106 protein-coding genes (2 of these 106 only partly in view) are annotated in these 115,343 nt (G+C 50.2%); 28 read left to right on the top strand and 78 right to left on the bottom strand.

Translation table 11 applies throughout. The features are described from left to right. From AC0YNX_RS18755 to AC0YNX_RS18655, 21 genes are all read right to left on the bottom strand, one after another. Positions 1-871 carry the 5' portion of a D-2-hydroxyacid dehydrogenase gene (locus AC0YNX_RS18755; protein WP_475817225.1) on the bottom strand. Its footprint begins 86 nt before the window's first position, so only the first 871 of its 957 coding nucleotides appear in the window; it begins with the start codon at positions 869-871; the stop codon falls past the left edge of the window. A gap of 66 nt (positions 872-937) precedes the next feature. Further along, positions 938-2,005 (bottom strand): Gfo/Idh/MocA family protein, encoded by a 1,068-nt coding sequence (locus AC0YNX_RS18750; RefSeq protein WP_475817224.1) that lies wholly within the window; start codon positions 2,003-2,005, stop codon positions 938-940. 93 nt (positions 2,006-2,098) lie between these two features. Continuing rightward, positions 2,099-4,021 carry a hypothetical protein gene (locus tag AC0YNX_RS18745; protein ID WP_475817223.1) on the bottom strand — a complete coding sequence of 641 codons (1,923 nt, stop codon included), beginning with the start codon at positions 4,019-4,021 and terminating at the stop codon, positions 2,099-2,101. Between the two features lie 52 nt (positions 4,022-4,073). Further along, positions 4,074-5,015 carry a carbohydrate ABC transporter permease gene (locus AC0YNX_RS18740; protein WP_475817222.1) on the bottom strand — a complete coding sequence of 314 codons (942 nt, stop codon included), beginning with the start codon at positions 5,013-5,015 and terminating at the stop codon, positions 4,074-4,076. Between the two features lie 18 nt (positions 5,016-5,033). After that, positions 5,034-5,993, bottom strand: a complete 960-nt coding sequence (locus AC0YNX_RS18735) for an ABC transporter permease (protein ID WP_475817221.1) — start codon at positions 5,991-5,993, stop codon at positions 5,034-5,036. Between the two features lie 76 nt (positions 5,994-6,069). Next, entirely contained in the window at positions 6,070-7,059 is a 990-nt protein-coding gene (locus tag AC0YNX_RS18730; protein ID WP_475817220.1) for a LacI family DNA-binding transcriptional regulator, read from the bottom strand. A gap of 345 nt (positions 7,060-7,404) precedes the next feature. After that, positions 7,405-9,558 (bottom strand): glycoside hydrolase family 3 N-terminal domain-containing protein, encoded by a 2,154-nt coding sequence (locus tag AC0YNX_RS18725; protein WP_475817219.1) that lies wholly within the window; start codon positions 9,556-9,558, stop codon positions 7,405-7,407. Then, entirely contained in the window at positions 9,558-10,367 is an 810-nt protein-coding gene (locus AC0YNX_RS18720; RefSeq protein ID WP_475817218.1) for a sugar phosphate isomerase/epimerase family protein, read from the bottom strand. The genes AC0YNX_RS18725 and AC0YNX_RS18720 overlap by 1 nt, the downstream gene beginning before the upstream one ends. Positions 10,368-10,413: 46 nt before the next feature. After that, positions 10,414-11,487, bottom strand: a complete 1,074-nt coding sequence (locus tag AC0YNX_RS18715; protein ID WP_475817217.1) for a Gfo/Idh/MocA family protein — start codon at positions 11,485-11,487, stop codon at positions 10,414-10,416. 85 nt (positions 11,488-11,572) lie between these two features. Further along, the gene (locus AC0YNX_RS18710) at positions 11,573-12,409 is read right to left on the bottom strand and encodes a phytanoyl-CoA dioxygenase family protein (protein WP_475817216.1); all 837 of its coding nucleotides are present in this window, start codon (positions 12,407-12,409) and stop codon (positions 11,573-11,575) included. 33 nt (positions 12,410-12,442) lie between these two features. After that, the gene (locus AC0YNX_RS18705) at positions 12,443-13,312 is read right to left on the bottom strand and encodes a DMT family transporter (protein ID WP_475817215.1); all 870 of its coding nucleotides are present in this window, start codon (positions 13,310-13,312) and stop codon (positions 12,443-12,445) included. 251 nt (positions 13,313-13,563) lie between these two features. Beyond that, positions 13,564-14,328, bottom strand: a complete 765-nt coding sequence (locus tag AC0YNX_RS18700) for an SDR family NAD(P)-dependent oxidoreductase (protein WP_475817214.1) — start codon at positions 14,326-14,328, stop codon at positions 13,564-13,566. Positions 14,329-14,334: 6 nt separating this feature from the next. Then, entirely contained in the window at positions 14,335-14,619 is a 285-nt protein-coding gene (locus tag AC0YNX_RS18695) for a hypothetical protein (protein ID WP_475817213.1), read from the bottom strand. 74 nt (positions 14,620-14,693) lie between these two features. Beyond that, complete coding sequence (locus AC0YNX_RS18690; protein ID WP_475817212.1) at positions 14,694-16,631, bottom strand: DUF8034 domain-containing protein; 1,938 nt, start codon at positions 16,629-16,631, stop codon at positions 14,694-14,696. 260 nt (positions 16,632-16,891) lie between these two features. Beyond that, positions 16,892-17,014, bottom strand: coding sequence for an AgrD family cyclic lactone autoinducer peptide (locus AC0YNX_RS18685; protein WP_116191078.1), 123 nt, complete (start codon positions 17,012-17,014; stop codon positions 16,892-16,894). A 46-nt stretch (positions 17,015-17,060) separates the two neighbouring features. After that, a complete protein-coding gene (locus AC0YNX_RS18680; RefSeq protein WP_475817211.1) occupies positions 17,061-17,729 on the bottom strand; it encodes a hypothetical protein in 669 nt (222 codons plus the stop codon). Between the two features lie 276 nt (positions 17,730-18,005). Further along, positions 18,006-19,193 carry a trans-sulfuration enzyme family protein gene (locus tag AC0YNX_RS18675; RefSeq protein WP_475817210.1) on the bottom strand — a complete coding sequence of 396 codons (1,188 nt, stop codon included), beginning with the start codon at positions 19,191-19,193 and terminating at the stop codon, positions 18,006-18,008. Positions 19,194-19,231: 38 nt separating this feature from the next. After that, positions 19,232-20,059: a carbohydrate ABC transporter permease gene (locus AC0YNX_RS18670; protein WP_475817209.1), complete on the bottom strand. Its 828-nt coding sequence runs from the start codon at positions 20,057-20,059 to the stop codon at positions 19,232-19,234. A gap of 1 nt (position 20,060) precedes the next feature. Beyond that, a complete protein-coding gene (locus tag AC0YNX_RS18665) occupies positions 20,061-20,996 on the bottom strand; it encodes a carbohydrate ABC transporter permease (RefSeq protein WP_475817208.1) in 936 nt (311 codons plus the stop codon). A gap of 61 nt (positions 20,997-21,057) precedes the next feature. Next, positions 21,058-22,419 (bottom strand): ABC transporter substrate-binding protein, encoded by a 1,362-nt coding sequence (locus AC0YNX_RS18660; RefSeq protein WP_475817207.1) that lies wholly within the window; start codon positions 22,417-22,419, stop codon positions 21,058-21,060. 238 nt (positions 22,420-22,657) lie between these two features. Further along, positions 22,658-23,338: a FadR/GntR family transcriptional regulator gene (locus AC0YNX_RS18655; protein ID WP_475817206.1), complete on the bottom strand. Its 681-nt coding sequence runs from the start codon at positions 23,336-23,338 to the stop codon at positions 22,658-22,660. A gap of 210 nt (positions 23,339-23,548) precedes the next feature. Here AC0YNX_RS18655 and AC0YNX_RS18650 point away from each other — a divergent pair, with 210 nt between their 5' ends. After that, positions 23,549-24,325, top strand: coding sequence for an AraC family transcriptional regulator (locus AC0YNX_RS18650; protein ID WP_475817205.1), 777 nt, complete (start codon positions 23,549-23,551; stop codon positions 24,323-24,325). Positions 24,326-24,427: 102 nt separating this feature from the next. On the opposite strand, the gene AC0YNX_RS18645 is transcribed toward AC0YNX_RS18650, so the two are convergent. Further along, positions 24,428-25,297: a phosphogluconate dehydrogenase C-terminal domain-containing protein gene (locus tag AC0YNX_RS18645; RefSeq protein WP_475817204.1), complete on the bottom strand. Its 870-nt coding sequence runs from the start codon at positions 25,295-25,297 to the stop codon at positions 24,428-24,430. 164 nt (positions 25,298-25,461) lie between these two features. Between AC0YNX_RS18645 and AC0YNX_RS18640 the strand changes: the two genes are divergently transcribed. Then, the gene (locus tag AC0YNX_RS18640; protein WP_475817203.1) at positions 25,462-26,322 is read left to right on the top strand and encodes a sugar phosphate isomerase/epimerase family protein; all 861 of its coding nucleotides are present in this window, start codon (positions 25,462-25,464) and stop codon (positions 26,320-26,322) included. Then, the gene (locus AC0YNX_RS18635; RefSeq protein WP_475817202.1) at positions 26,288-26,923 is read left to right on the top strand and encodes a GntR family transcriptional regulator; all 636 of its coding nucleotides are present in this window, start codon (positions 26,288-26,290) and stop codon (positions 26,921-26,923) included. Before AC0YNX_RS18640 ends, AC0YNX_RS18635 begins: the two co-directional genes overlap by 35 nt. A 74-nt stretch (positions 26,924-26,997) precedes the next feature. Here the strand turns inward: AC0YNX_RS18635 and AC0YNX_RS18630 are convergent, their stop codons facing one another. Beyond that, positions 26,998-27,348 (bottom strand): VOC family protein, encoded by a 351-nt coding sequence (locus AC0YNX_RS18630; protein ID WP_475817201.1) that lies wholly within the window; start codon positions 27,346-27,348, stop codon positions 26,998-27,000. Positions 27,349-27,393: 45 nt separating this feature from the next. Beyond that, the gene (locus AC0YNX_RS18625) at positions 27,394-28,227 is read right to left on the bottom strand and encodes a sugar phosphate isomerase/epimerase family protein (RefSeq protein WP_475817200.1); all 834 of its coding nucleotides are present in this window, start codon (positions 28,225-28,227) and stop codon (positions 27,394-27,396) included. A gap of 125 nt (positions 28,228-28,352) precedes the next feature. Here AC0YNX_RS18625 and AC0YNX_RS18620 point away from each other — a divergent pair, with 125 nt between their 5' ends. Further along, a complete protein-coding gene (locus AC0YNX_RS18620) occupies positions 28,353-28,925 on the top strand; it encodes a DUF1349 domain-containing protein (protein WP_475817199.1) in 573 nt (190 codons plus the stop codon). 102 nt (positions 28,926-29,027) lie between these two features. Here the strand turns inward: AC0YNX_RS18620 and AC0YNX_RS18615 are convergent, their stop codons facing one another. Beyond that, complete coding sequence (locus tag AC0YNX_RS18615; protein ID WP_475817198.1) at positions 29,028-29,342, bottom strand: hypothetical protein; 315 nt, start codon at positions 29,340-29,342, stop codon at positions 29,028-29,030. A gap of 118 nt (positions 29,343-29,460) precedes the next feature. Here AC0YNX_RS18615 and AC0YNX_RS18610 point away from each other — a divergent pair, with 118 nt between their 5' ends. Genes AC0YNX_RS18610 through AC0YNX_RS18600 form a run of 3 tightly spaced genes read left to right on the top strand, consistent with a single transcriptional unit; the run spans position 29,461 to position 33,109 of the window. After that, positions 29,461-30,924, top strand: a complete 1,464-nt coding sequence (locus AC0YNX_RS18610) for a spore germination protein (protein WP_475817197.1) — start codon at positions 29,461-29,463, stop codon at positions 30,922-30,924. After that, positions 30,921-32,006: a GerAB/ArcD/ProY family transporter gene (locus AC0YNX_RS18605; protein ID WP_475817196.1), complete on the top strand. Its 1,086-nt coding sequence runs from the start codon at positions 30,921-30,923 to the stop codon at positions 32,004-32,006. The genes AC0YNX_RS18610 and AC0YNX_RS18605 overlap by 4 nt, the downstream gene beginning before the upstream one ends. Continuing rightward, positions 32,003-33,109, top strand: coding sequence for a Ger(x)C family spore germination protein (locus AC0YNX_RS18600; RefSeq protein ID WP_475817195.1), 1,107 nt, complete (start codon positions 32,003-32,005; stop codon positions 33,107-33,109). The genes AC0YNX_RS18605 and AC0YNX_RS18600 overlap by 4 nt, the downstream gene beginning before the upstream one ends. A 71-nt stretch (positions 33,110-33,180) precedes the next feature. Here AC0YNX_RS18600 and AC0YNX_RS18595 read toward each other — a convergent pair whose 3' ends face one another. The 8 genes from AC0YNX_RS18595 to AC0YNX_RS18560 form a co-directional block, all read right to left on the bottom strand. Beyond that, positions 33,181-33,966 carry a DeoR/GlpR family DNA-binding transcription regulator gene (locus AC0YNX_RS18595; RefSeq protein ID WP_475817194.1) on the bottom strand — a complete coding sequence of 262 codons (786 nt, stop codon included), beginning with the start codon at positions 33,964-33,966 and terminating at the stop codon, positions 33,181-33,183. Positions 33,967-34,051: 85 nt separating this feature from the next. Further along, the gene (gene phnW / locus AC0YNX_RS18590) at positions 34,052-35,176 is read right to left on the bottom strand and encodes a 2-aminoethylphosphonate--pyruvate transaminase (RefSeq protein ID WP_475817193.1); all 1,125 of its coding nucleotides are present in this window, start codon (positions 35,174-35,176) and stop codon (positions 34,052-34,054) included. Then, a complete protein-coding gene (gene phnX / locus AC0YNX_RS18585; protein ID WP_475817192.1) occupies positions 35,173-35,970 on the bottom strand; it encodes a phosphonoacetaldehyde hydrolase in 798 nt (265 codons plus the stop codon). The genes phnW and phnX overlap by 4 nt, the downstream gene beginning before the upstream one ends. Positions 35,971-35,984: 14 nt before the next feature. Next, positions 35,985-37,688, bottom strand: a complete 1,704-nt coding sequence (locus AC0YNX_RS18580; protein ID WP_475817238.1) for a putative 2-aminoethylphosphonate ABC transporter permease subunit — start codon at positions 37,686-37,688, stop codon at positions 35,985-35,987. A gap of 5 nt (positions 37,689-37,693) precedes the next feature. Further along, positions 37,694-38,713, bottom strand: coding sequence for an ABC transporter ATP-binding protein (locus AC0YNX_RS18575; protein WP_475817191.1), 1,020 nt, complete (start codon positions 38,711-38,713; stop codon positions 37,694-37,696). Between the two features lie 37 nt (positions 38,714-38,750). Then, entirely contained in the window at positions 38,751-39,845 is a 1,095-nt protein-coding gene (locus AC0YNX_RS18570) for a putative 2-aminoethylphosphonate ABC transporter substrate-binding protein (protein ID WP_475817190.1), read from the bottom strand. 234 nt (positions 39,846-40,079) lie between these two features. After that, a complete protein-coding gene (tatC, locus tag AC0YNX_RS18565) occupies positions 40,080-40,832 on the bottom strand; it encodes a twin-arginine translocase subunit TatC (RefSeq protein WP_475817189.1) in 753 nt (250 codons plus the stop codon). Next, positions 40,829-41,059 carry a MerR family transcriptional regulator gene (locus tag AC0YNX_RS18560; RefSeq protein WP_475817188.1) on the bottom strand — a complete coding sequence of 77 codons (231 nt, stop codon included), beginning with the start codon at positions 41,057-41,059 and terminating at the stop codon, positions 40,829-40,831. The genes tatC and AC0YNX_RS18560 overlap by 4 nt, the downstream gene beginning before the upstream one ends. 342 nt (positions 41,060-41,401) lie before the next feature. Between AC0YNX_RS18560 and AC0YNX_RS18555 the strand changes: the two genes are divergently transcribed. Genes AC0YNX_RS18555 through AC0YNX_RS18545 form a run of 3 tightly spaced genes read left to right on the top strand, consistent with a single transcriptional unit; the run spans position 41,402 to position 43,784 of the window. Next, positions 41,402-43,009 (top strand): flavin monoamine oxidase family protein, encoded by a 1,608-nt coding sequence (locus AC0YNX_RS18555; protein WP_475817187.1) that lies wholly within the window; start codon positions 41,402-41,404, stop codon positions 43,007-43,009. An 11-nt stretch (positions 43,010-43,020) separates the two neighbouring features. Continuing rightward, positions 43,021-43,584, top strand: coding sequence for a RidA family protein (locus tag AC0YNX_RS18550; RefSeq protein ID WP_475817186.1), 564 nt, complete (start codon positions 43,021-43,023; stop codon positions 43,582-43,584). A 17-nt stretch (positions 43,585-43,601) separates the two neighbouring features. Next, positions 43,602-43,784: a twin-arginine translocase TatA/TatE family subunit gene (locus AC0YNX_RS18545; protein ID WP_090572568.1), complete on the top strand. Its 183-nt coding sequence runs from the start codon at positions 43,602-43,604 to the stop codon at positions 43,782-43,784. A gap of 96 nt (positions 43,785-43,880) precedes the next feature. On the opposite strand, the gene AC0YNX_RS18540 is transcribed toward AC0YNX_RS18545, so the two are convergent. Then, on the bottom strand, positions 43,881-44,315 hold the full coding sequence (locus tag AC0YNX_RS18540) for a response regulator (protein WP_475817185.1): 435 nt from the start codon (positions 44,313-44,315) through the stop codon (positions 43,881-43,883). A 182-nt stretch (positions 44,316-44,497) separates the two neighbouring features. On the opposite strand from AC0YNX_RS18540, the gene AC0YNX_RS18535 reads away from it, so the two are divergent. Further along, on the top strand, positions 44,498-45,385 hold the full coding sequence (locus AC0YNX_RS18535) for a LysR family transcriptional regulator (RefSeq protein WP_475817184.1): 888 nt from the start codon (positions 44,498-44,500) through the stop codon (positions 45,383-45,385). A gap of 59 nt (positions 45,386-45,444) precedes the next feature. Here the strand turns inward: AC0YNX_RS18535 and AC0YNX_RS18530 are convergent, their stop codons facing one another. Together AC0YNX_RS18530 and AC0YNX_RS18525 are read right to left on the bottom strand one after the other, a co-directional pair. Next, positions 45,445-45,792, bottom strand: coding sequence for a YuzC family spore coat inner layer protein (locus tag AC0YNX_RS18530; RefSeq protein WP_475817183.1), 348 nt, complete (start codon positions 45,790-45,792; stop codon positions 45,445-45,447). Between the two features lie 141 nt (positions 45,793-45,933). Next, positions 45,934-46,836, bottom strand: a complete 903-nt coding sequence (locus AC0YNX_RS18525; RefSeq protein WP_475817182.1) for a nucleoside hydrolase — start codon at positions 46,834-46,836, stop codon at positions 45,934-45,936. A 131-nt stretch (positions 46,837-46,967) separates the two neighbouring features. Between AC0YNX_RS18525 and AC0YNX_RS18520 the strand changes: the two genes are divergently transcribed. Further along, positions 46,968-47,453, top strand: a complete 486-nt coding sequence (locus AC0YNX_RS18520) for a pyridoxamine 5'-phosphate oxidase family protein (protein WP_475817181.1) — start codon at positions 46,968-46,970, stop codon at positions 47,451-47,453. Positions 47,454-47,522: 69 nt separating this feature from the next. Here the strand turns inward: AC0YNX_RS18520 and ahpF are convergent, their stop codons facing one another. Genes ahpF through AC0YNX_RS18505 form a run of 3 tightly spaced genes read right to left on the bottom strand, consistent with a single transcriptional unit; the run spans position 47,523 to position 49,803 of the window. Beyond that, positions 47,523-49,052: an alkyl hydroperoxide reductase subunit F gene (gene ahpF / locus AC0YNX_RS18515; RefSeq protein ID WP_475817180.1), complete on the bottom strand. Its 1,530-nt coding sequence runs from the start codon at positions 49,050-49,052 to the stop codon at positions 47,523-47,525. Between the two features lie 13 nt (positions 49,053-49,065). Continuing rightward, entirely contained in the window at positions 49,066-49,629 is a 564-nt protein-coding gene (gene ahpC, locus AC0YNX_RS18510; RefSeq protein ID WP_474649610.1) for an alkyl hydroperoxide reductase subunit C, read from the bottom strand. A 27-nt stretch (positions 49,630-49,656) separates the two neighbouring features. Then, complete coding sequence (locus AC0YNX_RS18505) at positions 49,657-49,803, bottom strand: hypothetical protein (RefSeq protein WP_475817179.1); 147 nt, start codon at positions 49,801-49,803, stop codon at positions 49,657-49,659. A gap of 142 nt (positions 49,804-49,945) precedes the next feature. Between AC0YNX_RS18505 and AC0YNX_RS18500 the strand changes: the two genes are divergently transcribed. The 3 genes from AC0YNX_RS18500 to AC0YNX_RS18490 all read left to right on the top strand — a co-directional run bounded on the left by AC0YNX_RS18500 (position 49,946) and on the right by AC0YNX_RS18490 (position 52,571). Continuing rightward, positions 49,946-50,911, top strand: a complete 966-nt coding sequence (locus tag AC0YNX_RS18500; RefSeq protein ID WP_475817178.1) for a phosphodiester glycosidase family protein — start codon at positions 49,946-49,948, stop codon at positions 50,909-50,911. Between the two features lie 14 nt (positions 50,912-50,925). Beyond that, positions 50,926-51,993: a glycosyltransferase gene (locus AC0YNX_RS18495; protein WP_475817177.1), complete on the top strand. Its 1,068-nt coding sequence runs from the start codon at positions 50,926-50,928 to the stop codon at positions 51,991-51,993. Between the two features lie 74 nt (positions 51,994-52,067). Beyond that, positions 52,068-52,571, top strand: a complete 504-nt coding sequence (locus AC0YNX_RS18490) for a nitroreductase family protein (RefSeq protein WP_475817237.1) — start codon at positions 52,068-52,070, stop codon at positions 52,569-52,571. Between the two features lie 940 nt (positions 52,572-53,511). On the opposite strand, the gene AC0YNX_RS18485 is transcribed toward AC0YNX_RS18490, so the two are convergent. The 4 genes from AC0YNX_RS18485 to AC0YNX_RS18470 form a co-directional block, all read right to left on the bottom strand. Then, a complete protein-coding gene (locus AC0YNX_RS18485) occupies positions 53,512-53,646 on the bottom strand; it encodes a hypothetical protein (RefSeq protein WP_475817176.1) in 135 nt (44 codons plus the stop codon). A gap of 90 nt (positions 53,647-53,736) precedes the next feature. Beyond that, complete coding sequence (locus AC0YNX_RS18480) at positions 53,737-55,848, bottom strand: carbohydrate-binding domain-containing protein (protein WP_475817175.1); 2,112 nt, start codon at positions 55,846-55,848, stop codon at positions 53,737-53,739. A gap of 18 nt (positions 55,849-55,866) precedes the next feature. Beyond that, the gene (locus AC0YNX_RS18475; protein ID WP_475817174.1) at positions 55,867-56,544 is read right to left on the bottom strand and encodes a DUF4956 domain-containing protein; all 678 of its coding nucleotides are present in this window, start codon (positions 56,542-56,544) and stop codon (positions 55,867-55,869) included. Beyond that, positions 56,541-57,332 (bottom strand): VTC domain-containing protein, encoded by a 792-nt coding sequence (locus AC0YNX_RS18470; protein ID WP_475817173.1) that lies wholly within the window; start codon positions 57,330-57,332, stop codon positions 56,541-56,543. Before AC0YNX_RS18470 ends, AC0YNX_RS18475 begins: the two co-directional genes overlap by 4 nt. Before the next feature lie 233 nt (positions 57,333-57,565). Here AC0YNX_RS18470 and AC0YNX_RS18465 point away from each other — a divergent pair, with 233 nt between their 5' ends. Both AC0YNX_RS18465 and AC0YNX_RS18460 read left to right on the top strand, forming a co-directional pair. Next, positions 57,566-58,246 carry a response regulator transcription factor gene (locus AC0YNX_RS18465; RefSeq protein ID WP_475817172.1) on the top strand — a complete coding sequence of 227 codons (681 nt, stop codon included), beginning with the start codon at positions 57,566-57,568 and terminating at the stop codon, positions 58,244-58,246. Next, on the top strand, positions 58,246-59,490 hold the full coding sequence (locus AC0YNX_RS18460) for a sensor histidine kinase (RefSeq protein WP_475817171.1): 1,245 nt from the start codon (positions 58,246-58,248) through the stop codon (positions 59,488-59,490). The genes AC0YNX_RS18465 and AC0YNX_RS18460 overlap by 1 nt, the downstream gene beginning before the upstream one ends. Positions 59,491-59,567: 77 nt before the next feature. Here the strand turns inward: AC0YNX_RS18460 and AC0YNX_RS18455 are convergent, their stop codons facing one another. Together AC0YNX_RS18455 and AC0YNX_RS18450 are read right to left on the bottom strand one after the other, a co-directional pair. Further along, positions 59,568-60,818 (bottom strand): MFS transporter, encoded by a 1,251-nt coding sequence (locus AC0YNX_RS18455; protein WP_475817170.1) that lies wholly within the window; start codon positions 60,816-60,818, stop codon positions 59,568-59,570. 13 nt (positions 60,819-60,831) lie between these two features. Continuing rightward, positions 60,832-61,857, bottom strand: a complete 1,026-nt coding sequence (locus tag AC0YNX_RS18450; protein ID WP_475817236.1) for an ROK family transcriptional regulator — start codon at positions 61,855-61,857, stop codon at positions 60,832-60,834. A 182-nt stretch (positions 61,858-62,039) separates the two neighbouring features. Between AC0YNX_RS18450 and AC0YNX_RS18445 the strand changes: the two genes are divergently transcribed. Continuing rightward, positions 62,040-63,674, top strand: coding sequence for a glycosyl hydrolase family 18 protein (locus AC0YNX_RS18445; protein WP_475817169.1), 1,635 nt, complete (start codon positions 62,040-62,042; stop codon positions 63,672-63,674). 71 nt (positions 63,675-63,745) lie between these two features. On the opposite strand, the gene AC0YNX_RS18440 is transcribed toward AC0YNX_RS18445, so the two are convergent. The 11 genes from AC0YNX_RS18440 to AC0YNX_RS18390 all read right to left on the bottom strand — a co-directional run bounded on the left by AC0YNX_RS18440 (position 63,746) and on the right by AC0YNX_RS18390 (position 76,969). Then, positions 63,746-65,020, bottom strand: a complete 1,275-nt coding sequence (locus tag AC0YNX_RS18440; RefSeq protein ID WP_475817168.1) for an ABC transporter substrate-binding protein — start codon at positions 65,018-65,020, stop codon at positions 63,746-63,748. 177 nt (positions 65,021-65,197) lie between these two features. Next, positions 65,198-66,313: an efflux RND transporter periplasmic adaptor subunit gene (locus AC0YNX_RS18435; protein ID WP_475817167.1), complete on the bottom strand. Its 1,116-nt coding sequence runs from the start codon at positions 66,311-66,313 to the stop codon at positions 65,198-65,200. Positions 66,314-66,326: 13 nt separating this feature from the next. Then, positions 66,327-67,184, bottom strand: a complete 858-nt coding sequence (locus tag AC0YNX_RS18430; protein ID WP_475817235.1) for a carbohydrate ABC transporter permease — start codon at positions 67,182-67,184, stop codon at positions 66,327-66,329. A 38-nt stretch (positions 67,185-67,222) separates the two neighbouring features. Then, positions 67,223-68,092 (bottom strand): carbohydrate ABC transporter permease, encoded by an 870-nt coding sequence (locus AC0YNX_RS18425; protein ID WP_475817166.1) that lies wholly within the window; start codon positions 68,090-68,092, stop codon positions 67,223-67,225. 24 nt (positions 68,093-68,116) lie between these two features. Beyond that, positions 68,117-68,821 (bottom strand): N-acetylmuramoyl-L-alanine amidase family protein, encoded by a 705-nt coding sequence (locus AC0YNX_RS18420; protein WP_475817165.1) that lies wholly within the window; start codon positions 68,819-68,821, stop codon positions 68,117-68,119. Positions 68,822-68,968: 147 nt separating this feature from the next. Next, entirely contained in the window at positions 68,969-70,780 is a 1,812-nt protein-coding gene (locus AC0YNX_RS18415) for a sensor histidine kinase (protein WP_475817164.1), read from the bottom strand. After that, positions 70,777-71,460, bottom strand: a complete 684-nt coding sequence (locus AC0YNX_RS18410) for a response regulator transcription factor (protein ID WP_475817163.1) — start codon at positions 71,458-71,460, stop codon at positions 70,777-70,779. The genes AC0YNX_RS18415 and AC0YNX_RS18410 overlap by 4 nt, the downstream gene beginning before the upstream one ends. Positions 71,461-71,882: 422 nt before the next feature. Further along, positions 71,883-73,361 (bottom strand): L-arabinose isomerase, encoded by a 1,479-nt coding sequence (gene araA, locus AC0YNX_RS18405; protein ID WP_475817234.1) that lies wholly within the window; start codon positions 73,359-73,361, stop codon positions 71,883-71,885. 58 nt (positions 73,362-73,419) lie between these two features. Then, complete coding sequence (locus AC0YNX_RS18400; protein WP_475817162.1) at positions 73,420-75,018, bottom strand: xylulokinase; 1,599 nt, start codon at positions 75,016-75,018, stop codon at positions 73,420-73,422. 54 nt (positions 75,019-75,072) lie between these two features. Continuing rightward, the gene (araD, locus tag AC0YNX_RS18395; protein WP_475817161.1) at positions 75,073-75,765 is read right to left on the bottom strand and encodes an L-ribulose-5-phosphate 4-epimerase; all 693 of its coding nucleotides are present in this window, start codon (positions 75,763-75,765) and stop codon (positions 75,073-75,075) included. Positions 75,766-75,865: 100 nt separating this feature from the next. Continuing rightward, positions 75,866-76,969, bottom strand: a complete 1,104-nt coding sequence (locus AC0YNX_RS18390) for a substrate-binding domain-containing protein (protein ID WP_475817160.1) — start codon at positions 76,967-76,969, stop codon at positions 75,866-75,868. A gap of 215 nt (positions 76,970-77,184) precedes the next feature. Here AC0YNX_RS18390 and AC0YNX_RS18385 point away from each other — a divergent pair, with 215 nt between their 5' ends. From AC0YNX_RS18385 to cyoD, 6 genes are all read left to right on the top strand, one after another. Further along, positions 77,185-77,814: a hypothetical protein gene (locus AC0YNX_RS18385; protein WP_475817159.1), complete on the top strand. Its 630-nt coding sequence runs from the start codon at positions 77,185-77,187 to the stop codon at positions 77,812-77,814. 562 nt (positions 77,815-78,376) lie between these two features. After that, positions 78,377-78,625, top strand: a complete 249-nt coding sequence (locus AC0YNX_RS18380) for a hypothetical protein (protein WP_475817158.1) — start codon at positions 78,377-78,379, stop codon at positions 78,623-78,625. 133 nt (positions 78,626-78,758) lie between these two features. After that, positions 78,759-79,799 (top strand): ubiquinol oxidase subunit II, encoded by a 1,041-nt coding sequence (gene cyoA, locus AC0YNX_RS18375; protein WP_475817157.1) that lies wholly within the window; start codon positions 78,759-78,761, stop codon positions 79,797-79,799. A 17-nt stretch (positions 79,800-79,816) separates the two neighbouring features. Beyond that, complete coding sequence (locus tag AC0YNX_RS18370) at positions 79,817-81,784, top strand: cbb3-type cytochrome c oxidase subunit I (protein WP_475817156.1); 1,968 nt, start codon at positions 79,817-79,819, stop codon at positions 81,782-81,784. Further along, positions 81,784-82,398 carry a cytochrome o ubiquinol oxidase subunit III gene (cyoC, locus tag AC0YNX_RS18365; protein WP_475817155.1) on the top strand — a complete coding sequence of 205 codons (615 nt, stop codon included), beginning with the start codon at positions 81,784-81,786 and terminating at the stop codon, positions 82,396-82,398. The genes AC0YNX_RS18370 and cyoC overlap by 1 nt, the downstream gene beginning before the upstream one ends. 1 nt (position 82,399) lies before the next feature. Then, a complete protein-coding gene (cyoD, locus tag AC0YNX_RS18360; RefSeq protein WP_475817154.1) occupies positions 82,400-82,738 on the top strand; it encodes a cytochrome o ubiquinol oxidase subunit IV in 339 nt (112 codons plus the stop codon). A gap of 76 nt (positions 82,739-82,814) precedes the next feature. Here cyoD and AC0YNX_RS18355 read toward each other — a convergent pair whose 3' ends face one another. From AC0YNX_RS18355 to AC0YNX_RS18340, 4 genes are read right to left on the bottom strand one after another with little or no spacing between them, the layout of a single operon-like run. After that, entirely contained in the window at positions 82,815-83,630 is an 816-nt protein-coding gene (locus AC0YNX_RS18355; RefSeq protein WP_475817153.1) for a carbohydrate ABC transporter permease, read from the bottom strand. A 20-nt stretch (positions 83,631-83,650) separates the two neighbouring features. Further along, on the bottom strand, positions 83,651-84,523 hold the full coding sequence (locus tag AC0YNX_RS18350) for a carbohydrate ABC transporter permease (protein WP_475817152.1): 873 nt from the start codon (positions 84,521-84,523) through the stop codon (positions 83,651-83,653). Positions 84,524-84,527: 4 nt separating this feature from the next. Then, positions 84,528-85,844, bottom strand: coding sequence for an ABC transporter substrate-binding protein (locus AC0YNX_RS18345; protein WP_475817151.1), 1,317 nt, complete (start codon positions 85,842-85,844; stop codon positions 84,528-84,530). Positions 85,845-85,873: 29 nt separating this feature from the next. Beyond that, positions 85,874-87,031, bottom strand: coding sequence for an LLM class flavin-dependent oxidoreductase (locus AC0YNX_RS18340; protein WP_475817150.1), 1,158 nt, complete (start codon positions 87,029-87,031; stop codon positions 85,874-85,876). 255 nt (positions 87,032-87,286) lie between these two features. Here AC0YNX_RS18340 and AC0YNX_RS18335 point away from each other — a divergent pair, with 255 nt between their 5' ends. Further along, positions 87,287-88,171, top strand: a complete 885-nt coding sequence (locus AC0YNX_RS18335) for an AraC family transcriptional regulator (RefSeq protein ID WP_475817149.1) — start codon at positions 87,287-87,289, stop codon at positions 88,169-88,171. Between the two features lie 715 nt (positions 88,172-88,886). Here AC0YNX_RS18335 and AC0YNX_RS18330 read toward each other — a convergent pair. The 3 genes from AC0YNX_RS18330 to AC0YNX_RS18320 all read right to left on the bottom strand — a co-directional run bounded on the left by AC0YNX_RS18330 (position 88,887) and on the right by AC0YNX_RS18320 (position 90,726). After that, positions 88,887-89,438 carry a VanZ family protein gene (locus AC0YNX_RS18330; protein WP_475817148.1) on the bottom strand — a complete coding sequence of 184 codons (552 nt, stop codon included), beginning with the start codon at positions 89,436-89,438 and terminating at the stop codon, positions 88,887-88,889. Positions 89,439-89,634: 196 nt separating this feature from the next. Continuing rightward, positions 89,635-90,216 carry a TetR/AcrR family transcriptional regulator gene (locus AC0YNX_RS18325; protein ID WP_475817147.1) on the bottom strand — a complete coding sequence of 194 codons (582 nt, stop codon included), beginning with the start codon at positions 90,214-90,216 and terminating at the stop codon, positions 89,635-89,637. 36 nt (positions 90,217-90,252) lie between these two features. Next, entirely contained in the window at positions 90,253-90,726 is a 474-nt protein-coding gene (locus AC0YNX_RS18320) for an HXXEE domain-containing protein (RefSeq protein WP_475817146.1), read from the bottom strand. 205 nt (positions 90,727-90,931) lie between these two features. Between AC0YNX_RS18320 and AC0YNX_RS18315 the strand changes: the two genes are divergently transcribed. Beyond that, positions 90,932-91,954: a permease gene (locus AC0YNX_RS18315; RefSeq protein ID WP_475817145.1), complete on the top strand. Its 1,023-nt coding sequence runs from the start codon at positions 90,932-90,934 to the stop codon at positions 91,952-91,954. A 28-nt stretch (positions 91,955-91,982) separates the two neighbouring features. Continuing rightward, entirely contained in the window at positions 91,983-92,936 is a 954-nt protein-coding gene (locus tag AC0YNX_RS18310; protein WP_475817144.1) for a TIGR03943 family putative permease subunit, read from the top strand. Between the two features lie 45 nt (positions 92,937-92,981). Here AC0YNX_RS18310 and AC0YNX_RS18305 read toward each other — a convergent pair whose 3' ends face one another. From AC0YNX_RS18305 to AC0YNX_RS18285, 5 genes are all read right to left on the bottom strand, one after another. Beyond that, a complete protein-coding gene (locus AC0YNX_RS18305) occupies positions 92,982-94,175 on the bottom strand; it encodes a GTP-binding protein (RefSeq protein WP_475817143.1) in 1,194 nt (397 codons plus the stop codon). 86 nt (positions 94,176-94,261) lie between these two features. After that, positions 94,262-95,236: a metal ABC transporter substrate-binding protein gene (locus tag AC0YNX_RS18300; protein WP_475817142.1), complete on the bottom strand. Its 975-nt coding sequence runs from the start codon at positions 95,234-95,236 to the stop codon at positions 94,262-94,264. 27 nt (positions 95,237-95,263) lie between these two features. After that, positions 95,264-96,124: a metal ABC transporter permease gene (locus tag AC0YNX_RS18295; RefSeq protein WP_475817141.1), complete on the bottom strand. Its 861-nt coding sequence runs from the start codon at positions 96,122-96,124 to the stop codon at positions 95,264-95,266. Then, entirely contained in the window at positions 96,070-96,777 is a 708-nt protein-coding gene (locus AC0YNX_RS18290; RefSeq protein ID WP_475817140.1) for a metal ABC transporter ATP-binding protein, read from the bottom strand. The genes AC0YNX_RS18295 and AC0YNX_RS18290 overlap by 55 nt, the downstream gene beginning before the upstream one ends. 172 nt (positions 96,778-96,949) lie before the next feature. Beyond that, on the bottom strand, positions 96,950-97,741 hold the full coding sequence (locus AC0YNX_RS18285; protein WP_475817139.1) for a helix-turn-helix domain-containing protein: 792 nt from the start codon (positions 97,739-97,741) through the stop codon (positions 96,950-96,952). A gap of 133 nt (positions 97,742-97,874) precedes the next feature. Here AC0YNX_RS18285 and AC0YNX_RS18280 point away from each other — a divergent pair, with 133 nt between their 5' ends. Beyond that, a complete protein-coding gene (locus tag AC0YNX_RS18280; protein ID WP_475817138.1) occupies positions 97,875-98,672 on the top strand; it encodes a phytanoyl-CoA dioxygenase family protein in 798 nt (265 codons plus the stop codon). 77 nt (positions 98,673-98,749) lie between these two features. Here the strand turns inward: AC0YNX_RS18280 and lacZ are convergent, their stop codons facing one another. The 10 genes from lacZ to AC0YNX_RS18230 form a co-directional block, all read right to left on the bottom strand. Beyond that, positions 98,750-101,872 carry a beta-galactosidase, LacZ type gene (gene lacZ / locus AC0YNX_RS18275; protein ID WP_475817137.1) on the bottom strand — a complete coding sequence of 1,041 codons (3,123 nt, stop codon included), beginning with the start codon at positions 101,870-101,872 and terminating at the stop codon, positions 98,750-98,752. Between the two features lie 104 nt (positions 101,873-101,976). After that, complete coding sequence (locus AC0YNX_RS18270) at positions 101,977-104,055, bottom strand: beta-galactosidase (protein ID WP_475817136.1); 2,079 nt, start codon at positions 104,053-104,055, stop codon at positions 101,977-101,979. 25 nt (positions 104,056-104,080) lie between these two features. After that, entirely contained in the window at positions 104,081-106,318 is a 2,238-nt protein-coding gene (locus AC0YNX_RS18265) for an FAD-dependent oxidoreductase (protein ID WP_475817135.1), read from the bottom strand. A gap of 77 nt (positions 106,319-106,395) precedes the next feature. Beyond that, complete coding sequence (locus AC0YNX_RS18260) at positions 106,396-107,994, bottom strand: ABC transporter substrate-binding protein (RefSeq protein WP_475817134.1); 1,599 nt, start codon at positions 107,992-107,994, stop codon at positions 106,396-106,398. A gap of 70 nt (positions 107,995-108,064) precedes the next feature. Next, the gene (locus AC0YNX_RS18255; RefSeq protein ID WP_475817133.1) at positions 108,065-108,970 is read right to left on the bottom strand and encodes a carbohydrate ABC transporter permease; all 906 of its coding nucleotides are present in this window, start codon (positions 108,968-108,970) and stop codon (positions 108,065-108,067) included. 20 nt (positions 108,971-108,990) lie between these two features. Then, a complete protein-coding gene (locus AC0YNX_RS18250) occupies positions 108,991-109,857 on the bottom strand; it encodes an ABC transporter permease (RefSeq protein ID WP_475817233.1) in 867 nt (288 codons plus the stop codon). A 163-nt stretch (positions 109,858-110,020) separates the two neighbouring features. Further along, positions 110,021-111,595, bottom strand: coding sequence for a response regulator transcription factor (locus AC0YNX_RS18245; RefSeq protein ID WP_475817132.1), 1,575 nt, complete (start codon positions 111,593-111,595; stop codon positions 110,021-110,023). A gap of 4 nt (positions 111,596-111,599) precedes the next feature. Then, positions 111,600-113,363: a sensor histidine kinase gene (locus AC0YNX_RS18240; protein WP_475817131.1), complete on the bottom strand. Its 1,764-nt coding sequence runs from the start codon at positions 113,361-113,363 to the stop codon at positions 111,600-111,602. A 347-nt stretch (positions 113,364-113,710) separates the two neighbouring features. Beyond that, on the bottom strand, positions 113,711-114,532 hold the full coding sequence (locus tag AC0YNX_RS18235) for a copper amine oxidase N-terminal domain-containing protein (RefSeq protein WP_475817130.1): 822 nt from the start codon (positions 114,530-114,532) through the stop codon (positions 113,711-113,713). Between the two features lie 498 nt (positions 114,533-115,030). Next, positions 115,031-115,343: the final stretch of a DUF4011 domain-containing protein gene (locus tag AC0YNX_RS18230; RefSeq protein ID WP_475817129.1), read on the bottom strand. The gene runs 4,607 nt beyond the window's last position; the window shows 313 of its 4,920 coding nt (coding positions 4,608-4,920); its start codon lies off the right edge, out of view; its stop codon occupies positions 115,031-115,033.

Below are 115,343 nucleotides of genomic sequence, written 5' to 3'. Positions count from 1 at the left end.
CAGCACGGTCTGTGTAGTAGATCGAATTGCCGGAGTTATGCGGCGTCAGGATGACGTTCTCCATCGTCCACAGCGGATGCGATTCCGGCAGCGGCTCCGGATCGAAGACGTCGAGCCCTGCGCCGGCGATCACGCCTCGCTCCAGCGCGTCGACAAGATCATCGGTGACGACAGTCTGGCCTCGACCGATGTTCACGAAGAACGCGCCAGGCTTCATAAGTGCGAACTTGGCGCGGTCGAACAGCCCTTCCGTTTCCTTCGTGATCGGCAGCGTCACGACAACGTAATCGCTCTCCCGAAGCAGCTGGTCCAGCCCGCTTGCGCCATACATCGCATCCACAAATGGCGATGGCTGAGCAGAGTTTCGCACGCCGAGGACGCGCATCTGAAACGCTTGCGCCAGCCGAGCCAGCTCCTCGCCGATTGCGCCGACACCGACAATGCCGAGCGTCTTGCCATGTATCTCGCCCAGCCCGCCGATCCAATCCCACTTCTTCTCCACCTGATTGCGCATCGTCAGATGCAGCTTCCTAGTAAAAGCGAGCATCATGCCGAGCACCGTCTCCGATATCGCGTTCGCATGAACGCCGCTCGCATTCGTCAGCATCACTTCGCCGGCTGCAAAAGCATCAAAAGGCATCTGCTCCACACCCGCGCCCCATGCCTGCACCCAGCGCAGCGCTCCGCCCGGCTTCAACGCATGCAACTCCGCCAGCTCGCTCCAGCCTGCTACTACCTCCGCTTCCGCGAGGTGATCAGCGAGCGCACTCTCCGCTTGATCGCCGTAGACGATCTCAAATCCAGGCGCCGCTGCCGCAATCCGCTCCCGGTGCTGAGGCTCCAAATCATAAACACATACCAGCTTGCGCATTACGCCGCCTCCTTTCCTATAACTAAAAACCGGCCCACAGGGCCGGTTCCAGATAATACCCATCTCTTACAGTTTAACTTCGGAACCTGTACTAGCGGACTCATAGATTGCAGATAGGATTTTGATCATGTCAACGCCTTGGTCAATCGAGTTGATTGCCTCCGCACGGCCTTGTACAACGTCTACGAAGTGAGCAAGGTGCTCGCCGTGACCGCCGGAATCTTGGCCAGTATGCGGGAATGTATCTGTTACGACGCCTTGGTCTTCGCCGAAGATACCAAGCTTGCCGTTGCTGAACTTAATGCCCGCTTTCGTGCCGCGCAGCTCTACGAAGTTCTCTTCTTCTTCAATGTTCGATGCCCAGCTGAATTCGATTTGCAGCGAAGCGCCGTTCTCGAAACGGATGAAGCCGATTGCCAAATCTTCAACGTCGAAAGTACCTTCGTCTTCGGACTTGGAACCGAATTTGCTGTGCTCGGAGCCAGCGATATCGTCAGCATCTGCGAATTTCGTGTATGTCGCACCGGTAACGGATACTGGCTTCGGATTGCCCATGAACCACATTGCAAGGTCGATGAAGTGAACGCCAAGGTCGATAAGCGGTCCGCCGCCGGACAATTCCTTCGTCGTAAACCAGCCGCCCTTGCCAGGAATACCGCGGCGACGAGTCCATCCGCAGCGACCAGCATAAGCTTCGCCCATGTTGCCTTGATCGATCCATTTCTTGATGTATTGGGATGCCGGACGGAAACGATTGTTACGCATAACCATCAGCTTCTTGCCGCTCTTCTCCATAGCGTCCTTCATGCGAAGTGCCTCTTCTACGCTAACAGCGTCTGGCTTCTCGCAGAATACGTGTTTGCCCGCTTCGAGCGCAGCAACCGCGATTTCGGAGTGGAACAAGTTCGGCGTGCAAATATCAATGATGTCAACATCTGCAAGCGCAATGACATCACGGTAGTCGCTGAATGCTTGCGGAATGCCGTGCTGCTCAGCCGCTGCCTTTGCTTTCTCCAGATCGATATCGCAGATCGCGACGATTTCCAGCTCAGGATGGTTCTTCAGAGGCTCAGAATGCGCCCATTGAAAAATACCTCCTGCACCGATTACGCCAACCTTCAATTTCTTCGTCATCTCAAACATCCTCCCCATTATATCAACCGCTCATTTGGCAGGCAGGCTCTAACCGTAAGGCTAGAGCCTGCTTCCTGCCGGAATCATTTTGTATTAGTTAAGCTTCTTCAAGAAACCTTGACGCAGCTTGTAGTATTTCATCCAAGCGTCCTTCATCTTCGTCAAGCCGTCAGCAACGTCGCTGCCCGCCAGAACATCCGTGTAATCTTTGAAGTTCGCGTCGAACTTCTCAACTGGACCTGTGATCGCTTTAACAATCAGGTTGTCCAGCTCATCGTTGTGAGGAGCAACCAGGTTGTTCGTGAAGTCTGTGTTGATTGATTCCCACTCTGCTTTCGCTTGGCGAGTTGCTTCGTCTACCGGAAGCTCCGCGTAGAGAGTCATGCTCTTCAGGTTATGCTTCTGCCATGCCGTGTTCACAAGCGTATTCTGATCGTAGTTCGCTTCGCTGAACGGATAGACAACTTGCGGATTGTAGACATAAGACATCTCGCCCGCTTGCGCAAGACCGTAAACTTCAGGGTTCGTCATTGTGTTGTCTTGACCTTGGATACCGTAGTACCAGCCGTCGCCTGTTTCATCCGTCTTGCCAACTAGCTTGTACTCTTCTACTTTCTTGAACTCTGGCTTGTAACGACGGTCCATGCCGTTGCCAGTGTACATGTCAGGCGTACCCCAAGCGCGAAGCTCAGCAGCTTCAAGCGAGTTGTTCCAGTCGATCCAGTTCAGGATTTGTGGAATTTGCTCTTCAGACACTTTCTTAGGGTTGATGACTTTGGAATTCCATTTGGTTGTCAGCGGGAAGTATTGGTTCGCCGCATCTTGTACGTTCGGATCCAGATCATTCGCGAAGATCGGAATGAATCTCCAGTCATACTTGCCTTTGACTTTATCTTTGTTCGCAGCGATTGGCGCCCACATGTTAACAACTGCGTACTCACCATTGATGATTTTCGCATCGCGCTGTTCGTTCTTCTGGATGTAGAACTCTTTACCGAACAAGCCGTCTTTGAAGCCTTTGTTCATGAAGGAAATATAGTTCTTCCATTCAGGCGTAAGCTCGAAATCTTGGTATTGGTTCTTCGATTCATTGATAATAAGCGGATAAGCTTGGCTCATGTTCAGGCCAGTTGCCGTGAACAGGGACCAATACAGTGCGCCGCGGGAGTTCTCGAATTGCAAGTGTGCCGGTGTAATTGTTTTACCGTTCTCCGACAGGTTGAGCGCTTTCACTTTCTCCAGGTAACCGTTCAGATCATCCAGGTTCTTGATCGGCACATCGTCGATTTGCTCAAGCGACAATTGACCTTTGTTTGCGATTGCAAGTTTCTTCAGGTCAGCAGCGCTCATGACGTTCGGATAAACCTTCTTCAAGATGTCATCACGCATCCATACGCCGTAACCGCCGTTACCGAGAATTGCATCGCCGTAAGGCGTTTTACGATATTCATCTTTCAGCAGCGGGCTTGGCATGGACGGAATCGACCACATTTTGCCGTCAGCTGGGTCAACGCTTGCTTGGTACCATTGCTCAACAGTAACGCCAAGGTCAGCTAGACGAGCTGCTGTCAAAGGCATATATTTTTTAATTTCATCAAGTGTAATTTCGCGAGCCATGCCTGCTTTTTTCAGCATTTCCATGTTTGCGGCATCATCAGCGATACCATTCTGGTTTGCGATTACCGCCGGAACGGTGTCTGCAAGGATCTGCATTTGCAGCCAGCTCTTAATGTCTGTATTCGCAGGGATTTCGATGAAGTCAGGAATGACCTTCGTCTTGTCGCGCCAGATTGGCGTCAATTTGTCTTCAACCGGCTTACGCGGGTTCGTCGGCAAATTGCCGAGAACTTCCAGGTGCATTTCTTTGAAGCTTGCTGGATCTACTGGACCCGAGTTCGCAGCTGTGTTGCCGCCAGCGGATGAGCCATTGTTGTTCGAAGCGTTATCCGAACTGCCGCAGCCGGCAAGAGAAACGGCAAGAACAGCAGCCAGCATAGGTGCCATAACCTTTTTCATAAATAAAATCCTCCCCTAGATTAATATCTATTAACTTAGATGGGCTAAGGCGTTATGCCTTAACCGCACCAGTCAACATCCCTTTAACGAAGTACTTCTGGAAGAACGGGTAGATGAACAGCAGCGGGAATGTAACGACAACCATGACTGTCATCTTGATAACCTCTGGCGTAGGAACGGAATTGTTCTGCTGCGCCATAAGCCGGCGTGCTTGCGCGCCGCTTGTCTTCGTAAAGTCGATCAGCGTGTTCGCTTCTGCACGGTTAATGATTTCGTAGAGCACATACTGCAGCGTACTGAGTCCGCGGTCGGTTACGTAAATCAAGTTCGTGTAGTAGTCGAGCCAGTTGCCCACGACTGCAAAGAAAGCGAATGCAGCAATGATTGGCATGGACAGAGGCAAAATAATCTGGAAGAAAATACGGCCATAGCCTGCGCCATCGATCATTGCGGATTCTTGCAGCTCAGCAGGCAATTCTTCGATATGCGTCCGCATGATAACCATGCTGAAGAATGCGAAAGCGCCTGGAAGCACGTATACAAGGAAGTTGTTAATCAAGTGAAGCTTCGAAATAACAACATAGTTCGAAATAATAGTACCCGCGATAAACATTGGGATCATGAAGAAGAATAATAGCGCTTTACGGCCTGGCAGGAAGCGCTTCGAGAGCGCGAACGCCGCCATCATGGTCACCATAACCGATAGCACCGGACCGATGACGCAGCGCAGCGCAGTGACGACAAACGCCGTTTGCAGACGTTCATACTGGAACACGAACGCATAATTCTCAAGCGTGAACACACGCGGGAAGAACCAGATTGGACCTGCTGCAGCATCCGCTCCCGTATTGAATGACATAACAAGGATGTACCAAAACGGATAAATCGCGGTAACTGCCCAGACGAGCATAATCAGTATGTTAACGGTATCGAAGGTGCGTTCACCTGTGCTCCGTTTAATTCGGTTTGCTTTCAAGCTAATTGCTTTTGACACGTGATGTCGCCCCTTTCCTTAGACGATGCCTACATTGCTAAGTTTCTTCGTCGTGTAGTTCGTAGCCATAATAAGAATAAAGGATATGATGCCTTGGAATAGACCGACCGCAGCGGAGTATGAATATTGACCGCTGACCAAACCTTGGTAGTACGTGTAAACGCCGATCGTATCCGTATCCAGACGGATCATCTTATTTTGCAAGTTGAACACTTGGTCGAAGTTCGTTGCGAGCAACCCGCTCAGAGAGAAGATCAATAGGATACACATCGTTGGAATCAGGCCTGGCAATGTAATGTACCATAGACGCTGCCAGCGGCTTGCGCCATCGACCTGTGCCGCTTCATATTGCTGCGGATCAATAGTTGTCAGCGCTGCGAGATAAAGAATCGTACCCCAGCCTGTTTCTTTCCATATTTCCGAAATAACGAGTACCGGCAAGAAATTGTGCGCATCCTGCATGAAAGAAATACGCTCAGCAGCCGGATCAATCAATTGGCGAAGGTTGTTGATAATACCCGTCGCGTCTACCGTCAAGAACATGTAGAACAAACCGGCAACCGTTACCCACGATACAAAGTGAGGAATATAGGACGTTGTTTGTACAATCTTCTTGAATCGTTCGCCGCGCAGCTCGTTAAGCAGAAGCGCCAGAATTAGCGGAGCCGGGAACGTGGCAATCATCATCGTGACACTGTAAAGCAGCGTCCGGCCAATCAGAGTGTAGAACTTGTGATCAGTGAGGAACTTCGCGAAATTGTCGAAACCGACGAATTTGCTTCCGAAGCCGAACCACCCTTTATTAAAGTCATAATCGAGAAATGCGATATAGTTCGAGAACATCGGCAAGTACGCGAAGATGAACGTCAGAATGATTGCAGGGGCCAAAAAGAGATACAGCACAGAAACATTTTTCATTTCAATGCCACGCTTCTTCTTTTTTGCAGGGACATGAGTTTTGTCGGTGATTGTAGCCATTAGTGATTCCTCCTCTTTCAAGTATGCTCGTGCGCCATAATCTTACTCTTTGCTGTAGTTGATGCCCTATTATTGATTAGCTCACTCCCATACCGCAGGATTGCCGGATGACAAGCTCGGTTGGAAGAACAATGGAATTGTCCTTAGGAGAAGAGTTAAATAAACATTGTGTCGCAATTGCGCCAAGCTCGTACCTGGAATGTCCGACCGTTGTGAGCGAAGGTCTTACATAAGAACTTTGATGAATGTTATCGAAACCGACGACGGCTACATGCTCCGGCACACTGAGATTCGCTTCGTTCAAAGCTCTTATGGCACCGATGGCCATCTCGTCATTCGCGGCGAAAACCGCGTCCGGAATTTCGCTTCCGGCTAGCATCAGCTTCATGGCTTGATACCCCGAAGTCTCGGTGCAGTTACCTTGCATAACAATTTCACGCGAGTACGGAAGATTATGCTCGTCCATCGCACGCTTGTAGCCTTCGTAGCGATTGATGTTATCAATCGTGAACAACGGACCGCTGAGGAACTCGATCTTGCGTCTGCCCAGCTTGATCAGATGGGTAACCGCATCGTAAGCGCCTTGCTCATCGTCAATGAGAACGCTTCGAACATAGTCCGAGTTGAGCTCCCGGTCGAGCACGACGATGGGAAAATCTTTGCCTGCTACTTGAAGAATCAGGCTATCGGAGATTGGCGTACCCATGATGATGGCGCCATCAACAAATTTCTCTCTCAAGAATCGGTGAGCAGAACTGTTCTCTCCGCCGAAGGTACTGCACACAATCAAGTTGTAGTTGTAAGAGGCGACGACTTCTTGAATGCCCTCAATCAACTGGCTGTAAAATGGACCTCCCAGGCTATACAAGAACAGCCCGATCGTTTCACTCTTCTTCTTCTTCAAGTTTCGCGCTGCGTTGCTCGGACGGTAGTTGAGCGATTCAGCGGCACGGACAACTTTCTTGCGTGTCTCTTCACTGATCTTAGGCGAGTTGTTGAGCGCATAAGAGACTGTGGAAACGGCGACTCCAGCTATCCTGGCAACGTCTTTTATCGTTGCAGCCATGTATTTAGTTCCCTCACTTTCATCAGGTTGTTGAAACGTTTCACATTGATTCAAAAAAAATGGTTCTGAAACGCTTTCAAAACCGAGTCAAGTGTAATAAACAAAGCAAATCATGGTAGTTTCATACCGTTCTGACATTGTCGAACATTGTAGAAACGTTTCACCTCAGCAATAATATCACAATGTAATCGCTTTTAAAAGAGTAAATTTTAGTCGGATTATGTCGTAAATTTATGTAATCTTGGTTCGCATCCCTCAAGACAACCTCCAACTGGTGAAACGATTCAAAACAGAAAAGGGAAAGCCCTAGTAGTAACGGGACTCCCCCCCTTCTCTCTTACAACTTTATCCGACTATTTCAAACGATCCTTCCAAGCCTTCTGCACTGCTTGGACCGATCCACACATTGAATTTGCCCGGTTCCACGACAAACTCATGCTTTCCGTTAACGAAACCAAGCTCCTTCTCGCCAAGAGTGAACGTCACGGTACGGCTCTCTCCAGCTTTCAGCTCTAGGCGGCTGAAGCCTTTGAGTTCCTTCACGGGCCGTGTCACACTTGCCGCTACATCGCAAATGTACAGCTGAACAATCTCAACGCCGTCACGATCCCCGGTGTTGCTGATCCGAGCCGTTACGGTAATGGATTCACCTAACTTAACGCTAGCTTGTTCCACCTGAAGCTCATCGTAGCTGAAGCTCGTGTAGCTCAGGCCATGACCGAACGGGTACAGCGGCGTCACGGCAGCATCTGCATAACGCTTCATCTGCGGACGGCCTGTCTTCTTCGCGTTGTAATAAATCGGCACTTGGCCGGAGTGTCTTGGGAACGTGACTGGCAGCTTGCCGCTTGGATTCACCGCGCCGAACAGCACGTCTGCGATAGCAGGACCCGCTTGCAAGCCGAGGTGCCAGCCGTTAACAATAGCCGGAATATGAGCGTCAGCCCATTCGATGGTGAGCGGACGACCATTCGCCAGCACGAGCACAACAGGCACGCCTGTCGCGTGAATAGCTTGGAGCAGCTTCATCTGCGGAGCCGGAATGTCCAGCGACACGCGGCTATTGTTCTCGCCGCTCATATCGGCAGACTCTCCAAGCACGAGAATCGCGAGCTCGCTCTCCCCAGCCAGACGCACCGCTCTAGCAAGCTCTGCTTCGTCTCCCGAATTAATGCCGCTGCCTGCCGTGTAGACCACTTCGGTCTGCTGCGCTTCGGCAAGCGAACGAATGCCCGCCAGAACGGAGACGACATCCTCCGGTCTGCCTTGTCCACGCCAGCAGCCGAGCTGTGCTTCAACATCCTCCGCAAGCGGTCCGATAACAGCCAGTTTACGCACGGAAGGTGCGATTGGCAGCAGCTGGCCCTCGTTCCTCAGCAGCACGATGGATTGGCGTGCCATCTCGCGCGCCGTCTCCAAGTGCTCCGGATTCAGCATGTATGTGCTTGCGAGCTTATTGCTCGTATATGGATGTGTGAACAAGCCAAGACGGTATTTCACTCGCAAGATCCGGCGAACCGCATCATCAATCACTTCGAGCGAAACTTCGCCTTTCTGGTTGAGATTCGCGAGATGCTCATGGTAGATCAGCGAGTGCATATCCATGTGCATACCCGCATTCACAGCTGCGCTGCCCGCTTGCTCCCGGTCGGCGGAATACCCGTGCTGAACGAGTTCATCCACCGATTCCCAGTCGCTGACAACAAAGCCTTGGAAATTCCACTCGCCTTGAAGGACATCCTTCAGCAGCCAGCGGTTTCCGGAAGCCGGAACGCCGTTCACCTCGTTGAACGCCGCCATAATCGTACCTGCGCCAGCGTCAAGCGCCGCTTGGAACGGCGGGAAGTACGTCTCACGCATCCGAGTCTCCGAGATGTCGACTGTATTATAGTCTCTTCCGCCTTCGGCAAGACCATAAGCGGCAAAATGCTTCGGACACGCCATAATATGCGGACGGTCCGTCCAATCATTGCGCTGAATGCCTCTTACCCGCGCTGCCGCAACGACTGAACCAAGGAACGGATCTTCGCCGGCACCTTCTGCGATCCGGCCCCATCTGGCATCGCGCGCGATGTCAACCATCGGCGCCAAGATCCAGTTAATGCCGTCGGACGAAGCTTCACGCGCTGCGATCGCAGCCGTCTCTTCCAGCAATTCCGAATTCCAGCTGCTTGCTTCCGCAAGCGGGATCGGGAATGTCGAGCGGTAGCCGTGAATAACATCATCGGCGAACAGCAGAGGAATCCCGAGACGCGATTCCTCTACAGCTACACGCTGAATTTCATTCACGCTGTCCGCGCCGCGAATGCCGAGCAAAGAACCGACCATGCCTTCTTCGATGAGCTCGCCATCGGTCTCTTCGTCGAATGTGCCAAGCTGCGTGAGCTGGCCGATCTTCTCTTGCAGCGTCATTTCACCGAGCAATGCATCAATCGCAGCTTCCGTCTCGGCATCCGAGAGGAACGGAGTCTTCAATCGGTTCTTGTCCACCTGTTCCATTAGCCAAGCTCCTTGATGCTTGCGTTCAAGAATGCGATCGACGATGCTGTTGCTTCCTCCAGCGTCTGCTTCGCATTCGTCGCTTCTTCATGCAGAAGCTCGAACGTCAGCCAGCCGTTATAGCCAATTTCAGATGCAACCGCAATCAGTTCCTTCATGTCAACTTCCCCGACAGAGAGATCCTCGCTCGGCACGCGTCCGAATTGATTGCGGAAGTGGAAGGCATAGATACGGTCCGGATAAGCCTTCAGCATATCCACCGGATTCATGCCTGCAACATGCGCCCAACCTGTATCAACACACAGACCGACATCTTGGCTCGCATAATCAATAACCGAACGGAGGTCGCCCTCTGCATTATGCTTGTCCGAAGCATGGTTATGCATGCTCACTTTCAGACCGTGCCCGCGCACGGCGTCGGCAATACGAGTGAGGTTCACGCCTTGTTGCTTGAACTCCTCTTCGGTCTTCAGTTCAGGCGCATCCCAGCCGCCCTTTGGATCCGCGTTAATAACCAGATCCGTAGCGCCAACTTCAGCCAGACGCTTTGCCACTGGCAGTACTGTCTCTTCGATGTTCAGCTTCTCGAACGGCTCGTGAAGCTGAAGACCAACGTAACTGCCGGACACAGCGAGGCCGAATTGCTTCGCCAAGTTAAGCAGCTCTGGAGTTGGGTCGATTTCAAGCGCATTCATGCCTGCATTCGCACAAGCGCGGAAAATCTCTTCCATCGACGGATCTTTGCCATCTTTCCAGTATTCAACCTGGTACCCGTAAAGACCTGTGGAAAAACCTTTGCTAGTAATCATGTGTTTGTTCCCCTTTCCTTCTTTCTTCCTCTTGCTTAAGCAGCTCTTATTTCTTCAGAACAACCGGCTTTTGGCCATTTGCGCTGTCATAGATGGATTGCAGGACCAAAAAGTTAAAGATCGCTTGCTCGTTCACGATTGCTGGCGACTGGTGGCCTTTCACTTTCTGCGCGAAGAAGTGTACAGGGTGGTCCATATAGCCGATCGAACCTGGGTAAGGAATCGTGTCTTCTTGCGTAACAACTTCTCCGTTTTTATCGGATTTCACCAACACTTGATCCGTTTCGAAGTAAGGGGACCATTTCACAGCGCCGCGAGTACCTTCGATTTCAACCGTGAAGTACGGCTCGCCATGCGTACAGGAAGCACGCTCGTATTGTACCCATACGGACTTGCCGTCTGCTTGCTGGAATTTCAGCATTGCGCCGACAGCGCCTTCGATGTCATACACGACATCCGTCGGATCAGCTTCTGTTTCTGGCTTCGCAGTCCAAGCCGCAGCCACTTCAATGCTCTCTGGTTGAAGAAGGTCATTCAGAATCGTGAAGTCGTAAGGGCCCCAGTCCATAATGATTCCGCCTGCTGCCTTGGATTTATCCAAGAACCAACGGCTCTGCGGTTGCCATTCCACGCCCGGACGACCGCGCTGACCGCGGAATACGAACGAGATCTTGTACACATCGCCAAGCTCTCCGGAGTTCAAGATGTTCTTCACTTGCTCTGTCTTCGGCACTTGCAGGAAACGGACGGAGCAGCAGCCTAGCATGCGGTTGTTTGCTTTGGCAATTTCAAGCAGACCTTCCGCTTCTTCGCGGTTCATCACAAGAGGCTTCTCGCAAAGCGTGTGACGGCCCGATTCCAGCGCCATCTTCGACAATGGGAAGTGAGTGAACGGAGGCGTGCCAACGATAACGATATCGTCTGCTTGCGGCTCTTCGCTCAGCATTTCTTTCGCATCTGTAAACGTCACTGCTTGCGGGAATTGCTCTGCGAAGCTTGCAAGCGCAGCCGGATTCGGGTCTGCGACTTTAATTTCGATTGAAGATTGGTCTTCCAGCTTATAAATGGCTTCTGCGTGTGTGCGGTTAATAACACCTGCACCGACTAAGTAAAAACGCATGACATTCACCTCTACTCATGAATTTGAACACAATTTGCATTTGCTAACCTAATTAATTAATAAAGTTAAAAATCAAAATTTGAAACTACAGCTCCCAAGGCATTTGCGCCGGTTGGCCGATACGGAAATTGCGAACGACTTCTTGTGCTTTCTTGGACAGCGTATCGTAAGTTTCACGCGGAATTTGCGTATGGCAGCTCGATTGGTACCAGTGACGGTTGTAGATCATTGCAAGGTTCGTACGGCGGTAGTCCGAACGGTTCGGCGTGCCGCGGTGCCACATGCGGATATCGCGGATGACGATTGAGCCCGCTGGCATGAATACTTTCTCGGAATGCATGCCTTCTGCTGCGCGTACAATGTGCAGGTTCGGGTTCACACTGCCGTCAAGCGTATCATGGTTCGCGTTGTCTGGGTTCAGATGCGTGCCGCCAGGCCATACTTCAAGCGGTCCGTTCTCCTCTGTAACATCAACAAGCGGAATGTTTACGACAAGGCTGAACGGCGGCAGTGGAACTGTCAATTCCGGGAACAGCGGCATGATGTCGCAGTGTACAGCTTGGTAGTCAGAGCCCGGCATTGGCGTGTCAGATGCGAAGTACGAGCAGTTGAAGCCTTTGCCAAGTACTTTCTCAATGACGCTCATCACGATTGGATGCGCAATTACTTCCTCATCGATGAATGGCTGCATGAAAGGCAGGAACATTTGGGCACGGTTCGTACCCGTGTTGTAGCCGCGCTTCTCGATAAACTCGTCGAAGATCGGATCGAATGCATCGCGAATACCTTTGATTTTCTCATCGCTTAGTACTTTCTCAAAAAGGACATAGCCGTTAACACGTACTTGCTCTGCTGCTGTTTCCAGCATTTCTGGGCTCAAGACGCCAGTTGCCAATTCTTGCTCAGTCAATTTGATTCTCATTGTTTCGTTCTCTCCAATCCTGATTATAATCTATTATCCGCCAATCCCGATTAAGCTGATGCCTAATACGATCATCGCGGCACTAACAATCCGTTTCCAGCCTTGCCTCTCCTTCAGCAGCCACACGCCGAGCATAGCAGCGAACACTGTACCGATCTCGCGCACAGGCGCAAGATGCGAAACAGGCGCCATATTCATGGCAATGAGGAACAGCAAATAGGAAGATGGGGCGCAAACGGCTGCAAGCACAATAAATTTGCCGTTAAGGGCAAACTCTCGGCGCACAAGCTCCCGCCTCAGCAGCTGCGGCAAGAAGACGAGCACAAACCCGAAATTGCCGACTTCAAGAAGCGACAGCGGGCTAATATACTCGAGCGCCAATTTGTCCACGACCGTATAGCCGGTAATGCATAATCCGACGGAGACGGCGAAGAGAACCGGACGCATCGCAAGCTGCTTGTCCGTCTTCGAAGCGGCGCCAGTCTGCCATCCGCTAAGAAGAAAGATGCCTGCCGTGATGCCGGCAATGCCGAGCCAGCCCCAAGGAGTAAGCGACTCGCCAAGAAACAGAACGCCAACGATCGGGGTGAAGATCACCCCTGTTCCGCGCATGATCGGATAGACCTGCGACAAATCTCCGAAAATATAGGCTTTCGACAACAAGTAGCCGTTTAGTCCCTCGATTAGCATGGAGAGTATGAACAGAACATATGCAATTGGCGGTAAATTGGCACCCCACATTTCGATCACAAAGTGCGGCAGAAGCACGATTCCTGCAAGTCCGATCATCGAACCGAGGAAGACCGCTTTATCCATGCTTCTCTTCGTGAAGAACCCGTTGACCGCATTGATCAGGCCAGATGCGATCACTAGCAGCATAGACACGAGAAAGGCTTGATCCATAGTAAGCGTTTGCTCCTCTGCACGCGCAACTGCTAAGAGCTGCAAGGGTACCATACTAATGCGTTATGGTACTTCAAAAACAGATTAATTTGCAAATGAAGCAAATGAGCGAAATAACGAGCATTCACGAATGCACAAGCAAAAAGAGGCAGTTCACTGGGCATTTCACTAATGCTTGAATGTGTGTAAAATGATCAAAAAAAGAAGGGCGCCTCCACTGAGACCCCTTCGAATACAACTTAAGATGGCTGTTAGATGGTAGGCATCACGTTACCGCCGCACACAGGGATGTATGCGCCAGTGATGAAGCTCGCCAGATCGGATGCAAGGAAAGCGACAGCGTTCGCAATTTCTTGGTCGGTTCCGCGGCGTTTCAGTGCAACGCTTGCCTCGTAGCTCTCGCTCTTCTCCGTACCATTCGTGCGATCGCGCTCGGAGATCGTCCATCCTGGAGCAATCTGGTTCACCGTAATCTGATGTACGCCAACTTCCTTAGCGAGAATACGGTATACGCCGTCCATGCCGCGCTTGCCGGCGACATAAGCGGATTGAGTCGGGAAGTTCTGCATCGCGCATTCGGTATTGATGCCTATCATTCGGCCTGCGCCTTTCTCGATCATCGCCGGGACGAACGCCTTCGCAAGGAAGACGCTCTGCAGGACGCAGGATTCGAATTGGCTGACATAATCCTCCGCAGCCTGCTCGAGCACGGACGTCCACTGATATTGAATGACAGCATTTGCCACAACGATATCGACGTGGCCGATTTCTGCTGTAACCTTATCTCTCATGGCATAGATCGATTGCTCATCGGTAATGTCGGCTTGTACGATGATTGCACGTCTGCCTGTAGCTTCAATCTCCGCCTTAAGCTCCTGCGCCTTTGCCTCATTGTTATTGTATTGGATTACAACGTCTGCTCCGCATGCAGCAAGCGTCCGCACCATCACTCGTCCTAGCTCGCCTGTAGCACCGGTAACCAGTGCCGTGCGACCGCTTAAATTCAGTCCGATCATCTTCTGTTACGCCTCCTCGTCTTCTGGCAATGTAGCGGCTGCGGCATCAATTAGATCGTCGAATAGATCGTCGTCTTCCTCGATTGCCTTCTCCACTGCATTGATCTGATCTTCCGAGCCCGATTCTTTCGCGAAGCTCAAGCTGTAATCCCATGTTGTACCGCGGATACTCGTTAATTGCAGTGTAATTTCGTATGGCTGTTTATGACCTTCTACTTCAAATTGCACACTGCCGCTATACCCTTTGTCCGGATTCTGTGTCATTTCGGCGTGAATAATTGTAACGTTCATTGTTAGTACCCTCCAGCTAATGTCAAAATGCGAATAGCTAATTATACCATAACAATGTACAAGTACAGACTCGCTTACTCTGACTCAGTTCTGCCTTGCAGCAGCGCTTCGCCGGATTGCTGCGACCAAGGATTGTCATAGGTCGGCTTGTTGGCATAGCGGGACATGATGATCTCGAGCCGAATCGCAGTAGCTGGAAGCAGCTCGATCTGGAGCCACTTGCTGCCCACCTGCACCTCGCGCGGCTCGTCTTCATCAAGGACGCTGACTTTGTCGATTTGATGCTCGCCGAATGTTCCGCCTTGAACAACAATCGTACGCGGCTCAAACGGCGACGTATTCACCAGCTGCAGCACCGCTGAACGATCGCTCAGCTGCTCGACAAGCGCTGCTGTATCCTGCGGCAGGCCGACTCGCTTGCGGTCAGCGTCGAAGTAGCGGAAGCGGCCGTGCTGGAAGCCGCCGTGCGAAATATGCATCGGAGCGCCAAGCGTGAGCTGCACGAGGCCCTCCATATAGACAGGGCACAGCTCCTGCCAGATGTGGATGCTTGAGAAGTCATCGTCATTGTAGTTATCCGACCATAACGCCGGATTACCCATATCCGAATCCATCCTCTGCAGCTGGTTATGGATGAGCTTGAAATTCGCGTCCAGAATGTCGCCTGGATAGTTCGGCAGCTCGCCCGTTATGTACTGGAACCACGGCTCGGTATTCATGATGTAGTGCTTGGAGCCGCCGCCCGACACGCTCGGGGTATGAATCTCGTTCCAATCGTAGTTCTTCGGCACGCGATGGATACGTTCGAGATCTTCGTCCGCCATCGAAGCGATCCAGAGATAGATCGGATATTTCGCCGAGGCATCGCGATAATCGGTCCAGCCCGCGTCGAAATGCTTCAGCGGGACTTTCCATTCGCCATCCACTTCCTTGCGCAGCGACCAGTTCAGATCGAGCTGCTGCCGAGCGAGACTCAGATGCTTTACATCGCCTGTCAGCAGCATGGCATTCATCGCTGCATTCGTAATCGGTTCGATGATCGTTGGGAAGCCGTGCGGCCAGCGGTAACCGTAATAACCGCCCCACCATTTGCCGTCGTTGTACTCGCCAATCTCCCCGCTTAAGCCGATATTATCAGGGATAATGCCACCGTTGCGTTCCACCCGTTCACACCATGCAGCCAAGTAATCCAGCACCCACTGGCTGTACTTCTCATCCGCCGTATGCATGTAGGCGTTGGCGACAAGGCCTGTCGCGTTCAGATTCAGCGGCACATCGCCGCGGTTCATCCGCTCATTCATCATCGCCAGCAGATGGCTGTAGATCGTGTCATCGCTCCACTTGCATTTGCGCGACTCGAAGTCAACGCCTGGCACATCCTCAAACGGCGCCAGATAGTTGTCCAGAATGCCGCGATGCGTTGACCAGTCCTCGCCAGTCGTTATGAACCGAGGACCTCTGCTGCCGTTCAGCGGCGAACGAATCAGCTTCTTCTCCGCATCGTAGTTGAGCGCCTCCGGGTCATCCCCTGTATACATGTGCGCGAAGCGCACTGCCCTCTGCCGATCCTTCAGCGTAGCCGGTCCAGCAAGACCGAGGAAGTAGAAGTACAAGTACCCTTCCCCGTGGTGCATCCAGTCGTAATAGGCATCGAATTCACGGTGAATCTGCCCGTACTCCGTCCACTGCCATGTAATGCCTTCCCATATGCGACGAGACGATTCGTGCAGCGAGTCATCTCCGCCAAGCGCATAGAGCAGCGCAAGGTTCATAAATCCTTCGTACGGGTCGTCCGAACCATCCATTCCCGGCCAGTTCCCCCGCCAGATTAGCGTCCCGTCAGGCCTCGTATAACGTGCGATAAACTGCTTGGCAGACGCATTGAGCAGATCTATTAGCTGACGCTGCTTCGTCGCCCAGCTTGGCGGTGCAGAGCGGCGGACAGCCTGCAAGCTCGTTTGCAGCGGCGCTTGCGACTCTTGTGATGGTTGCGATGAAGATGGAGTGGGCATAATACGCATCCCTTCTACGGTAAAATAGAGCAACAGCACTTCTTTTGCCGTTTCTGGTTGACGGATGACTATTCTTTATGGTCAATGGTATCGCTTACAAATCAGCTCGTCAATTTATTTATCTGAGGTCAAAATGCAAAAACTGCACCTCGATGAATGAGAGGTACAGTCTGATTGTGTAAGTAAATGTTCTGCTCGTGCAACTCTCTCAATGATGAAACTCATATTGCGGCTTGAAGATGATTTGTTGTACTCACACATTACTTTCTAAGCTCAGCCGGAATTTCCGGCTTGTATATAAAATAGTAAGATCCTGTGAGTACGAATAACGAAGCAAGGCTAACAATAATTGCAGCAATACCCCGATACATAATCTTCTTCATAGCTGTTCACCTCCTCTCAGTAGCGAAGCTTTGGGCTTCTTACAGATCAAGCGGCATCCTCCACATCTTTCCTTAATGAGAAGAAGAGAAAGACCGGAAGCGTGCAAAGAAATACGATGCTCGCATATATCACGTAATCGTTGTAATCGTTGCGGAATACAAATGCGAGTGCTGCCGCGATAACAATGCAACTTGTAATAATAGCAAGCAAAATAGCGCTTGTCTTGTTAATTTTCACATATGTCCTGCGCGAGGTAGGTACAAAATCAAATCCCCAATGTAATACGGTTATCGCTCTCGCAATACCAATCTGAGCTAGAAACGTAACGAATTGCAATGCAGTAAGAATGGGTCTACTATCTTGAATCGTGTCCAGCGACAAACCTCCCAAGTAGTTGGTCAGTAGAATAATGACACCTTGAATGGCAAGTCCCCCAGCCAATCCGGCGAAATTCATGACGATTGAATGGAAAATCGGAACCTGAAATAGCACCCAGAATACGATAACAAACAAAACAAACTGTATATAAGTTGATAAATCCCCTACAGCAGGATCAAGACGCGTGAAGTAGGAAACTTGACTCATAAGAACTGAGACGATGACCACATTTATACTCAAACGTGTATACAAACTAAATCTGAACAAAGCAAACAAAAACAAAAACATGCCAATATACTCAAACGTCGAACCAATAACAAACAAGATGTAATCCATAGCACCTGTGACTCCCTTTGATAAGCTGCTGCCTGACGGGCTGATAGACCCGCTTCCTCTGCATTTTTCCCTACTTTATGCGGGATTTCGACTTCCTATCGCCATTATATGTAAATTGCGAATATACTTCAATTACTAAATTCATAGAAGGCTTTCATAGGGCTAAAATCGCATAAAAAAAGCAGAAGAGCGGGATTTTTACCACTCTCTGCCAGCGTCTAACTTGCTATCAAACACTCTAGCTCCAAGTAGCCCAGAAGTCTCTATCGGATCTCTTTAACCGTGATTCTGCAATTCGTTCGCCGTCACTTCTTGCCATGTATCCTGCATATCCTGGATCAAATCATCCGGGCTCTCAAGTCCAATATACATGCGGACGATCGTTCTGACTTCTCCGTTAACATCCGTGTTGCGCCCCACTGTAACAAGGCTCTCGTAACCGCCCCAGCTCACTGCAATTTTATAGAGCTTAAGCTTGGAGGCCCAAGCTTTAAGCCGTTCAATTGGCTGATTGCTCTCGAAGGAGAATAGGCTGCTGTAGCCTCTCAGCTGCTTCTTGCCCAGCTCGTGCTGCGGGTGAGATGGAAGCCCTGGATGAAACACGCGTTTCACGAATGGGCTTGATTCTTCAAGCCAGCTGGCAACCTTCAACCCGCTCGCTTGGCAGCGCTCCATGCGCACAGGCAGCGTACGCAGGCCACGAAGCACTAGCGAAGCGGTGTGCGCCGTCATAATGCCGCCAAAGAGCATGTATTCGTCGCGGCTAAGCGGCTTCATCAGCTCATTCGAGCCCATGACGACACCGCCGAGCGCATCGCTGTGGCCGGAAATATATTTGGTAATCGAATGAACGACCAAATCAATGCCAAACTCGAGCGGATTCTGGAAGATCGGCGTCGCCCACGTGTTATCAATAATGGTGCGTGCACCGATAGACTTTGCAAGCTTCGCGCACGCCTCCAGGTCGATCAGTTCAAACATTTGAGTGCTGGGACTTTCCAAATAGATGAGCTTCGTATTCGGGCGGACCGCCGCTTGGACCGATTCGTGACTGCTACCCTCTACAAAAGTCGTTTTCACACCGAAACGCTTCAAGTACTCGCCCATTAAATTTCTCGCAGGACCGTATGCGTTGCTTACGCAAACGATATGATCTCCAGCCTTCACCGATGAGAAGATCGCCGCGCTGATGGCAGCCATCCCTGAAGCGAAGCAGCGTGCGGCATCAGCGCCTTCCAGCAAGGCAAGCTTCCCTTCAAGAAACTCGACCGTCGGATTGTTGCCGCGCGAGTAAATATGGCTGCCGAGCTCTTGTTCGAAAGCATGCTCGAATTGTGGATACGTATCGAATGCAAACAGGCTGTTCTGGTAGATTGGAATTTGAATGGCGCCGAAATGGCGATCATCAAACTCATCATGCGCAATCGCCGTGTACATTTGCTCCAAAGTAAGTTTTGTCATCATTGTTGCTCTCCTTGATATCGCCGACATCGAATGTATCCTTAACCTTTTTCTGCACCTTGTGTCAGTCCTTCTACGATAAAGCGCTGCGCGATCGCGAACACGATAATCGTAGGAATAACGGACATAACCGTTCCGGCCGACATTGCGCCCCAGTCAATGTCAAATTTCATAACGAACGAGTTCATGGCAACCGGAAGCGTCTTGCTCGATTCGCTGTCAATAAACATAACAGCCATAATAAGCTCATTCCAGTTGTTAACGAAGGCGAATATGAACGTTGCTGCAATACCAGGCAGCATAACCGGAATAATGACGCGGAACAACGCCGTGATTCGAGAACAGCCGTCAATCATTGCCGCTTCCTCCAAGCTCGAAGGAATGCGCTGGAAGAACCCTCTAAGCATAATCGTTGAGAATGGGATACTTCCTACTGTATAAATGAGCACGAGTGAGGATAGATGATTCGTTAAGTGCATGCTAGACATCATCTTATAAAGCACGATAAGTGCGCCAATACCTGGCAGCATCTGCGTCAGGAAGAAACCGAACATAATATGCTTGTGACCTTTGAACTTAAACCGCGCAAGTACATAGCCGCTCAAGATCGAAATCAGAATAACGCAAGCCGCTGCACCCATGGATACGAGCAAGCTGTTGAAGATGTATACGCCGAAGTTAGAGAACTGAAACAGCTTCTTATAGTTGTCGAACGTTAATGTTTCCGGCCAATAATGAAGCGGAAAACTGAAAATTTGTTTCTGCGGCTTCAAAGAAGTAATTATGATCCAATAAAGTGGGAACAACATCACGACAGCGTGAAGTGTCAAGTATACCACTTTAGCACTTACTAACAGCTTCTTCTGCATTTTAGAAGTCCCCCGCTTTCTCGGATTTTGTCGCAAACAGGTAGAAGATCGTGTAGAGCATCAGCATGAGCATCATAACAATACCTACTGCCGAACCAAGACCATATTCGCCGTTACCAAACACTTTAGAAAGCATGAACGAGGAGACGATATTGGTCATGCCTGCCGGACCACCGTTGGTCATCGAGTAAATCAATGTAGGATCGCTGAAGATCCAGATCACTCGGAGCAAAGTCGTTGTGATGATCGTTGGCATGATATAGGGAATGATAACGTTAAACAATTTGCGCAGCCATCCTGCTCCGTCGATATCGGCAGCTTCGAACAATTCGCCAGGTATCGATTGCAATGCAGCGAGCAGCATAATTGCGAAAAATGCTATACCGTACCATACATTTGCGCTGATTACGGAGAACATCGCCCAGTGCGGATCGGACAAGAATCCGATACGTTCTTTAATAATTCCGGTGCGAAGCAATAGATCGTTGACAACACCGATCTGGGAATTGTACAGCCATTTGAAAATCAAGCCGATTAGAAAGCCGGATAGAGCCCAAGAGTAGAAAACAAGACCTTGATAAAGGCCTCTGCCTTTGAACGGCTTATTCAATACGAGAGCAAGAATGAAACCAAGAATAAATTGCGCGACTAAGGAGTAGAACACCCATTTCAAGCTGTTCTTCAAAGCCGTAATAAACTGGTTGTCATTGAATATCGTTCTGAAGTTGTCAAATCCGATATACTTGACGTTTTTCACATTCATCAAATTGTAATCTTGGAACGCGAGAGTGATACCTTTAACAACAGGATAATAAGTAAAGGTCAGAACTAGAATAATAACAGGGAGCAAACAGAGCCAAATAAACCACAATTGTGACGAGAATCTGGATTTTTTCCCCTTGTTCTCGGTCGAACCAGTCGAGACTTTCGTTTCCATAAATTACCCCTCCTTATTAAAAAGGGTGATGGGCAGCGGGAGCCACCCATCACCAAACGCATTACTTCGCGCTTTTCGCTTTTACGTCTTGCCAGTATTTATCCAAAACTTTGAGCGTATCGTCAGTCGATGCTTGATCAAGGAGCCATGCTTGCGTATTCTTCATGAGAAGATCGCCGTAGTCTCCAGTTTGGTACGTGTAGTTCGGTTTAAGCGGAATGTAATCTTCCGGTTTCGTGTTCATTTCAAGCAATGTCGCATATGGACCTTCTTGGAAGTACGGATCTTCGGAAGCGGTAGAGTGGATTGGCAGCAAGCCGAATGCTTTACAGAAAGGAGTGTTCTCTGCAGGACTCGACAAGAACTCGATCAGCTTCCAAGCTTCATCTTTATGCTCGGAGAAGGACGTCATGCCCCAACCAGCAGCTCCGATGCCGTAGAACGTTTTGCCAGTAGGACCTACAGGCAGGAATGTTGAAGCCCAAGTTCCTTTTTCCATCTTCTCGTTCAGAACGCCGATAACGTCCGGATCTTGCATCAGCATTGCCGTTACGCCGGAAGTAAACGCTTGCACTTGCTCAGCGAAGCCCCAGTTGATGGAGTCTTTAGGCGAAGTTTCTTTGAAGATCTTCTTATAAAGTTCCAAGCCTTCTTTCGCTTCAGGCGAACCGAACATCGAAGTTTTGCCATCTTTCAGGAAGTGGCCGTCTGCTTCATCCAGATTCGCACCGTTGTAGCTTTGCACGATGCCATCGACGTAGCCAGAGCCACCAGCGCCGCCGCGGAACGAGAAGCCATAACGGTTCTTGTTTGGATCAGTCAGCTTCTTACCTGCAGTGTAAACGTCTTCCCATGTCTTCGGAGCGGCAAGGCCTGCTGCGTCGAACCAGTCTTTGCGGTAGAACATTTGACGCTCGTACATACCGTTTGCGATAAAGTACGGTTTATCAGCGATCGAAGCTACTGTCTTAGCAGCTTGGGAAACGGTAGCATAATCCGCCCATTTAGCCGCATAAGGCTCAAGGTTCTCAACGTAGCCGTTTGTAACATCCTCATTAATTGTTGCGTCGCGCACTTCAAGGACGTCAAGGTTCTCGCCTGTGCTCAGCATGGTACGGATCTTATTGTCCGCTTGATCGAACGGCGGCGAGATGAGCTCAACCGTAATTCCAGGGTTTGCTTCTTCGAAGCGTTTAAGCGACTGTTTCAGTAGATCCGTACGAGCAGGGCTCGTCAAGCTCTCAATCATGCGAAGCTTAACCTCTTCTTGCTTACCGCCATTGTTGCTTTGCGCTGCGTTGTTCGTGCTTGCAGAATTAGAAGTATCATTGCCACCGTTGCCGCCACATGCTGAAAGCATGCCGGCCATTACTGTTGTTGCCAAACCGAGATACAAATACTTCGACTTCTTAGTTGCCCCCATTGAAAACCCTCCACATTCAATTTTTTAATCGATGAGTACTGGGAAATCTTGTTGCGATCGATGCACAACCCTTCATGTGCCGATCATGGATCGAACTTGATTGGTCTTTCAATTCTGAATATTTGTACAACTCTTTCTAAAAAAATAGCCCCCAGCCGTACTCGCTATTCAAGTATCACACAGTCATCCTGTCTGATAGGTTGATTATAGGTGGAAGCGCTTTATATTGTCAACAAAATTATTTGACGCTTTTTATTTTAGCTTCGATGCAGTCCATCAGCTTGTCAAACTCTTCCATTGCAACTTTTGTATCGTGCGCTGCAATGCCGGCAAACATCGTATGATGAAACGGGTACGTCTCATCGAACAGAGCTTTATCGCCCAGCGGCTCATTGAAGAACTTCTCATAGAGGCCGGAGATGGAGTCCAGCACTGTCTCCAGAATCGGGTTTTTGGCAGCTTTAATAATATGACGGTGGAACGTAAGGTCTACTTGAGACGTGTCCTTGTTCGCTTCCTTCAGAATACGGTATTCTTCAAGGCATTCCTGAACTTCCTTGATCTGCTTGTTCGTAATCCGCTCGGAAGCCAACGTTACAGCTTGTCCCTCCAGCGCTCTGCGCACCTCAAGAATGTTCAGCAGGAAGTTGCGCTCACGCTCGATCTTCACTTTGCCCGTGAAGCGGAACGTATTCACATCCTTTACGAAGATACCTTTGCCATTATGGACTTCAATTATGTCCATCGCTTCAAGGTAACGAAGCGCCTCGCGCAGTGACGAGCGTCCTACGCCAAACATATTCGTCATTTCTTCTACAGATGGCAGCTTATCCCCCTCGGAAAGGTCATGCTCTTGGATGAAGTTCTGAATCTCTTGCGAAACTTGCTCATGCACCAGTATCTTCTGAATTTTGCCCATTAATTTTGGCCTCATCCCTTCAGCTTACTACCTATCTGATAGGTACATAGTAAGCGAAGGAAAGTTATCATGTCAACTGGAATTCTACTGATTGCTCCTCCATTGCTTCCTGGGAATCTTTCGCTTATGATTGGAAAAGAAAGCGCTTTATACTTTCTGGCTCCCATTTTATACGAAGTGGCATTTCACATGCAAAGGGGAATTTTAACCATGCGATTAAAGTTCGAATTCCTGTACCGGTCACTGCGGGCTAAACAAACCTATATCTCTCATCATACCCATCATTGTTATGAAGTCGTTTACTACATAAACGGCAACGGGAGCACGGAGATCGGCCATATGAAGCATCACTTCGGCGCGGGCAGCTTCTGCCTCATTCGTCCGGGAACGCTGCATGACGAACGCCGCATTCAAGATACGGACGTCATCTTCGTCGGATTCAGCTGTGAAGATGACACGCTTGAGCTGCAAGAGGGCCTGTTCCAGGACAACGATTCTACCATTCTCTCCCTCCTCGAAACGCTCTATGACGAATATACGAGCAAGAAGACGCACTATTCCATCATGCTCGATTATATGATTGGCAGGCTAGCGGTGGAATTATCGAGGCAAAAGCATGAGCTATGGGCGATGCGCACCGGAGGGAAGAAGCTTGTCACTTTTCAGCGATACATCGACAATCACTTCCACGAGAAGCTGAACCTTGGCGTTATGGCAGAGAATTTCGGTTACAGCTATGACAGGTTCCGCCATCTGTTCAAGGAGGAGTTCGGAATCTCACCGCAGCAATATGTGCTTGCGAAGCGGATTGCAAACAGCAGCGAGCTGCTAGTGAAGACGGATCTGTCTGTGCTCGACATCTCCAATCGCTCAGGTTTCTCGACCGACGCCCAATTCTGCAAGCTGTTCAAGCGCGAGACCGGAGAATCGCCTCGGCAATATCGGGCAAGCAGACGCACATTTCCTAACGAACTTAGCGGCAGTTAACAACAAAAGAGGCTGGACTCGGGAACATGCATCCTGCGATGCTTCCCTCGCCTAGCCTCTTTCTCATTTTTTTCATTTCCCCGGAAATAATCGAAATTTCTGTTAGAGCGATGCGGCTGGCTTCTCGTCCAGATGGAGCATCAGTCGCAGCACCTCATCAAGCGATTCTTTCGTGAATACTTGCTTCCAATCCGGTTTAAATATCTTCTCATACCCGTATTCAATCGCTACTTTTGCCGCATCCGAGAACGGATTAACGTTGTTGAATGCGATCGCAAGCGGTATCTGAATATGCCCGAGCATAAAGGAACGAGCGGCTGCTTCAGGAACGCCCATTCGGATAACCTCGTCCATTGCTTCTTTCATAATACATGCTGCGGCAGCGGCAACAACTTCCGCAGCAGCCGGCTCCAGCAGCGCCATATGCTCGACTGTAATGCGGTGACAGTTCGTCACTGGCGCAAACATGCGAATGCAAATCTGCTCCGCTTGATCATAAAGATCTTCCCGTCCTTGATGCAGCGCGATGACGATATCCTGCTTCGCCGCAATGCCTCCGAACATATCTTGACGCGCTTCCGGCGAATCCTGCTCCTCGAACAGGGCGGGATGGCACGGATGGGTCACGACGAAAGTACAATCCTCACGCAGCGCCACCTGATTCGCATAGGCCGCTGCCGGATCGAGCACGATGACCGTTGTATTCGGCTGCAGCTTCGGTACGATAACCTCCGTAAGTGGACCGATAACAGCGTCCGGTACAGCCAATATAACGAAATCCGCTTGCGCTAACGCCTCATCATTCGGCGTTATGGCGAGCCCTCTCTCCGCGATGCGGCCTTTGCCGCTCTCCGATTGTTCGCATAGCAGCAGCCGGTAGTCTGCCGTCTTCAAATTATCGGTAATTCGGCAGCCCATTTTCCCGCCTGCTCCTATAAGTGCGATTGTTGCTTGCCCTGTTGAACCGCTCATAATAAACGCTCCTTCTCCAATGAATAAGATGATAGATCAAGCATAACGGATCATGCTGAAGCAATCAATACAAAATGTATACATTTCATATATATTTATTGAAATCCCGCTAGATTCCTGCTATTCTAGCATCACAAACCGCCATCCCAAGGAGGAATTTAACGATGCAACTCGGACTTAGTTCATTTACATTAACATGGTCTGTAGGAGTTCCCGGTTATGAGTCAACTAGTGAACTGCTATCAGCAGAGGACCTCATTCGTATCACCCATAACCGCGGACTTCGTCTTCTGCAAATCGCCGACAACTTGCCGCTTCATACGAAGACAGAAGCAGAGCTCGCACTTATCAAGCAAACAGCAGATACCTATGGGGTTGCCATCGAGGTCGGCACAAGAGGTACTGAGCCAAGCAACCTGCTCGCCTACCTTGCTATCGCCCGCACCTTTGGCTCTCCGATCGTCCGTACGATCATTACGACGCCAGAATTGGCTGCCGCTGAGCTTCAGCTGCGCGAAGTATTGCCCGCTTATGAAGGCGCAGGCATTACGCTCGCCATCGAAAATCATGGTATGCATACGACAAAGCAGCTGGTACAATTATTTGAAAGTATCGCCTCTCCTTTTGTCGGATGCTGTCTCGATACGGTCAATTCATTCGGCGCGCTGGAGAATCCGGAGACGGTTATCGACCGGCTCACGCCGTATCTTGTCAATCTGCATATTAAAGATTTTGACATCAAACGGGTCGATCATCAGATGGGTTATACGATCCTCGGAACGCCAGCAGGCGCCGGCAGGCTGAATCTCGGTTACTTGATGGACCGGATCGCAGAGCACGGGAAAGGCGCAGCAAGCGCAATACTAGAGTTATGGACACCTTATACCGTATCGGTCGCAGACACGATTGCTCTGGAGCAGCGCTGGCTGGATGAGAGTATCGCCGAACTGACGGCGAGCGGTTATTTTAGAGAAGATGGGGTTAATCAATATGGCATCAGTAACGCTGAAAGAGAAAGCGTATGAACAGCTTCGCGCACTCCTTATGGAAGGAACGATCAGCAGCAACGATCAGTTGACTGAGAAATACCTCGTCGAGCTGCTGCAGATGAGCCGAACGCCAATCCGTTCCGCGCTGGAGAAGCTCGCTGCCGAAGGACTGCTCAACATCGCACCGAACAAAGGGCTAAGCCTGCCAGGGCTGTCGCTGCAGAGAGTCGCCGACTTCTTCGACTTCCGCATCGCGATCGAGGGCCATATCGTGCATAAGCTGGCTAACCGCAAGCTATCGCCGGATGAGATCGCATGGTTCAGAGAGAACCTGCGCATTCAGGAGCAAACAGCTGAGCAGCATGATTATCTCGCGTTCACGCACGCGGACTCCGAATTTCACCGCCAGCTCGCGCTCGTCTATGAGAACGAGGAAATGGTGCAAATGATGAATAATTTGCAAGATCGTTTATTCCTGCTGGCACTCAAGGTGCTGCGCAAGGACAATAATCGGATTCAGAATTCATACCGCGACCATCTCGAAATCTTCGAGCTCATTATTAACGGTGATGCCGATGAGGCGAAGCGCCGGATTGTTGAGCATCTGGAATACGCTGCGCGGATTCTGGTTCTATAGCCAATTTAAACAAAACACCTGCGGCATCATTAGCTGCAGGTGTTTTTCTGCGATATAGCGGCTCTAAATCCACATTAACATTTGCAGACCATAAGCAAGTTTCCATCGGGGTCCTTGAAATTAAACCAGTGATTATGCTCGATTCCCGTCACGAGGTTCACGTTCTTCTCTTTCATATAGTTGTAAGCCTCTTCGATATTGTTCGTGTTGAAATGAAAGGCTGGAGCTCTAAAAATATGATCCTCGGCATAAATTTTGCTATCCAGTACAATCCCCGCTCCTTCCATCGGAAGGACATAGATATGACCGAATGATATCTCTCCATCAGCCGGCAGCCCGAGTAGATCACAATACCAATCTCTTGCTTTCTCAATCTGGCTTACCGGAATAAATACAGCTCCAATCTGATTCATAATCGGGATCATCGTGTTACCTCCAATGGAATTTTTCGCAACAACCTGTCGGTTCAATCACTGAATCCGAACTCCAATTTCCTCAGCCACACCACGAATATGCTTCGCCGCAAGCCGGTACTCCGTCTCACTCTCGAGATGCTCAAGCATGAGCGGAATATCCGAATCAAGCTTCGCTAATTGGCGCAAATACTGCGCATAATCAAGCTTGCCAAGCCCAGGCCTTGTCTCATCGAGATGAACGGTCATCTGCTGGCTCATCGTGATGTCCTTGGCATGACAGCTGCGAATATGCGGTCCAAGCTTCGCGAAGCAGTGCTCGATCAGCGCGCTGTTCCCGTAATAAAGCTGCGGGCTCGCAATCAGATTAACCGGATCGAGGTGAACGGCAAAAGCACGCCGGTCAACCGCTTCGATCAGTCGCTCGTAGCTCTCTACCGAGTCCGGGTACATCCACGGCATCATCTCGAGCGAATAGTACGTCCGCTCCGGCTGCACATGGTCGATGATTGCTCGCACGGTATCAACGATGAGCGCGAAAGTATCTTCCGTCAGGTTGGCAGGATCATGCCCGTCCCACTGCTCGCCGCGCGAGCCTGCAATATTGACGCAGCAGCGGGCACCTGCCAGCTCCGCCGCCTCCAGCTTCTTCTTGCAGAAGCGGATGGCCCGCTCCCTTGTCTCGGGATCGGCGCTCAGCGGATTGCTCCATGCGCCAACTTCCGCAATGAGCAGGTCCGCTCGTGACGCGGCTCCCACATAATCTTGAATGAGCGCAGCATCCTCGAAATCCGGCAAATAAGCCGCTGAATACCCCCGCTCAACGTGCGCCCGAACCCATTGCTCCGGATCAAGCTTGCCGCCATGCAGGATAGGTCCGCCAAGTCTCATAGCTCATACATCCTTTCAATTAGATTTGCGCACTCACTCTCTTGCGAAAGAAGGAGTAAACGCGTTCGAAGAGAATGTCTACACAATGAAGTTACGTCCACTTGCATACGAGGAGAGTGTGAACGATGAATGTATTCAGCAGCGCGAATGCGCATGCATTAAACTGGATTAACGAGCCTGCCCGGTGGAGCTGCACCGAACAAGAAGGTCTTCTTGTCGAAGCTCCGGCGAAGGCGGATTACTATCAGGACCCTGCAGGCAAACATATGGTAAGCTCCGCCCCCTTCCTGCAGTTCACAGCTGGCGGCAGCTTCGAGCTCACAACGCGTCTAAGTGTGCAGATGAAGGAAAAATACGATTCGGGCTGTCTCATGCTGATGGCGGATGACCGCAACTGGGCGAAGCTCTGCTTCGAGTACAACGGGCGCTATCCGACGATCGTGTCTGTCGTAACGATTGATGGCGTATCGGATGATTGCAATTCGGAGCGAGTCGATGTGGAGCAGCCTTACTTGCGTGTCGTGCGACAAGGCAATTGCATCACGTTCTCGTACTCTGCGGATGGTGAAGTGTGGGAGCAGATTCGCTATTTCGGGTTGAAGCTTCAAGGCGAATGCCGAGCAGGCGTCGTTGCCCAATCTCCTCAAGGGACAGGCTGCACCGTTCGGTTTGATTTTCTGACCATGACGATTACATAATTCACTAATTCTCTAAACTACTTCCCCATACACATGCCATTTCCTTCCGTAAAATGTAAAAAAGGCTGGCGGATCCATTGACCCGCCAGCCTTCACTTCTTATTAGCCTTCCTCAATATCTGCCCCGAGATCGCTTGCGATCTCCGTCATCCGCGGAATGACCGCATCATTACTGCCCGACACGTAGATATCGTCCCCATAATGACGGAACGGAATTTGCACGTTCTCGTAGCGCCACATGAAGAAATCCCCCGGAATGGTCATCGTCGTCCCATCTACTCCCGATACTTGCAACTCAGGCGCATATGTGAAATCAGCCTGTGCCCCAAAATAAACCAAGCATGTCTCCAACGTAATCGGCTGCCGATCAGTCTCATGCTCTCGATATTCTCTTGTAATCCGGTAACGCTTGCTCATCGCGCAGGTAGCCTCCATCCGATAAAATACGGATCTAGTATACCACGATGCCGAACATAATTCCGACTCCGCCTGGCAACAATAAAGGAAATTATTGACTATCGGCGGTGAAGCCAGCGTGTTCCACATTAAGGACCTTCAAGCTGCCTCTCTCGATCAGCAGCTCGCACAAATTCAGCAGTACATGTCGGATACGGAAGATCTCAAGATTCAGAAGCTGTCTTTGTCCGGGCATCTGTACGCCATTCTATATATCGAAACACTCGCCAAGCTGGATACGATTCAGACGAATGTGATCGAGCCGCTGACCACAGCCAAAGAAGGGCGTGTCGATCAAGCACTGCGATCTGCAGAGGCGAAACAAACCTCCACTATGGCGCAGATCGGTCAATATCTCCTGAATGGCTACTGCGTGGTCGTCAAAGAGAATGACTCCGCTGCATTTCTACTGCCGGCGACACAGTCTCATTCAAGATCCATTCAGGAACCTAGGGACGAGCAGGTTGTTAAAGGCTCCCATGACGGCTTTATCGAAGGGCTATCTACGAATCTATACCTGCTGCGCAACCGCCTGAAGAATCCAAGCTTGAAAGTGAAGTACTTCACGCTTGGCAGTATGACCAATACGAAGGTCGCGATGGTCTATTTGGACCAAGTCGCCGATCCAATACTCGTTGCAGAATGCCAGAGACGGCTGCAATCTATCGACCTTGAATACTTGAGTTCAGTGGGAAACTTGGACGATATGCTGGAGGAGCATCCCTTCTCTCCATTTCCACAAACGCTGCAGACGGAACGGCCGGACCGGGTCGCCTCATATTTGCTTGAAGGCAAAATCACATTGATGGTGGACGGCACGCCAAGCGCGCTTATTCTGCCGATAACGTTCTTCTCGTTCTACCAGTCGCCGGATGATTACAACAGCCGCTGGCTTATCGGTTCATTCTTCCGCGTCCTCCGGTTATTCAGCTTCATTCTGGCGATCTGTTTGCCGGCGATCTACATCGCCACAGTCACCTATCATTCCGAGGTTCTCCCAATCGGTATTCTTTACTCCGTCAAAGTATCGCTAAGCTACGTTCCATTGCCGCCAATATTGGAGGCGCTTGTGATGCAAACCATTCTTGAGCTGCTCAAGGAAGCAGCCATTCGGCTTCCTTCGCCAATTGCACAGACGATCGGCATCGTTGGCGGTCTAGTCATCGGCACTGCGGTCGTCGAAGCGAAATTGGTCTCCCATACGATGATTGTCGTTATCGGACTCACGGCGATCGCTTCCTTCGTCACGCCAATCAACGAGTTTGGCACCAGTCTGCGGATATTAGGCTTTCCCATGATGCTGAGCGCCTCCTTCTTCGGCTTCTTCGGCATCGCCATCATGCTGATGCTGATCTTCATTCATTTGTGCAAGCTAGAATCGCTCAGCATTCCGTATTTCACACCATTCGGACCTTTTCACGGGAGAGAGAGCTTCAAGGATCTATTCTTAAGGCTGCCGCTCTGGATGACTAATAAGAACTCGCAACATGCCAAGCACCAACTGGTCAAGCAGATTATGTTCGGAAGGTGGAAGCGCCCTTGAACACGACAATTACCAAAACCCAGCTGTTCTTCCTCATTGTCAAAACCCAAGTGGGCATCGGCCTTCTATCTCTGCCATCAGAAATCCAGCATTCCGCCAAAGGGGATTCATGGATGTCCGTGCTGCTCGCCGGCATTGTCATCCAGCTCTTGCTGTTTGTCTACTGGCAGCTGCTGAAGAGGTTCCCGGATGCTAATTTGAGTCAAATCATCATTCGAATATTAGGCCGCTATGCAGGAAAAGCGTTGAACTTGATCTACTATGTATTCTTCATTCTTATCGCGGCTTATGCGAGCAACCTGTATGTCCGCCTTATTAATTCATGGATGCTGGCGTTAACTCCAGGGTGGATACTGCTTGCGCTCATTATCGGGACTAGCCTCTACTTGGCCTATGATAATTTGCGAGTCATTGCCAGATTTTTTGTCTTCGCATCCGTGCTGTTCGTGGTGCTCATTCTGATCAGCATTCTTACCTTGGTGAACGATGTACATATCTCCTATATATTCCCTATCGCGCAGTCAGGCTTCGGACCGATTCTGGAGGGCAGTGAGCGAACAATTTTCTCCATGCTCGGCTTTGAAGTAAGCCTCTATTTCTTAGCTCAAGTGCAAGGGGTCAAATCCGGAGGAATAGGCGTGATGTCTCTCGCTAATGCGTTTGTGACGATTTTCTATACGTACTTCGTCTTTATATGTCAGATCAGCTTAAGCCCTCCTACATTAGCTGTGGTGAACGAACCGGTATTGTTTGTTCTGAAAGGGCTGTCGTACCAGCTCATTGACCGGATTGACCTCATATTCTTGACGATCTGGATTATCCCGATGACTGCAACGCTAGTCTCCTATCTCTGTATAGCCGGCAAAAGCATAACGGTTAAAATGTCTGCTTACCGGAAGCTGGTCCTATTTAGTGGAGCGACCGTGTTTGCGTGCAGCTGGTGTTTAATGTCTATCGAGAATCTGGACTCCTTCAGCAAGTGGCTCGAGTATAGCTATGTCATCATGATTGTAGCGGTGCCGCTTGTTCTATGGCTGGCGTCGTTCCTCGTGAGTACACAGGTAAAGGCGGAATCCACATGAATCGCCGACTTGCACACTCTGTCTGTATCGGAATTCTCGGGATTACTTTAAGCGGCTGCTGGGACAGTCAGCTCTTAACGAACAAGAAGATGGTGAACGGAATTAGCTTTGATATCGGTGATCATCATCAATTAGTCGGTGCGATTAGAGCCGTGATACTGGAAAGCAAAGGCGGCGGGCAATTTGAAGTAAAGGATGAATTCATGCAAGCTAACGGCGACTCGGCATCCATCATCGGAATGAACCTTGACAGCATGCTTCCCGGAACAATCGAAGTCAGTAAAACGCATGTCGTTATTATGGGCGAAGAGCTTGCGAAGCAGAACATTCTCCTTCCGCTTGAAACGATTATCCGAGCGCCTAAGGGATATCTGGATTCCCATCTTCTCATAGCCAAAGGGAACGCAGCCAAAATACTCGCTTTTAGAAAAATCGATAATAATCCGGTTGCTTATGGCATTAAGCAAATTCTAACCGGGGCTGAGCGAAGAACATCGATTAAGGATCAAACGCTCTATTCATTATGGAGCCATGTCTATGATCCTGGAGGTGATCTGGTAATCCCCATGATCAGGCAATTAAACGAATCGGCATTAGTGATTGACGGAATTGCGCTCATGCAAGGGAGCCGTTATTCCGGCGTCTCGCTGAGAGGTCAAGCCTCTACGCTTCTGCTGCTTATGAAGGACTCGTTCGGGAAGGTTGCCATTCTCAATATTAAAGTTCAGAAGGACGTCGTCTCGTTCCAAGTCCGCAGAATCAAGCAGCGGTTGAATCTAAGCTTCAACAAGCAGACTTCCAAGCTTGATTGCACGGTATCAGTCGATCTCTACGGGACCATCCAGAGCTTTCCGGGGAAGATCGGCAGCTCGATCGACCACGATCAGATGAGTAAGATGATTACCGCTGCTGTAAACAAGCAAGCAAAAGATGTCATCAATAAGATGCAGCAAGCAAACTGCGACGCAATCGGCATCGGGAGACATATATCCATCCACTATCCCGGACTATGGAAGAAGATAAATTGGAAGGACGTGTACAAGGAAGTGAACATTAAGCCTGACTTTCGTGTCCATATTTATGGCACAGGCTTGATTAACTAAACAGGAAGAGCGATTCCCGTATCTGACCAATGATCAGCGGCAATCGCTCTTTTTTGTTTCTCCTTGTTGCATCACTTCGCTACTATCCATTCCAACCCGTGCTTCGTCACAGTGTCCGCCCAGCTGCCCGGATATGCTTGGTCACAGATGACGGTGTGCACTTCGCTCAAATCCGCGATTTTGTATAGTCTGCTATTCCCAAGCTTGGAGCAGTCTGTGAGTATGATGCTCTCCTTGCTGTTGGTTATAAATTTACGCGCAAGCAGCGCCCGGTCCGCGTCATAGCTGGTAATGCCTTGCTCCGGCAGCAGGCCGTCAATCGTAATGAAAGCGCGGTTCACATAGAAGTTCTCCATGAACTTCTCTGCGAGCGAGCCTGAGATGCGATGATGACGCGGGTCCATTTTGCCGCCGACGAAGAAGACATCGCCTGTGAACATGTCTTTGTTCTGATAGTCGATGAGCATGTTCAGCCCTTGAATCGAATTCGTGATGATCGTGAGGCCTTTCTTATAAATCAAGAACGGAATCATCTGGAGGGAAGTCGAACCGTCATCAATTACGATGACATCATGATCTTGAACGAGACTTGCAGCCGAACGGCCGATCAGCCGCTTCTCTTCTGCACGCAGCACCTCCCGCTTCACGAGAGAAGGTTCCTCGTTCATGAGGGTAATCTTCACGGCGCCGCCATAAACGCGCTTCAGCCGGTTCCCCTCTTCAAGCTCTTCCAAGTAACGCCTTATCGTCTCGGAGGAGACGCCCAGCCGATTCACCAGATCGGTCGTATAGACTTTGCCTGCGTCATTGATAAGATCAAGAATTTCCCGTTTGCGTTCTTCCCCAACAAGCGACATTCGCGGCCGCCTCCTTGTATGCATGGTGACTGACTTCGCAGTGAGAGGCGGGTTCTCCCTCTCTCAGCTCTAAATTCTCGCAAGCTTACCAGAAGCTCTCATCTTCAATCGTTTGCAGCAGCTTCACGATGTCTTCCCGATATACTTCTCCGATGTTGCCGATGCGGAACGTATCAGCGGCGCTGATCTTGCCCGGGTAGATGACGAAACCCGCTGCCTTCAGCCGCGCGTACAGCTCCCCGAAGCTGAACCGTTTGCTCTGCGGATAATAGAACGCGGTGATGAACGGCGACTGCACCTTGCTCTGCAGCAGCGAGCAGAATCCCAGCTGCCTCATGCCGTTCACGAGCAGCTCCTGATTCGCTTTATAGCGTTGATGGCGAGCAGCGATACCGCCTTCTTGTTCCAGCTCGCGCAGAGCTTGATCGAATGCGCGAACGACATGCGTTGGCGAAGTGAACCGCCACTTGCCTCCGCCCTGTTCCATCGCCGACCATTGGTCGTACAGGTCGAGCGATAAGGAACGAGCTTGCCCTGCGCAGCCGGCAAGCGCTTCGGTGCGGGCGATGATGAAGCCGAAGCCCGGCACGCCTTGAATGCACTTGTTCGCGCTGCTGATCAAATAATCGATCTGCAGCTCATGAACGTCGAGCGGAATGCCGCCGAAACTGCTCATCGCATCGACAATGACAGTCTTGCCATGCGCCTTAGCAATGGCCGCGACTTCAGCGACCGGATTCAGCATGCCGGTCGTCGTCTCGCAGTGGACAACGGCGACATGCGTTATGTCTGCTTCTTCTTGCAGGCGCTGCTCTACATCCGCTGCGCGAACCTGCTCGGTCTCGCCGAAATCGAGCACCGATGTCGCAATGCCATAGACATTCGCCATCTGGGCGATCCGGTTACCGTAAGCGCCATTGGTGAGCACGAGCAGCTTGCCGTCACGCGGTATGACGCTGCCGATTACCGACTCCACGCAGAAGGTGCCGCTGCCTTGCATCAGAACAGCTGTATATCGATCCGGCGTATTCGTCGCCAAGTGAACGAGGCGACTGCGAATACTTTGAACAAGTCCGTTGTAGTCGGAATCCCATGTGCACCAATCACGGAGCATGGCTTCTTTAACCGTCTCAGAGGTAGTAAGCGGGCCTGGCGTTAACAGCAAGTAAGGGCGACTCTTCGATGTGTGAGCAACTGGGCTGTTATTCATGGACGCTCTCCCTCTTCTAGGCGAACATTAATAGCTGCGATGATCTGATCAAGCTCGCCGATTGAATCCGCGATATAATGCGCGCCGGCTGACTTAAGGCGCTCTGCAACCGCTGCTTTGCGCCGCTCCAATTCCTCCGGCCCGCAAGCTGCAACTTCCGCTTCCGACATGCCGAGCTCGCTGCTGCCGAGGATAACGCCAACCGTCCAGCAGCCTGCGTTAGCTCCTTCTTGCATGTCGCTCACCGTGTCGCCTGCTTTTACAATATGGTGCATCGGATATACGCCGAGCAGCTCGGCATTGCGATAAATCATCCACGGATACGGACGACCGGCAGCCGCCTCATCCGGCGTGACAAGCGAATCCGGCGCATAGCCTTGCGCCGCTGCGCTCTGGCACACAATATCCATCATCGGGCGAGTGTAGCCCGTCGTTGAACCGATCGCTATACCTTGTTCACGCAACCGAGCAGTGAGCTCAATGGCGCCCGGCACTGGCGTCGCATATTCGTGCAGCGTGCTGAACAGCATGGGCTCGAAATCCGCATACAGCGCATCAACATCTGCCTCCGAAGGCAAGTTGCCGAATTTGCTTTCCCATAGCGCAGCAATTCGCTCCATGTTGCACATCGCCTGAATATGATCACGCTTGAGCATACCCATCGGTCCGCGAGCTTCTTGGACCGTAACTTCAATCCCTCTGCGGGCAAATACGTCTACGAATACATGCAGCGGCGCAAAACAACCGTAATCCACCATTGTTCCTGCCCAGTCGAGCATAACTGCTTTTATCATGAAAGATCTCTCCCTTAGCTGTTTCTTGATTGCCATGCCCCAGTCTTCGTCTTCACGAGGTGGACGATCGCTTCATAGATGAGGCGTACCACAACGTTGGTCATCATAATAAGAACAGACATCGCCGCCGCAGATGCGACATCACCGGCGTCGTCCATATTGACGACCGATACCGATGCCAGCTTCAGATCAGCCGCATAGAGGAACATAACAGCCGATACCGTCACCATTGAATTAATGAATAGATACATCGCCATCTCCAGCACAGCTGGCAAGCAAAGCGGAAGCGTCACACGAAGCAGCGTCTTGTACTGCGGAACGCCCATCGCATCCGACACCATCTCAATCTCGCGATCGAGCTTCTTGAGCGCGCTTGTCGCCGTGACGAACGAAACGGCGTAGAAATGTGCGATGTTGGCTAGCACGAGAATCCAGATCGTCCCATAAATACCGTGCAGCGGATTGCCCTTCTCGTTGAAGAAGAAAATATAAGAAAGTCCAATAACAAGCCCCGGAAGCGCAAGCGGGAGAATCGACAGGAAGTAGCCCGCTTGACGCAGCGCCTTCATAGACCTCGTCTTCTCGATTAAATAAGCGCCGAGGAACGTTGCGACCGTACCGATTCCGGCAGTCCATGCGGACATTCGCAGACTCGTCCAGAATGGCTGGATACTGCCACCGGCTACTTTAGTAAAGTCATAGTGAATAAACGAAAACGACAGATTATACGGCCAAATCTTAATGACCGATGCCGCGATGACGGTCAGAATAACAATTGCAATCATCGCCGACAGCACGATACAGCAAGCCAGGAACAGACCATCACGCACGCGATTCGGCTGAATCCGATACGGCAGTGCCCGCGAGCTAATCGCATTCTGCTTGCGCGATACAATTCGATCCACAACAAAGGCGAGCACGGCTGGCAGAATAAGAATGATGCCAACTGTTGCGCCCATCCCCATATTTTGCTGACCGATCACCTGCTTATAAATATCGGTTGCAAGTACGCTATAATTGCCTCCAACCACTTGCGGCGCACCGAAATCGGTGAATGCGAGCGTAAAGCAGACGAAGATCGCAGAGATCAGTCCATATTTAATATTCGGTATCGTCACGGTGAAGAAAATACGTCGTTTGCTTGCGCCCATCGTCTTCGCTGCCTCATACAAATTGTAATCGGCGAATGCAAGCGAAACCGCGAGAATGAGATAGGCTTGAGGGAATGTGTAGATGATCTCAGCCATCATAATGCCAATCGGACCATACAGATTGATATGCCACTCGATAGGCAATGCTCCGAAGAAGCCGTTCGTAATGAAGCCTTGATTGCCAAACAAATACGTCAGCCCGATGCCGTGCATCATCGTCGGCGCGAACAGCGGCAAGAGGGCAATCGTCTTGAAAATAAGCTTGCCTCTTATGCCTGTTCGAGTAAGCGCGTAGGCAAGCACGAAGGCAAGCAGCACGGAGATGCAAGCCGTTCCGACTGAAATCAAAGCGGTATGCCATAGCGATTGCAGCAGCGCAGGCGATTGAAAATAATGAATGAAATTCGCAAGCCCCGTAAATTCACCCGTCTTGCCGGTGAATGCTTGGCTGAACAAAGAAATCAGCGGCAGCAGCACCATGATGCAGAGCACAGCGATTAGCGCAAGAATGGCAGACCGTTCGCCCCAAGCCCAGCTGCCTCTTCGCCTTCTTAGCGAGAGCATCATCGCTTTCATACGACCACCTCTGCACGGGTAGCCGGCTGCGTGTCACCGAAGTAAATTAGATGATCGCTTGGCAGCGTATAATATACGCGGCGATTCTTTGCAAGCCCGAGCTGGCGAATCGATGCGCTGCTCACATCAGCTATAATTTCGGACGAAAGCGGTGGCTTGAGCGTCATGCGATAGAAGGAGCCTCGGAATTCCAAGTTCTCAATAATCGCCTCACTGCTTCCCGGAACGGGTTGCAGATGGATGCTGACATGCTCCGGACGAATGGCAACCGCAGGGAGCTCATCGCTGCCGACGAAGTTAACGGCACCAATGAAATCAGCGACGAATCGGCTGTTCGGACGCTCGTAGATCTCTTCCGGTGACCCCATTTGAATGACTCTCGCGTTGTTCATGACGACAACCGTATCCGCCATCGTAAGCGCTTCTTCCTGGTCATGCGTGACCATAATGGTCGTCATGCCAAGCTGCTCGTGCAGCCGGCGGATTTCAAGACGCAGCTTCTGGCGCACCTTCGCATCGAGCGCAGAGAGCGGCTCATCTAGGAGCAGAAAATCCGGCGAGAGAGCGACGGCGCGCGCAAGCGCAACACGCTGCTGCTGACCGCCTGACAATTGCGACGGATACTTCTTCGCGGACTGCTCAAGATCCACCATCGCGAGCACTTCTTCCACTTTGCTTCGGATTTGCGCCTTGGTCAGCTTCTTCTCTTGCAAGCCATATCCGATGTTCTGCTCCACGGTTAAGTTCGGGAACAGCGCATAAGACTGAAACATCATGCCCACTTGCCGCTTGGCGGGAGACAGAGCCGTAATGTCTCTGCCCGCCACCGTTATGCGGCCGCCATCCGGCGCTTCGAGACCTGCAATTAATCGGAGCAGCGTCGTCTTGCCGCAGCCACTCGGTCCAAGCAGGCATACGAATTCATTCTTAGGGATCTGGATGTTGATCGGTTCAAGCGCGGTGAATGATCCGAATGTTTTGCGGATGCCTTCAATAGAAAGATAGTTCTGTGGCATAGAGCAGCGCTCCTCCTTTTATTTGCACGACTTTGCATTATTCCTTCGGTTCACTCTTCGCTTCGTAACGCTTCGTCCATTCAGCAAGCGTCGCTTCACGAGACGCAGCTGCCTTGTTCAGATCGAATTTGATGAGCTGGCTCATCGGATCTGCCTTGTAGCCTTCCGGAATCGACGCGGACTTGTTCTTCACGGAGATAATCGCGTAGTTCTTGTTGTATTCTTTCATCGGCTCTGTGGAAATCGCCCAATCTAGAAATTCCTTAGCTTCCGGCTTCATGTTATCCTTCTTCATCAGCGCATTCGCTTCAACGTCCCAGCCGGAGCCTTCCTTCGGGAAGACGACTTCAATCGGTGCGCCGCTCTTCTTCTCTTCAATCGCGCGGTAGCCGAACGATACGCCGATCGGATATTCGCCTGTGCCTGCAAGCTTCGCAGGCTTTGAGCCGGATTGCGTGTACACCGCGATGTTCTTATCCAATTTATCGAGGTAATCCCAAGCTTTCGCATCGCCCATCAGCTGCTCGAGACCCGCTACCGTCAGGAAGCCCGTGCCCGATGCAGCCGGATTCGGCATGACAACCAAGCCTTTATACTCCGGCTTTGTCAGATCCTCATACGATTGTGGAATCGGCAAGTTTTTCTTCTTCAGCTCAGCCGTATTCACCGCGAATGCCGTCTCCCATGCGTCGATGCCGACCCAGTGAGCAGGCTCCTGTTTATCTTTAAATTCAGGCAGCACATTCTCGATGCCCTTCGGCGAATAGCCTTCCAGCATGCCGTTCTGATCCAGCACGAGCAAGCTTGTTGCCGCTGTTCCCCATACGACGTCAGCAACCGGATTATCTTTCTCCGCCAGCAGCTTTGCTGTAATAATGCCTGTAGAATCGCGTACGATGTTTACTTTTATGTTCGGATACTGAGTCTTGAACGAAGCTAAGTACGCCCCAATCTGATCGTCTTCCAGTGCCGTGTATACAGTAATTTCCGAATTTGCAGATGCTTCTGACGCAGGCTTATTCCCATTTGCCGCTTGTGCTGCATCTGTGCTTTTATTATTACTTGTTCCGCATGCTGTCAGCGCTGAGATGACCATTACCGTCGTTATTGCAGTTCCCATCCACTTCTTCATCTTTTCTCTTTCCCTCCACATGGCTCTTTATAGGTTCCTGATGCTCTCTCAGGACTTCCTCAGTGTAAGTTCAGAATGTAAAATCCATATTGATTCCATGTTAAGAAATTGTTTTTTATTGATTTTAGTTGGTTTTAGTTGTGTTTGTGGAATTGACCCTCTTTTCGAAGAACAAAAAAAGCCGAACTCCAAACGGAGTCCAGCTTTGTTGTATTCTTTTCATATCATCTACCACTATGCGCCCGAAGCTTCAACCAGGCTCGTGCTTCTTCTCCGTCCATACACGATACGGGACAGCAACACGCTCACTTCGTAGAGCACGACGAGAGGAATAAACACCATCATATGCGAGATCAGCTCCGGCGGGGAGATCAGGCTTGCCACGATAACGAGCACCAAGTACGCATAGCGCCGCATCTTATGAAGCACTTGAGGCGTCAGCACGCCGATCTTCGTCAGAAACATCACAATAACAGGCAGCTCGAAGGCAATTGCCAGCGGAATAATGATATTGAACATGAAGCCAAAATATTGTGCCACCCCATACGTCTCCACAAGCTGCAAGCTCTCCGTTATCCGGGTTGTAAAAGCGAAGCTCATCGGATAAACGACATAATAGCCGAATGCGATGCCGAGCAGAAAGCAGATCAAGCTATACGGTACGTAACGCAGCGCCGCAGCACGCTCATCGGGATGCAGCCCCTCACGCACGAATCCCCATAATTGATAGAGGATATAAGGCAATGAAATCGTCAATGCGAATACCAGCGCAATTGTCATGTACATGCGAATGCCGTCCCATGGAGAGAAGACATTCCAGGTTATATGGGAGGCTGGCGGTACACTCTTCAAGTAATGCAGTACCTTTGGCGAGAAGTACAAACCCGCTCCAAGCGACAGCAGCAGTACCGCGAGGCTTCGCCAAATCCTCCGCCGCAGATCCGTCAAATGGGAGATGAGCGTCATCGTCTCTTCTACTCTTCTCATTCGCAACACGCCCTTCCGCCCTTGCGCAGCTCGAACGTATGAAATCCATCCCGCAGCTTGCCGTTAATCTCTTTCACCTTCTCCACATCATCAAACGAATACTTACGCGCGCCGCCTTTCGATCGTACCGGAAAAATCAATTGCTTCTCCTCGTAATACCGAATTTGCCTCTCCGATAAACCCGTCAAGTCGCATACAGTTCCAATGCTCATCACCTTGTCATGCATCGCTTAACAGCCTCCCATCATGCTGATGTCAGAAAATATAACATTAACTCCTCTTGGTTCGAGATGATATCAGCATATATCCGAATATTCAATGGGACCGTATGCCCAGTCGTACGTGTTTTAAGTCATTTACACCTCATTTCACTATCCAAAATCGGCTGGTAATTGCTGTAATTACGCACCTTTCCAGACTGTCGACATTTTATCGATAGATAATTCCTTTCAATCATATAAATTTTATTTATGTAAGACTTCCTAACAAAATATTGGATTTGATGAAAATTTCCATGTTACATTTTTCCCAGAGACGGACACCTGGTCCACCAAAGGAGCTGAGGAAGCATGGAAACGAAAGAAACGCCAAATGAAGTATCACGTCGTCAATTTCTGACGACAGTCGGCAGAGTCGGCGGTGCCGCTGCCTTGTTCAGTGTCATGGGCACGATGGGGCTGTTCACGCCGCAAACGATGAAGGCGGCAGAATACACGCCGCCTTCCAGCTGGGATTTGAAAGGCACGAGCCGTTCCGGCAAGAAGATCGTCATTCTCGGTGCAGGTCTCGCCGGTCTGACCGCTGCTTATGAGCTTGGCAAAGCCGGCTACGATTGTACAATCCTTGAAGCCCGTGCCCGTACCGGCGGCCGGAACTGGTCGGTACGCCGCGGCACGACCGTCACCGAGGTAGGCGGGCAGAAGCAAGTTGCTCGCTTCGACGACGGCCATTATCTGAATGCCGGCTGCATGCGCATCCCTCAGTTCCATGTCACGATGGAATACTGCCGCGAGTTCGGCATCCAGATGGAGCCGTTCAATAACGTGAACGAGAGTGCCTACTACTATAACGAGAATGTGCCAAGCATCCTCTCGAATAAGCCCGTCCGTAAACGCGCGGCGAAGGCTGACGCCAAAGGATACATCAGCGAGCTGCTGGCCAAGGCGATTAATCAGCCAGGGCTCGATTTGCCGGTTACGCCGGAGGAGAAGGAGAAGATCGTCGCCTACCTCCGTTCCGAGGGCAATCTGAACGCCGACTTATTCTACAAAGGCTCATCACGCGGCGGATACAAGGACGAACCGGGCTCACGCCTCGACGCTGGTGTCATCCGCGACCCGTTCGACATGAAGGCGATTATCAATTCCGGCTTCGCGAACTACTTCAGCAGCGAATACGAATATGATCAGCAAATGATGATGTTCCACCCTGTCGGCGGCATCGATGCCATTCCGAAGGCGTTCGAGAAGCGCCTCGGCAACCGGATCAAGCACAACATGGAAGTGACCGAGATCAAGCATGTCGGCGAGAAGGTGCAAGTCTCCTATACCGACCTATTGAGCGGAGAAGCGAAACAGATCGAAGGCGACTTCTGTATTTGCACGATTCCGCTGTCCGTGCTCAAGACAATTAAGCACGACCTGTCCCCGGAGATGACGAAGGCGATCAACAACACCAACTATGCGAATGCCGGCAAGATCGGCCTGCAATTCAAGCGCCGGTTCTGGGAAGAGGACGATCTCATCTTCGGCGGCAACACGCTGACGAACATGGACATCTCGTCCATCTACTATCCGCCGACCAATTATTTTGCCAAGAAAGGCGTGCTGCTCGGCTATTATGCCTTCGGCGCCAAGGCCGACAAGTTCGGCGCGCTATCCTTCAAGGATCGTGAGGCGTTGGCACTTACTCAAGGTGCCAGAATCCATCCGCAATATTTTGACGAATTCGAGTCCTCCTTCTCCGTCAACTGGAAGACGATTAAATACAACATGGGCAGCTGGGTTTCGTACTCGGCGGACGATCGGAAGACGAACTATCCCGTGCTCTGCAAGCCTGACCGCCGCGTCTACCTCGCAGGCGAGCATATCAGCTACATTACAGCCTGGATGGCAGGCGCAATCGAATCCGCGCGTGAGGTCGTTACCGATATCCACGAGCGCGTCATGAAAGAATAGGAGGGATAAGCATGAACTTGAACCTGTCTCGTAAAGTGAAAATCGCCATCGGAGTCGTCGTCATCTCGTCCCTAGCCGCTACCGCTTCCGTGTATGCCGCAATCATGCCGAATAAATATCCGCTTGCCCCGATTCATGAACCAGAATTCTATGGCAGTCCTTCATCTTCAATCGCAAGCGCGGTTGCCCTGCCTGAGAGCGCAGCTACCTTCTCGACGAGCGGCACAACGCCGTCCGTTATAAACAAAGAAGGCAAGACCATCTACGAACGCTATGGAGATACAGAGACGCAAGGCATAAGCATTTTGCAGAATATCGAGAAGCAGCTGAAGGAGCAAGGACTATCCTTGAAGGACGTTATTTACCTCCGCGTCTACGTCGCGCCGGATGCGGCGAAAGGCGGGAAATTTGACTTCGACGGCTGGTTCAAGGCGTATGCCAAGTACTTCAACACCAAGACCAATCCGACGAAGACCGCACGTTCCACGGTCGGCGTTGCCGGACTCGTCAGTTCCGATTGGCTAATCGAGATTGAGGCAGTTGCCGCTTATCCAAGCCAGCATAACCAAGACTAATTAAGGAGATGATCCGCATGCTGCAAAATATCGGTTTGCCCGGACTTATGATGATTCTGGTGGTTGTCCTTATCATCTTCGGACCTTCTAAGCTCCCTGAGCTGGGTCGCGCAGTCGGTCGCACGCTGCACGAGTTCAAGTCCTCCGCCAAGGAGCTCGTCTCCGATACGAAGGAAGAGGTTTCGGAGAATAAATCATAAGGGAATTTGAATACAGAAAAAGCGTGCGGACCCCCTCCGCACGCTTTTTCTTATTGCCTAGCTTAAAGAGCAGCTCGTGCCCCCTTCAAACGCCGCTCACTTGGAACGAAGCCCTCTCTGCTCGGAGAGCCGGCCAACCCTCTGCAGCACTTTATATAGCTCTATCGGCGAGAATGACTTCGACATATAAGCATCCATGCCTGCTTCCCGCACTCGATCCTGGATTGCCTCTTTCTCCTCAGATGTTACGGCTATAATCAGCGTTGACCTTCCACGCTCATGTGCACGAATGATTCTTGCCGCTTCATAACCATCCATAATCGGCATTTGCAGGTCCATCAAGATGGCATCATATGTCTTGGACGTAGCCAATTGAACCGCTTCCTCACCATGATTCGCAATCTCAACTTCCATCCCCATGTCCGTGAGTATAGTCTTCATGATTTCTTGAATGATTTTGTTATCTTCGACTAAAAGGATATGCGCTGGATAGAGACTAAGGAATGGCGGCGAGTTGGATGTTAGATTCATTATGCTCCCCCTTTATGCTATAAAGCATTGTTCTCATTATAGTAACGAGGCTTGCATCTGTATAATACATAAACAGTCATGTATTATAGTTTCTAGTCTATGAAAGATATTCCTTTATTTAGTGAATCATTCATCTATAATACATCATGATTTTCTGTATTTCCAAAAGGGGGAAGCATCAAGTGGAACTCCTTCAGCTGCGATACTTTCTAATCACAGCGAAGCTCGAGCAGATGACAAAGGCCGCGGAACAACTCAATATCGCTCAGCCTTCGCTTAGCAAAACCATCGCACGTCTCGAAGAGCAAGTCGGCGTGCCGCTCTTCGACCGTAATGGCCGAAATATTCGTCTGAACGCATATGGGCAAGCATTTCTGAGACGGGTCGAGAACGTCTTCATCGAGCTTGAGGAGGCTGAGCGGGAAATCCGTGACCTGGCGGGACTTGACCGAGGTGTCATCACCCTCGCCGTTTCTCTGACCAACTTATTGCCAGAAATGCTGGGAGCTTTCTTAAAGCATCATCCGAATGTACAATTTCACCAAGTTGTTGAACCGATTGCCAAGATGCAGCAAATGCTTGACCAAGGCGAGATCGACTTATGCCTCACCTTCGCGGAACTGACAGGCGAGCATACCCAGTCGAAGGAGCTCCGCACCGAAGATATTTATCTGCTTGTCCCGGATAAGCATCCTCTAGCAGGCCGAGAATCGGTCTCGCTGCATGAGTTGAAGGATGAGTCCTTTATTGGTTTAAGGCCGATATTCTGGTTTCGTGAAATGACCGATCGCTTATGTCTTCGCCAGGCTGGATTTGTTCCGAGGACAACCATTGAAGTAGATGAAGTGGATGCCGTCCTGCTGCTGCTCAAGCAAGGACACGGGGTCGCGTTTGCGCCGGATTTGGCTTGGAGAACGAGGATGGATTTCAGTCAGAATCGAGTCCGAATCTCCGATTGGGATGGACAAGTACAACTCAGACTGGCTTGGTCGAATAGGCATTACATGTCCGCTGCGGCACAGAGGTTCCGCGAGTTTATCATGGAATACTTCGCTGAGCTCAATTGGTAAATACAAAAAGCGTGCGGGTACGCACGCTTTTTGTTATTGCTATTGCCGACCAGCTCAGGTCACCAGCACAACGACATCCGAATGGAGAAGCAAGCCGATGGGTCCGCCGGGTTGAAGGTCATAATGAGTCCTTCCGGCGAGTAGGTGAGACCAAACTGACTCTTCACGCCTGCCGCTTGGATCAAACCGACCACTTTGCTGTGCTCGCTCTTGGACGCCGCTTCCTTAATGTTCTTCGCTAAGTCAGCGCTTTGCGACAGCTGCGTAAGTAGATGATACATCTCGAGCGTTGGCGCCATGAATTGATTCGCGGAATATTTAAACTGGGCAACATCGGACGGATCCGGCGTTGTCGGTGCCCGGTACACCCCATATGGGCTATAGTAAGGGCTGTAGTAAAAATGCATCGCGTTCTCCACCTTTTTCCCATAAACATCACTCCGTTAGTATATGGGCCTAGGTCGCTCAGCGTTCCGGCCGTATGCGAGGCTACGCAATAAGCCTAACGTCGAGGTGAAGAAGCTTGCTGGACAGCATGGGTTCAGCGATCAATGAGTCATGAGCTGATCCAATACTTCAGCCACGAGCTGCGGGTCGCTTACCGCTCTGAGATAGGCATGGTTCCCATTCGGATCAGGTGTCCAGGAGTTCTCTCCCGTTTGCGCGTTTACCGATATGATTCCGGTTTCAAGCGACCAGTAAGGATGATGCCCTCTCGCGGCAAATAGCACTGCTGTCAAATCCCAGCTGTTCCTTGTGCTGCCTTCCCCGGCAAACCACGCGTAAGCTTGCCGCAACGGATGAGTTTCCGGCAATTCCGAGTACAATCTTCGCCCTGTATGTATATCGACGCCGATTTCAAACCCTGAGAATACAATCGGTGTTGGCCAATGCTTCGCGACGTCAGCGGCGGAAGCCGGATGCGCTTCGAAATTCCACTCCTTCCCTGACGGGAAAGCGCCTCCCATGACAACCAGCTTGCTTACTTTGGCATTGATTAGCTGCTTGCCCGTAAGCCGAGAATGGGAATCGCCTTCGGACTGAAGCAGATTCATGACATTAATGAGCGGGCCAATCGCTACGATTACCGTCTCACCATCTTCTCCCTCTGCCAGTACCTTCCGCATCACCTCAACTGCATCTGCCGCTTTCTGCGTTTGGTACCGGTTCGGATGAGTGAGCGTAATTCCTTTGTTGTACTTTGCATAACCAGCGCTTTCATCGCTAATAAATCCCGGTGTGCTTAGCGTTCCAATCGGAATATCGCCTCTACCGTAGAATAGGTTGAGCGCATCCAGGCATCCCGCCCCCCAAACGCTAGAGGTACAATGCGTCATGCCCGCAATGCGGACTTCCCCCAGCTTCTCCAGTGCATGCAATACAGCGACCGCACCGGCATCATCGCAATCCGGACCGATATCCGTATCTAGTAAAATTCGAATGCTCACCATGATCATCCTCCAATACTTGTTAGGACTTCGTATTTTCAGAATATCATAATTGGATTCACTAGGAGAATACTGGAATAGAAGCATGGCAATAATAACCTTCGGTCAAATATATAGGAGAAGGAGAGCAATCGATGGATTCCACTTCAAATAAAGAGGATATTGAAACAGTTCGAGATTTGATTAAAGACATCGACACCGCGATGCTGACAACCGTTTCGGATGAGGGGCTCGTTTCACGTCCCATGAAAACGCAAGAGGTCGAATTTGACGGAAATCTCTGGTTCCTCACCAAGAAGGATACCGGCAAATTCCATGAATTAGTCCATAATCGGCAGGTCAATGTTGCTTATGCGGGCAAATCATTCGTCTCCATTCGGGGCGAAGCCGAACTCGTAGAGAGCGCCGAGAAGGTCAAACAATTCTGGAGTCCAGCTTATGAGCAGCTGCTCGAAACGTCCTATGACGATCCAAACCTTGTTCTCATTAAGGTAAAGGCCGATACAGCGGAGTATTGGGACACAGGCAATAAGTTTAAAATGGCAAAGTTTCTGTTTAATCGACTGCTCGGCAAAAATACGGAAGGCACGGATCTCAATCGGATCGTGGAACTGAAATAGATGTGATCGCAAAAAAAAACCGTCCCACACCAAGGTGCGGGACGGTCTACATACGATATAAGTCAAAGATTAATTCCGGATGAGATAATCGAATGCGCCTAGCGCTGCAGTCGCGCCCGATCCCATCGAAATAATAATTTGCTTGAACGGACTGTTCGTGCAGTCACCTGCAGCGAATACACCAGGAATGGTCGTTGCACCGTGGCTATTCACCACAATTTCGCCCATCCGCGTACGCTCAATACCCTCGCCTAACCAGTCTGTGTTCGGAACAAGACCGATTTGGACGAATACCCCCTCAAGCTCGACATGCTGCTCGCCGCCGGTATCGCGTTCGATGAAGGAAATTCCGTTTACTTTATCCGTACCGGTAATTTCCTTCGTCTGAACGTTCTTATGAACCGTGACGTTCGGCAGGCTGTAGAGACGCTCTTGAAGCACGGCATCCGCCTTCAGCTCAGGCATGAATTCCAGAACCGTAACATGGCCGACGATACCCGCGAGGTCGATTGCCGCCTCGATGCCGGAATTGCCGCCGCCGATGACCGCTACGCGCTTGCCGATAAACAACGGGCCGTCGCAGTGCGGGCAATAAGCTACGCCTTTGTTCTTGAATTCAGCTTCGCCAGGAACGCCTACATTACGCCAACGGGCACCTGTAGACAGGATAACCGTCTTGCTGCGTAACACAGCGCCGTTCTCCAGCTCAACCTCGATGAGCTCCTTCTTCTCGAGGCGCTTTGCCTTCTGAAGCTTCATCACATCGACGTTGTACTCCTTCACATGCTCTTCGAGACTAGCTGCAAGCTTAGGACCTTCCGTATACTTCATGCTAATGAAGTTCTCAATGCCTACAGTGTCCATCACCTGACCGCCGAAGCGTTCAGCGACGATACCTGTGCGAATCCCTTTGCGGGCTGCATAGATCGCTGCGCTTGCGCCTGCAGGGCCGCCGCCGACAACGAGCACGTCGTAAGGATCTTTGTTGAACAGCTCTGAATCGTCACGGTTCGTGTCGATCTTCGCCAAGATCTCTTCGAGCGTCATACGGCCGCCGCCGAAGAACTCGCCGTTCAAGTACACGGATGGCACAGCCATCACTTGTCTACTCTCGGCTTCGTCTTTGAACACGGCACCGTCGATCATCGTATGCGAGATCCCTGGGTTGAGGACGCTCATCACGTTCAGCGCCTGCACGACATCCGGGCAGTTATGGCAGCTTAGGCTGATGAACGATTCAAACTTGAATTCGCCCTTGATGCGCTTAATCTGATCAATAACTTCCTGCTCGACTTTCGGTGCCCGGCCGCTGACTTGCAGCAGCGCGAGCACGAAAGAAGTAAATTCATGACCCATTGGTATACCGGCGAACGCAATGCCCGTGTCTTCACCTGGACGGTTCACACTAAAGCTTGGCGTTCTCGGAAGATCCGCTTTCTCGATCTTGATCCGGGAAGTCATGCTCGTCAGTTCATCCATGAGCTCAAGAATATCTTTCGATACTTGATCTTCGCCGGTTTGAACGTTGATAAGCACGTCGCCTTCCATCAAAGCAAGGTACTGTTGTAATTGTGCTTTAATATCGGGTTCTAACACCATTTAGGATCGCTCCTTAGATTTTACCTACGAGGTCAAGGCCTGGCTTAAGTGTAGCGCCGCCTTCTTGCCATTTCGCTGGGCAAACTTCACCTGGATTGTTACGAACGTATTGAGCTGCTTTGATTTTGTTTACGAGCGTGCTAGCATCACGGCCGATGCCGCCAGCGCTGATTTCAACCGTTTGGATAACGCCGTCTGGATCGATGATGAACGTACCGCGGTCAGCAAGACCAGCTTCTTCGATCAATACGTCGAAGTTGCGGGAGATTGTGTGCGTTGGGTCGCCGATCATGATGTACTCGATTTTGCCGATTGTATCGGAGTTGTCGTGCCATGCTTTGTGCGTGAAGTGAGTATCAGTCGATACGGAGTATACTTCTACGCCAAGGGATTTCAAAGTTGCATATTGATCTTGGAGGTCGCCAAGCTCAGTTGGGCATACGAATGTGAAGTCAGCTGGGTAGAAGCAAACAACGCTCCATTGGCCTTTAAGGTTTTGTTCCGTTACTTCGATGAATTTTCCGCCTTGGAAAGCTTGAGCTTTAAATGGTAGTACTTCTTTGCCGATTAGAGACATGGATAGTTCCTCCTAGAGAGTGTTTATTTAAAATAATTCTAAACTGATATTAATTCTCAGACGGCTTTTTGTCAAGCCTTTTTCCATCTCTAACTGATAATTATTTTCAATTAGTCGAGTTTGAGACAAGGCCGCTTGTTTGCCATCTGCTAGTATTGTCCATCTCTTCTCCATTATACAAAAACCCGTTCAGCTCGCGCCAGTGGATGGGCTTTTTGGCATCCGAAAAATCCATTTAAGCTGTATTTAAGTTACCTCTCCTATTGTAATGGTATCGCAAAACAATTGCTTATGGCTTATAAGGAGTGACTCACAGATGAATCCGAAGAAAAGAAAATCCCGGCGAAAGCTCATGATCGGCTTGACCCTATCCTTAACGATTGTCGGCACTGTTCTGTATGGATTGGCGGACCGCTACTTGATCGAACATGTGGAGGCTGTTGTTCAGCCAGTGAAGGCGAGCGGCACCGCTTCTGCTGCGGCGGCGGGTACAACGGGCGCATCGGCAAGCAATCAAGCTGGAGCGAAAAATGCAACGAGCGACGATTGGAACTATTCCAGCGATGATATGACCATTGCCGTCAAGAAAGTCGAGACAGGTTCAGGCGATGACCAAGTCACCTATTATGTCGCCGATGTACAGGCGAAGGATGCGTCGCATCTGTTGACGGCTTTCGCGGACAACAAATTCGGGCGCAACATCACCGAAGATACCTCGGAGATTGCATCGTCGAACAACGCGATTCTCGCGATTAATGGCGACTATTACGGCTTCCGAAATGACGGCGTGATCATCCGTAACGGCACCTTGTACCGGAACGAGCCGGTTCGTGAAGGCTTGGCGCTATACAGCGACGGCACGATGAAATCGTACAACGAAGAAGAAATGTCAGCCGATGAGCTGCTTGCCGCAGGCGTCACGAATACATTCTCGTTCGGCCCTGCACTCGTTAAGGATGGCGAAGCGGTTACGAATCTCGATGATGTGAAGATCGATTCGAACTTCGGCAATCGCACAATCGACGATGCTAACCCGCGCACGGGCATTGGCATCATCTCGCCGAACCATTACGTGTTCGTCGTCGTCGACGGCCGGCAAGAAGACAGCAAGGGTGTAACCCTTAATGAATTCGCGCAGCTCTTTAAGAATCTAGGCGCAACAGAAGCCTACAATCTCGATGGCGGCGGTTCATCCACGATGTACTTTATGGGACGCGTCGTTAACAACCCAAGCAACCACGGCGAGCGCGGTGTCAGCGATATTATCTATCTCGGAGAATAAGGAGGAAACAACAAATGACTGTACTCATTCCAGCGTATGAACCTGACCATCGTCTGCTTGAGTTAATTGCGAATTTAAAAAGGGTGGATAGCCGCATGCATATCGTCGTCGTCGATGACGGAAGCGGCGAGAATTATCGGAATCTGTTTAACATCGTCGGCGCTGCGGGATGCACGGTGCTCATCCATCCGACCAATCAGGGCAAGGGGCTGGCGCTCAAGACCGGCTTCCGACACTTGGTTGAGGTCGGCTCCACGGAAGCCGTCGTCTGCGCAGATAGCGACGGGCAGCATCTGCCTTCTGATATTGTGAGAATCATAGCTGCAGTGGATGAGCATCCGAATGAGCTCGTGCTTGGATGCAGATATTTTACGGGCAAGGTTCCGTTCCGCAGTCGTTTGGGCAATAGCGCGACACGAATGGTGTACACGCTGACGACCGGACGCCGTATCCAGGATACGCAGACCGGCTTGCGCGGATTCTCCGCATCCATGCTGGAGTGGCTATGCCAAATTCCCGGCGAACGCTTCGAATACGAGATGAACATGCTGCTGGCGGCTCAGGAGGAGGGCTGCCGAATGTACGAAGTGCCGATTGATACGATATATTTGGAGGAAAATAAATCTTCGCATTTCCGTCCTATTGCCGACTCGGTCAAGGTGTACGCGCCGATCGTGAGATTCTGCTCATCGTCTCTCCTGTCCGCCGTGCTCGATTTCTTTCTCCTCTTCCTGCTGCAGCTCGCTACGGGAAGTCTCCTCTTCTCGGTAGCCGGCGCGAGGGTAGGCAGTTCTATTTTCAACTACTCGATGAACAAGCGCTTCGTCTTTAATAAGAAGCAGAAACCATCCGTGCTGTCATCGGCGCCACGATATTTTGCACTCGTCGTGCTCATCTTGATGTTTAACTATGGCTTCATGTATTTGTTCAATGAAAGCTTGGGACTCCCCTTGATTGTTGCCAAGCTGCTTACAGAGGGAACGTTGTTCGTGTTCAGCTTCTGGTCGCAGCGGCAATTCGTCTTTCAGGCAGAACGCCTCCCGCGATCATCCGTAAGCCGGATGAGGAAGTCGGCTTCCTAATGATCGTAATCGCCAGTTCGCAAACTTCATATGTGAGCTGGCGTTTTTTGCGATTCTGCGCTGCAGCGGCTTGACTGTCCCTGACGAACACGACAAGTGTAATTGAAGCGATACGGACACGCCGCACGATCAAATCATTTAAGCCGGATGCGATTCACGAGTCGGACTTAAACGTTTGGCTGGAAGCGGCAAGCTATGCGCCTAACCACCGGATGAACGAGCCGTGGGAAATTCTGTTGATCGGAGCGGAGACTAGAGCGAAATTGAACCATAAGACAGACTTCGGCAAAGCACCAGCTCTGCTTGCGGTTCTGTCCAAGCCCGCAGCTACGCCATTCGAGCGTGACGAGAATGTCATGGCAGTCTCCTGCTTCGTTCAGAACTTCTTGTTGGCCGCCCACGAAGCAGGCGCCGGCGTCTACTGGGCTTCTCTCGGCGCGCTTCCTCACAATCGAGCTCTCCTTGGCGTGCAAGAAGGCTATGATGTCATCGGTATCCTAGGCGTTGGATATCCTGCAGAAGAGCCTATTGCGAGACCAAGAACCCCGATTGCATTTAAATTGACTCATTTACCTTAATTGCAGTACACGAAAAAGCTTAGAGTCGATTGACTCTAAGCTTTTTTGGCGTTGGGAGGCAGCCCGAAGAGAGCGAGCATGTCCCTCTTGAGCATTAATCGCCAGTTCGTGCCGTCTTGGAAGTGGCCCGCTCCCCTGGGTATAGCTTGCTCGCTATGGGTTTTCCGTCTCCCAGCTGTACTCGCCTCTCCAACTAACCGCCTTCTTCTGGCTTGAGTCGGACTCCCCGACTTTCCGAGGAGATATCGTATGCTGCGACACTCGAAAGTCGGGTCTTCGTCTCCCAGCGTACATGAACCTCACTTCCTGAGCGACATGCTTACTGAGAGCACGTAAATGTGCTCTCAGCGTCCTCACTCTGCTTATTTTCATCTGAGAGAACGTATATGTTCTCTCGGCAGTCTTTTTGTGGCATTATGCGACTAGTTTTTACTCTGAGAGCACGTATATGTTCTCTCAGCTCGATTTTCTCGTGATTTCCCATACGAGAGCACATATATGTTCTCTCACCCTCAGCTATCCAGCCTATGTCATCGCTTTCGCACATCGAGAGCGGTTATTCCCTCTCTCACCACGCGATTTCGGCGTTTTCACCCCTCGAAAGCGGATTTTCCCTCTCTCATCACCAGATAGCCACACTCCTCCTTCGCTTTCGCACACCGAGAGCGGTTATCCCCTCTCTCACCACGCGATTTCGGCTTTTCTGCCACCCGAGAGCGGCTTTTCCCTCTCTCATCGCCAGTTAGCCACACTCCTTCTTCGCTTTCGCACACCGAGAGCGGTTATTCCCTCTCTCACCACGCGATTTCGGCGTTTTCGCCCCTCGAGAGCGGATTTCCCCTCTCTCACCGCCAGCAAAACTCCTCCACGTTCCCCCTCATTACATTGCCGCCTTACACGAAAAAAGCCATTTTCCAGATTCACTGGAAAATGGCCTTCCTCAGGCAGCAGAATCTGTGCCTGTCGAGTCACTTGTGCCGCCGCTTGATGTTTCAGGCGGCGCATCTGGCGCGCTTTGACTGTCAGTCCGCCTTATCCGCCTTGACCGGCAATCCGCCTTATCCGCTTTGACCATCAGGTCCGCCTTATCCGCCTTGACCGTCAGTCCGCTTTATCCGCCTTGACCGTCAGGTCCGCCTTATCCGCTTTGACCGTCAGGTCCGCCTTATCCGCTTTGGTCACCCTGGCCGTCCGGTCTACCTTGACCATCCGGCCCGCCTTTGCCGCCGCCGAAGCCGCCGCGGCCGCCACCGCCGCCTCCGGGACCACTCGACTTGGCAGTTGTCACGCCCGACTCATTCACATAGGTGACTTTGTCGCCCATCTTGAAAGTCACGACCTCGGTGCTGCCGCTAACCGAAGCGCTATCGAACAACCCATCAGTCGCCGAGCCGCTTGCTGTGCCGCTGGTCGAGATCGTGTACGACTCGCCGCTCTTCAGCTCAGACGAAGAGATGACGATACTGCTGAACGTCTTCGACGGTTGGAATACGGCAATGGCTGCACCTGCACTGTCCGTCAACGATACTATAGTACCTGCTTCGAGCGTACTTGGGAATGTCATCATGACTGCCAGCTGCGATGAAGTTTCAGATGGCGCCTGCGCCATTCCCGCGCTGCCCGCCGCAATTAGTTTGCCGCCCGATTGCACGAAGCTGCCGTTAAAGTCGAGCGGAGCATTATTGTTCTCCGTCGGACCGTTCACGACTGCCGTGCCTCCTGTCATTGTAGCGGAGCCGTTAGAATCCAGACCGTCACCTCCCGCGTCTACGGACAGATAACCACCGCTAATCGTCAACATTCCGTCTGTAGCGCTGAACATATCTCCGCCGCCACCGCCGGAGCTGTCATTGCCGCCTACATTTACGCCGTCATCGCTTGCGGTTACATGAATATCGCCGCCTGCAATCATAATATCCGCGCCTTCAATTCCTTCATAGCTCTTCGTGATGGTCACCGTTCCGCTGGTAATCGAAGTGACGCTATCTGCATGCAAGCCATCATCACCGGATGCAATATGATAGTCACCTCCCGCTAGCACAACATTGCCATTGCTGTGGATGGCATCATCCGCCGCATCAATCTCGAAGCTGCCACCGGCAATCGCAACATGAACTGCCGCCTTAATCGCCTTCGCACTCGAAGAAGATTCCGCATCCGTATCGCTAGTCGTGGAATCCGCACCCGCATTTATATCCGCCTTCGCATCCGCTTCCACACCTGCCTTCGCACTCGCATCCGCATCTACACTCGCGTCCGCAGGCTTCCTACCAAACTCGCGCATCCGTTCATCCTCATGCACCTTCTTCGAAGCCGCGCTACCGCCGCCAGACGCCAAATTAAATTGCCCGTCGCCGATTAGAATCGAGTTAGCCGATTGGATGCTGTCTTTCGCGGACTTGATATTGATTGTCCCGCCAGCAATAGCAACGTAGCCTTTGTCCTCATCAACAGCGTCGTTCGTTGTCTTCAAGCCATCTCCGCCGGCATCCACGGCAATCGTCGAGCCTTCCTTTACAGCTAACAAGTCACGCCCGACTATACCGTCGTCCGCTGCCTTCACTTCAATAGTTCCGCTCATGATCTTCAGATCATCCTTGCTTGTAATTCCGTCTTTCGCGCTGCCTTGAACCCTCAGCTTCCCGGTGCCGTTAAACGTCAGATCCCCCTTGCTGTAAAATGCCGCCGTCGGCGCTTCCTCCGAAGTATCCGAATATGCGGCACCGTCAACCAAGAGATTGTCCGTGCCCTCCTGCAGCGTCACAATCGTTTTCTCCGCTTCCTTCACATAGATCGCCGGACCGTCGTTATTCGTTATCTGCGCCCCGTTCAAGACAAGATGAACAATCGCATCCTCCGGCGCATCCACAACGATCTGCCCTACCGATATGGAGCCGCTCACAACATAAGTACCCGCTTCCTTGACCGTAACGACGCCGCCATCGGCACTCGCTCCAGACCCGCTGACACTCGCTCTTGCGCCACTCAGCGCAATTGCCGTCCCGCTATCCGCACTCCAATCGGTCTGCGCATCGATCTCGTCAAAGCCTGCTAACTGGCTCACATCCTGACCAGCCAGCTTAATAGCAGCAGCAGACGATTCCGCCCGCTGCGCAGCTGATGCAGAGGAGGAAGCTGCAGCCGTCTCAACGACTCCACCTCCACCATCGCCCCCAACTTCAGCAGTTGTGTTCGCAGCATTTGAGCTGCATCCTGCCGCCAATAGTGCACTAAATAGCAGAACAGATAACAGTTTCGGACTATTTAATCGTTTCATCCATCATCTTTCCTCTCATTAGTAATCCTGAACAACAGGACTCATAGTAAGCGTAATATCCAAATTGCCGTTGCGAGTGCGTACAGCGTCGAGCAATTCCTTCTGGTTGGTATTCGGCCCCAGCTTCACGGAATAAATCAGCTCATACAGGCTGCCAAGCTCGGTCGTGCGTACTTTCTTCAGCTCGTATTCAACTTCGTGCATCATGAAAACTTCGCCCAGCGCTTCCTCATAGCCCAAGTTTTCCGGAATCGTCACCTTCAATGTTTTGAATAACTCCTTGTTCTCGCCGAACTTCATTGCACTCAGAACAAACATCAGCACACATAACACAACCGTAAATAGCACAGCATAACCGAAAGCGCCAACGCCGCAGGCAAGACCTGCCGCCATCGAGAACAGCACGTATGAGATATCCTTCGAATCGCCCGGCGCACTGCGGAACCGGATAATGGAGAACGCCCCTGCAAGGCTGAATGCGCGGGCAATATTGCTGCCGATCAGCATAATGATAATGGCGACAATTACCGGTAGAATCATCATCGTGAGCGTAAAGCTGGTGGAGTACGTGCGCTGTGTCTTCATATATGTGAAACTAATAATGCCTCCAAGCAGAATCGCGATCGCGAAAGACAAGATCGCATTGGCAAAAGTTAGCTCTGTTGCCGTAGATGTCGTGAATAAGGATTCGATCATGTGAAAATTAGCTCCTTTTCAATTGATTGTTCATTCATTGTCTGGCTTATACCCATACCCATGCCCGTATCTGCATTCGCATAGCGAATTGATTTCTTATATTCGTTGCCATACTTAGAGAAGCTGGTCCGGTACATCTGAAGCTCCGACAACAGCTTGGACAGCCAGACCGGAATCGTCTTCTCTGCCTTCACTTCCATCAGCCATTGACCTTCCGGCATCAGCTGTTCACCGTAGTCGCCAGCCTCAAGCCGCAGATCATAACGCCTTGAGCGGATATTCGTATCGAATGTGATTCGCAAATCCCGGTTTCCTTTGCAGAACATGGCGATTCGGTCATAAGCCAGATACGTCATCGGCTGCAGCTCATACCTCGATAGGAAGTATTCAATCTCCTGAATGACCTGCCGATTCATACCTTCCCGATGGGCCGGCGCTTGCCCGGTCCGAACGAATTCGTACGCCTCGCTCAGCTTAAGCGACGTCCGCCGTTTATTTACGAGACCGAACACCTTCTTCTTCAGTTCCAAATACACTTTCGCATCTGCTTCCGGCACGCCGTATGCCCGAACGCGCAGCTTCTCCCTGTACTTCGGCTTGGATAAGCTTGATCGAATGAGTGAATGATGCTCTGTGTCAAAATACAGATTGCTGATAGAGTAGAACTGATCGTTCTTGTTGTATGCGTCCAGCTCCATATGATTCATCAGTCGGTCATAAAGGTTTTTGAATGCGCTCGTATCCATCAAGTACTTGTTCTCGTATCGGTTAAACACTTCAATCGCCATTGCCTAACGCTCCCCTTCCTGTTCCTCTTTGGCGTTGCCGCCGCCCTTCCATGTCTGTAGCTTAAGACGCGAACCTTTAACGAATCTTAAATTGTTAAAGAAGTGTAAATTTTTTCTACGGCAGCGCGACAGGACCATTGGAACATGGGCAGCAAGCCATCTATAATGGCTTAAGGTAGATTAAAGGTTTCTCTCGTACGATAGGAGCATGACTTATGAAGGAGGTGGGGGCTATGCGGATTCTTATTGTAGAAGATGAGGTCCATCTGGCAGAGGCGCTCTCGCAGCTATTAATGAAAGAGAATTACGCTGTTGATGTCGCTTATGACGGTCATGAGGGATTGGATCATGCGCAGAGCGGCATTCACGATTTGATATTGCTGGACGTCATGCTCCCTGGCATGGATGGCATTTCGCTGCTTAAGACGATTCGCCTCCAAGGAAATCCGGTACCGGTCATTCTGCTGACGGCTAAGGGTGATGAGCCTGATAAAATTGCCGGGCTCGATTACGGAGCGGACGATTATGTAGCCAAGCCCTTCTCAACCGGAGAGCTGCTCGCCCGAATCCGTGCGGCGCTTAGGCGTAAAGGCGAGGTTGTGCCGGAGGACGGCTTGCGCTTCGGAGATATCGAACTGAATCCGGGACATCTGAAGCTCGCCTGCAAAGGCAAGGAATTGAAGATTATATTGAAGGAAAGCCAGCTGCTCGAGCTGATGATGACAAGAAAACAATCGGTCACGTCCAAGGAGCAGATTATCGAGAAGCTGTGGGGCTTCGATTCCGAGGCTGAGCACAATAACGTGGAAGTGTACATTTCGTTCTTGCGGAAAAAGCTTGTTTTTCTCCATTCATCGGTTCGGATCAACACGATTCGCGGCGTTGGGTATGTGCTTGAGGAGGCGACTCCCTAATGTTTAACAGGCTTCGCAACCGATTCCTGCTTATGAACATGATTATCATCTCGCTCATTATGCTCGGTGCCTTCGCAACCATCTATGCGTTCACGTACCGTAATGTCCAGAACGATATCCATATGGATATCAGGCGTATGGCGGATGGGGGCAAAATGAACGGCGGCGGCGGACCGAAAGGCGACCGTCCTATTCCGGATGGGAAGTTCCCCCAGAACTTTCACGAGCCGTTCGTCTCCTTCTCACTCCACACGGATAAGGATTGGAACATTAAGCAGACGGAATCCCGTTTCGATCTGGATAGTGACCTCTATGTGACGGCTGTGAAGAAAGCAGAGGCAAACCCTGTCGAGTTCGGGCAGTTTACCACTGGCGGCGACCGCTGGGCCTATACGGTGTCTAATTCGCCTTCCGGCTATGTGATTTACTATATGGATGTCACGCCGCAGCACAGTATTCTCACGACCATGACTTATACCTTCTCCTTAGTCGCCGTTGTTATGCTTGGCGTTATCTATCTGGCTAGCCGTTATTTCGCAGGACGTTCGATTGCGCCGGTCAAGGAAGCCTTCGAGAAACAGAAGCGGTTCATTGCCGATGCTTCCCACGAGCTGAAGACCCCGCTGGCTGTCATCAATACGAATGCCGACGTGCTGCTTGCGAATAGCGAAGATACGATTAACGAGCAAGTGAAGTGGCTGCACCATATCAAGTCGGAGACGGAGCGCATGAAGACGCTCACGAACGATCTGCTCTATCTGACCCAGATGGACGATGCCAGGGAGCGCATGATTCAGGTTCCATTCGACTTCAGCGAAGCCGTGGAGAGCGTCATTCTCACCATGGAGGCCGTCATATTCGAGAAGGAGCTGAGCTTCGAATACGACATCGAGCCGAATCTGTCCGTCACTGGCAATTGCGAGCAGATGAAGCAGGTCATTATGATCCTTCTTGATAACGCGATTAAATACACGAACCCGAACGGTTCCATTCATCTTGCATTGAAACGCCATCAAGGCCATATTCAGCTGTCCTTGGCGAACACCGGTCCAGGCATTCCTGCCGATCAGATGGACAGGATATTCGACCGTTTCTACCGCGGCGACGCCTCGCGGACCCGCAAGAACGGCGGCTACGGCCTTGGCCTTGCCATCGCCAAGTCCATCGTGGAGCAGCACCGAGGCAAGATTTATGCGAGAAGCATGCAGGGCGAGAAGACCACGTTCTATGTGCAGCTTGGCTAATCGCGCAACATCAACAACAAAAACAACAACAAAGGCGGATCCCCTTCCAGTAAGGAGATCCGCCTTTTCAATACAAATTAATGAGATAAGTTCTCTGTTCGGTCCTTCAGCAAGCTGTTCACTTTTTCGGCGCTCAGCAGCATGATAATTAGGAATACAACCACAATGAAAGGGAATAGCGTAATGCTCGTCTGTCCCGCAATTAACCCGAATAGCGGCGGGAGAAGCGTGATACCCGTGTAAGCGGTGGCCATCTGATAGCCGATTAGCTTCGCAGCGCTCTCTCGTCCGAAGCGAGCCGGCGTTTCATGAATCAAGCCGGGATAGATTGGGGCAAGTCCAAGCCCAATGAGAATGAGCCCGACCAAGAAGAGCTGCTGCACAGGAAGGAACAGCATCAGGCCGCCCGCAATTGCGATGATCTGCCCGCACCGGATCAGCACCCGATTGTGGATCTTCATTGTAATGAAGCCGGTAATGAGCCGGCCAATCGTAATGCCGCCATAATATAACGCGACCCAACCTGCAGCTGATTCGGCGGTCATATCCCGCGCGCCTACGAGATAGCTGGCGCCCCATAAGCCGACCGTAGCTTCAACGCCGCAATAGAAGAAGAAGGCGATCAGCGTCTGTTTGACTCCCCTGATCTGAAGAATGCCGGCTCTTCGGGAACGGCCTGCCGTCGCCGGTGTTGCCTGAGCGGATTCCGAGGATTCCTCGACACCGCCGTCGCCTTGTGCAGAACTATTGCTGTTCTGGCGTTCCGCCTCCCTCAGCTTTGCGACTCGTTTCCATAACGGGAGCGTAACAAGCAGCAGGATGGCAAGCGAGAATTGGATGATTGATACCGCTGAATAGCCGTTTCTCCAGGAGTTGTGCTCTGCAATATAATAGCTCATAATAATCGGTCCCAGCGTTGCTCCTACACCCCAGAAGCAGTGCAGCCAGTTCATATGGTGAGCCTTATAGTTCTCGGCTACATAATGATTCAGCGCCGCATCGATAGCGCCTGCGCCAAGTCCAAAAGGAATCGCCAGCAAGATGAGCCAGATGACCGACGGCGCTGCCGAGTAGCCAAGCAGCGCTGCAGCCGTCAAGCAACAGCTGACAAGCGTAAGCCTGCCTGTCCCAATTCGCTGCACCAAGCTCCCGCTCGCAAGACTGGAAACAATCGTGCCTGCGGCCACAATCATTGACAAGACCCCCGCGAAGCCTAATGTCGCGCCAAGGTCAGGCTGCATCACAGGCCACGCCGAGCCGAGCAAAGAGTCCGGAATGCCAAGGCTAATAAACGCTAGATAAATGATAATAAGAAAAATTGACGCCATCGACATGCCCCTCCTAGCAACATTCCGTAATCATAAGATTTAGTGCCAAATGCTGTAAGCCTGATAAGTAATCATGTCTCCAGTTGCTCATCAGGAGCGATGGCAAATGCTTCTGTGGAATATATGCGGCGCTGCGATCTGCTATTCTTGCCAGCAGTTCTTCGTCCACCTCATCATTGTTGAATATAACGGCCCTTGGGTTGAGAATTGCACCTAATGTGGCGATTAAGCGGGCGACGGCATCAATCTGATTGTCACCGGCGAGTACAATCCGCTTATTCGGCTCATTCCCTTGCAAGGCTTGCAGGAAATTTTGACTATCGTACTGAGGTACGAGCGAAATCTCGCCAGAGAAGAACGTGCTGCCCCGCACGACATCGCCATTAATCATGATGCCTGAGCCTGGCCCGTATTGACCGAAATACAAATAAACAAGCGACTCGTTCTCAAGCTCGAAGTTAGACGCATAGCCGAGCACCGAAGCATTCATATCGTTCTCGACGACGAACGGGATTTGGAATCTGGCTTCGAACTCCTCTTTCAAATCATAGTCCTGATACTGCTTATACGGCGGAATGTAGATGATTCTGCCATTGTCTACAGCGCCTGGCACGCCGATCGCGACCGAACGCAGCCTTGGGTATTTCTCGATTAACTCTTCAATTAGATTAGCGAGTAGTTCCGTCTCTTCCTGCAGCACGCTTGGATTCGTTCCTTGCTCGATAATGTCTCCGACACAGTTGAAGATCGAGTACTTGGTCTCGTCCTTCTCGACGAAGATCGCCAGTCCGAGCATATACTCGGTGTCGTAGGAATACCGCCTCGCTCTTCTGCCTCCGCTGGAATCATCGTCCCCTGAATAACGGATCTCTCCGTCCTTCTCCATCTGCGCGATAAACTTGCTTATGGTCGGGAAGCTGATACCGAGCCTCTGACTCAGCTCTGCTTTCGTCGCGCTTCCCATCATGATGAGTCCTGCGCGTATCCGATATATTAAACGTTCTTTGGCCTCTTTGGGCGTCTTCAGCTCATTCGTCATCACGGTCAAGCCCCCTCTATATCCCATCATCTCTACTTTTTAAACCCGTTTAATAAGTCCTGACTATCTTATCAAAAGTCACCTGTCAGAGCAATACCAATAATTTAGACTAGGCTAACGCGAGCGATTTGATTACGATTAGATCTTATTATGCTAGTTATAGAAAGGTGAGTTTACGAGCTATGCAGTGGTTCAACAAATGGAGCCGGTTGCCGGTATTCCACTTCATTATATTAATAAGTATCGCGCTAACGATTGTTGTTCATCCTACATCTGCGGGAGCTGCCAGCGCGCTTCCTTATGACGATATTCGCCCGAATTATGCGCAAGCTGCCATTATAAATATGACGAAAAACCACATCATGAACGGGATAGGCGCTCGGCAATTCGCGCCGCTCAAGCCGATTACACGTGCAGAATTTATGACGATGATGGATCGCCTGCTTGGCATTAAGCCTGTTGCCAGCCCGCTTCCTGCCTTCGCCGATGTGCCGAAGACGGCATGGTACTACGAATGGATACAGCCTGCTGTGCAATTGAACATCGCCAAAGGGACTACCGCCGTACAGTTCGAGCCTGGCAGATCGGTCACTCGCGAGGAAGCCGCCGTTATTATGGCACGAGCTTTGAAACAGTCCTTAGACTTGTCGCAGGATATGCCGGAGAACCTCTTTCAGGATCAAGACCAGATCAGCGCTTGGGCGAAAGCCTCCGTCTATCAGCTATCGAGAATCGGACTGATTACGGGCAATGATGGTCGATTCTTACCGAAGGACCTCATTACAAGACAAGAAGCTGCCGTGCTGCTGAACCGAGCATGGACGCATAGCGGTTGGAATGCACAATTGCAGTCGACTTCGCAGCCATCACACATTCAGCTAGGCTGGCAATACGGCCAAACGACCCAGCAATTTGAGCAGCAGGTCGCGAAGTCGGAAGTCAATACATTATCCCCAATTTGGTTTTATTTAAGTAGCACTGGCGCTTTGGAAGACCGTATGGATGCTTCTCTCCTGACTTGGGCACATGGACAAGGAAAGTCCGTATGGGCGATGGTCGGCAATCATTCTGATCAAGACGCAACACATGCGATGCTATCTAGTCAGTCTAACCGCCAGGCGTTCGTAAGCCAACTGGCAAGCCGTGTGCGGACCAATGGCATTGATGGATTGAATATTGATTTTGAGAACATGATGCCGGCGGACCGAGATTCCTTTACTTCTTTTATAAGAGAACTACATGATCAATTGAAGGTTATTCCAGCCGTGTTGTCCGTCAACGTCTCGCCGGATAGCGGAACAGATTGGACGGATGTGTTTGATTATGCTGCACTCGCGAAGCAAGCCGATTATGTTGTGCTGATGGGCTATGACGAGCATTGGGGCGGTGCGCCGGAAGCCGGGTCAGTCTCTTCCCTGCCTTGGGTGCGCAAGGGGCTCGAAGCACTGCTCACGCAAGCTCCTGCGAATAAAGTCATTCTCGCACTGCCGCTGTATACGCGTAGCTGGGCTACCAATAGCGATGGTACCATTCAATCGCAGGATATAAGCCTTGTTCAACAGAATCAGCTCGTGCTCGCCAAGAACGTGAAGCTGCGGTGGGACGATCAGCTAAGCCACTACTACGGAGAGTACTACAGTGGTGCTATTCCTAACCAAATATGGCTCGAAGATGGACGCTCACTATCTCAAAAGATAAGCCTGGGCGAAATGCACGACGTAGCAGGATATGGCTATTGGTATATGGGCGGAGAGAGTAACGATGTCTGGACGAGTGTGCGTAATACGATCAGATTTAGCACTTATCAATTTCAATAACGATCGGCAAGAAAGAAAAGGTGACTTCTGATGAAGTCACCTTTTTGGGTGCCGATATCGGCTGTTTCCCATTATTCATTCAGATAGGTCGTGACCCGATTCTGAATCAGCTTGGCAACGTCTTCAGCGGATTTCTGCCCTGAGAAGAACGCTCTGACTTCCTCCGCGATGATTTTCTGAACGGTCGTTTCATAGCCTATGTTCCTTAAGCTGGCTTCGGATAGCATGTCCCGGAGATCATCCAGATTCTCATCTGTTACTTCGACCACAGCACCGCCGCCTTTAGCGCCTACGTCCTTATCGATGCCATTCTTCTTTACATCCTCGATTGCCTTCTCATTTACCGCTTTATTCATCGAGAATCCCATCTGATGAGGATAAGATTGCATCTCCTCCGACAGCAGGAACTTCATAAACTCCCATGCCTCCCTCTTGACCTCCGAATTGGCGTTCATGGCGATTTGATTCGTCACGAGGAAAGAAACACCTGACTTCTGATCCGCGGCATGCGGCTTCTGATAGACCTTGCCGTTCTTGAAGTAAGAGGCAAGCCGTACGAGATAATCGCTTGGGGAAGTCATTAATGAATAAGATAAGAGACCTCTGCTCAGTTCAGTGGTATCACCGCTTAGCTCCTTGTCACCGTACATCTGCTTTACTTCCGTCAGTAATTCGGTGAAGAAAGGAGAGTCAAACGATGCCTTGCCGCTCACCCCGTCGATCAAACGGTTATAGTTGTCCGACACGAGATTGTTGATCATCGCATCAGGCGGCAAAAAGTTCATCGAATAGTTGCCTCCGTCCTTGCCTGCCAATTGCTTGCTGATCTCGGTGAACTCGCTCCACGTCCAGTTCTTGTCGTCAATCGTAACGCCTGCCTTCTTAAACCCATCCTCATCACCGTACAAAGCTTCCAAGTAAAATTCCACGGGCATAATGTAGAGGCCGCCGTTCATCTTCGAACCTTCCATGATGTTCATCTGGTACTGCTGCCGATCGAATTCGGCATCCCGCTTCATCCAATCGTCCATGTCCTCGAACGCCCCATGATTAACGTACTTATCGATAGGTAAATCGACAGTTGTGAACGCGAATAAATCCGCTCCCTTGCCAGACAGCACTTCTGTCGTTGTCGACTTCACATACTTCTCGACCTCGGACGCACTCAGCATAGCGCCTGAAGTAAATTCTTTGAATTGAATCGTCGTATTCGGATGCAACGCTTCGTATTTTTCTTTAGCAAGCATGTAGAACGGGGTGACGCCAAGAATCGATACGACAATCGTTTTCGGTTTATTGTCTAATGTCTCCAAAACTTGTGGAGCTGGATCAGCCGTCGCATTCACGTCTGAGCTTGATTGATTGTTCGTTTTCTTGGGCTGCTCTAATGCCTCTGATGCGTTGGTATTACTATTGCCACGATTGCATGCTGATATGGAAACCATCAAGATGCAGCTTATTAGTACCATTAATACTCGGTTCATATCCATTCCTGCTTTCCTAATTTAGAAATTTGATAACGATCAAGGAGTCATAACGCGAACACGCTCACCGTCCACCATTGCTGGTTCACTGCTTGTCAGAATAATGGGCGAATCTGGAAAAATACCTTGCAAGACGACGGTCTCGAATTCGTTCGAATCGCCAGTCGTTATCACCGCCTTGCGAACATGGCTGGTGTTCCCGAGCGGTCCTTTACGCTCCTCGACGACGTAAACATACGTTTCTGGGCCTTGCTTATGAATAGCACTGCTCGGAACCAGGACTCCACCCATGTCCGCAGAAACAAACTTGAGCTCAACACGCGCTTGTTCGCCTCCACGGAGGGAAGCATCTTTCAGCGTAACGACGATGTTTATTTGGGATTCCTTATTCTCAATTCCCGCAATGACCCCATTCAGCGTTCTCGCTTCGCCTGTTTGACCGACTAACACGTCCTGCTTCTGACCCATCTGCAGATGCTCGCTAATATTAGCCGGCACCTGGAATGTCAATTGATAACCGTTCGAAGAGGAAGTAATCTGAACATCCGGACCAACGCTTGCTGAAGCCGCACCAACCACGGCACCAACCTTCGTCACAACGCCATCGAACGGAGCCTTCAACTCCCGATTGCTGGCCAAATCAGCCCTCATGCTGTCCAGATTCCTCTGCTGCATCTCCAGCGTCAGACGCGCACTCGTAAGATCCCGCTTCACACTGCGTAACTGGCTGGCATCTCCGTTAGATGCGGCTTCAACATATCGGTCTTGTAAGCCTTGAATGGCTAATTGCTGCTGCTCCAGCTGCGCCTTCGCATCTAAGTAACGGTTCTCGGCTTCCCGGCTTTCATAAACAACGAGTGTCTGTCCCTTGTAAACGACATCCCCTGTTTCGACTTTTACAGCCTTGATGACCCAGCCCGCCTTGTTTGATACAGCTGACTCCGTAACCGGCTCCAGCACACCGTTTCCGGTGAAGCTCTGAACGAGTTCTTCCTGCCTCCCGATCGTTGTCCACACCTTCGTTAAATTCATCGTTCGCAGCGTGTTGCTGAACAAGGTAAGCAGCACTAATCCGCAGACAAACATGGCAGCTATCCGTCGAAGCTTCTTCTTCCTGCTTGTGTTGGCTTGCTCATTATCAACTTGCCTTTCCACGTCATTGATCCTCCTAGCCTTTAATGCCGGACATTTGAACGCCTTCAATAAAGTAAGATTCCGCATACAGAAATAACAGCACAATCGGAATCATATAGAAGACGGATGCCGCAAAACCTATGCCACGCGCCTCTTGCTGAACAACAGAGAGATATACCGATAACGGCTGTTTAAAGTCATCCTCCAGAAAAATAAGCGGCTGCTCCACCATGTTCCAATAATCGACGAACAAAAGCACGACGAGCGCTGCCATTCCCGGTTTAATGAGCGGGATAATGATTTGGACAAAGATTCGCAAGTGGCCAGCCCCGTCCATATTCGCAGCCTCCACGTAAGCACTCGGAATCGACAGCATGAACTGCCGCAGCATAAACACGCCGAAAGCGCCGAATATTCCAGGAAGAACGATGGCACTCGCACTGTTCAGAAGCCCTAATTGATCCGCGATAATATAATTCGGTACCAGCGTCACCTGGAAAGGCATCAACATCGCGATCAGGTAAACGAAGAACATGCGATCTCTCCCCCGAAAACGAAGCTTGGCAAAGGCATAAGCAGCAAGCGCTCCGACGATGACCTGCCCTGCGATGATGAGCGCAACCATATGAACCGAATTCCAGAATAGGTTCAAGTAAGCTGGCGTCGCGATCAGCACTTTGTAATACTGTTCAAACGATACCCAGTCGGGGATGAGCTTCAAATTGACAAATGCGTCCTTGCCGCCCGTTGCCGTGCTCTTCATTTGCCCGATCAACGCATAGTTCGACCCGATCTCCTGTTCCGTCATGAGCGAATTGGTGAAGGAAACGATAATCGGCAGCAGCATCAACATCGCAAGCAGGGAAAGAACGAGCGTGTTCGCGCCCTTCATAAGGTCAACTTTCAACTTCAACTTCCATGCTCCTCCCTTCAATCCAAGTCTTTCGTAAATTGCCGTTCCAGCTTGAACATCCCGGACACCAGCAAGAGCAGACAAGCCACCATTATTACAGCGGCTGACGTCAGCTTCTGCATATCAAGCGACAAGAACATATTGTTCATGTAATGCTGCAGCATATAGATGCTGTCGTGAGGATAATCCCCTGCGATCAAATACGTCTCTCTGAATATTCGAAACGAGCTGATAAGTCCCATCAGGACAACGAAAAACATCGTCGGCGTCAAATAGACGAGCGTAATTCGGGTTAACTTATGAAAAGCAACAGCTCCTTCAAGGTCCGCCGTTTCATAGTAGTCCTTCGGGATATGCTGCAATCCGGCTAAGAACAGGATGATGTTGTACCCGACGTTCTTCCAAGCATAGACGACAGAGAGCACGCCTCTTGCCCACTCCGACTTCATCCAATCCATCCGCGTCTGGCCGAGTCCATGCAGCCAGCTGTTCACCGCTCCGTTCCAATCGAACAGCACTTGCCAGATGAGAACGACTGACGCAACAGGCACGACAAGAGGCAGTACGTAAGCGGTTCGGAGCCAATTCCGGAAGTAGATGCTTTGATTGAGCAGCAAGGCTAGCAATAACGAGAGCGCAATCGTGATCGGAACGCTTACTGAAGTAAACAGAAACGTATTCTTGGCTGCTTTCCGGAAGGAATCGCTCGCCAGCAGCTCCTTGTAATTGGCGAGTCCGACGAAGTGGCCATCATTAGGCCGATCCAAGAAGGAGTACCACACGCCCATTGCAAAAGGGATCAAGTAGAAGACCAAGAATCCGAGCGCGCTGGGGGCAAGGAAGCAGAGGGCAACGACGCTGTGCCGCCGCATGATTACTCGAAACATAGCCTGTCTCTCTCCTTCCACCTGCTAATGAAGGCTGTTGACAACGCCGCTTGCGATTGCCGTCGCTACTTGATTTTGAAACGACTGGGACTGCATTCTCGCTTCTTCGTTCTTATTGGAAATGTAACCGAGCTCCAGCAGAACAGCCGGCTTCGTGTTCTCTCGGATCACATGATAGTCGCCGAACCTAACGCCCCGATCCTTTGTATTCATATCCTGTTTGAATAATTGCTCATGTATCTTCTCCGCGATCTCCTGATCCTGAGGCTTGTTGTAGTACGTGGTCATCCCATACACGTCACTGGTTTGATAAGCATCAAAGTGGATGCTGATGAATAAGTCCGCGTTCACCGTCTTCGCGACATCCGTTCTTTCTGTCAGCGAGATCGTCGTATCGGCATCACGCGTCATCACCACTGTTGCGCCTTGCTGAACCAGTTTCTCTTTCACATTAAGCGCGGTTTGCAGGGTAACGTCTTTCTCGAAAGTTCCATTACCGCCGGTGGAACCGACATCCTTGCCGCCATGACCGGGATCGAGAACAATCGTTTTTCCACTCAGTGGCAGGTTCTCCGCTTTACTCGTACCAGCAGTCCCGGTCTTTGACCCGCTAACACTGCCAACTCTTGATTTTGCTTTCGTTGCTCCTTCGGTTTGAATTTGGAATAGACCTGCTGAGAATAGGACTCCGATAATGGCTATGGCTATATACTTAGTCGTTGTTTTCATAGGTACATCATAAGGACAGCCGATTAAGACCAAGTCGAGCCGATATGAAGATGAAATGAAGAATTTCAGTTCAAAAAAAAACCGCATGTCGAGAAGGCGAAACGACATTCACCTTCAAGACATACGGCAACGAGGCAGCATCCGATATTAACTTTGTTTATTCAAGATGAAGAAGAAAGCAACGCCGTCCTTCGTATTCGTTGCGCCGAACTCTGCTCCATGCAGCTGCAATATATTCTTGGAGATGGCTAGCCCGAGCCCCGTGCCGCCATCGGATCGCTGCCGCGCGGTATCTCCTCTATAGAAACGATCCCACACTTTATCAAGCTGCTCCTCAGGGATTCGTGCGCCTTTATTCTCGATAGTGACGACTATTCTGTTCGCCTCATCGGTCGTCGAAACAACAATTTCTTGCTTCTCCGGCGTGTAGCGGATCGCATTCGTCATGAAATTCGTAATGACTTGTTCAATCCGAGGTTGGTTGGCAACGACAAGGGCACGAACAAGCTGAACGCTTAAGCGTAATTGCTTAGCCGCGATTTCATGTGCCAGCTGTTCGCAGACGGACTCGATTAGCTTATCAATGAAGAAAGAATCCATCTTCATCTTGTACGTTCCCGATTCGTATTTTGCGAGCTCCAGCATGTCGACAATGAGATGGTCCATCTTGTCGACTTCTTTCTCCATCGCTTCGAAATAATGGTCCTTCTTGTGCGCGGCTACACCGTCCTTGAGGATCGAGATGCAGCTCTTCATGACGCTGAGCGGCGTCTTCAATTCATGTGATACTCCTGAGATGAACTCTTTCCTCGTCGTCTCGAGCTGCTTCTCTCTCTCGATATCCTCCTGCAGCTTGCCGATGTACGAATGCAGTGTTGCGGATAATTGATTAATATTGCGCGAGAGATCTCCAATCTCGTCCTTGGACCTTACAGGAATCGTCTCCGAGAAATCAAGATTCGCGATTTTCTTCGTCGTTTGATTGATACGCAGCAGCGGCCTTGCAATCTTCATGGAGAAGTACAGCGCCGCAATCAGAATAAGCACAATGACAAACACAATGATGTAGACATAGTAGTCCTTCATCATCTGAACGGCTTCGTCTACCGGCTGCAGCGATGCCATGGCGAAGATATAGTTGGTCGTGCCATTGCCGTAATGAACCGGCTGGATGAACAGCTTGTACTTGACGTTATTTTGCTCATAATCCTGGATCAGGAGCGTGTCGCTGAGCTGCATTTCATCGAATAACAGCTTCGCTTGAAAGGCATTGATCTGTTCCAGGAAGAGTTTATTGGCATAGATAAAGTCTGATGAAGCTCCGCCATTTGGAAGTTGGACGTCTGTGACAACGCCAAATACATTAATTAATGAGGATTGAGCTGAGGCGGCTGGTTTCCTTTTTTCTATAAAACCAGCTCTCTCGCTGCCCTTGAACACTTTACGCTCGAAAGGCTCATTGGCATACAACAATTCTCCTGACGGATGCTGCACGGTAATTGGCGTGAGGATGGAGTTACTCTTTACCCCAGTGACAATCAATTGGTTTCCGATAGTAATTGAATTGGGTTCCGAAGCGGCTTCCTCCAGACTCATGAGCTGATAGAGGGGGACTTTGATGCGCTCCTCCTCTTCCGCTTTCGTCAAAGCCTTGAGCATTCGGATCTCCAGGTAGAAGTCGTTCAAGTCCTTCAGATTACCGTTGTGATCCAGGCTCGTGATCATTACGTTGTTATTCCTGTAGAAATCCTGCTCTAGCGATTGAATGGCAAGCGAATTTCCGCCAGCATTCATGTAGGCCGTCTTGAACGTCTCCATCTTCGCTTGCAAGTCGCTCACTTTGCGATTCGCATAATAGTCTTTGAAGAAATAGGTTTGGCCAAAATAAACAACTGCCAGGATGAGCATGCAGAGTGTAGTCGTCAGAAAGAACAGTTTGAGCACGATAGAGCTTCTCATGCCTGAGCCTCGAACTTATAGCCTGTCCGTACGATTGTGACAATCGAGGTTGCTTTACCGCCAAGCTTCGTACGCAGGTTGCGAATATGGGTATTCACCGTCCGGTCGTCTCCCGCATACTCGTAGCCCCATATCTTCGTAACGAGCTGCTCGCGCGTGATGACAATCCCCTGATTCTCCATCAAGTAGGTGAGAATCTCGAACTCGGTATGCGTGAAGTTAACCAAAGCTCCGTCAATCATAACCGTCCGTGATGGAAAATGAACCTTTATGCCGCTCACTTCGATGGAATCATCCGGTTGAGACGGCTTGCCGTGCTTGCTGCGACTTTCAAGCAGACGCTTCGCCCTTGCGAGCAGAACTGGCGGGCTGAACGGTTTCGTCACATAGTCGTCCGCACCTAGCTCAAACCCAAGCAGCGTGTCGTCTTCATCGGCACGGGCAGTGAGCATGATGATCGGCACGTCGGAGGATTTGCGAATACGGCGGCATACCGACCAACCGTCCAATTCCGGCAGCATGATATCCAGCACGATCAGATCGACTTCATGCTCCTGAAACAGCTCCAGCGCAGCTTTCCCATCCGCGGCTTCCAGCACCTTATAACCTTCATTTAAGAAGTAATCCTTGCTTATCTCGCGCAGGATGGCCTCATCTTCGACAATCAATATGGTTTTCATTCTGCTGCTCCCGTTTCGTAGATGTCAAAATTTAGTTTATCCAACCATTCCTCATTATACGGGTAGGAGGTCAAGAACAAATTCAGTTCAGATGAAGATAAAGTGAAGACTCAAGCGCCGGGACCTGCTCCCGTCGATTTTGGCCGCATTCCCGATGAGAGAGAAACTGTACGTTCTCTTGTGATCGAAAACCACCCATAGACCAGCCAAATTATTGCTGAGAGAACACATACGTTCTCTCAGCAACAAAAAAGGCGGTTCTCTCGCTGAGAGCACACATACGTGCTCTCGGACACGAAAACCACCCATAAACCAGCCAAATTATTGCCGAGAGAACACATACGTGCTCTCAGCAACAAAAAAAAGCGGTTCCCCACGCTGAGAGCACATATACGTGCTCTCAGCCCGAGAAACCTGCCACTCTACACTCTCCAAGCCGCTTGGCTCAAACGAAGCTGATTCGGGAAGCTAACCCGATCGGTCCGTTCGTCAATTACGACCGCTTCAATGCCGAACATCTCCGCAAAATCAATCATTTGCTCCGTGGACACCTCGTACGAGAATCCGGTATGATGCGCGCCGCCGGCCAAGATCCACGCCTCGACGCCATCCTTCAGATTCGGCTGTACTTGCCAGAGCACGCGCGCGACTGGCAGCTGCGGCATCTCCTCTGCCACCTCGACCGCATTCACATTATTCACGAGCAAGCGGAAACGATGCCCAAGATCGACGATGCTTGCGTTGATCGCTGCACCGCTGCGACCGTTGAATACCATACGTGCCGGGTCTGCCTTGCCGCCGATTCCGAGCGGATGGACTTCGATGCGCGGCTTCCCGTCCGCGATAGTCGGGCAAATCTCCAGCATATGCGCGCCAAGCACCAGTTCATTGCCCGGCTCCAGATGATACGTATAATCCTCCATGAACGAGGTGCCTTTGCCATCTGCCATAATCTTCATTAATCTGACGAGCGCGGAAGTCTTCCAGTCGCCTTCGCCGCCAAATCCGTAGCCGTCTGCCATCAAGCGCTGCACCGCAAGACCCGGCAGCTGCTCTAAGCCATGCAAGTCTTCGAACGTCGTCGTGAACGCCGTGAAGCCGCCCTCTTCAAGGAAACTCCGCATGCCCAGCTCCAGCCGCGCTTGATACGCAATGGAATTCAGCTTCTCCTCCGTGTCCGCCACCAGCGTGTACTGCTCCTTATATTCGGCAACGAGCTGATCAACCGCTTCTTGCGATACTGCGTTTACGCGCTGCACCAGATCACCAACGCCATACGTGTTGACCGACCAGCCAAAACGAATTTCCGCCTCTACCTTATCGCCTTCCGTAACCGCAACCTGCCGCATATTATCGCCGAAACGGGCGACTTTAAGCGTCTTGCTCTCGCAGTATGCAACGGCTGTCCGCTGCCAGCTGCCGATCTGCGCGCGAACCGCCGCATTCTCCCAATGGCCGAATACCACTTTGCGGGAACGCCCCATTCGCGTGCCAATAAAGCCGTGCTCCCGGTCGCCATGGGCTGCCTGATTCGTGTTCATGAAGTCCATGTCGATCGTGCTCCACGGAATCTCACGATTATACTGCGTTGCAAAATGAAGATGCGGCTTATTGAGCTGCGACAGCCCGCCGATCCACATTTTCGATGGCGAGAACGTATGCATCCATGTGATGACGCCAGCACAATGCTCATCGCTATTCGCCTGAATTAACGTGCTTCGAATATCCTCCGGGGTCGTCAGAAGCGCTTTGAACACAATTTTGTAAGAGAGTGCTCCATCCACATTCAGCCCCTCTACCATTTCTTTCGAATGAGCTTCTACTTCGAGCAGCGTTTCAACACCGTACAGGTGCTGGCTCCCCGTCAGAAACCAAAACTCATAAGGCTTCACGTTCAACATCGTACATGCCCCTCTCGGCCATATTTTGATATCATCGCTGGCGATACCCTTCTCTTCATCACTTGTGATGCTCAACCGCAGCTCTTTCGATCGCAAGCCCACTCATGTAACGTTCCATAAACGCCTCAAACCCTGCTACATCCTTCGGATCAGGTGAGATCGTTTCGCCTGCTTTTCCAGCGAATACGCGCTCATTCAAATATTGCTCGAGTGTCTCATTATCGGACTTGCCTGTCATATAAGCGGCGAGCAGCGCAATGCCCCATGCTCCGCCTTCACCTGCTGTTTCCATAACCGATACCGGAGTATTAAGCGCAGCTGCCATGATCTTCTGACCGACGCCAACGGTTTTGAACAAGCCGCCATGACCGAGAATCTCATCCAGCTTCACGCCTTCTTGCTTAAGGAGAATATCCATGCCGATCTTGAGCGCGCCGAGCGCCGTAAATAAATGAACACGCATGAAATTTGCCAAATTGAAATTGCTGTCCGAGGAACGAACGAATAAAGGCCGGCCTTCTTCAAAATGGGTCATATGCTCTCCGGAAAGATAGCCGTAAGCGAGCAATCCGCCGCAATCCGCATCCCCTTGGAGTGCCAGGTTGTACAATGTGCCGTACAGCTTGTCGGATTGAACGTCCATTCCCATTACCCGCGCGAACTGCCCGAACAAGCCTACCCATTCATTCAGGTCCGAAGAGCAGTTATTGGAGTGCGCCATTGCAACAAGGCTGCCCGAAGGAGTCGTAACAAGGTCGATCTCGCTATAGGCTTTGGACAATTCCTTCTCAAGCACAACCATTGCAAAAACAGAAGTCCCCGCAGATACATTGCCCGTGCGCTGTTCAACGCTATTGGTTGCGACCATGCCTGTTCCTGCGTCGCCTTCAGGCGGACATAGCGGAATGCCTGCCTGAAGCTCGCCGCTCACATCAAGAAGCTTCGCCCCTTCTTCCGAGAGAACACCTGCGCCTTCGCCAGCGACGAGAACGGTCGGTAGAATATTTTCAAGACTCCAAGGAAGGTTCTTGGATACAACCAAGTCATTAAACTGACTGATCATGGTTTCACTGTAGCTCTTCGTGTGGATATCAATCGGGAATACGCCGGACGCTTCGCCAACGCCGAGCACCTTCTGTCCGGTCAGCTTCCAGTGGATGTATCCTGCCAATGTCGTCATGAAATGAATGTCCGCTACATGCTCTTCCTGATTCAGAACGGATTGATACAGATGGGCAATGCTCCAGCGCTGCGGAATACTGAAGTTAAACGTCTCGCTCAGCACTTCCGAAGCCTGCTGCGTAATATTGTTACGCCAAGTCCGGAACGGCGTGAGCAGCTCGCCTGCTTCGTCGAAGACCATATAGCCATGCATCATGCCGCTGAAGCCAATAGCTCCAATCGTCTGCAAGGTTACTCCATACTTCGCCTTTACCTCGTTTGCCATCTGGGCGTAGCTCTCTTGTAAGCCCTTCCAAATATCCTCCAGGCTATAGGTCCAGATCTGATTGACGTAGCTGTTCTCCCAATCGTGGCTGCCGACTGCGATAGCCGTATGATCGCTTCCGATAAGCACCGCTTTAATCCGGGTCGAACCAAATTCAATGCCAAGTACGGTCCTGCCGCTATTAATCGCTTCTGTCACTTCGAGACTCATGTGAATACCTCCACAGCGTATGATGATAGGATAATGAACAACTTGCTAATTCGTCTATTTCGTCTGACCGTAATAGGCGCCAGCACCATGCTTCCGTAAAAAATGTTTGTCCAGCAGTGCCTGATCCATCGGTCCGATTCCCGGATTAAGCGCAAAAGTATGCAATGCCATCTTCGCTACTTCCTCCAGCACAACCGCGTTATGAACGGCCTCATGAGCGTCCTTGCCCCAATTAAACGGCGCATGACTATTCACAAGCACGCTTGGCACCTGTGACGGATCGCGATCCTTGAACGTCTCGACGATGACGTTCCCGGTCTCCTTCTCATAACCGTTCTCGATTTCCTCGGTCGTCATCGGACGAGTCACCGGAATCTCTCCATAGAAATAATCGGCGTGGGTCGTACCGAGCGCCGGAATCGGCCTCCCTGCTTGCGCCCAGCTTGTCGCCCATGGCGAGTGGGTATGCACGATTCCGCCGATCTGAGCAAACGCTCTATAAAGGACAAGGTGAGTAGGCGTATCCGAAGACGGCTTCAGCTCCCCTTCCACCTTGTTCCCGTCCAGGTCCACGACAACGAGATCGCTAAGCTTCAGCTTGTCGTAAGGCACTCCGCTTGGCTTAATGACGACCAAGCCTCTTTCCCTGTCGATGCCGCTGACATTGCCCCATGTAAACGTAACGAGATTATACTTCGGTAAATCCAGATTAGCCTCCAGCACTTCTTGTTTTAACCGTTCCAGCACAAGTTTCATCCTCTCGTCTAACTTTCTTGCTATCAAAAGTATAAACTTGTACGTACAAATTTTCCAGATGAATTTGTGCGAACGTGCAGCTTAACCATCTCTATTCGCCATCTAACTTCTGCGTAGACTCCCTGATGATGAGCCCTGGTTTATATATTCGTGACTGTGGAATGGACGCTCCTCCACTCTCGATTATCTCGAACAGCATGTTCGCGGCATCCTCTCCCATCGCCAGCTTCGGGTGAGCGAGTGTCGTCAGCTTCACCTCTGTTGCCGTAGCGAGCCAGGAATCATCGAACCCAACAATAGATATATCCTGAGGAACTGACAAGCCCGCCTTCCGAATGACCTCAAGCAGCCGTAGAGCAAGTTCATCATTGTAACAGACCAGCGCAGTCGGGCGCTTGCCTTCCGGACGACTTAGCAGCTCTTCCGCGATTTCAATCACCCGCCCGGTCTTCTCCTCTGTTCGATAGGAGACGACAAAGTCGGGTTGAAGCTCCACACTTTCCTCCTGATGCGCTCGCATGAAGCCTTTTAACCGGAGAACGCCTTGCATGTCATCTGTCTTGAAGAAACCCGCGATCAGGCGATGCTTCAGCTGAAGCAGGTGCTCCGCCGCAGTAAATCCGCCTTCTTCATCATCAATAACAAGCGAAGGGCTGCTGATCTCCGGATATCTGGCATTGATCATGACATAGGGAATCCGCCTGTTGTTGAGGGCTAGAAAATAAGCCAGATTCGGATTTCCCTCCGCACTCTTGGTCGGCTCAATGATCAGTCCGCTAAGCGGCTGGCTGGTCAGCATCGCGAGACTTTCCCGCTCCCTGCTCTTGTCATTGTCCGTGCTCGATAGCAGAAAGCTGTACCCTCTAGCCCGCACTGCCGCTTCAGCTCCCCGTACGATATGCGGAAATATATAATCGGATATGTAAGTCGTCACTAAACCAATCGTCCGCGCTTCAGCGTATTGCTCCTCTTTCGGTTTGGCAACGAAGGTCCCTTTCCCTTGCATCCTGTACAACCGACCTTCTTGCTCTAGCTCGCCGAGCGCTTGCCGTACCGTCTGCCTGCTCATTCCGAACTGCTCAGCGATTTCGTTCTCGGACGGCATCTGCTCGTCAGGCCGAAGCTTGCCCTTGTCCATCCAATCCAATATCTCATTCTTGAGCTGTACATACTTAGGCAGCTGTTTCTCCTTCATCTGCTCGTCCCCTCGTTCACTTATCTGCTCCTCCCAGTATAGCATCGCTCTAACTTGTATGTACATGTTCCGATAATAATGGATGGCTTAAGCAACCACCACTACCAATTAATCACAGAATAAATCCGACTGCGTTCCTAATAATAATCGAGGCTCTAAGGGGAGTTTCCTTGTTCCTTGGCTAACTAGACCTATCTTAGGAGGCACAATCTAACATGAATCAATTTGGGCAGCAGAATTACAACAACGCATCTCAGTCGCACTACACAAACGGCTACTCTAATTCAAATGCTTCCCAACAACCAGTCATTTCCCATTTCGGCGGCTATCAAGCCGGGCAGTACAGCGGACAACCGCAGCAAGCTTATGCACAAAGCAACTTGAACAGCGTAGGCGGTTATGACCAGCCGGTCATCTCCCATTACGGAGGTTATCAGGCACAGAATGCTCAGTATGGCGGGCAGCCACAGCAATCTCACATCCATGCATATTCGCAAAGCAGCGGTCAGCAGCCGGTTATTTCCCATTACGGCGGTTATCAAGCTCAGAATGCGCAATACGGCGGACAGCCACAGCAATCTCACATCCATGCATATTCGCAAACCAGCGGTCAGCAGCCGGTTATTTCCCATTACGGCGGTTATCAAGCTAATCACGCACAGTACGGCGTGCAGCCACAGCAATCCCACATCCATGCTTACTCGCAAACTAGCGGTCAGCAGCCGGTTATCTCCCATTACGGCGGTTATCAGGCACAGAATTCGCAATACAGCGGATACCCGCAGCAAACGTCGTACCAATCTTCACAGCCTGTCATCAGCCATTTTGGATATACCAGCAACTAACCCATTGGCATAGAAAAGGACTTTCCCCTCCAGATATGGAGAGGAAAGTCCTCTTTCATTCAATCCTAGCGCTTTATTTCTGTAAAAGAACCGACCTATTACACTCGGCGGATTTCCGCCAATGTAGTCCACCAGACCAGCTTCTTTATCCCACTTTGGCGGATTTTATCCAATGTGTATCCCCACGGTACTCTCTTTCGGCATTCCGCCCGATTTTCCACCAATGTGTATCCCCACGGTACTCTCTTTCGGCTTTTCGCCAAATTTTCCGCCAATGTAGATCACTACGGTACTCTCTTTCAGCATTCCGCCCGATTTCGCGCCAATGTGTATCCCCACGGTACTCTCTTTCGACTTTCCGACCTATTTCCCGCCAATGTAGATCCCCACGGTACTCTCTTTCGGCATACCGCCCGATTTTCCGCCAATGTAGATCCCCACGGTACTCTCTTTCGGCATACTGCCCCATTTCTCATGGCATCGCTCTAGCGAATAAACTGCTGGTAAATAAATCATAATAGAATACCACCAGAACATTAGTTATGAGGAAGTGAACCGTTCATTGACGACGAAATCGGTACCGAATGAAAAAACAGATCGTGATGGCAATGCGCTGTTTCTCACCATGAAAATCGCTGCATGGTTGTCGCTTATCATTGGCGTCGTACTGTGTCTCATCAATTATGATGATTTCAGCGACAATAACCGATCATTAATGGCTGGAATCGGCTTTTTGGTTGGCAGCGTGTTCATCTACACGATTGGCACGGCCATTAATCTCGTGCATAAACGCAAGACGGAATCCGAATAGCTTCTATTTATCGTTCAGTTAAGGGCTGTTCCTCGCACGGGGAGCAGCCCTTATTTCATTGAACTGTAATACGGAACCCATTTCCGGGGAAAATTAATTCAATCCGAGGTGATGTTTAGGAGATGAGGAGCTTATGAACAAATCAAAAATCAAGCGGCTGCCCGCCACAATCGGCGTCTTGGCAAGCATCATCGTGCTTTCATCAGGTTGCAAATCGATGATCGTCTTCGATCCGAAGGGGCCAATCGGCGAACAACAACGTGACTTGATCAATATCACCATGCTGCTGTGCCTAATCATATTGGTTCCGGTGCTGATCATATTTGCCTGGATCGTATGGCGGTTCCGCGACAAGAAGGGCAATAATGCGCCGTACCAGCCGGTATGGTCTCACAGCACGAAGCTGGAGGTCATTTGGTGGAGCATCCCGATTATCGTTATTTTGATATTGGCGATTGTTACTGCACGCTACACGTATGCGCTAGATCCTGCTAAACCGATTACATCAGAGAATAAGGCAATTACGATTCAGGCGACGTCGCTAGACTGGAAATGGCTGTTCCAGTACCCGGATCAAGGCATCGCGACCGTCAACTATCTGGTCATTCCGGAGAAGACGCCAATTAAATTCGAACTTACCTCTGACGGCCCGATGAACTCGTTCTGGGTGCCGCAGCTTGGAGGCATGATCTACACGATGTCCGGCATGGCGACTACGATGTATCTTCAAGCCGATGAGCCCGGCAATTATATGGGCACCGGAGCTAACTTTACAGGCCGGGAATTCGCCAAGATGGGCTTTACCGCCAAAGCCACATCGCAGACGGAGTTCGATCAATGGGTGACCCAATCGAAGGCTGGCGGTAATTCGCTTTCCGAAGAGGGCTATCAGAATCTCGCGAAGCCCGGGACTTCAAATCGATTGACCTTTGCCTCTATCCCGTCCGGCTTGTTCGACAGAATCGTCCATGGATACTCCATGAGCCGCGGAGCTCCTCCTGGATATACGTTAAAGGCGCAAACACTTAGCGGGGAGAAGGCTGCCGAACATTCGGAAGGCGGTCAACTGCCACCTGGCAATGGCGCGCAAAAGGATTCCCCTGACGTAGGCAGCTTCGGCTCAGGGCATTCCTATCATAAGCTCGACAATAAGCACATGTATCATGGCAAATGAGAGGAGAGGCTTCCGAGATGGACCAAATTAAAGATTTCGTCTCCTGGTTCTTTGTCACGGGCGACCCATTAATATACGGAGCGGACGTGGCAATTGCGCTGACGACGGCGGCCATCGTCTTCGTGCTCAGCTATTTTGGCAAGTGGGGCTGGCTGTGGCGGGAATGGCTGACGACCGTGGATCATAAGCGCGTCGGCATTATGTACATCATCGCTGCGCTGTTGATGCTATTCCGGGGCGGCGTCGATGCGCTCATGATGCGGACGCAGCTTGTTTTTCCCGATATGAAGTTTCTATCGCCGGAGCACTATAACGAGGTCTTCACGACGCATGGCGTTATCATGATTCTGTTCATGGCGATGCCGCTCATGTTCGGCTTGTTCAACATCGCCGTGCCGCTGCAGCTTGGTGCACGAGACGTCGCATTCCCGTTCCTGAACTCGCTTAGCTTCTGGCTGTTCTTCTTCGGCGCGATGTTGTTCAATATGTCCTTCGTCATCGGCGGCTCGCCGAATGCTGGTTGGCTGTCCTATCCGCCGCTCTCAGAGTTGACGGGCAGCCCCGGAGTTGGCGAAGACTTCTACATCTGGGGGATTCAAGTCTCCGGAATTGGGTCTTTGATGACCGGAATCAACTTCATTGTCACCATTGTCAAGATGCGCGCTCCAGGCATGACTTGGTCGAGAGTGCCGATTTTCACTTGGTCGGTGCTATCAAGCTGCATTGCGATTATTGTCGCGTTCCCTGTCCTGACGGTCACGCTGGCGCTGCTGTTCCTGGACCGATACTTAGGCGCTCACTTCTTCACGATGGACGCCGGCGGCAACGCCATGATGTACGTCAACCTGATTTGGATGTGGGGACATCCGGAGGTTTACATTGTCGTTTTGCCCGCGTTCGGTATTTACTCGGAAGTTGTTGCGACCTTCTCGAGGAAGCGCTTGTTTGGCTACGGATCGATGGTGTTTGCGATGATGAGCATCAGTCTCATGGCATATTTCACCTGGCTCCATCACTTCTTCACGATGGGTTCGGGAGCTAGCGTCAATATCTTCTTCGCGATCTCGACGATGATCATTGCGATTCCGACAGGGGTTAAGATCTTTAACTGGCTGTTCACGATGTTCCGCGGCCGGATATCGTTCACGACGCCGATGATGTGGACGCTCGCTTTCATCCCATGCTTCGTTGTCGGCGGCATGACCGGCGTTATGCTCTCGGTAGCGCCAGCGGACTTCCAATTCCATAACAGCTACTTCCTGATCGCGCACTTCCATCAGGTTCTCATCGGCGGGGTAGCTTTCGGCTACTTTGCTGGCTTGTACTACTGGTGGCCGAAGATGTTCGGCTTCAAGCTCAATGAAACGATCGGCAAATGGGCGTTCTGGATATGGAACATTGGTTTCTATGTCTGCTTCATGCCGCAGTATGTGGTCGGTCTCGACGGCATGACGCGCCGAATTAATGCTTATAACTGGGATACGGGCTGGTGGGGGCTGAATTTCACGTCGACCATCGGCGGCTTCCTCATGGGCATCGGCTTCTTGTTCCAGGTGTGGCAAATCGCGCACAGCATTAAGTTTATGGAGAAAGATACGACTGGCGATCCGTGGAATGCCCGCACGCTGGAGTGGTCGATTCCTTCTCCGGCACCGCTCTATAACTTTGCGACCACGCCTCTCGTTACGGACCGCGACGATTGGTGGGAGGAGAAGGAGCGCATCGCCCAAGGGAAAATGCCTAAAGAAAAACCAAAGCTCGAGCCGATCCATATGCCGAAGAACTCGCCGATTCCTTTCATTCAGTCCATCTGCTGGTTTACCGTCGGCTTCGGTCTTGTGTTTCACTGGCTCTGGATTGCGATTCCGGGCTTCATCGGCATTGCGCTGACGATGCTGGCACATTCGTTCAACTACGATACCGATTACTACATTCCCGTAGAGGAAATCAAGCAGACTGAAGCTAAGGCAGGGAGGGTTGTCTAATGGCGCACGCACACAATCATGCTATCTCGCATGAAGGCGGCCATGATGGCCATCACGATCTGGAAGAACTCCGCAAATTCGGTTTCTGGATCTTCCTGATTACCGACTGTATCTTGTTCGCGACTTTGTTCGCCACCTTCCTCGTCGTTCACGAAGGTACGGCAGGCGGACCAGATGGCAAAGATATCTTCGAGATGCCCGGCGTCATCGTTGAAACGTTCATCCTTCTGACGAGCAGCTTCACAAGCGGTCTCGCTGTATTAGCCATGAATGCGGGAAGCAAGAAAGGCCTGTTAGGCTGGCTTGTTGTCACGATTCTGCTCGGCGCATGCTTCATCGGCATGGAAGTGACTGAGTTTCTGAAGCTCATCCACGAAGGGCATACGATTCATTCCAGCGCGTTTCTGTCCGGCTTCTTCACACTTGTTGGTACGCACGGTCTGCACGTGTCCTTAGGGATCTGCTGGATCACTGCATTGATCATCCAGCTTACCCGTCATGGGATAACACCGGTCACGCAGCGCAAAGTACATATAACAAGCTTGTACTGGCACTTTCTTGACGCCGTCTGGATCTTCGTCTTCACGTTCGTTTATTTAATGGGGGTGATGTGACTTGGCGCAAAATAATGCAATCGGACACGGCGGCCATGGGGGTCACGCCAAGCACCACGGCTCGCTCAAGGAGTACGTGATTGGATTTCTGCTCTCCATCATCCTGACGGTTATCCCGATTCTTGCTGTTGTGGATGACTGGATGGGGAGAACGGCAACGATCATCTTATTGCTGGTCACGGCGGGACTGCAATTTGCGGTGCAGCTCCTGTTCTTCATGCATCTGCGAGAAGAGGAAGGGCCGCGTTATAACTTGATCACGCTTATTCTCGGCTTGATTATCGTCGCGGTTGTCATCTACGGCTCCATTTGGATTATGGATCACAACAAGATGTATTAGAAAATGCGAAAGCCATCCTGCGGATTGAAATGCAGGATGGCTTTTCGCATGAACTTCATTATTGCAATCGAGCAGACTATCCTTTCAATGAACCAGCCATCATGCCAGCTACGAAATACCTTTGCAGGAATAAGAACATGATGACCATCGGCAATGTCGTTACGACAACACCAGTTAACAGCATCGGGTAATCCGTTACGAATTCACCTCGGAACTGAAGCATAGCTAGCGGCAGTGTAAGCTGCGATTTACTGTTAAGCATGAGCATAGGAAAGAACAAATCATTCCAGACCATAACGAGCAGGAATGTCGCTGTCGCTGCAATAGACGGAGCTGACAATGGCAGCGCAAACCGCGTATACAGCTTCCACTCCCCTGCCCCGTCAATACTCGCAGCCTCCAAGATTTCTGAGCTTAACAGCTTCATGAATCCGGCAATCATGAATACGGATAGCGGCATCAGCATCGTTACAGAAACCAGTACAAGACCGTATAGATGATTGGTCCAGCCCAGATCGTGGCTTAAAGAATAGATCGGCAGCATATTCACCTGCGAGGGCACAATTAAGCCTACGGTGAATAAGCCAAACACGATCACTCCGATCTTCCCTCCCAGCCGAAATATCGCAAAGGAGATCAAGGTGCTAAGCAGAAGCTCCAGCACGACCGTTCCAAGCGTTACCTGGACACTGTTGAAGAAGTAACGGAGCATGGTCTGTTCATCGAATAATCGAGACAGATTGCTCCATGTGAAAGTTTGCGGCCAGCCAATCGGATCTGCGAAGAATGCTGGCGTTGATTTGAAAACGGAGATCACAACAAAATAGAGCGGTGCTAATATAAGCAGTGAAAAAGCGGTTAGAATGCACCACTTTACGATTCTGATTCCCATGTGAACTGCATCCCTCGCTATTAGTAAGATACTTTGCTTCCGCGCAGCAATTTGAATTGAAGCAAGGTCAATACCGACAACACGACAAGGAAAATCATAGATCCTGCGGACGCTAATCCAAAGGAATAGCTGGAGAATGCCGTGTGATAGATATAAGTCGTGAGCAGTTCCGTGGCATTATTCGGCCCGCCGTCCGTCATCGTGAAGATAAGGTCAAACGCTTTGAACGATTGAATCGTTGTATAAGCGACCACGATGGTAGCGGATGGAGCAAGCAGCGGCCACGTTACGTTGCGGAATACTTGCCAGCGATTGGCCCCGTCAATTCGGGCTGCTTCAGTTAATTCCTCAGGAATGGTATGAAGTCCGGCAATAAATACGATCATCATTTGGCCGGCATGTGCCCATACCTGGGCAAAGGCTACGCTGTATATGGCCAGCTTAGCGTCTCCCAGCCAGCTCTGCGTTAAAGCTCCGGCGCCAATCCGATCCAGCCCCACGTTAATCATTCCGATCGTTGGATCATAGACAAAGGCCCAGACAAGCCCGACAGCGACCGATGACATAATAACCGGGAAGAAGAACAAGGTTCTTAATCCGACATGAATCCGCTTGTTCTTAGCTAGCAGAAGAGCCAGTACCAATGCAATAACAGTCTGAAGAATGACGACAAAGAACATAAATTTGACACTGTTCACTAGCGACTTCTGGAAAACAATGCTCTTGAATGTCTTCGCGTAATTGTCCATTCCAATGTAATGATAGGACGGCGATACGCCGTCCCAATCTGTAAACGAATATAGCAGTCCCTTGATCGTCGGATAAACAAACAATCCGAGGTAGAGTATAAGACCAGGCAGCATAAACAGAAGTAGCAGTTTTCGGTTACGCATAGGCTTATTTCTTCACATTCTGCTCAATGATAGCTTGTGCCTCTTTCGCGGCATCTTCTGCTGATTTGCCCCCGAGGACGGCTTGAATGGAGTTCACAACCGCCTTTTGGTTATCAGCGCTAGCGATTGTATAGCGAGGCTGGAACAAGGTCTTTTTGTCCGCCCATTCCTGTGCAGCTTGCAATTCCGGCGTCGTATATTTCACGTCCTTCACGGTAACGTTCTGTCCCGTACCGTTCGCATATTCGCTTGCAATATCAGGCTGGCTCAGGAAAGCAATGAATTTCTTCGCTTCCTCGGGATGTTTGGACTTGCTGTTCACAGCAAGCAAGAACGTTGTCGTATGAATCCCTTCATACTTCGCTTGATCTGCGCTTACCGTAATCGGAGCAAGCAGACGCTGGACGAGCTCTGGATTTTGTCTTTTATTCTGTGCCAATTGGTAGGAGCCGCTTGCAAGCATGCCTGCTTTACCTTGCGTGAACAACGCACTGGCTGCAGCGTCTTTGGTACCTAGCGCATCCTTCTGGAAGTACCCTTTATCGTTCAACTCTTTGATCTGGGAAAGTGTCTTCACCCAGAATTCATCTGTCAGCTTCGCTTGACCGGCTTCGACTTTCGTGAAGACATCCTCGCTTGGCTCGTTATTCATAACCATCGTGTTCATGAACTGGCTCGGTGAAATATCAGCGCCTGCGAAGGCAATTGGAATGATACCCTCCGATTTGAGCTTCTCGCAAAGAGCAAGGAAGCCTTCCCAGTCTTTAGGTGGCGTGAGACCATATTTCTCAAACAACGTTACGTTGTAGATCGGATTGTTGTAGACCAGCTGATACGGAACTGCCAATTGTTTGCCATCTTGCTTGCCCGCTTCAACGAGGTTAGGAATGAAGTTCGAAATAAAATCGGATCCAGTCAGGTCTGTGAACAAGCCTGCTTTCGCCAGGGCATTAAACTGGGCTCCCGGGAACGAAACAAATACATCTCCCGAAGAACCGTCTGCCAGCTTAGTCTGCGCATTAGATGCATATTGGCTGGAAGGCATAGTCTGCATTTCAACTTTAATCCCAGGGTTAGCTTCTTCGAACTTCTTGATGATTGCGTTGAAAACCTCTACGTCTTCACCGCGAAAATGAAGAAAGCTTATGGTCACAGGCTTGGAGTCGGATGACGATTGAGATGAACCCGATGACGATTGTGAATTATCGCTTGACGCCCCAGAATCTGTGCTATTCGCGCCGCAAGCCGATAGAGCTGCCGTAAGCAGCACTGTGAACAGGAGTAATAATACGCTTTTTGCAAAATACTTGGATTGTTTCATATACATGGACCTCCGTTACGGATGAATTATTAGACAGTAGATACGTGCTGCTCCTGCAGCTTTTGCCATTTCTCTCTGAAGACAGGCAGCGCCTTCGAGCCGAATGTTTCAGCCTCTTCCAAATGCGGATACCCGGAGAGAATAAATGTCGAGATTCCAAGCTGTGCGTATTCAATCAGTCTGTCCGCGACTTGCTCAGCGGTACCAACGATTAACAACGCTCCGCCGGAGCGGACTAAGGACAATCCGGTCCATAGATTCGGACCAACGACAAAGTTCTGTCCTTTGGACAACTCGCGCAATTCGTTCTGGCGGCGTTGGTTGGTCGTATCGGTCTTCGCGAATGCCTCTTCCGCACGTTTGATGACTTCTGGAGACAGCTCGCTGATGATATCCCAAGCCGCAGCCCAAGCCTCTTCTTCCGTGTCTCGAACGAGCACTTGCGCCCGAAGACCGTAGACCATATCCTTCTTGATTCCTTTTTCCTCTTCAACCTGCTCTTTGATCGTGTTGATCTCCTGAATTTGCTCAGCGATCCAATCATGCGGCTCTCCCCACATCAGATACGTATCGGCATATTCAACCGCAATACGTTTGGCAATCGGCGAGCTGCCTCCGAGATAGAAAGGGATATTCGGTTGGACTGATTTCGGCGTTGTCGTCGAAGGAAGCAAGTCATAATACTTTCCTTCATAAGCTTCCTGGTTGGTCTCTGGCTGTGATGCATGGGTTTGAGCCCACACGCGTTGCATCACTTCAAGATACTCTCCTGCACGTACATAGCGCTCATCATGATCGTTGTATAACGGGTCCCCTAGCTCTCGCAAATCCTGAGCGGAGCTTCCAGTTACAACATTAATCAGTGCGCGTCCATCCGAGATCAAGTCCAGTGAGGCGGCCATTCTTGCAGCAAGCACAGGAGTGACAAGTCCCGGTCTTACGGCTACAAGCGGACGAAGAGTTGTGGTGTGGCTCGCAACGGCCGATCCTACCACCCATGCGTCGAGGCATCCGCCTCCTGTTGGAATAAGCACGTACTCGAAGCCTGCTCTCTCGGCTGTTTGAGCGATATCGATCATGTACGGCAAAGTAGGCTTCCGCTCGGGCGGACCCTCTTTTAATTTACTTCCATCCCCATACGTCGGCAGGAACCATCCGAAAGTGATATCTGTTTGTTGATTAGCCATAATAAAATTCTCCTCTGCAAAAATATAGAATTACTTATATCTTCAGTTGTCTGATCGCTTATACCGATAATTCCACTTGGTTTAATATACTTTGAATTGTAACAAGGTCTAGTTTACACCGTCAATGTCAATATGCGTCCTTTGGAGCATGTCATTTTTTGGTCTAACGATACGTTGCAGACCCCATTATTGTTATGTAGACTGGATAGAAGATGAGATTGAATGCGAAGATTTATGGAAAAATGAGGTGTGGTGATGAATAAGCGATACCAGGAGGACCATCATGAGTTTCTGGAGATTTACTACTTTACCCCTTCTTCATTTGAAAAAGTGAGCCCAGCGTGGCCTGTTCGGATCGGTAAAAATCAGGTCAAGCCCAACTACCATATCGGACCAAGAACATCGCCTGTCCATTATCTGATTTGCATATTGGAAGGCGAAGGAACCTTCAATCAGAATGGCATGTCGTATCCGCTTCGTCCGAAAGACATGTATTGTCTGGTGCCGAATGTGACTTATGAATACTTCACGAATCCGGAACGCCCGCTTCGTACATTCTTTATTGCATTCACTGGCAACAAGGCAACCCAGCTACTGGAGCGGCTAGGCTTCTATCCGCACATCCCCTATCTCGCCGGTGCATTTACCTCTGCCGCAGCAGAACTGCTTCAGCAATTTATGGATAGCGTCAGACATGCGGAAGATACGGAACGGGAATCCACGGATTTGCTCAGGGTCAGCTGGTTTCTGCGTATTTTCGACGAATTGTCGGCATCCGCTACTTCGAATAAAGAAGCCTTGAACCAAGCTTCAGCTTGGCTTCAGAAGAGCGTCGAGTATATGGAGCTTCACTATTCCGAGGGAATCTCGATTGAAAGGGTTGCCGAATACGCGGGCGTAGACCGTACCTATTTCACCAAGCGATTCCGCCTGACTTACGGAGTGACTCCGATGAAATATATCCAGAACCTGCGCATGCACGAAGCCAGAATGCTGCTCTCGCATACCAACTACAAATTATCTGAAATCGCGCAGTCGGTTGGTTATCCGGATCTATTTACGTTCTCCAAAGCATTCAAGAAACAAGTTGGCGTATCGCCAAATATGTTTCGGGTGAATGCGAGATTAGAAGAAAAGTGAAATAAGACCGACAGGAATTAACCTGTCGGTGCTGCTCTGAGAGTGTAGATTCAGCACTCTCAGATATGGATGCTGCCGATTGCGGCAGCTTGGTAGAGCTGAGAGTTCATTATTCGAACTCTCGGAGGCCAATTCTCGCAAAAAAGAAACTGAGAGCACATATACGTGCTCTCAGCATCCAAACCGCGCCGAATGTCGGCTGAGAGGACACATAGGTGCTCTCAGCGCTGTAGTTGATCAAACTAACCAATTTTCTGGTGCCGAGAGCACATATGCGTGCTCGCCCGCTCGGACGGAGCTAATGCCGGACGAGCACAGCATCCGAATTTGCCGCTCATTGGTCTGCGTCGTATAAGCAGCTAATTCGGAGGACATTAATGACCGTTAGCATTGTTTTTTCTGAGATTCAAGCTTTCATACGGTCATTAATGGCCATTAGCGAGGTAAGTGTCAGAAAAAACGTTGGAATCATCATTCTGACGGTCATTTGTGTCCCTCACGTATGTGAATGCACGTTATTTTTGTTTTAACGGTCAAGATTGACCACTTGGTAGGTCCGATAACTCTATTTTCCATTCTGAACAGTTCATACATTCATGGCTACAAGCTTCCCAAATTTACGCCTCGTCTGTCTCAATAACATAAAAAAAGCGCCACCTTATAGGTGGCGCGGCTCGCTCACCGGCAGAAATTAACCTGTCGGCCCACGGATTGATTAGAATCTCATTTTGATCATGAATAAATAATAGTACATAACTGGTAGTCCTACGATTACAGATAATACGGTGATTACAGTTCTTACTCTCTTCTCATCTCGCAATACAAATCGCAGAAGCTTATATACCCCTATTCCAATCCATCCGCCTACACTATTGAGAATGACATCATCAATATCCGCTGTCCCAATGCCGAGTAGCCCCTGAAAGAATTCAACGAATACACTCACGATAACGATAACTAACAGATTGTTTATGACTCTCTTATTGTTCTTGAATAATGGCAAATACACACCAAAGGGAACGAATATAAGGATATTGCCAACCACATTGCCAAAAGCGAATTTTTGCAGATTCGCCGTGCTGCCCGCTATGAACTCACTTATGCTATAAAAGGGAATGAGATTGATTGACCTAACGACAATCCTCTGGCTATTAAATAAATCCTCTATCGAAACTCTCGATAAGAATAATATTTTCATTAACAATGATAGGTAACAGATGAAAACCCCATATAACAAGATGGTTTGTATTCGTTCTCGTTGATTCATAATCGTTTCATAATAGCTCCTTCATAAATGGATTACATCCCAAGCGGCTGAATCCGAATGTCCATAAGAATTCCTCCTATAAAAGATAGCATAATCATTGTCGCTTCCGCCAATTTATGCACATGATCAGACAGCGCAAAAAGGCAGCAACGCTTGTAGCAATGCTGCCCATTAGGTAGCGGTCCATTGCCATGAATTACTTGTCACACAGCCCCAATAAATTTCTCAGATTTGTACGCAGATCCTCTGCTATCGTCATCCATTTGTCGGGCATAATGCCAGCCTCACTCATAATGGCAACCCTGCTAACCGCTCCAAAGAACATCGCAGAGCTTAAGGTCAGATTTTGATTCGGCAGCTCGCCGCTTCTAACTCCATCTTGGATAAATTCATTCATTGCGGTTAATGGTATTCGCTCGGTATCCATGAAGAGACGGAAGATCTCATGTCTTTGCCCTAGTAGAAGTACGCCGAAGCGGTCTTCATCGTGGAATTCAATAATCCCCTGAATCAGCAAATTCAATCGGTCGGAGAAAGACATGGTTCTTGATGCAACCGTATCTATAATCTCTACAAGCTTATTATTGTAAGAGCGAAAGACCGATATCGCAATTTCATTTTTACTCGCAAAATGTTTATAAAGCGCCGCGTCTGTGACTCCCGCTGCATTGGCAATTTCTTTGATGGTTGTCCCGTCAATGCCTTTTTTTCCAAACAACTCAATGGCTGCCTGAATGATTATATCCCGTTTGCTATCGACATGTTTATTCCTTTTCATGCCACAATCGTAAACAACCACTTACAAAAAGTCAATTTAAGCTGTCATTTCCTCTGTCCAGAACCGTTTCTTCGTTTTCAAGAAAATAAACGGACTTGCCATGATTAGAGCCCCTCCAATAAGCGAGCCAATGAAGACACCGGTTGTTAGTACGCCGTCCTGGTAAGCGCCATAATAAACCCAAGTACAGATCGGCAAAAACAACAGGACTGCCGTTGCCGTCCCGGGTGAAAATATACGGGTCTTGAGCGTCGGAATGATATGGAAGAAGATCGCGTTAATGAAAGCAAGCCCTGTAAACATCAAACTGATCGTAGGGTTGTCCCATCCAATACTAGCCGTACCAAGCCCGAGAATCATAACGATCCCATTACTTAAGATAAAATCAATCCACGTAAAATTCGACTTTAACGTGCGAGTCGCCCATGCTTTCCAGTTGTAGTTATACTCCTCCATAATATGAACCGAGTACGCAAGCATAATAACCCACAGCAAATATTCATGTTTCAATGTCATCTGCTCCTTTTCGTTGTTGTTGATATTATAGTAAACACTTACTAACTAAAATACAATAGGAAATTAATATATGTAGGGCATATTGTAAAGAAGCTAACCCGTTCGTCCTCTATACTTTACCCATTATTATCATTTATAATATACGTAATTATTACTATTAAGAACGAAGAAGGTGCTATGTTTCATGCAGTCGCCGGCGATGCGTACGGGATTGAATTTCGCTGTACTCCTTTGTTTGATTTATTTCCCCTTTATGATTATGGATCATGGGTTATCGGTACCCGCTTGGTTATCGCTTGAACAAGTTCAGACGTTTAAAACAATCTTTATCAGCATCGTCCTTGAAGCAATTCCATTCGTACTGCTTGGCGTCTTGCTTTCTTCCATTCTACAAATCTTCGTATCGGAGCGGACCATCAAACGATTGATCCCAAGAAACCCAATCGCCGGCGTATTGTTTGCCTGTTTGCTTGGTTTGTTCTTTCCGGTATGCGAGTGCGGCCTGATTCCGGTCGTGCGCAGGCTGATTCGGAAAGGAATGCCCGCCTACGTCGGGATGACGTTTATATTATCGGGCCCTGTGCTAAATCCAGTCGTCTATGCAGCGACCTATATGGCCTTTCGCACAAATCCGGACATCGTCTACGCACGAATGGGACTTGCTTTCCTCGTCGCTTGCGGTGTCGGCCTAGCGCTTTATCGATTGGTTAAGACCAATCCGCTCAAAGAAAATTTCAGCCATAAAGAGGCCAATCACTCACATGAGCATTCTCATGAGCATTCCCATAATCACTCTCACGAGCACCATTCGCACAATAAGCTGCTTTCCATGATCACCCATGCAGGCGACGAGTTCTTCGAAATGGGAAAGTTTCTGATGGTTGGCGCTATACTGACGGCAGTTATTCAAACATTCGTATCAAGGGAAACCTTGGTAACGATTGGACAAGGCCCTGTCGTGTCGCACGTCTTTATGATGGGCTTCGCCTACGTGTTGTCTTTGTGTTCTACATCGGATGCTTTCGTCGCGTCATCGTTCCTTGATACTTTCTCCAAAGGATCGCTGCTCGCGTTTCTTGTTCTCGGTCCGATGCTCGACATAAAAAGCACCATGATGCTGTTCAGCACGTTCAAAGCCAGATTCGCGCTTCTGTTCTGCGTGCTCGTCGTCGTTCTCGTTTTTGCGGGATCACTCGTATTCGAGACGTGGATGTTGACTTGACTTCATTCCCTAACGGAGGTGCTTCCTAATGGAACATTCAAATGATCGCGCTCTCGGCGTTCATTATTTCATTCGATCAGCTATTCTATTCGCGTTCTCGACCTACATCGTCTACCTCGTCCAAAGCGATAGTTTAATTCTCTATATTGCTCCGCGGATGCAGGTATTCGTGAAATGCTCAGCTCTCCTACTCTATGCAGTCGCGGTGTTTCAAGCTTACTTTGGAATACGGACGTTCCAAGATCACCATGCTGCTTGCAGCTGCGAGCATCCGCCTCCCAAATCGGTGTTCATCAGCATCCTCGTCTATGTTCTGTTCGCATCCCCGCTGCTGCTCGGTTTCCTGCTCCCGAACGTCGCCATGAGCAGCTCGTTAGCCGACAAGAAGGGCATGAGCCTGACGATGGTGTCGGTACATAACAAAGCGGCAACTGCTGCTGCTGCAGCCAAACCTAATGCTCCGGTAGAGCAGACTTCTGCCCCCGCCACTAAGCCCGGAGCAACCGTGTCCGATGAACAGCTGAAGCGAATGTTCGCCCCTCCAGACGAGTATTCGGAAGACTTCTCCAAGATGGGCATGATCATGTATAGGAAAGACATCATAACGATTAATCCGGAAATTTACCTGGAAATGCTGACCACGATCGATGTGTTTAAAGAGCAGTTCTACGGGAAGAAGATATCTCTTAGCGGCTTTGTTTATCGCGAGAACGATTTAAAGCCGAATCAGCTGATCGTGGGAAGGTTCGCCGTTTCTTGCTGCAGCGCCGATGCATCCCCGTATGGCGTGCTCACCGAGTTCCCTCAGGCCAACAACTATGCCAAAAACAGCTGGATTCAGGTTACGGGCACTATCGAGAAGGGCAGCTACCATAGTAATGACATCTTCACGATTCATGCCACGAAAGTGGAGAAAATAGCAGCGCCTAAATCACCCTACATCTATCCCAATATGGACCCGGTCTCGGAATTGATGAAATAGCGAAAGAGCGGATGCACGCTCAGCATCCGCTCTTTCGCTATAGCCTTATGGAGAAACCACATTCGGCAATGAATCTGAGAAAAGGCTCCAATCCATTCTCATCTCATCATCGCTGAGCAAACAGTCATCCAAACTGGTTATTAGCTGCGTTTGATCGATATCGATACCGATGAACACCACTTTGTTGATGCGGTCACCGTATACGGAATGCCAATTGTCCGCGATCGCAGGTTCATCCCGGAGAATGGCTTCACGTTCGTTCGCTGGCAGTGCGGCAATCCAGTATCCCGACGGTCCGAAATGGATGGATGGGCCCGCTTGGCTTAAACTTTGCCCCATATCCTGACGAGAGGCGAGCCACATGATGCCTTTCGCTCTTACGACTTCAGATGGCCAATCCCGCATCCATTCCATCAATCTTTCCGGATGAAACGGCTTGGTTCGTTCGTAAACAAACGAAGAAATACCATACTCCTCGGTCTCCGGCGTGTGAGATGACTTCTCCATTTCTCTGATCCAACCTGCCGACACGCTAGCTTCTTCATACTGAAACAGTCCGGTATTCAAGATCTGTGAAGGCTGTACACGACCGCGCTCGGTTCGAATGAACTTCGCCCGTGGCTGAAGCTTCCGCAGTACGGCTTCCATCTGCTCTAGTTCGTCTTCATCCATCATGTCGCATTTGTTCAGCAGCAGCACATCGCAAAATTCGATTTGATCGATAAGCAAATCAACCACTTCCCTCGTGTCGTCGACTCCAATGGCCTGATTCCGATCAAGCAGCGACTCTCCGGAAGAATAATCATGCCAGAAGCGATAAGCATCTACGACAGTGACCATACAATCCAGGCGGCAGAACTGTGTCAGATCAATTCCATGTTCCTCATCTATATAAGTAAACGTCTGTGCGACCGGAACCGGTTCGCCTACTCCGGTCGATTCGATAAGAATATAATCGTATCGTTGTTCCTTGGCTAATTGTTCGACTTCGCGGAGCAGATCTTCGCGAAGCGTACAGCAGATGCAGCCATTGGACATTTCCACCAGCTTCTCGTTCGTGCGAGAGAGCGAGCCTCCATCCTTGATCAGAGCGGCATCGATATTCACTTCGCTCAAGTCATTGACAATGACGGCAACCTTCAACCCGTCGCGATTGTTCAATACATGATTGAGAACCGTTGTCTTGCCTGCACCCAAATATCCGCTTAATACAGTTACCGGTATTTTGTTAGTAACCATGAATCTCAGCTCCTTTAAAGTGTAAAAATTACGATTATAAGTTATTTTTTTAGCCGGGCATCCCGTATCCGACTCGCCATCTACATCTATTCGTTTAGCGCTCGCTTCAAGGCATCCAGATTGTTCATCATAACAGAGATATAATCCAACTTGTTACGCTTGTCTTCATCGGTTAATCCTTCAAGCGGATTAAGTACGTCTGTTGCTGCTCCTATTTCATCGGCAACCACTTTGGCTACTTTCGGATCGACCAATGTTTCAAAGAATATCGTTGAGACCTTGTTCTCCCTAGCGAACTTCACAATGTCAGCCAATTTATCGGCAGTAGGTTCTTGTTCCGGAGATAAGCCTGCAATCGGAATTTGCTTTAAACCGTATTCCTTGGCTAGATAGCCAAATGCCGCATGCTGGGTCACGAATTCTTTGTGCTTGATGTCTTGTAGACCGCTTATGTACGCCTCATCCAGCTTCTTCAGCTTACTTATATAGGACTTCGCATTCGCCTTATACGCCTCTTTGTTCGCGGGGTCTGCCTTCTCAAAGCCTGCTAGAATAGCTTCTACTTCAACCTGAGCAAGCTCGGGAGATAGCCAAACGTGAGGATCCTGTATATGTGCATCATCTTCTGAGTGATTCTCATCTTCTTCCTCTTCGGGCAATCCCTCCATTAATGCGATTCCTTGGCTAGCTTCTACAACGATTCGATCGTCATTGGCCGCGCTGTTTAATGCTTGCTCCGCCCAGCCCTCGACGATGCCATTGTACACAAATAGATCCGCTTCTTTGATTTGCGTCATATCTCTAGCGCTTGGTTCCCAATCATGAGGCTCCGCCCCAGCCGGGATGAGCGCGACCACATCCGCATGATCGCCGGCAACTTGTTTGCTGAATTCATACATCGGATAGAAGGTGGTAACCACCTTAAGCTTCTTCCCATTGTTGGAATTGGCATCTGCCGCAGTCTTGCCGTTCACGCCTTCCGAGGCGTTTCCGCACCCTGCCAGCACAACCATTACAGATAGTAGAGTCATTATCGATGCGCATTTCATTCTCGCGTTCATTCTCATTCTCCTTCAATGTCTTATTGATTAACGGGGCAGTGTAGCTTGCACGTGAATCGTCATATCTTGTTTCCTATTCTTTCTTAGTCGCTTGAGAGCTTTCTTGACCACTATGCCTAAGCCCAGAAAGAACAATAGGACTAAGGAAATTGTCCCTCCTGGCGGTGAACTCAGCTCATAAGAAACCGTCAGCCCAGAGTACACGCCAATAATCCCAATCGTCATCGCGAGATAGATGGCCGCCATGAAGCTTGGTGCAATTCGTATAGCCAAAGCGGCCGGAAGAATAATTAAGGACGAAACAAGCAGAGTACCGACAATCGGCATCGCAGCCGCCACGATCATCCCAGTCAATACGCTGAAGCACAGGGAAATCCATTTTACAGGCAAGCTTTCGGTTTGAGCCGTCTCTTCATCGAAGGTAATCCGGTATAACTGCCGGCGGAATAGATAAAAAAACGCACCTCCAAGAATGGCAACAATAAGCATAACGAGAAGCTCTGTTTGATTAATAGCCACGACCGAGCCAAACAAGTACGACGTAAATCCTTTATTGATGCTCTGATTCAAATTCATGAGCACAACTGCCGAAGATAGGCCGCCAACCATGATAATAGCGACTGAAATTTCACTATAGGTTTTATAAGATCTGCGGACAAACTCTGCCGCGATTGCGCCGATGATTGCGATAGCAAAGCCAGCAATTGACGGATTGACATGAAAGTAAACGCCGCCGGCAACTCCAGCAAGCGATACATGTGACAGCATATCCGCAGCGAGCGCCTGCCTCCTGAGCATTAAATAAATACCAAGCACGGGAGCCAATAAAGCGATTAGCCCACCGGCACAAAATGCCCGTTGCATGAAGTCGTAGTGCAGCATCTCCAACCTCCTCCCTCCTTCCGCTCCAATTCAATTACGCGATCCAGATAGCCCTTCACCTCTTCCAGTGCATGAGTGACCATCACAACCGTTCTTCCATGTTCCTGAACCTGACGATGCATGAATGCATAGAAACCAATACGGCTCTCTTGATCCATTCCTGTCGTCGGCTCATCCATAACGAGCAGATCCGGCTCTAGTGCCAGCGCCCTCGCAATGCAGATCCGCTGCTTCTGACCGCCTGACAGCTCCCCGATTCTGCGGTGGCGAAGCTCCCACATGCCGACTTGCCGAAGCGCCTGTTCTGCTAACTGATGATCTTCCGGCCTTAGTCTGCGATGCCAAGGAACTCTCGCATATCGGCCTGAACGAATGAATTCCAAGATTGTGCTTGGAAACCCGCCGTTGAAAGCTGCAATCTGCTGCGGAACGTAACCAACAACGAGCTTATCTCCCTTCGCATTCAAAGCGGATAGTTGCACAGCTCCCTCCCAAGGCGTTAATAAGCCAAGCATTAGTTTTAATAAAGTCGTTTTGGAAGCGCCGTTCGGACCCGTTATGGCCACAAACTCGCCGGTATAAATATCAATCGACGCTTGATCCAAGCTTGGAACATCGCCATGACCAAAAACAACCTGTGTTAAAGAAGCCAATTGCATAGGAAATCACACCTTTCTTCGGAAAACAGACTCGATTTATAATAGTAATAATTACGATTAGTAACCGAATAAAAAACCGACCGAAGTCGGTTAATCGTAATTATTACGTTTAATTAAAACCCAGTTTACCAGCTTATAGATATCTCGTCAAGCCACGAGATGCGTCTCTGGCTTATATTCGGAATGCTTTACGATAGTTGGACGGGGTGACCTCCATCTTCTGCTTGAAGATTCGGCTGAAATAATATTCGTTCTCATAGCCGCAGCGAGTAGCAATCGCGGACATCGGCAGCAAAGTATCCTTGAGCAGTTTCTGCGCTTGCTGCAAACGAAGCTCCGTGACGTAGTCCATCGGATTCTTTCCGAATTGCTTCGTGAACTTCTGCGTGAATTGCGATGGGCTCAACCGCAGCTCGTTCGCGATCGTTCTCATACTGATCTTGCTCAGAGCTTGCTGCCTGATTCGCCGCAAGCTCTCGTTCATGAGAGGATCGCTGCTGTTGGGGAGCATTTCATATTCGCCCGACCAATAGGTCAGCCAGATGTCCCTAAACATATGATCCCTTCTAGTGACCGACAGCGGATCCGGCTTCTCGGATACCTCCCTGAGTTGCGCTAGCGTAGAGTGGAGCCGCGAACCATCATATATCTGAAATTTGCCTCTCGGAATCCGGCTGTACGCTTCTTTCTCTTCTTCGGCCGAATTCAACCAATCGAAGATAAAGAAGTGGAAGGATAGCTGCGTCAATACTTTGCGGTAGATATCCGTTTCGGGAGGAAAAAGAACGAGTTCGCCATCTGCAGCGATCCCCTTCGTTCCATCAAATTCAAATTCGAAACTACCATCCTCGACAATGAATAACACCCATTCGTTATACCGGGAATGCTCTAGCATGAATCGATCGGCATTGCCTTTGAAGAAATGATGATGAACCTGTGCAGCCAGCTCCCACGGTTGAATCATAACAATCACCAGCTCATAAATTTAGTATAAGAAACTTTATAATTATGTGTATTTTAACAAAAGAATAAATCTCTATAATTTAATATTGTATAAGTCATTGTGCAAGTCAATATGAACTTTAGGAGGTATTATCATGAATCAGATTGATCAAACGGCGTATGCGAAGCAATTCGAGCAGGATGGTTATTTACTGTTACGAGACGTATTGTCGCAGGAGCGCGTTAATCGGATTAATCAGGCGGTGGATGAGTTGCTAGCACAGGAGCCCGAGGCTCTGGCGTATAACTTATACAACAGCGTCGAACGCCACGATGAGATTGCCGGGCTTATGGATGAGCCCTCGATACTCCCGCTAATCGTTCGCTTGCTGGGCCACAATATTCAGCTGCATATCTCGCACTTGACGATCCGCAAACCGAATCCTATGGATCTGGATACATCGACGCAAAGCTTTATTAATTGGCATCAGGACGGACCGCACCCCCAATTCCCATCCATAGGCGGAGTGACCGGGCTTTATTACGTGAAGGTTTGTTATATTCTGAGCGATATGTCAGAGCCGGATCGCGGCAACACGAAAGTCGTGCCAGGCTCTCACAACCGGCCATATCAGCCGGAGTTTCCGGATACCAGGCAGAAGCTTGAAGGGGAAGTCCAGATTTGCGGGAAGCCAGGAGATGTCTTTATTTTCGCCCAGAATCTATGGCATTCGGCTGCGCCTAACCACTCCCCGTATACGAGACGTCAGCTCTTCATCGGTTACAGCCCGATCTGGATGCGTCCGATTGACTATCATCAAGCTTCTCCGCAATTGCTTGAGAAAGCAACTCCGTACCAACGACAACTGCTTGGCGTTATTGACTCGAACCCGTTCAAATATTACGTACCTGAAACATCGATGCTTCCATTAAGCAATTTAATTAGTCGATAATCAAACGTCTCAAAAAAAGCACGCTTCCTCCCCTTGAACAAGGGAGAGGAAGCGTCTTGATTCGGCCTTCATACCTTTCAAAATACTCTTCCTTGAAGCGTAAAACTAAACGAGTAGTTCTTATCTGCCAAGAGCATATATTGAGGATGCGGCTTCGAACCCCAAGTATCGTCACCGCCTACGCCCATTTGACGATAATTGATTCGAACAACCGTTTTGTCGTTTGCCGGCAATTTATGCACATGATCATTGGCCTCAAGCTCGAATGGGGTGTACGGCAGGACGTTCAGCTCGAAGGTCGGGGCACCGGTAATGTGCAACGCAGCACCTTCTTCATTTGAAATCGAGGCGCTCCGAACTTCCATCTTGTTCCCGCATTCCTGCGGTCTCAAATAGGGAACGAATTGATCCGCAACTTTACCCTGGTGCAGCCCGAGCTTCGCGCTGAGCTGACGATCCCAATACGACTCATGCGGCCCTTTGCCATACCATTCCAGATTCGTGAATACGCCATCCATCGTAAACATGACGCCGATTTCCGGGATCTCCGGCAGATGGTTTCCCGGAACCAGCGTTTGCCGCACTTCAATCGCTCCGCTGCCAAGAATGGTATACGTGATGGAGCAAGAGGATTCCGTTGTTGTGGGCAGCACATAATCAGCATGTGCGATGATTCGATCGGCAAGCGATTCATACCTCAGCGAGCGAAGCATGCGATTCTCGCCTGCGCTTCGCCATGTTGCGCAGCGCTCATGCTGTTTATTCCCGCGGTCGTTGTCCGTGTATGCACGCCAGAAGTTAGGCACAAGCGCACTCTTCATAAGTTCAATTCCGCCAACCATATAGGAAACCAAGCTGCCGGTTGTCGTATCAATACCAGCGGTGAAATCATCGCCGCTAACCGTCATTAAATCGGATTGAACAGTAACAGCAACCGGATTGTTCGTTCTGACCGCTTCAGTAACAGCAGCTGCAACGGGCTTCCGGGCGGGAAGGACGAATTGTTCGAACGCCACTTCATGGCCAGCCTCTGCCCATTTCTCCGCTTTCTTCGTTACAAAGCTGATCGTAAGCACCGCTTCTCCGCTTTGTTCAAGCTTCGGAAGCGCAAGCGTAACTTCCTTGCTTTCAAGAGGCGCTACTGACACGGCAAGACTGCCTTCAGCGCATACAACCCCTTCCACAGCTATACACCATTGAAGCCTATAGGCGTCCAAATTGATAAACAGGTTTTTATTCGTAAGGTTAAATCGGCCTTGAATAATATCTACTTCGGTGATCGCGATATTCTCGTAACATTTCTTAGCTTCGATCAGCTTAGGAGAAATGGAACGGTCCGCAAGCAGAAGCCCGTTGCCGCAGAAATTGCCGGAGTGCGGGGACTCTCCGAAATCTCCGCCGTACGCCAAATATTTGTTTCCGTCCGTTTCTGTTTTCCAGAGACTTTGGTCTACCCAATCCCAGATAAAACCGCCCTGCAGCACCGGATAGCGATCAAACAGCTCGGTGTAGTGATGCAAGCCGCCTAGTGAATTCCCCATCGCATGGCTGTACTCGCACAGGATATAAGGTTTCTTGGGTCCGGGCTGAGCGGCATATTCGATTAAGCCATTGGGTCTGATATACATGTAGCTCTCAACGTCAGTGGCGTCAGCGGATTCCTTCCAATTCACGACGCCTTCATAATGGACGATCCGGGTTCGATCAACACTCCGCAGATAATCATGCATCTTCACGAAATTATTGCCGCCGAACGCTTCATTGCCAAGCGACCATATGACGACCGAAGGATGATTCTTATCCCGCTGAAACATGGAATTCGCACGGTCCAAGACATTCGCACTCCACTCCGGTTTGTCGCCAGGCACCGTATTCGGAAGCATCTCCGTCTGACCGCCGCTCCAGGTGCCATGCGACTCCAGATTCGTCTCATCAATGACATACAGGCCATATTCGTTGCAAAGCTCGTACCATAGAGGATGGTTGGGATAGTGGGCGGTTCTCACGGCGTTGATATTGTGTGCCTTCATGAGCATAATGTCCGTAAGCATATCCTCAATCCTCATCACACGGCCCGTATCGCAGCAGAATTCATGCCGGTTGACTCCCTTAAAGACAATTCGCTGACCGTTAATACGCATGAGTCCATCTTGGATTTCAAATTTGCGGAAACCAATCTGCGTGCTGATGGTCTCAAGCAATTCTCCATTCTCATCCTTCAGGCTAATGACAAGCCTATAGAGATGCGGTTCTTCCGCGCTCCATTTCAGCGGATTGACAATATGGGCGGATGCCTCAACTTGAGCTTCTGATACTCCGCTTTCAATTGCAGCCGCTACCCGGAGCGGCTCTACAAACACCGTGTCCTGCTTCGCATCATAGAGCTGTGCCTCAAGCGTAACGGAACCCAGCTCGGCCTCCCAATAATTCATCAGTGTCGCTTTAATATGGAGCTTGGCAGCCTTATATTCCTCGTCAAGCTCGGTTGTCGCAAAGAAATCATAGACATGCGCCTTAGGAGTGGTATACAGATAGACTTCGCGAAAAATACCGCTCAAACGCCAGAAATCCTGATCCTCCAGCCAGCTCGCATCGCACCAGCGATACACCTCGACCGACAGCGAGTTTTCGCCAGAGCGCAAATAAGGCGTAAGATCGAATTCAGCCGGCGTAAAGGTATCTTCGCTGTAACCCACAAGCTCGCCATTGACCCAAACATAGAATGCCGACTCCACGCCTTGAAAGCTGATGAAAACAGGCTGCCCCTCCCAATCTTCAGGCACCGTGAATGTACGGAAATAGGAGCCAACAGGATTGTACAAGGTAGGTGCAAACGGAGGAGTGAGTTCGGGCTCAGACGTTTCCCACGGGTAACGAACATTCGTATACTGCGGGTAATCGTAGCCTTGCAGCTGCCAGTGGCCGGGCACTTGAATATCGTCCCAACCTTTATGATCGTAGCCATCTTCATAGAAATTCACAATTCGTTTGGACGGCGACTCCGCGAATGCAAACTTCCACGTCCCGTTCAGCGACATATAACTGCGGGAAGCCGGACGATCATTCCTTAGCGCTTCCACAGTATCGAAAGGAATGAGAGTTGCATGTGCTTTCATTCGATTACGTTCAAAGATCTCCGGATTATTGTTCCACTCCGGATAGCCATTGCTCGGGGGCAGGTAAACAAATTTAGTACGCAATACGATCCTCTCCTCGATCTTCTGAGAATAAATAAGCACGCTTCCTCCCCTCTTGAAAGGAGCAGGAAGCGTGCTCGTACTGTACGAAATAACAATGATGATTGCTAGCGCGGGGCAGCCGCCCTAATCAGCACGCGGATCCCGTTCGGCTGCAGCTGAAGCGCGTCCTCGGATACCGTCAGTCCGGTTTCGGCATCTCGATACACATGCCCATCCAGCTTAAGCGTCCGTTCTACGCCGCTATAGTTCTGGGCGAAGACATAGTCGGACTCGCCGTCTGTGCGGGCATGAGCCGTTACGCCATGCGGCAGCTGCGATGCGATCGCTCTTGGAAGTGAAAGCGTATCGGCAAGCTTCGCATAGAACCTATCTAGAAAGGCGGTCTCGGCACGTGTCGCGAGATAATAGGCACTTCCGGCTCCAAGCCTGTTGACCGTGAGCGCAGGACGTCCGGCATAGAAGTCGTCGCGGTACGTCGCCAGCGCCTCCGCGCCTTCCAGATGCACAAGCTCGCACAGATCGCGTGAATCGTAATCACGCTCCTCCAAGCCAAGCGTATTCCCCTGCGCTAGGACAAGTCCATTACGCTCATCGTCATAAAGCGCATCAATCTCTTCCGACCAGATGCCGAGCGTTCGACGCAGAGGTCCGGGGAAACCGCCGAGATGGCAGAGATCATGTTCGTCTACGATGCCGCTCCAATACGTGCATACGAATGTGCCGCCTTCTTCGACATAGCGCTCCAGCCGTTCTCCTGCAGCAGCGCTGCACAAGTACATCATCGGAGCAATGATCAGCGCATATCGGCTCAAGTCCCGCTCCTCCTCGGAGCCAATGATGTCCACTTGAATGCCAAGCGACCATATGGCCTTGTAATGCTCCAAGACCGTTTCGTCGTAATGGATTCCCGCATTCCGTGGTCCTTGAGAATCCTTGATCGCCCATCGATTATCCCAATCGGTCAGAATGGCCACCCGTGCATCCACGCTAGTACCAGCGATTTCCGCAAGACGCTGCAGCGTCTCGCCTAGCTCGGCAACGTCGCCAAATACGCGCGTATGCTCATGACCCACATGATCGACGACAGCGCCGTGCAGCTTCTCGCTTGAGCCGCGGCTTTTTCTCCATTGGAAGTACTGCACAGAATCAGAGCCGTGCGCAACAGCTTGCAGCGAAGAGAGCTTATGCATGCCCGGTTTCTTCAGCTTACTGATCGGCTGCCAGTTGGTCATGCTTGGCGTGCTCTCCATAAGCAAGAATGGCTTGTCCTTGAGCGAGCGAAACAAATCATGGTTGAATGCGAACCTGGCTGCTTCTTCGCTGTCATCCCGCTGACCATGCCACTTCGGATAGGCATCCCAAGAGATCACATCGACAATGCTGGCGAGCTTGCGATAGTCGAGCGGTTCATACCAGTCCATTAAATTCGTAGTGACAGGCAACTCTGAATTAAAGGGCCGAACCGCTTCAATCTCGCAGCGGGCAAAGTCGACCGTGCGGTCTGTCACAAAGCGCATCCAATCCAAGTTCTGTGCATGCACCATCTGTTCGCCGCGCGGTGACGGGGATTCGACTTGAGACCAGCTCGTGTAGGTATGCGCCCAGAACGACGTCCACCAAGCGGCATTCAGAGCCTCCAATGTGCCGTATCGTTCGCGGAGCCAATTCCGGAATTCGTCCTGGCAATAATAGCAGTGACATTCGCCGCCGTATTCATTGGAGATGTGCCAGCCGATGACGGCAGGATGGTTCGCGTAACGCTCCGCCAGCTTGCTATTCATCAACGCCACCTTCTCCCGGTAAACCGGTGAACTGAAGCAATGATTATGACGTTGTCCATGCAAATTACGCACCCGATTGCTGCTCACCCGCAGCACTTCCGGATAACGCTCAGACATCCATGCCGGCCGGGCGCCGCTTGGCGTTGCCAACCAAGCGAATATGCCGTTGGCTTCGAAACGCCCCAGCACACGATCCAGCCAACCGAATTCGAATACGCCTTCCTCAGGCTCGATGGCCGCCCAGGCGAATATACCGACCGCCATGACATTGCAGCCTGCCAGCTTCATCAGCCGGATGTCTTCTTCAAGCACCTCCGGATCATGCTGCCACTGATCCGGATTATAGTCTGCACCATGCATGAAGCCCGATAGTTTGTTGCTGACAGGCGCATAACGTTTCATCAATCGATCTCCCATTCTTCCGCTACTACGCCTCTCCATACACGCGAACCTCTATCACTTCCGCGTAAGGACTGCCATTCGTAGTCTCCACGACAATCCGAATACGGTCCGTTGCAATCGTCTCGTCGAGCGTATGCACAACCTTGCGTACGCGGTTGTTCTTTCCATGAGCGATCGTGCACCATACGTCATCAAACATCGCATCAATGCGATAATCTTTAACGAGCTCTGGCATGACCTCAAATGGCGTCTCATGATGGTGCAAATTGATCAAGTCTTCATTCACGTCATCGTTAAAAGTTACATGGATTTTGCGGATAGCCGTTTTTTGAGACCAATCCAGCTGAAGCCACTCTTTCCGTCCATCTTGCATCCGCTCGGACAGCCACATATGAGGGCCGCCAAATGGACGTGTGATTCCGTCTATCACTTTATCTGGCGTAAACGCGCTCGTCTCCGGCTCAAGCCTTATACATGGCAGTTTGCGGAAGAACCCTTGCTGTGCCCAGGCTTTGACGCCATCAGACTTTACTCCCGCTGTGCTCCGATTCTCCATCATGAGCATCCCTGTCTGAGGGCTACCCGCCATATGAACCGTCACATGAGGATTCTCGCGCAGGATGATGAACCCGTTGCGCGGAGAGCCCGGATGCCATGCAAGCGGAAACCGCACCCACTGCGCTTGACCGGAATCCACGAGGACACGGGCTTCAGCTTGCTGCTTATTCGGAATATAGCGTTCCTCTCGCCCCGTGTCCCACAGCTCAGCACGAAGTTCAGTCGTCTCTTCGCTGCTGATCAGGAACGAGATGGCATCCATTCCCGGGTCAAGCGGAACGATGATTGCAATATCCTTCTCCAGCCGTCGTGAACCTGCTCCTTCTCCCGCTTCGAGCGTAAGCTGCTTAAACGTGCTCGAAGCTGATACTCTCGCCATGCGGGCTAAATCAGCCGGATCCTCATTCGAATACCCGATCACCGAAGCGTCTTGTCGCAGCAAGGTTTGGCGCAGATCCTGCAAATGTTCAAGGTACAGCGTTCTTGGCGTAACGCCTTTCTGAACGCATAGCGCCGCTCCCGTTCCGGCAGCTTCACCAACCACGGCACAGGTACCCATGACTCGTGTCGTACCGAACGCGACATGAGTCGCGCTGATATTCCGGCCTGCAAACAACAGATTGCTCACATTTCGCGAGTAGAGCGACTGGAAGGGAATCGTATAAATGCCATCCGGATGCATGTGCTTAGATCCCTCTTCAAGCGAATACATTCCTTTTGGCGGGTGCAGGTCAATGGACCAGCCTCCGAACGCAACGCCATCCTCGAATCGCGTCTGCGCGATGATATCATTCTGGTTCAGCATATAATCGCCGACAAACCGGCGGTACTCCCGTTTGCCAGGCAGTGAGCCGACCCATTCCAAAGTCATATTGTCCGCATCGAATTTTCCCGAGTTCTTGATATAATCCCAGACCCCGTAAATGACCGCCCACAGCTCATCTCGAATCGCCTCATTATCCGATACGGCGTCCAGCTCTCCGCCGAATTCGATCCACCAATAATGACAGCCCGAATCGCCGCTGCGGATAACTCGCTTCATCGGAATGGTCGTCTTCGTAATGTCTTTGGCAAAGCTTGGCGCGATGTACTTGACCGGCTTGCCGGCATCCTTCGTATAGAATAGAATCGTGCTGCCAAGCGTTACGTCGTCTCCCGTCTCCGGTGCCCACTCTTCATTGAACTCGGAACGCGACTCACGGCCAATACGGAACTCGGCGCCTGCCAAGAAGCCAAGCAACCCATCCCCTGTGCAATCCAGGAAAACCTCGCTTTGGAAATGAATCCTTCTCTCCGAGCCCATCATCCATCCCGTTGCGGAGCGGATGTAGCGGCTGCCCTTCTCCTCGCCTGCCTCCACCTCATGAACATCCGTGTTCAGGAATAACTTGATGTTAGCTTCGGCTTTCACCTTCTCCAGCACGACCAAATCCCATAAATAAGGGTTACCTTCTTTATTCCGGTATTGGTTCTCCACGAATAATTCGCCCATAATGCCGGATTCTCTCGCATATCGGTTAAGACCGTGACCGGTTGCGCCGCAAACCCATACTCGAACTTCGCTGCTTGAATTCCCCCCTAGTACCGGTCGATTCTGAACGAGTGATACGGACTGTCCCAGACGCGCCGCAGCGATGGCCGCGCAGACGCCGGCAAGTCCTCCCCCTACCACCGTAATATCTGATTTGACGATTTCCTCTCTCATAACTACTTCCTCCTCTAATCCCCATGTAAGAAACAGGCTGCAAAGCGGTGCGCTTTGCAGCCTGTTTCAATGAAACCTTAACCTTGGTTCTGTGCTGCCAAGAAAGCGTCGATTTGACTTTGCACTTCTGCCTGAATTTTGTCGATGCCAGCTGCCTTCAGCTGTTTTTGCAAGGTCTCGAGGCCTTGAGCCGTATCTTTGACGAGGCCGTATTCAAGAGGAGTGCCATAGCGCATCATCACGTTTCCGACATTCGTGACTTCGTTCAATACTTTCGTGTTGTCGAAGACGAACGTTTCGAGTGGATAGTGGTAAACTTGACCCATCCATTTGTTCTCGATATCTTGCGCGGCTTGCGGGTAAGTCGTGTCAATCCGGTTGAGCGGAGAATTCCAAGCCCAGTTCGAGAAGGTGTTGAAATTACCGTATTTATCTGTCTTGGTAAACTTGTCATCGCCAACAGGCTCATAGTTCGTGCCGGCAATACCGTACATAATCAGGTCATGAAGCTTCTTGTCGTTCTGTAACAAATCAAGTACCATAAGCGCGCGTTCCGGTTGTTTGGACGTGGCATGGACTGCAATACCATTCTGAGTGGAGATCGCCGCCGATTTCTTGCTGTCCGGAGTAAGATCAGCCAGCGCTACCTTCCAATCCGGGTGATCCTTATTCACTTGAGCCATAATGCCGCCAAGCGCCGTCACGTTATGGGACATTGATGCAACTTTGCCTGCCTTGAAGTCGTCTGTCGTGCTGCTCTTGTTCGTCAATGCGTTACGCGACCAACCGCCATTGTCGGCGAGATCTTTATAATAGGTTAGGAGATCCTTGAACTCAGGCGTATCGTAAACGTTGAACACTTGTCCTTTGGCGTCATCCACTTTGTAAGCAAGCGGCACATCCGAAATAAAGTTCCAGTTATTCTTCTGTTTCAGCAGAAGAGAATCCAGATTGTGCATTTTCGTATTGCTCGCTTCCAACCCGTACGGCGTTATGCCTTTTTCATTCTTGGCAACTGTCTCCAGGTAAGCCTTGTAGGTTTCCGGGCTGTTGATTGGCGCAAGTTTATACTTCTCGAGCAGATCACCGCGGTACAGAATCAGCTTATCCGTGAACTCTTTGCTTTGGTTCTGCGGTACCATGTACACCTTGCCGTTTATACGCGCTTGATCCCATTTGACTTTCGGCATCGCAGCCCATGTCTGAGGCATGTATTTGGACAACAGATCGTCCGTTAGTTCAAGGAAGCCACCTTTAGTCGCTTGCGCATTGTACTGTGCCCAGTTCGAGGTATAGATGAGATCGAAATCCTCGCCCGCTGCAAATTTAAGCGGATACTTCTGAGACCAGTCCGACCAGTCAAGGAACTCTGCATCGACGGTTGCGTTTACTTTGGACAGGAGCTCCTTGTTAATCTCGCCGAAAACTTGATCATAGTCAGCCGGCTTCGGTCCAAGCATGACCATGCTCAGCTTTACCGTTTGGCTTGTGTCAATCGTATCACCGCCGCTACCCGTGTTTGTTTCATTTTTGGTTGCTGAATTACTCGCTGAGTTATTCGCTTTATTATTGGCTGTTTCGTTTGTCTTGCTTCCACATGCGCTAAGCACCATGGATGCTGCTAATACACCAGTCAGCGTTACACTTAATTTCTTCGTCATATTCCGTCTCTTCATCGTTGTTCCATCCCCCTAAAGTCATATCTAAATGAATGAAAGCTTTATAATAAACCAGGATTTCCTGTGTTTATCCTTTGACCGCGCCAATCGTAAGGCCTTGTACAAAATATTTCTGAATGAACGGGTAAGCGAACAGAATCGGACCGCATGCTACGACAGTCATGGCCATCTTCAAGCTCTCGCCTGGGATTTCGACCGCAATATCTCCGCCGGAACCGAGCATTGCTGTACGCATGCCTTCAAGGTTACCCAGCATTTGATACAGATAGTACTGCAGCGGCATCAGCTTATCATCGGAGATGAACAATAGCGCGCTGTACCAATCGTTCCAGTGACCAAGCGCAAGGAACAGTCCCACTGTCGCCAGAGCCGGCTTGGATAACGGAAGAATGAAAGTTGTGAATATTCGGAAATCTCCGGCGCCGTCGATCTTCGCTGATTCCGTAATCGCATCAGGAATGCCTGCAAGGAACGATCGCATGACAATGATATAGAACACGTTCACGAGAGTCGGCACTATTAATGCAGCGAGCGTATTCTTCATGTCCAGATAGTTCACGATCAACAAGTACCAAGGGACGAGCCCTCCGCTGAATAACGTCGTGAAGAAGAAGTAGAATGCGAAATAGTTGCGCCACTTGAAGTCCTTACGACAGAGCACATAGGCGGTCATCGAGGTTAGAAACAAACCGATTACTGTACCGATAATCGTCACGGTAAGCGTAACGCCGTATGCTCGAATGATGTCATCCGGAAATTCGAAGATGATGCGGTAAGCTTCCAATGAGAATACTTTGGGAATCAGTGTATAACCGCTCATGCGAATGGAGTCTTCATCGGATAAAGAGGATGAAAGCACGAGCACGAATGGCACAATACAGATGAGCGCCATGATCGTCAACGATACGAATGCGATGATGGCAAGAAGGAGGCGATCCTTCTGGCCGCCCTGTCTAACGGCTGCCTCTTTCATTAGGTATGTCCCCTCTCGATTTAGAATAATGCACGATCCTTGTCATACCTGCGCACGGCATAATTAACCGCCAAGATCGTGACAAATCCAAGCACCGATTGGTATACGCCAGCTGCCGAGGACATGCCGAAGTCATTCGTATTGATCAGCATCCGGAAGACAAACGTGTCGATGACGTCTGTTGCGGAGAACAACATACCGTTATTGCCGATCATGTTGTAGAACATTCCGAAATCGCCGCGGAAGATATTTCCTACTGCCAGCAGCATGAGGATGATAAACGTTGGGAATAGGTTCGGAACCGTCACCTTCATAATCCGCTGGAATACGTTAGCGCCATCGATTTCAGCTGCTTCGTACATCTCCGTATCGATGCTTGTAATCGCAGCCAAGTACATGACCGTCCCATATCCTAGAACCTTCCAGGTGTGGAAGAATATCAGGATATACGACCAGTACGCCGGCGTATTGTAGACATCGATCCGTTCCAATCCAAGCGAGCTTAGAAGACTGTTTATCGTTCCGTAATCGTAACTAAATAAGTTGTAAGCGATTGAACCGACGACGACCCACGAAATAAAGTAAGGCAGGAAAAGCGCTGATTGAATGATTTTCCGGAACCATTTGCCCCCGACTTCGAATAGCAGGATTGCTGCCGTCATCTGAAGCACGTTTCCAATCACCATGAAGCCAATGTTGTATAATGCCGTGTTCCGCGTAACCCGCCAAGCATCTCCGGACTCGAAGAAGAATTTGAAATTATCGAATCCAATCCATGGGCTTCCGAATACTCCGCCCGTGTAATTCAGCTGTTTAAATGCGATCACGATTCCCGCCATCGGCACGTACGAGAATAACAGGAAGAATAGTACGGTCGGTGCTATCATCAATAGCAGCGTCCTGTATTTTACAAGGTCGCGCCAGAAGGTAAATCTTCGTTCTGCCACTATGCTCCGCTCCTTTCTTATGTCTGGCTCCATTATAAGAAATTCGCAATATTCGACATAAGCAAGCGGTTCAACTAAAACTAATACAAATCCACGATCTTAACTAAACTTTTAACATCTTCCTATATTCGCCCGGCGTCATGCCGAAGGCTTGCTTGAACATGCGGTTGAAGTAGATGACATTCTTGTACCCGACGCGCTCTGCAATTTCATATACCTTAAGCTTCGGATCGCCCAGCATCACGCGAGCCTGCTTGATTCGGATATCGTTCAAGTAGTCGCTGAATGCCATTCCGGTCTCCGCTTTAAAGAGAAAGCCAAGATAGTTAGGCGTAAAATGAAAATGTGCAGCTACCTCCTTAAGCGTAATCTTGCTTATTAAACGCTCCTCCATATAGTGAATAATATCCGCAATCAGCTTACGGTCTTGCTTCCGCCGTTTATTCACCAAGAGCTCGGACAGCTCATAGAACCGTCTCCTCAGCCACGATACCAGACCGTTCATCGTCTCGAACTCAAACAATTCATTCGGTTGATTGGCATCCCAATTCAGAAGCTCGTATAAACTCTCATTCAGCAGCTGGAGATCGCTATGCAGCTTAGACGTTATTCGCACGATGAGGTCATAAGCCTCGCTCTTGCGAAGCTGTCCATGGTCCTGCCAGAATAACGCAAGCAGGCAATCGTCGATCTTCACGAGATCGTAGTCCAGAATGGCTTGCAGCATCTCATCGACATGCTTGGCCACATTGGCTCCAGCCGGCTTGCCTAGTGACAAGGCCGAAGCATGGCGGATGACGCGATCTTTGCCCATGATCCACTTGATGCTTAATGCCGCCTCGGCTTGTCGATAAGATTCATGGAGTTCTGCCTCGCCATATGCTCGATCTCCGATGCCGATCGTAATCGTGAACGGGAACGCCGCTTTAAACGCACGGATTAATCTATCCAGCGCTAAGTCGTTATTCTCCGCATTCGGAGTTAGCAGCACAAACCGGTTATCGAAACCGGTTATGCATTCACCTAGTTTTGCTTCTTGAACAAAGGATTTGAGGAATGCCTCTACGTTCTGCCACAGCTCACGTCGCTGCTCAATCGTCAGTTCCTTCGCGTATCGGTCGAATTCATCGGTTTCGATTAATGCAGTAAAGACACCTTGGACCAGATAAGGGGCTAGATAATCCGCGACCCGCTCCTCGGCTGGACCTGGTGACACCGCACGGAACCAACGAAGCAGCAGCTCACGTTGTACATAGGGGAGCGCCTCCTTCACGGTCGAACGTTTGCGGCGTTCCTCCCACAGTTTCTCGCACAATCCGGACAACGTGCTCACTAGATCGAGATCATCGACGGGCTTGATTAGATAAGCATAAGCCGTGAGTTTTATCGCTTCCTTCGCGTAATGGAAGTCCTCATGGCCGCTGATAATGACAATGCTGACATCCGGCTGAAGCTCCTTGGCTTTCCGCGCAAACTCAAGCCCCGACATAATCGGCATCTGGATATCCGTCAAGATGATGTCCACTTTCTCATGCTCCAGGATCGATAGGGCCGCGAAACCGCTCTTCGCCGTCCTCACCGTGCTCAACCCTTGAATGCCGCTATTCAGAACCCGGACTTGGAGCCATTCCAAGTCAATCGCTTCGTCGTCTACGAGCAATATCGAAATTTCTTTCATCGTTCTACTCCTTCTCCCAGGGCAGCTTACCCTCGTCAATCGTTTCATGGCCTTCCATCTGCAAAGGAAGCAGAAGCCGAACCGTCGTGCCGCCGCCATACACGCTTGCAATTTGCACGCCGTATTCAGGGCCGTATCTGAGCTTGATGCGTTCTTCCACATTCTTATAGCCGTACGAATTCGACTGCGCGGTGCTTCGAAGCACGCGATCGATCGTTTCTCGCCGCATGCCGATGCCCGTGTCGATAATTTTGAGCTCCAGGTTGTTGTTTACACGCTTAGCGATTAGACGGATGTCGATGGTCTCGCCGTACCAGGCGTGTTTGAATACATTTTCTACAAAAGGCTGATAGAGGAGCTTGATGATCTCGGCTTGCATCACTTCGGGATCCACATCTACAACCACATGCACCGAGTCGGCATACTTCACTTTCTGGATGTCCAGATAAGCCATGATCTGTTCCAATTCTTTATATAGCGGTATGAGCACCTGCCCATTGTTAAGCGTCAATCGATAAAAGCGCGACAGCTGTTTCACGGTCTCCGTGACCTGCTTCGTCTTGCCGAGATTGCTCAAGCTGCTGATCGTGGACAAGGTGTTGTATAAGAAATGAGGATTAATCTGCGCCTGCAGCGCCTCAAGCTCCGCCTGTTTCCGCTGGCTGCCTTGCATGTATACGTCCTGAATCAGGTTCTGAATGCTTGTCGCCATGGTATTGAAAGAATGCGCGATTAGCGCGAACTCATCATTGCCGTCCATAACCAGTCTTCGATCCAGATTGCCATCCTGGAAGGAACAGACATGCGAGACGATTCGCTTCATTCGCTTACCTGATAAGGCGGCTACGACGAGGCCGATTGCTCCCATAACGACGAAACTGACCACACAGATTAAGCCGATCGTAACTTGAAGCCGTTTCGCATCTTTGTTCAAATAATGATGAGGCACTTGAATTTCGATAATGAATGGCGATTCATCCAGCTCCTCGCGCAAGTTCAGGAACGCCGCGTCACTTTGCTCCTCCGTGCTCACCGGCTCTCGCGAATACATCACTTTATTGCTGTTGCGATCGAGAATACGGATGCCGATCCCCAATTCTTCCGGATATTTCGTTAGATTGCTCAAGAGATCATCGAAATTAACCGTAATCCGAATGTATCCAATGACGGTCTTATAATCGCCGAACGAGACAAGCTTGCGCAAATGGGATACGTTGCCGAGCTTCTGATCCGTGTCTGCTTGAATCCAGATGTTCGTGTCTTTCACATCTTTCAGCTGCTGGAACCACGGCCGTTTCGCGAGAAGGGAATAGGACGTGACGAAGTAATCGCTGCTACTGAAGGCGCCTAGGCGGTCAGTAGAATTCCCTGCATCGCCGATATCCGGATTGACCGCATATAACATCACTCGTAGCGGACTCCCGTACAGGTCAAGCGGGGCTTTCAGCGGTGGGAAAATATCGTCGATCATGGTGTAATACGTTTCCAGCCGGTCGCCGTGCTTCTGCAATGCCCTCTGAAAAGCCAAATTGCCAAATAACTGATCGGATATGCGCTGAATTTCGATCATCCGGTAGTCCACGTTATTCCTCGTTTGCTCGAGCGCCGCCTGAATCCCGGTCTCGGCCACCTCTGTCCGAGACTTTACGAGCATGCTGTACGATACGTAACCGATTACAAGGTCTGTGATAAGAACGAGCAGCAAATAGGGAATCATCATTTTGTAAGTGAAGGGCAAATAATTGCGGAATCGAAAAAGACGAGCCATGTGGATGTCACCTATTTCACAAGTAGTAGTTGAGAAGAAATTTGCGCATGAAAAACGAGGACGCCTTATTCAAGGCATCCCCGTTATAGTAGCAGTGCTCATTTCGCAACGCAAGATTTGTGCTTATTAGTTTCTTACTGTGCAAGAAAAGAAAATGATGATGGAATTTAAAGTTTGTTAGTGGCAGGAGTAAAAACAGACTTCCAACGAAAATCCGGTAAATAAGTTTTGTTCATCTACAACTATGGATTGCAGTTTTATCGTAGTGGTTGAAATAACATATATCTGTATCCGAAAAAAAGCGTATAATCCCAACGAACAGGTTACACGCTTCTAGCTAAAGAGTCTTAAGAAAAAATCCTAGCGACAGTAATAATATACTCAACGTCCTTTAATGGAAAGTTTTGAACCACTGTTACGTCTTCTCCAGATTTAACTTGAGCTATGTCAGGGTTTATTGGACGGCTATATGAATCTGTTGCAAAGCCATAAGAATCACCATAGGTTACAAGAGGATGAATATCAGCTTTCCCTGTTGGTAAATCTTTACCTGACTTGTTATTAGCTGTAATTGTTAGTTGAAACGTACCATTTTTAGATTCTTTTATTGAGTAATTTTTAATTTGAAATACATGGTCTATATTTCCAGGATAAAGATCATTCCCCTTAAATTCCTCAAACGATTTTCCTACAAGTATACTTTCATCATCCAATTCAAGTAGCTGAAGTTGATTATCCCAGTGATACTTTAGGCTCGTCGTATTTAAAAACAAACGTAAAGGTAAAGAAATTGCTCCATCTTTTATCACAGACTTCGTATCCATCACAAAGTTTTTACCATCAACTTGGGCCATCCCAGAACCTACAACGAATTTAAAGACATGCCCAAGCCAATTTACTTGAGCCGTTTTGCTGCTAGCATCGTAGGAGACACGCCCGCCGAACAATTCTTCAAAGACTCGAAGAGGAACAAGCAATCGACCATTTTTATCTATATATGGGGCAGTAGGATGAGTATAAAGAATATAGTAAGGACCAGCTTTAAGATATACATGTGAATAGGATGGCAAAGATGAGCTTGAAGAAGAAGTAGCTGCGGATATTTGGCTCACATGACCAAAACACAAAATTGAAACTACGGTGAGGAAAGCAAGCAGCATTCTTTTCATTTATTTAACACCTCTCTTCTATTTACTTTTGTGACATATCAATATAACGAAATTATGGACAATAATGTTACAGAAATTAACTCTCCTCTTTAAAAGGAAACCCCACGATAAATTCGTAGGGTGAGTAAATCTATTTATATATGGAGACTGCTCCAGATGCGATATGAATGTAGCTAGGAAGACAATCTATAGTGCCAAACCATCTAAATACTGAATCTTTGGGGTCTGATTTCCACTCGCTTGCGATGACTTGACTTATTATTTTCCACTAACACACTCAGCTTTCCACAACAAACTTTAATTTCTTTCATCTGAGGGAAATTAAAGTTCGTTAGGCAGGAGATAATTAAAATCATTGATGGAGATGTACAGCCCTTTAAAGTTCGAAGTGCATCGTTTTTTGCAATTCCTTTTTGCACCTTTGCTTTCAAGTCGCCAACTATGGAATCAAGCGAGGCACTAACAAGGTCGTTCGTTCACTTCAATAAAAAACCACGATCATTTGTTAATAAGCCTCATAATTTTATCAATCTCATTTTTCTTCCTTCTGAACCAGTCCTGTGACCAAATACGATGAATCTTCCATCCCAGTGTTTCAAGTATTTCCTGCCGTAATCGATCTCTATCCCTAGCCGTTTTAGACGAGTGATATGCTGCCCCATCGCACTCAATTCCTAAAATATAGTTACCTGGCTTTTCAGGATCAATAACCGCAAGATCAATACGATACGAAGAACATCCAACTTGTTTGCGCAGCATAAGCCCTCTCGCTGTTAATGCCTCATACACGTCTTCTTCTAATGGTGAATCA

It is taken from the genome of Paenibacillus sp. J31R98, from assembly GCF_056269245.1.
This window is presented reverse-complemented; position numbering and strand designations above follow the sequence as displayed.

What these genes read in the sequence shown, in the direction of transcription:
- AC0YNX_RS18750 (WP_475817224.1), bottom strand. Translation starts at nt 2,005, where the DNA reads ATGACGAAGAAATTGAAGGTTGGCGTAATCGGTGCAGGAGGTATTTTT.
- AC0YNX_RS18745 (WP_475817223.1), bottom strand. Translation starts at nt 4,021, where the DNA reads ATGAAAAAGGTTATGGCACCTATGCTGGCTGCTGTTCTTGCCGTTTCT.
- AC0YNX_RS18735 (WP_475817221.1), bottom strand. Translation starts at nt 5,993, where the DNA reads ATGGCTACAATCACCGACAAAACTCATGTCCCTGCAAAAAAGAAGAAG.
- AC0YNX_RS18730 (WP_475817220.1), bottom strand. Translation starts at nt 7,059, where the DNA reads ATGGCTGCAACGATAAAAGACGTTGCCAGGATAGCTGGAGTCGCCGTT.
- AC0YNX_RS18725 (WP_475817219.1), bottom strand. Translation starts at nt 9,558, where the DNA reads ATGGAACAGGTGGACAAGAACCGATTGAAGACTCCGTTCCTCTCGGAT.
- AC0YNX_RS18720 (WP_475817218.1), bottom strand. Translation starts at nt 10,367, where the DNA reads ATGATTACTAGCAAAGGTTTTTCCACAGGTCTTTACGGGTACCAGGTT.
- AC0YNX_RS18715 (WP_475817217.1), bottom strand. Translation starts at nt 11,487, where the DNA reads ATGCGTTTTTACTTAGTCGGTGCAGGTGTTATTAACCGCACACACGCA.
- AC0YNX_RS18710 (WP_475817216.1), bottom strand. Translation starts at nt 12,409, where the DNA reads ATGAGAATCAAATTGACTGAGCAAGAATTGGCAACTGGCGTCTTGAGC.
- AC0YNX_RS18705 (WP_475817215.1), bottom strand. Translation starts at nt 13,312, where the DNA reads ATGGATCAAGCCTTTCTCGTGTCTATGCTGCTAGTGATCGCATCTGGC.
- AC0YNX_RS18700 (WP_475817214.1), bottom strand. Translation starts at nt 14,328, where the DNA reads ATGATCGGACTGAATTTAAGCGGTCGCACGGCACTGGTTACCGGTGCT.
- AC0YNX_RS18695 (WP_475817213.1), bottom strand. Translation starts at nt 14,619, where the DNA reads ATGAACGTTACAATTATTCACGCCGAAATGACACAGAATCCGGACAAA.
- AC0YNX_RS18690 (WP_475817212.1), bottom strand. Translation starts at nt 16,631, where the DNA reads ATGCCCACTCCATCTTCATCGCAACCATCACAAGAGTCGCAAGCGCCG.
- AC0YNX_RS18685 (WP_116191078.1), bottom strand. Translation starts at nt 17,014, where the DNA reads ATGAAGAAGATTATGTATCGGGGTATTGCTGCAATTATTGTTAGCCTT.
- AC0YNX_RS18680 (WP_475817211.1), bottom strand. Translation starts at nt 17,729, where the DNA reads ATGGATTACATCTTGTTTGTTATTGGTTCGACGTTTGAGTATATTGGC.
- AC0YNX_RS18675 (WP_475817210.1), bottom strand. Translation starts at nt 19,193, where the DNA reads ATGATGACAAAACTTACTTTGGAGCAAATGTACACGGCGATTGCGCAT.
- AC0YNX_RS18670 (WP_475817209.1), bottom strand. Translation starts at nt 20,059, where the DNA reads ATGCAGAAGAAGCTGTTAGTAAGTGCTAAAGTGGTATACTTGACACTT.
- AC0YNX_RS18665 (WP_475817208.1), bottom strand. Translation starts at nt 20,996, where the DNA reads ATGGAAACGAAAGTCTCGACTGGTTCGACCGAGAACAAGGGGAAAAAA.
- AC0YNX_RS18660 (WP_475817207.1), bottom strand. Translation starts at nt 22,419, where the DNA reads ATGGGGGCAACTAAGAAGTCGAAGTATTTGTATCTCGGTTTGGCAACA.
- AC0YNX_RS18655 (WP_475817206.1), bottom strand. Translation starts at nt 23,338, where the DNA reads ATGGGCAAAATTCAGAAGATACTGGTGCATGAGCAAGTTTCGCAAGAG.
- AC0YNX_RS18650 (WP_475817205.1), top strand. Translation starts at nt 23,549, where the DNA reads ATGCGATTAAAGTTCGAATTCCTGTACCGGTCACTGCGGGCTAAACAA.
- AC0YNX_RS18645 (WP_475817204.1), bottom strand. Translation starts at nt 25,297, where the DNA reads ATGAGCGGTTCAACAGGGCAAGCAACAATCGCACTTATAGGAGCAGGC.
- AC0YNX_RS18640 (WP_475817203.1), top strand. Translation starts at nt 25,462, where the DNA reads ATGCAACTCGGACTTAGTTCATTTACATTAACATGGTCTGTAGGAGTT.
- AC0YNX_RS18635 (WP_475817202.1), top strand. Translation starts at nt 26,288, where the DNA reads ATGGCATCAGTAACGCTGAAAGAGAAAGCGTATGAACAGCTTCGCGCA.
- AC0YNX_RS18630 (WP_475817201.1), bottom strand. Translation starts at nt 27,348, where the DNA reads ATGATCCCGATTATGAATCAGATTGGAGCTGTATTTATTCCGGTAAGC.
- AC0YNX_RS18625 (WP_475817200.1), bottom strand. Translation starts at nt 28,227, where the DNA reads ATGAGACTTGGCGGACCTATCCTGCATGGCGGCAAGCTTGATCCGGAG.
- AC0YNX_RS18620 (WP_475817199.1), top strand. Translation starts at nt 28,353, where the DNA reads ATGAATGTATTCAGCAGCGCGAATGCGCATGCATTAAACTGGATTAAC.
- AC0YNX_RS18615 (WP_475817198.1), bottom strand. Translation starts at nt 29,342, where the DNA reads ATGAGCAAGCGTTACCGGATTACAAGAGAATATCGAGAGCATGAGACT.
- AC0YNX_RS18600 (WP_475817195.1), top strand. Translation starts at nt 32,003, where the DNA reads ATGAATCGCCGACTTGCACACTCTGTCTGTATCGGAATTCTCGGGATT.
- AC0YNX_RS18595 (WP_475817194.1), bottom strand. Translation starts at nt 33,966, where the DNA reads ATGTCGCTTGTTGGGGAAGAACGCAAACGGGAAATTCTTGATCTTATC.
- phnW (WP_475817193.1), bottom strand. Translation starts at nt 35,176, where the DNA reads ATGAATAACAGCCCAGTTGCTCACACATCGAAGAGTCGCCCTTACTTG.
- phnX (WP_475817192.1), bottom strand. Translation starts at nt 35,970, where the DNA reads ATGATAAAAGCAGTTATGCTCGACTGGGCAGGAACAATGGTGGATTAC.
- AC0YNX_RS18580 (WP_475817238.1), bottom strand. Translation starts at nt 37,688, where the DNA reads ATGATGCTCTCGCTAAGAAGGCGAAGAGGCAGCTGGGCTTGGGGCGAA.
- AC0YNX_RS18575 (WP_475817191.1), bottom strand. Translation starts at nt 38,713, where the DNA reads ATGCCACAGAACTATCTTTCTATTGAAGGCATCCGCAAAACATTCGGA.
- AC0YNX_RS18570 (WP_475817190.1), bottom strand. Translation starts at nt 39,845, where the DNA reads ATGAAGAAGTGGATGGGAACTGCAATAACGACGGTAATGGTCATCTCA.
- tatC (WP_475817189.1), bottom strand. Translation starts at nt 40,832, where the DNA reads ATGAGAAGAGTAGAAGAGACGATGACGCTCATCTCCCATTTGACGGAT.
- AC0YNX_RS18560 (WP_475817188.1), bottom strand. Translation starts at nt 41,059, where the DNA reads ATGCATGACAAGGTGATGAGCATTGGAACTGTATGCGACTTGACGGGT.
- AC0YNX_RS18555 (WP_475817187.1), top strand. Translation starts at nt 41,402, where the DNA reads ATGGAAACGAAAGAAACGCCAAATGAAGTATCACGTCGTCAATTTCTG.
- AC0YNX_RS18550 (WP_475817186.1), top strand. Translation starts at nt 43,021, where the DNA reads ATGAACTTGAACCTGTCTCGTAAAGTGAAAATCGCCATCGGAGTCGTC.
- AC0YNX_RS18545 (WP_090572568.1), top strand. Translation starts at nt 43,602, where the DNA reads ATGCTGCAAAATATCGGTTTGCCCGGACTTATGATGATTCTGGTGGTT.
- AC0YNX_RS18540 (WP_475817185.1), bottom strand. Translation starts at nt 44,315, where the DNA reads ATGAATCTAACATCCAACTCGCCGCCATTCCTTAGTCTCTATCCAGCG.
- AC0YNX_RS18530 (WP_475817183.1), bottom strand. Translation starts at nt 45,792, where the DNA reads ATGCATTTTTACTACAGCCCTTACTATAGCCCATATGGGGTGTACCGG.
- AC0YNX_RS18525 (WP_475817182.1), bottom strand. Translation starts at nt 46,836, where the DNA reads ATGGTGAGCATTCGAATTTTACTAGATACGGATATCGGTCCGGATTGC.
- AC0YNX_RS18520 (WP_475817181.1), top strand. Translation starts at nt 46,968, where the DNA reads ATGGATTCCACTTCAAATAAAGAGGATATTGAAACAGTTCGAGATTTG.
- ahpF (WP_475817180.1), bottom strand. Translation starts at nt 49,052, where the DNA reads ATGGTGTTAGAACCCGATATTAAAGCACAATTACAACAGTACCTTGCT.
- ahpC (WP_474649610.1), bottom strand. Translation starts at nt 49,629, where the DNA reads ATGTCTCTAATCGGCAAAGAAGTACTACCATTTAAAGCTCAAGCTTTC.
- AC0YNX_RS18505 (WP_475817179.1), bottom strand. Translation starts at nt 49,803, where the DNA reads ATGGAGAAGAGATGGACAATACTAGCAGATGGCAAACAAGCGGCCTTG.
- AC0YNX_RS18500 (WP_475817178.1), top strand. Translation starts at nt 49,946, where the DNA reads ATGAATCCGAAGAAAAGAAAATCCCGGCGAAAGCTCATGATCGGCTTG.
- AC0YNX_RS18495 (WP_475817177.1), top strand. Translation starts at nt 50,926, where the DNA reads ATGACTGTACTCATTCCAGCGTATGAACCTGACCATCGTCTGCTTGAG.
- AC0YNX_RS18485 (WP_475817176.1), bottom strand. Translation starts at nt 53,646, where the DNA reads ATGGTCAAAGCGGATAAGGCGGATTGCCGGTCAAGGCGGATAAGGCGG.
- AC0YNX_RS18480 (WP_475817175.1), bottom strand. Translation starts at nt 55,848, where the DNA reads ATGAAACGATTAAATAGTCCGAAACTGTTATCTGTTCTGCTATTTAGT.
- AC0YNX_RS18475 (WP_475817174.1), bottom strand. Translation starts at nt 56,544, where the DNA reads ATGATCGAATCCTTATTCACGACATCTACGGCAACAGAGCTAACTTTT.
- AC0YNX_RS18470 (WP_475817173.1), bottom strand. Translation starts at nt 57,332, where the DNA reads ATGGCGATTGAAGTGTTTAACCGATACGAGAACAAGTACTTGATGGAT.
- AC0YNX_RS18465 (WP_475817172.1), top strand. Translation starts at nt 57,566, where the DNA reads ATGCGGATTCTTATTGTAGAAGATGAGGTCCATCTGGCAGAGGCGCTC.
- AC0YNX_RS18460 (WP_475817171.1), top strand. Translation starts at nt 58,246, where the DNA reads ATGTTTAACAGGCTTCGCAACCGATTCCTGCTTATGAACATGATTATC.
- AC0YNX_RS18455 (WP_475817170.1), bottom strand. Translation starts at nt 60,818, where the DNA reads ATGGCGTCAATTTTTCTTATTATCATTTATCTAGCGTTTATTAGCCTT.
- AC0YNX_RS18450 (WP_475817236.1), bottom strand. Translation starts at nt 61,857, where the DNA reads ATGACGAATGAGCTGAAGACGCCCAAAGAGGCCAAAGAACGTTTAATA.
- AC0YNX_RS18445 (WP_475817169.1), top strand. Translation starts at nt 62,040, where the DNA reads ATGCAGTGGTTCAACAAATGGAGCCGGTTGCCGGTATTCCACTTCATT.
- AC0YNX_RS18430 (WP_475817235.1), bottom strand. Translation starts at nt 67,184, where the DNA reads ATGAAGGGCGCGAACACGCTCGTTCTTTCCCTGCTTGCGATGTTGATG.
- AC0YNX_RS18425 (WP_475817166.1), bottom strand. Translation starts at nt 68,092, where the DNA reads ATGTTTCGAGTAATCATGCGGCGGCACAGCGTCGTTGCCCTCTGCTTC.
- AC0YNX_RS18420 (WP_475817165.1), bottom strand. Translation starts at nt 68,821, where the DNA reads ATGAAAACAACGACTAAGTATATAGCCATAGCCATTATCGGAGTCCTA.
- AC0YNX_RS18415 (WP_475817164.1), bottom strand. Translation starts at nt 70,780, where the DNA reads ATGAGAAGCTCTATCGTGCTCAAACTGTTCTTTCTGACGACTACACTC.
- AC0YNX_RS18410 (WP_475817163.1), bottom strand. Translation starts at nt 71,460, where the DNA reads ATGAAAACCATATTGATTGTCGAAGATGAGGCCATCCTGCGCGAGATA.
- araA (WP_475817234.1), bottom strand. Translation starts at nt 73,361, where the DNA reads ATGTTGAACGTGAAGCCTTATGAGTTTTGGTTTCTGACGGGGAGCCAG.
- AC0YNX_RS18400 (WP_475817162.1), bottom strand. Translation starts at nt 75,018, where the DNA reads ATGAGTCTCGAAGTGACAGAAGCGATTAATAGCGGCAGGACCGTACTT.
- AC0YNX_RS18390 (WP_475817160.1), bottom strand. Translation starts at nt 76,969, where the DNA reads ATGAAGGAGAAACAGCTGCCTAAGTATGTACAGCTCAAGAATGAGATA.
- AC0YNX_RS18385 (WP_475817159.1), top strand. Translation starts at nt 77,185, where the DNA reads ATGAATCAATTTGGGCAGCAGAATTACAACAACGCATCTCAGTCGCAC.
- cyoA (WP_475817157.1), top strand. Translation starts at nt 78,759, where the DNA reads ATGAACAAATCAAAAATCAAGCGGCTGCCCGCCACAATCGGCGTCTTG.
- AC0YNX_RS18370 (WP_475817156.1), top strand. Translation starts at nt 79,817, where the DNA reads ATGGACCAAATTAAAGATTTCGTCTCCTGGTTCTTTGTCACGGGCGAC.
- cyoC (WP_475817155.1), top strand. Translation starts at nt 81,784, where the DNA reads ATGGCGCACGCACACAATCATGCTATCTCGCATGAAGGCGGCCATGAT.
- AC0YNX_RS18355 (WP_475817153.1), bottom strand. Translation starts at nt 83,630, where the DNA reads ATGGGAATCAGAATCGTAAAGTGGTGCATTCTAACCGCTTTTTCACTG.
- AC0YNX_RS18350 (WP_475817152.1), bottom strand. Translation starts at nt 84,523, where the DNA reads ATGCGTAACCGAAAACTGCTACTTCTGTTTATGCTGCCTGGTCTTATA.
- AC0YNX_RS18345 (WP_475817151.1), bottom strand. Translation starts at nt 85,844, where the DNA reads ATGAAACAATCCAAGTATTTTGCAAAAAGCGTATTATTACTCCTGTTC.
- AC0YNX_RS18340 (WP_475817150.1), bottom strand. Translation starts at nt 87,031, where the DNA reads ATGGCTAATCAACAAACAGATATCACTTTCGGATGGTTCCTGCCGACG.
- AC0YNX_RS18335 (WP_475817149.1), top strand. Translation starts at nt 87,287, where the DNA reads ATGAATAAGCGATACCAGGAGGACCATCATGAGTTTCTGGAGATTTAC.
- AC0YNX_RS18330 (WP_475817148.1), bottom strand. Translation starts at nt 89,438, where the DNA reads ATGAATCAACGAGAACGAATACAAACCATCTTGTTATATGGGGTTTTC.
- AC0YNX_RS18325 (WP_475817147.1), bottom strand. Translation starts at nt 90,216, where the DNA reads ATGAAAAGGAATAAACATGTCGATAGCAAACGGGATATAATCATTCAG.
- AC0YNX_RS18315 (WP_475817145.1), top strand. Translation starts at nt 90,932, where the DNA reads ATGCGTACGGGATTGAATTTCGCTGTACTCCTTTGTTTGATTTATTTC.
- AC0YNX_RS18310 (WP_475817144.1), top strand. Translation starts at nt 91,983, where the DNA reads ATGGAACATTCAAATGATCGCGCTCTCGGCGTTCATTATTTCATTCGA.
- AC0YNX_RS18305 (WP_475817143.1), bottom strand. Translation starts at nt 94,175, where the DNA reads ATGGTTACTAACAAAATACCGGTAACTGTATTAAGCGGATATTTGGGT.
- AC0YNX_RS18300 (WP_475817142.1), bottom strand. Translation starts at nt 95,236, where the DNA reads ATGAACGCGAGAATGAAATGCGCATCGATAATGACTCTACTATCTGTA.
- AC0YNX_RS18290 (WP_475817140.1), bottom strand. Translation starts at nt 96,777, where the DNA reads ATGCAATTGGCTTCTTTAACACAGGTTGTTTTTGGTCATGGCGATGTT.
- AC0YNX_RS18285 (WP_475817139.1), bottom strand. Translation starts at nt 97,741, where the DNA reads ATGATTCAACCGTGGGAGCTGGCTGCACAGGTTCATCATCATTTCTTC.
- AC0YNX_RS18280 (WP_475817138.1), top strand. Translation starts at nt 97,875, where the DNA reads ATGAATCAGATTGATCAAACGGCGTATGCGAAGCAATTCGAGCAGGAT.
- AC0YNX_RS18270 (WP_475817136.1), bottom strand. Translation starts at nt 104,055, where the DNA reads ATGAAACGTTATGCGCCTGTCAGCAACAAACTATCGGGCTTCATGCAT.
- AC0YNX_RS18265 (WP_475817135.1), bottom strand. Translation starts at nt 106,318, where the DNA reads ATGAGAGAGGAAATCGTCAAATCAGATATTACGGTGGTAGGGGGAGGA.
- AC0YNX_RS18260 (WP_475817134.1), bottom strand. Translation starts at nt 107,994, where the DNA reads ATGAAGAGACGGAATATGACGAAGAAATTAAGTGTAACGCTGACTGGT.
- AC0YNX_RS18255 (WP_475817133.1), bottom strand. Translation starts at nt 108,970, where the DNA reads ATGAAAGAGGCAGCCGTTAGACAGGGCGGCCAGAAGGATCGCCTCCTT.
- AC0YNX_RS18250 (WP_475817233.1), bottom strand. Translation starts at nt 109,857, where the DNA reads ATGATAGCACCGACCGTACTATTCTTCCTGTTATTCTCGTACGTGCCG.
- AC0YNX_RS18245 (WP_475817132.1), bottom strand. Translation starts at nt 111,595, where the DNA reads ATGAAAGAAATTTCGATATTGCTCGTAGACGACGAAGCGATTGACTTG.
- AC0YNX_RS18240 (WP_475817131.1), bottom strand. Translation starts at nt 113,363, where the DNA reads ATGGCTCGTCTTTTTCGATTCCGCAATTATTTGCCCTTCACTTACAAA.
- AC0YNX_RS18235 (WP_475817130.1), bottom strand. Translation starts at nt 114,532, where the DNA reads ATGAAAAGAATGCTGCTTGCTTTCCTCACCGTAGTTTCAATTTTGTGT.